Here is a 115,343-nt window from a genome sequence, read left to right as displayed (position 1 = left end):
ACTACACGGCTGATTACCTTGATAACCGCTCGACAGTTCCTGTAGACGACCCATGCAACAGCAGCAGTGATGACAACAATGACCCAGGTTGCTGCATCCGAGTCCGTGATGGCGAGTCCGACGACTTCTTCAAGCAGACCAATCAGAACAAGGAGCGTCACAATGAATGCGACGCCGTAGCCGAGTACTGACGTCCAGAAGCGAGCAGTGCCAGCGAGGAGGTGTGTCAATTGATCCGTCGAACGATCTTGCGGTGTGTTATCTGATTGGCCCACCGATTTCTCAGTGCGTCCATTATCTGCCGACTCGGAGTCCGCTGTCACATCGCCAGACGTGATGGCCTCGGCAAGTTTCGTCTGGCAGGCCTCACAGGGAGACTCGTCGACCGCATCCAGCGTCGCTACTGAGTCTGTTCTCCTGAATGGGCACTGCTCGTTTGGACAGAGCTCAAGCCCCAGCATGTACCCGACCTCACTGACAGCCAGTTTTCGAACCCGGTCGTCGAACTTGTTCTCACCCAGACGGAACGTCGAGAGTAACGATGTCCGGCCGTACCGGATTCCAATTCCGAACAGCGACTGCCGCCGGCCTTGTGAGACATCTTGATTCGTCACAACAAGCGTTCGGCTGCCATCCGTCTCACTGGCTACGTATTTCGCCAGCTCAACTGCGTCGTACTGATCACTATCACCGGTAGGCTGGGCGCTATCGGGGATTCCGTCGGTGTGAAACTGCCTATGATCGACGCGCGCGGTCAGCGAGAAGTGTTCCTCAACGGCATCCATGGCGAGTTCAAGTGTCTCTCGCTCTATTGCGCCGACGGCAGCGACTGTGAGTGGTTCGTGTCCCCCCCTCCGGCCCATGGGTCACCAGGTGCCGTGGAAGGTGTCAAACTCCAGCGAATCGAGTGGCTTCTCGCCGATCGCGATCTCGTACTCGCCGGGCGTGAGCATCGGTTTCTTGAACTGCGGGCCGTCGTCGGTGGTGATGCGCGGACAGCCGGTGTTGACGTAGGCGTCCATTCCGAAGTTCGTCAGCCGGTCCGGCGTCACCTCGTCCATGGTGATGAGATAGGCGTTCTCGTTGTTCTCGACGATTTCCTGCGCCTTGTCCCAGCGACCCTGCCCGATCTTGGTACAGAAGATGACACCCCAGGACTCGGCGTCCATCGCGCGGTGGACCGCGCCGTAGCGCTGTTTCATGAACTTCTCGGTGTCGGCGACGGTGACGACGTTGTTGACCGGGTCGGCGATGACGACGTGCTTGTCGGGGTGCTCCATCGCCAGCCCCAGCGGGTGGAACTTCCCGCCACCGACGTACAGCATCTGGTCGGCGTCCACGTCGGCGCTGGCGTAGTTACAGCCGAGCACCTGCCCCTCGTGGGTCAGCCGTTCGTCGCCGCGGCGCGTGTGAACGGTGTAGCCCCGCTCCTCCAGCCACTCGCGCATCTCGCCGAACTTGTTCATGTGCTGGGCCGTCGTCACCAGCCCCACGTCGGGGTCCTCCTCGGGGTCCGCGAGCTGTTCCTCGCGGGCCTGCTCCATGATGGGGAAGACATCGACGTTCGAGAACAGCGGCACGTAGATGATCTTGTCCGATTCCTTCATCGGCGAGTGCCCGAAGTGGACGAACACGTCCGTCCGGCGCATCATGTACGTATCCAGGTCACACGCGCCGTAACAGGGCTGACCCGAGAGCAGCACCGTCACGTCGTCGGGGAGGTTCTTGCGGAGGTCATCGGCCACGGCCGGGCCGCGGCGCTTCAGTCCCTCGGGGAACTGCAGGCCCACCTTCTCTGCGTCGCGTTCCTCGACGGCTTCGACAATTCGGTCGAGCTCGTAATCCCACTCGCGGTCGTGTTTGAGTGACAGCCCGGTGTTCCGGAGGTCGCCGTCAGTCCGCTCTTGACTCATTGCAACTCTGTATCGGTTCGAGCGGCATAACCCCCGTGTTTCGATGAGCGAGGGTCACTCCATAATCTCGGCGAGTCGGCGCTCGACCCGCTCGACGTTCTCTTCTAAGTCCTGGGCCATCCGGTGCTGGGTCTCGTTTGCGCCAGCCAGCTCATCGATGGACTCGGACACCTCGGCGGCACGCTGGGCGATTTCGTCGATCATGCTAGCGATCTCTTCGGCGCTTGCAGCCTGGTCGTCCGTCGCCGCCGCGACTTCACTGATACCCTGTTCCGTCTCCGAGGTCGCGTCGACGATGGCCTGTTGGTTGTCAAGCACTGTCTCTAAGTCAGTGAGCGCCTGCTGAATCGCGCCTGTCGTCTCCTCGACGTTTTCGGCGGTGCTGTCGGCCATCTCGCGGACCTCCCCGACAATCCGCTCGACCTCGTCGGCGTGCTGTTTGGACTCGTCTGCCAGTTCCTTGATCTCGTCAGCGACGACCGCGAACCCGTCGCTGTCGCTGTTGCTTCGCGCGGCTTCGATGTTGGCGTTCAGCGCCAGCATGTTCGTCTGGTCCGCGATGTCGTTGATTACCTCGACGAACTCGTCGATTTCTTCGATGTGGCCCCGGAGTTCCGTCGAGTCCGACGCGACCTGTTCGGCGGACTCCGTCGCATCCTCGACGCGTTCGATTGTTTCCTCGGCCGTCTCGACGGATGCCTCGGCGAGTTCCCTGGCCTCGCCGCTCTGACTGCTCACTTCTTCGGCGCTGGAAGCGATTTCCTCGACGGTCGCGCTGAACCCGGAGACTTCGGACTGGACCTCATCGAGGTTGTCGGACTGCTCTCCGGCCATCTCCTTGATCTCGTCGGACTGCTCGGTAACGGCCGCGGCGGAGTCGCCGATTTCACCGACCGCTGACTCGACGTCCGTCGCCATCTGTGACTGGAGGTTCTGGAGCGCCTCACGCTGTTCGACGATATCACTGAAATCGATCAGTAGCTCCAACGCACCGATAGCGTCCCCACCAGGGCCCATGAGCGGGATAGCCACCGCTCGCGCGTGCGCCATCGTTCCGTCAGGTCGCTCGGCCGAGCGGAACTCGCCTTCGCGAACTGGCTCGCCCGTCCTGATGACTTCCTGAGCGAGCGTCTCTTCCTGACCCTCTGTGCCGAACACGTCGTATGCGTTCATCCCGACCGCTTCGCTCGCCGGGAGCCCGAGCATGCGTTCAACCGTATCGTTCCAGTGTGTGATATCCCCGTCCGCATCGACTACGAACGCAGCTTCCGGTAAATCCGCGACAAGCGACTCGAACGTGTGGAGCCAGAACTCCCCGCTGTCGTCGACGGACTCCGGTAGCAGACTGTCTTCAGATGCAGTGTTTGCCATTGCAAAATCTATCTTAGAGCCTAATATACCGTTTTCGACCGATTATATCAGTTGATAACTGGTTTGAGCGAATCTCATCAGGAGCGAAGCTACAGAACGATTAGTATAGCGGCGCACATACCACAACGACCGCGATAACGTGGATTCCCAATTTAACGTTAACAACTGTCAGTCCGAGAGTCCGATGCGAGCGACAACACGGCAGGACCGCTGCCAGGGACCGATGTCCTGCCCAGAACAACCCGGTTTCGGCAGGCCTATACCGCCCGAGTCCATACCAATCAGTGATGAGCATCGAGACTGATACCGCCGCTGATATCGACGGTGACCACGTCGAGGCGCTCGCTACAGAGTTCGGCGAAGCGATCGCCGAGCTACCGGTGTACCAGCGATTCAAGGAGACGAAAGACGCCGTCGAGAACCACGACGAGGCGCAGGCGGCCATCCAGGAGTTCGAGCAGATCCGTGAGGAGTTCATGCTCGCCCGCCAGACCGGGAACGCCTCTCAGGAGGACCTCCGGAAAGTCCAGCAGAAACAGGAGGAACTCCACGACATCCCGGTTATGAGTGACTATCTGGAGGCCCAGAACGAACTCGAACTGCGCCTGCAGGAACTCAACGAGATCGTTTCCGAGGAACTGGCCGTCGACTTCGGCCAGAAAGCCGGCGGTTGCTGCGAGGACTGAACACCGGTATTTTTCGCGGTCGCGTTTTTCACTGACTCCGAAGCGACCGGTACGCCGATGCCGCCGACAGCTATCATCCGTCAACCGCACTGCTCCACCGATAGTCATCGACAGTCAGTTATACACTCGACCGACCGGGCAGTTACTCCTCGACTTCGGTTTTCACCACGACTGCCGGTCGCTCGGTCAGTCGAAGCACCTTGTCGGTGATGCTACCGAGGAGACTCCGGTACTCCGCCGGCCGTCGCTTCGTCCCGAGGACGAGCAGGTCGACGTCCGCCTCGTCGGCGGTTTCGATGATGGATTCGGCCGGCCGTCCGTGTTTCAGGGTCGTCGTCACGTCGACCCCGGATGCCTCTGCATCGGCCTCTATCCGGGCCAGCGTCTCCTGGCCCGTCTCTTCGAGGCCGTGCTCGGGCCCTTCCGATTCGTCGACGTATTCGTCGCCGCTGTAGGCCGTGTACACGTCTTCATCGACGACATACAGCACATGGAGGGCCGCACCATGTTCTGCTGCGAGGGCAATCGCGTGGGATTCGGCGTTGGTCGACGCTTCTGTCCCATCTGAGGCAAGGAGAATGTTGTCGTACATACAGGTCGTATTTCTCTCAGTTGGGGGATAAATCGAGGGCCTCGTTCTCAAACAGCGGGAGACGACCTGGCGTCTTCGAAACATCTTAGCGACCGGGCGTGGCATCTCCCGGCATGACAGTCGAATCTGACTGGGATGACTGGCTCCCGCGTGCGGTGGAGTCGGCGACGCCTGACGGACTGGCGATCTGGTATCTGGGCTGTAACGGCTTCATCGTGAAATCGAGCGGTGGGACGACCGTCTTCATCGACCCGTATCTCGGCACGGGCGACCCCCCGCGGACTGTGCGGATGGTTCCGGTGCCGTTCAACCCCGACGACATCACCGAGTGCGACGCGGTTCTGGGCACCCACGAACACACCGACCACGTTCATGGACCGTCCCAGGCCCCAATTCTCGTCGGGACGGGCGCGGACTACTACACGACTGACAGCGGTCACGACGTCATCCGGGAGGAAGCGTGGCTGGAGAACTACGGCGTCACCAACGACCAGTTGCACGAGGTCACGGAGGGAGACACGCTCGAAATCGGTGACCTGACTGTTCATGTCGAACCGGCCAACGACCCCGACGCCGAGCATCCGGTGTCGTACGTGTTCGAACACGACTCCGGCACGTTCTTCCACGGCGGCGACGCTCGCCCTGGCGAGTTCGAGTCTATCGGCGAACGCTACGATATCGATGTCGGCGTCCTCGCGTTCGGAACCGTCGGGATGATCGACGACAAGGAGACCGGCGAACCCACGCGAACGCAGTGGTACAACAACGAGAACATGATTATCGAAGCCGCGAACGAACTCCAACTGGACACCCTTGTCCCGACCCACTGGGACATGTGGAAGGGGATGACGACGGAGCCGACCGTCCTGCACAACCACGCCAACAGCTTCGCGTATCCCTCGACACTTTCAATTGTTGAAATCGGCGACCGGTACGATCTCGACTGAAAACGGCCTGCCAGTACCACACGGACGGACTGCCCGTCTTTGCTGGCTCACGTCTTGTTCGTGTTACTGAGGTTACGTCTCTATATTATATTAACCAGTATCGTATAGAAAAAAGGTGTAAATGTTGGTCAGGTACGTACCTTTAATACTATTGCTGAGACCATACAGACCATGAGCAATTCGCAAGCCTACGACGAAGTCACTGTCGCCGCAGATGGCGTGACAGTGACCAAGCGGTTCGAGGCGGACGAGTTCCCCGTACCCGCGATAGCGTTCAATCTCACTTCGCGACGATCTGTTGCGGTGACAGTCAGGTTAGTTGATACCGTTCCGGAAGACGTAGCAGTCGAGGATCTGGGCTTCCACCCCGAGTACGGCAGTGAGTACTGGGACATCAACGAAAACCGGATCGCCTTCGAGAAAGAACTCGAACCCGAAGCCGACTACACGACCGTCTACGGTATCCGTGCGACGGGAACCGACGACGTCGAGAAGTTCCTGACGGAACCCGAAATCGAGAGTGTGGACCCGCCCTTGGACGAGGACGAGGAGGACCTCGTCGGTGGGGGCGACGAGGCTGTTCGGGACGTCATCGCCGGTGACGCCGACAGCGTTCCCGGTCTGGAAGACGATGACGACGAGGACATCGAGACGCTGGACCTCTCAGACCCGAACAACCCGGACGCAAGCGTCGAAGCCCCCGAAGAGAGCAACGCTGCGCCGGCAGATTCCGAGGTCCAATCCGGCGCTGTCGTCGCGACGATGGCACAGGAAATCCGCGACCAGAACGTCTCCCCCGAAGACGTGAAGCTCCTCAAGCGTGCGCTCGACGCCGTCTCCGAGGACGACAGTGACGCTGGCGGCGTCAATGACGCCCGGATCCAGCGTATCCAGAGCGATGTCGCAGACCTCCGTGCGTACACCGATGCCCTCGAAGAGTTCCTCGAAGAGAACGGCACCGGCGAGGACATGATTCAGGAGTTCGGCGAGCGCCTCGACTCCTTCGAAGAGGCTCTGGAGGGTTTCCAGGACGAAGTCCAGGCGGCGACGGATACAGCCACGTCCGCCTCCGATCAGGTCGACGACCTGTCCGAAGAAGTCGAGAGCGTCGAAGGGCAGCTCGACGACCTCGAAGACGAGATTGAGGCCGTCCGCGAGGAGATCGGTGAGGGCGAACTCGCAGACCGGATCGACGAAACCGAATCGGAGATCGAGGAGCTCAAACAGTGGCGCGAACAGCTGTCGTCGGTTATCGGCGGCGGCGACTAACCGAACTCGTTTTACCGATCCCCCGTCTGTGCCTGCATAATGACGACGACGAGGGTGGCCGTTCCGCGCAAGGGCCGGCCTCTCGAAGCAGTACTGGAGCGACTCGCCGGACGCACGGGGACGACCGACCTGGCCGACGATATCATCTCGACGCTCCGCTACGAGAAGGCCGTCACCAAGGGCAATCAGGACGCGGTCGCCGACGTGTACCATCGAATCAGCGACTACTCCTCGCTTGATGCGCCATACGAGCCAGAGTACACGCTGCTCCGTGACGACCGCGACGGGATGCCCCGACGCATCGTCTTCGACAGCGTCACGGTACCGACCGAACACGGTGATGTTCAGTTGGTCGGCCGCGAGGAGCCGTTCCGTGCGCTCCGGACCCACGAGTTCGCACTCGGGTTTGACAGTGCCGACCTCGTACTCGAAGAGGTCGTCCAGCTTCGGGACGAGCCACTGACCGCCATCCACGAGATCAACGACCGTATCGACCCGCTGGACACGGACGTCCGAGTCGTGACCGGGCTGGGCGATACTGTGTATCACACGCTGCTCGCGACGCCGGAGGTTTTGGATACACAGGACGGTCCCCTCGACCGGGCCTTCGTCACCAACTACGAGGGCGAACTCTGTATCTCACCGCGGTACGAACGGCTTGTCGAAGCCGTCCTCGGGACGAGCGCGCTCGATGGCGTCTCCTTTACCTATCCGACTGAGGGTGGCGAAGAGGAAGCAGACATCGCGGCGACTGGCCTCGGCGTCTACCTCACCGTTACGGGGTCGACTGCTCGCGACCACGGCCTCGAACTCGGTGAGCAGCTGTTCCCCAGCGAAACCGTGCTGCTGGAGAACGCCCACGAGCGTACCGATACGACGGAACAGGTCGCCAGTCTGTTCGAAGAACCAGAAGAAACAGCGCTGCAGTCGATTTAGCTTCAGAGACGCCGCCGCTGGATGAGTTTCGCAGCGACGCCGACAGGCACGACGACCCACGCTACGAGTCCCGCGGCGACCATCGGCGTGGTCAGCCCGGCCTGTGCCAGCACGCTACCGAAGCCGCCGGCGACCACGTCCACCTGCGACAGTGCGAGTACCCGGAAACAGTCCACGGGGTTGAGGAGTATCGCCGCGGCGATAGCGCCGGACCCAAGGTCGAACCCTGCGACGGCACCCAGCGCAACCAGGTCGTGCAACAGTGCGACCCACAGCCAGATGGCCAGTGCGGCACCGAGCGCGTGCGTCTTCGTCCGCGAAACCGTCGAGACAAGCACCGCCACGCCCAGCATCGCGCAGGCGGTCAACACCGCAGCAAGGGCGACCGCCGCGTACTGGCCGACGCTAGCGAGCCCGATGTAGCGGACGGTCAACAGCGCACCGGGAACGAAGCCGAGCAACATCGCGCCGGACAGCACCGCTGCCCGGCCGATGGCAGTCCCGACGACGACACGGCCTTTCGTGACCGGGAGCGCGAGCATGAGTTCGAGCGAGCCGCGTTCGTCGGCCCCGACAATGGCGTCGTAGCCGACCGCCAGCGCCGTCAGCGGCACAAGGTAGACGCCGAGTTCGGCGATGGTCGCGATCACCGCGTCGAAGCGACCCGGACCGACCGAGCTCGCGCCGAACTGGACGACTGCGGTGGTAAAGAGACCGAACAGCAGCGCCACGCCGAGCGCCCACCGGCTCCGGACGGCTAGCCGGTACTCCCGGCGAGCGATGGTGAGCAGGCTGCTGTCAGCAAGCCGAGCCAGCGTCGATTCGTCGGCTGCGTCCGTCGCCGTACTTCGCTCGGTTCCGCCGTCGTGCAACCGGGTAGCCGGAGCGTCGGCCGCGACAACGCCGCCGTCGGGGGCAGGGTCCGTCGAGGAGTCGTCCTCGCTCATGCCGGCTCACCTCCCGAGTCCTCGGTTGCTGCCTCCGCAGCCGCTGTCGCCGCTGTGCCGTCGGAGTCGGAGCCATCGCCGCCATCCGCCCTGACGGCCTCGTGGAACGCGGCTTCGAGGCCGGGTTCGCGGACCTCGAACCGGTCGATGTCGTACCCTTCACCGATGGTGGTCAGGTGGTCATAGGCCTCGGCTGGCGTGGTCTCTGCCGTCACGTCCTTACCGGAACGGCTGACGGTGGACACTCCCTCGTGGTTCCCGAGGTCGGCCGCTACGTCGCTCGCAGCCGCCGCGGACGCAAGCGACAGCGACACCGTCACCTCGTCCGCAGCGGCGCGGCGAAGCTCTTCGACCGGGCCCGCAGTTGCCACCTGTCCGTCGGCGATGATGACCGCCTCCGAGCAGAGCCGCTGAATTTCTCCGAGCGCGTGCGAGGAGAAGACGATTGTCACGTCCGTCTCCGACGCCAGGGATTCCACGACCTCGTGGAATGCCCGGATACCGTCGGGGTCGAGCCCCGCGGTCGGTTCGTCGAGTATCAGCACGGCCGGCTCACCGACGAGCGCGGTGCCGAGGCCGAGCCGGCGGTTCATCCCGTTGGAGTAGCCGCCGACCCGGCGGTCCGCGGCGTCCGCGAGTCCGACGGTATGCAGGATGCGCTCGACGTGGTGATTCCGGTCTTCCCGGGGTACCGAGCGCATACGGGCGTGGAAACTGAGTATCTCCCGGCCGGTCAGGCTCGGCGGGAAGCCAGCGTGTTCCGGCAAGTAGCGCACTCGTTCGCGAACAGTGGTCCCGTCAGTTGGGTCCGCGCCGGCGACGGAGACGCTTCCCTCGTCGGGCCGGTTCAGCCCGGCAAGCAGCTTGAACAGCGTCGTCTTGCCGGCTCCGTTCGTGCCAAACACGCCGAGGGTGGCCCCCTGCTCGACAGACAGACTCAGTCCGTCGAGCGCCTGCACGTCGCCGTAGGCTTTCGATACGTCGTCGACGTCAATCACGTTCATAGTAGCTCCTCCAGTTCTCGTGGGGTGGTTCGGTGAGCGGGCGGGCATCGACGACTCCGGGCGACCGGACGACCGGAACGGACGACTCGGCCAGCCGAACGGCGTCGAAGGCCGGACTGCTGGCGAACACCCGCGCGGCGGGCTTCTCGGCGGTCACCTGTTGGACCGTGCCGGCCGGCTGGTAGCGGGTGTCGCCGACGCCGTCGTCGTCGACGTCGGTCGGGTTCGCCCGGGACCAGTAGTTCCCGACGCTCTCGTTCCAGTGGACCTGGTCGCTCATGACCGCCAGCACCGGTCTGTTATTGCGGATGAAACTGTTTTTCGTCACCGTACCGTCGGTGCTGCCGGCGGCGATGTGGACGCCCACGTCGTTGCCGACGATGAGATTGCCGACGATGCGATTGCTGACGGAGTTGTAGACGAACAGCCCGTTCTCGTTGTCGACGAGGTGGTTCCCGCGGATGTCCGTGTCGTCGATGCTTTTGACGAGGATGCCGTGGCCGGACTGCCCGCTGTTGTTCACCGCGATATTGTCCTCTATAACGAGGTGTTTCGACACCATCAGTGCGTACCCGACGTCGTTGTCGAAGGCGGTGTTGTCCCGCAGGTGGCAGTCGTCGGAGTACATATAGTGGACGCCGTACCGGAGGTCCCACATGGTGTTGCCGGTCGCGTTCACGTCCTTGGCCCAGTTGAAGTAGAGCCCGTCCCGGACGGTGGTGATGTCGTTGTTCCGGATGACGCTGTCCTCGGACTTCCAGATCTGGATGCCGTTGCCGCGCTTGGTCAACTGCGTTATCTCCTCGCGGCCGACGATAGTGTTGTTGCGGATGTGGGCGTCGTCGACGCCGTCGAGCCAGATGCCGAAGGTCATGTCGGTCACGCGGCTGTCGCGAACCGTGACGTCGCTGGCGTTGACGAATATCGCGGCGTCATTCGTTGCGGTGTCGTAGCCGCTGTTGCGGACCCAGAGGTCGGTGACGGTGACGCCCTGCGCTTCGACGGCGAGCACGTCGCCCTCGCCATCGCCGTGCAGTAGCGCTGATCCGGGACCGCTCCCTGCCAGCGTGACGTTCGGCGTCGTCACGATGAGGGTCTCGTCGAAGCGACCGTCGAGCGTGACGGTGTCGCCGGGGTCCGCGGCGTCGACCGCCGCCTGCGCGCTATCGTACGTTTCACCGTTAACGGTCGCGGTGCCATCGGCCGACGGGGTAGTGAACGACCCAGTGTCGGGGACGTCGGGGTCGAAGGCGAGGTCGTCGCTGCCGGTCGGGCCGGCGCTGGCCATCCCGACAGCCATGACTGACAGCACGAGTAGGACCGCGGTACCGACGGCGAACGCACGCTCGAAATCGTGGGACAGTGGACTCATGGGTTGGTTTCAGGTTGGTCGGGTTCGGCCGCGGTGGTCGTCGGGCGGTGCGGGGCGTCTTCCTCGTCGTCGCTGTCGCCGTCACGGCCCAAGCGGTCCTGAACGGCGTCGGGAAGTCCGGTAAGCCGGTCACGGAATCGGGTCGGGAGTTCGCTGAACGTCGCCGCCTGATCGCGGTAGTAGTACGAAACCGCGAGCAGTCCAACGGCTGTAGCGGCTATGTACGCACCGAGACCGAACCGGGAGACGCTGGTGATGTTCGCGACCTGATACTGGCCCCACAGCGGCGGCGTGAAGCCGTCAACGCCCATCACCGGTGCACCGGGATCGAGCGTGTGGCCAGCCTGCCAGAGCCGGTACTGGATGTCGGCCAGCATCACGGTGAACACCAGCACGGTGCCGCCAAACTGGTATTGCAGGCCGCGCTTGAGCTTCTCGGCGGTCGGCGCGATAGCGACGAACACTGACAGCAATGATACGCCGATGAACGCGACTGGACCCAGCGACCACTCGGGCACGTCGATGGCCCGCGCATTCACCGGATAGTTCGGTTCGAGGAACACCGGGTCCGGGAAGTAGAAGCCGATGTAGTGGTTCAGCCGCGCCATCTCGGTGTAGTCTCCCGTCAGCCGCGGGTAGGCGTATAGATTGACGTGTAGCGTCGTGCTGGGGTACTGGACGGCGTCGACGCTGATGTGCCACATCGGGAACGCGAGCGCTGCGACGAACAGCGCCGCCGCTGCCACGGGGAGGCCCCGCCTGACCTCGCGGAAGTCATCGAGAGTGGGTCGTTGCATGACTGGACACCTCGGGAATGGGTCGTGGGGCTACCCCTCCGCCGGTTCGACGATCATCCGACTGCGCATCTCCAGGTGGAGGGCGCTACAGAAGAACGTACAGTAGATCCAGTACACGCCGGGATCATCCGCCGTGAAGGTGACCTCGCGGGTGTCCTGTGGAGCCACGGCGTAGTTGATATCGTGCTCGGGGATGGCGACACCGTGGATGATGTCCTGGACGCCCTCGATGTTGGTCGTCGTCAGCTTGACCTCGTCGCCCTCCTGGACCGTGAAGTCGGGCAGGCCGTACTCCGAGCGCTTGGTCGTCATCTTGACGTGGACGCTGTTCTCGCCCGTGCGCTCGACGCCGGAGTCCTCCTCCGTGATGTAGGTCTCGTCGTAGTCGCTCTTATCGTAGACTTTCTTGGCGTCGATTTTGTCTTTGTGGGCGAACACGCAGTCGTGTGGCTCGGGGTAGGCCGGGTGGTCCGCGACCAGTTCCATCTCTTTTTCCCCTTGCCCGATGTGGATGAGCTGGTCGTTGTCGGGCATGATCGGGCCGACCGGGAGGAACCGGTCTTTCGAGAGCTTGTTGAGGCTGATGAGCCACTCTCCGTCTGGGTCGGTCGTCATGGCCTCAAGCGCCTGAATGTGACCGGGGTTGTAGTGGACGTCCTGCTTCTCGATGATTGGGTCTTCCGACCCCTCTTCGGCCTCGACGGCCGCCTCGATGTCCCACTTGACCGCCTGGGAGTCGATGAACAGCGACGTGTAGGCGTGGCCGTTGCCGTCGAAGGTTGTGTGCAGCGGGCCGAGCCCGACACGCGGTCGTCCGGCGACGACCTCTTCGGGGTCGGAGGAGTCGGCCAGCGCGTTCAGGTCGAGCATCGTCACCGTCGGGGAGAGCTTCCCCGCGATGAACGCGTAGTCGCCGTTCGGCCCGACCTCGACGCAGTGGGGGCTTTTCGGCGTCGGGATGTACTTCACGATAGGGCGGTCGCCCTGGTTGAGCGAGCTTCCCTGCGTGCCGTCGACGACGGGAATACCGTTGACCTCTTCGTAGTTGCCGTTCTCGACGGCCTGCTCGATAGCCGGGATGTCGAATGCCTTGACGTTGTCCCGGTCGTCCTTCGTCATGCCCTGTATGTCTGTGGCCTCCTCGCTGTTGTACGCTGAGGAGATGGCCCACCGACCCTCTTTGCCGGTGTCGACGATATCGAGGTTCCCGTCGACCTTGACCTGCCACTGGGTCTCCATCGACTCGGGGTCGACGGCGACGAACAGCGACGTGTAGTTGTCCGGGTTCTTCACGTCAGTCCCGTCGTTGGGCAGCGGTGCGCGGAACTCGCCGTTTCCTAGCACGTACTTGGTGTCCGGTGAGAGGACGGTACAGCCGTGGATGGCCTGCATGTTCGGGACATCAGTGATTGCGTCCGTCTCGAAGTACGTGAGATTCACGCGGGCGATGCGGCCGTTGGCCTTGTCGTTGACGTACAGGTACTCGCCGTCGTAGTCCCCGTCCGTCTCCGAGAGGTTCGGGTGGTGGTTGTCACCCCAGCTGTAGCCGCCGCCCTCCTCCAACAGTTCCTTGGTGTCGTCGGTGTAGCCATAGCCCGTCGCACAGTCGGTGTTGAACACCGGAATCCGGGTGAGCTCACGCATCGACGGGATGCCGATGACACGCAGTTCGCCGGAGTGACCACCGGACCAGAACCCGTAGTACTCGTCGTGTTCGCCCGGTTCGACCGTGTGGCTCGCACCGCTGCCGGAAGGAGTCGACTGACTGCTAGCGCTACCATCGCCGCCGGTCAGCGCTGAACACCCGGCGACCGACCCCATCGCACCGGCGGCGACGCCGGCTTTCATGAAGTCCCGGCGACCGAGCGAGAGCCCAGGCAGTCCCAGCGAGATGTCGTCGTCTTCAGCTGTTTCGTCAGGGGACTCGACATCAGCCAGTACCGAATCGAGCGTTTCTTCGTACTCTTCGAGGACTTCGTTCGGATCGCGTGGGGTTTCGTTCTGGCTCATATTAGACCACCTTGATCTGGCCGACCATCCCGTTCATCTCGTGGGGGATGCAGTAGTACTCGTACGTCCCGGTCGTCTCCAGCGTGACCTCGTAGCTCTCGCCTTTCGGGACGTTGCCCTCCTGCCCGTTGCTGTAGCCGTCTTTCGCGGCCTGTTGGGAGTCGAACCCGCCGGATGCGAAGTAGTCCGCGCCGTCGGGAATCTTGTCCTCATAGGCTGTCACCGTGTGGCCGATGCTGCCGACGTTCTCGAACGTGACCGTCGTGCCCGCCTCGACCTGGATCTTCTTCGGCTCGTATGCCAGTTCGTCCGTCATTTCGACAGTGCTCGTTTGGGTCCACTCGGATCCGCTCCCGCCGTCGCTGGACTCGGTATCGCCGCCGTCTGACCCGTCACTGCCGCCACCCGAGTCGCCGTCACCGCCATCGCTTGATCCGCCGCTCGACGAACAGCCAGCAAGCGTTGCTCCAGCCGCGACAGCCAGTCCACGCACGAAGGTTCTACGCGTTGCCATGGTAGCTCACGGCTGTAACTCGAAGACCCACCTGTATATATAGGGAACCGTACTCTCAGCTCGCAGGAAGTGGGGCGAATATGTTCGCTACCACATAGTGAATGGTATCTCATCGTGAAGATTCCCGCAGAATACAGCGACTGTGTCGGCGTCTCCGTACTCCCAAGTTGGGTGGTGGGTACCGGCGTATAGTACACCGCGGTTCGGTGACGCCCACAACTGCCTGTTCCGGGGACCGCCTTTCAGTCAACTATCCACAGATTCCTGTAGCCGCGCGAGACTGGTCAACACCGGATACGTCCAGAGCTGCTCTTCGTACATGTACGTGCAGAACTCATGGGTCTCGAACCGGTGGACGCTTGAGTGGAGTTGGTCTTGGCGCTGCTTTAACAGCGCGGTAACGTCGCTCTGGAACGTCTCGCGATACCACTCAGGCACGACCGTGCTGTCGAGTGTCTCGATGATCTCTTGCAGACTGCCGCGGTACTCCCGCATCGACTCCTGTTCGATTTTGACAGCCCGGTCCAGTGAGGTCCGTTCGTCGATTGCTTGCTCGGTCGCGCCCACCAGTGAGCGTTTGAGCGGCGGCGAGAACCCGACATTCGTCTCAGGGTGAAACAGTGCTGCGTAGTCCGGTCCGAACTCGATAGCAACGTTCTCGACCAGTGACTCGTCGTACACTGACTCGTAGTGGTCGACAGCCAGCACCGTGTCAGTGTAGGCGTCCCGTAGCGCTTCGACGGGGTCTGCTGCGGACTGTCGACTTCGGGTACCGACGGGGGAGGAGGGCTGTTCGACGGGGTCGACGGCACGGAGGCGCTGCAGGAATTCTTCGAGACCAGCCTGCTCGGCGGCAAGCTCCGTATGCTCCTCGTCAAGAACAGTGAGAGCCGTCTCTACCGGCTCGAGAATGTGGTCTCGCCATGTATGCAGGAACCACTGCGTGCCGTCCTGCGCAGGCGTCGTTGACATACTAGTGTCTCGTTCGGTAACAACAATAAGTGTTTTAGTTACCGGTCAACACCCCCGTGTTCTGAACGGCTATTTATATAGTCCCAGCGTGTCAACAGTGTTGCGTTCGGGGTGTGTCGTGCGGTTTCGCTCTCTCGACAGCGTCGGTGTCCGTAGAATAGCATCTGGTTTCGAGAACGAGAGTCCATCTCAGATTTGTTCATAGTTCTGTGACATTTAGAACGGTATAATGTGAAAGCCCGGGTAACATACAGAATTAACAAACCTTGAGAGTATATAGTCAAAATATACCCACATATGAGCCATTTATGAATGTACCTTAGTGGTGTATGTATACAAATACTAGAAATAGGCACTTATAGGGACAGAAGTGTGGACCTCGACACGTTTTCACCTCCAAATACTTCTGTAAAGGAGTGGTTAGATAGTTTTACCGTGCTAGGTGGTGCTATCTGTCGGTCGGTAGCAGTCGAGCGGTCGTTGCGGTCGTGCATCGCTCACATCCGGGTTTTTAAATAATGACGGCAACTCTACTCGGGTAATGACCGACGACGCTGACACACAAAACACGGGCCGGCGGATACAGTCCGTGGAGAACGCCTGCGAGATCATTGAAGCTGTTCAGGAGTCACACAGCGCGACGTTGCAGGAGCTGAACGAGCGAATCGAACTCTCTCAGGGAACGCTTCACACGTATCTTGCGACACTGACCGACTGTGGCTTCCTCACGAAGGACAACGACACATACCAGCTCGGCTTTCGGTTCGTCACGATGGGCGAACACGTCCGCAACGAAACAGAGCTCTACACTGCTGGCCAGGAGGAAGTCGACAAACTGGCCGATAGATCCGGCGAGTACGTCCATCTGGTCGTCGAAAACGACGGTCGCGAAGTCGCCATCTACGAGCGGCGGGGCGAACATGCTGTCGGGATGGACTATCACCTCCAGTTGCGGGAAGCACCACAACACCTCCATGACAGCGCTTCGGGGAAGGCAATCCTCTCGTGTCTCTCGGACGAGCGCGTCGAGAAAATAATCAATCGGGAAGGTCTCTCACGACAGACACAGCACACGATTACGGACCGAGAGACACTCTATGACGAGTTAGAAGCCATTCAAGAGCGAGGATACGCGACGAACGATGAGGAAGAGATCCGTGGCCTCCGGGCAATCGGTGCGCCGATTCTGGACAACGATGGGATCGTCGTCGGCGCGGTCAGTGTGACTGCACCGACCAGCCGTCTGAAAGGGAGCCGCTTCGACACCGAAATTCCCGAGATGGTGATGGAGGCCGCGAATCTCATCGAAGTCAATCTCGAAATGACCTCGTTCGACCGAGATACGTAACAACGGTGTCGTACACTTTCGCTATGTGTCGGCGACGACCACGAAACGGCGGCGGCGTCCAGTCGCCGACATTTGGATAGCTCAAATCTCGGCTGCGTTGCTGTGACCATCGAACGGAGCGATTCACCCGGCAAACGAGCCACAATAACAGTCGTACCATCGTTAGTAAGAGTTCAGTGAGAGCGCAGCAGGCCCGATAGCCACGCCCACAGGCTGTTTCCGATGGGTCGACGCGGGACTGATACCTGTCGTGGGTGGTCGCTCTCAGTATAGCGCTCCGCCACTGCAGTGCCAAGCCTATTTTTGAAATAGTCAAAATACTGGACGATTCCCCATTCAGCATTCAGACCTGGGTATAGCATACATATGTCGACATTTGTACCATCTGGCGGGGGCTTCATCTGACCAATGTGGCCGCACCTATATTGAGTATATCAATCCCATATCTGTGAAATATCCCGCAGCTGAGCCACGAATCCACCGCGTAATTCCCTATAAGAGACAAATAAAGACGCTCAAATGGCTTTGCTATGCTCAAACTAGTTGTCCCGCAGACAGTCCCAAATATTTATTAACAATACCAGTATTGGTGCCGATACACTGTCTCACTCCAGCTATCGGATGCTGACAGTCAGGACGAAGCCAGCGTGCTGAACAACTCAGCGTACTCGCCCCATTGGTCCCGAAGCAAGTGGGCGTACGCACCACCGAACCCACAAACCAATCATGAGCACACAGAAGGAGTCACCGGAGCAAGCGACAGACGAGGACGAATCACCAATCGCGACTGCCCGCCATCAACTGGAGCAAGCGGCTGAACACCTCGACCTTTCCGAGGGGATGCTTGAACAGCTCCGTCACCCATCGAAAACTGTCGAGGTATCCGTTCCGATCCGCCGAACCGACGGGAGCGTCGAGGTGTTCAACGGGTATCGCGTCCAGCACTTCGAGGTCAGAGGGCCGTACAAGGGCGGTATGCGATACCACCCGAGCGTCTCCGCTGAGGAGTGTACGGCCTTAGCGATGTTGATGACGTGGAAGTGTGCGGTGATGGACCTCCCCTTCGGCGGCGCGAAAGGCGGCATCGTCGTCGACCCGTCGACGCTCGACGCACAGGAGACCGAGCAACTGACCCGTCGGTTCGCCGAGGAGCTACGGGAAGTCGTCGGGCCGACGAAAGACATCCCCGCACCCGATATGGGGACCGACGAGCAGACCGTCGCCTGGTTCATGGACGCGTATTCGATGCAGGAAGGCGAGACGGTCCCCGGCATTGTGACTGGCAAACCGACAGCGGTTGGCGGGACACACGGCCGTGAGGAGGCACCCGGCCGGAGCGTCGCTATCGTGGCCCGCGAAGCACTCGACTATTACGACGGAAACATCGATGGTGCGACTGTCGCCGTCCAGGGCTTCGGTGCCGTGGGCGCGAACGCCGCACGCCTGCTCGACTCGTGGGGTGCATCCGTCGTCGCTGTCAGCGACGTCGACGGCGGCATCTACGACGAATCCGGCCTCGATATCGAATCGATTTCCGCTGACGGCGACGAACACGGCCAGTTAGGGGCTGTTGACGCACCACGGCAACTATCCAATGCCGAACTGCTGGAACTCGATGTCGATGTCCTCATCCCCGCGGCGGTCGGGAATGTCCTGACCGAGGAGAACGCTCCGGACGTGCAGGCGAGCATTATTGTCGAAGGGGCGAACGGCCCGACAACGACAGCGGCCGATACAGTGTTCGAGGAGCGTGACATCCCAGTCATCCCAGATATCCTGGCGAACGCCGGTGGCGTCACCGTGAGCTACTTCGAATGGCTCCAGCACATCAACCGACGGAGTTGGTCACGCGAGGAGGTCAACGATGAACTCGAAGCCGAAATGCTCGATGCCTGGGAAGCGCTTCAGGCCGAAGTCGAGGACCGCGATGTCACGTGGCGGACGGCTGCGTACATCGTCGCGCTCTCGCGAATCGGAGACGCTATGAACGCCCGCGGGCTATGGCCGTAGCAACGGATGTCGCTTCAGTCCACCAATTCGCGAGACCACAGTCGTTCCGTGTCACCTGTCGCGGTGCTCGGTGTCCCGTTTGCCCTCGGTGCCGACCGGCACGGCGTCGACATGGGCCCGTCAGCGATTCGCTACGGCGGCCTCAGTGCCGCGCTCGATACGGCCGGCGTCGACTACACTGACGTTGGGGACCTTTCACTGCCGACGCTACAGTCCCAACCGGCGTCCACCGACGCCAGTGCGAAGTACCTCGATGCTATCGCGGAAATGACCGACACCCTTGCCGACCGGGTGGCAACGGAAATAGCCGACGGGAGCGTGCCGCTGGTGTTAGGTGGCGACCACTCTATCGCGATGGGAACGATGCGCGGTGCGGCTCAGACATCCGAACTCGGTGTCATTTGGTTCGACGCGCACGGCGACTACAACACCCCGACGACCTCGCCCAGCGGGAACGTCCACGGGATGCCGCTCGCGGCCGCCCACGGCTACGGCGATTTCGCAGAGATGCCGTGGGCCACGGCCCCGAACGTCGCCGAGGAGAACACCGTCATCGTTGGCGCGAGGAGCCTCGATGCCGACGAACGAGCGGTCCTCCGTGAGAGCGACATATCCGTCTTTACGATGGAAGACATCGACAAGCGTGGTATCGGACCAGTCACCGACGAGGCGCTCGACATCGCGACCGACGGCGTCGACGACGTCCACGTCAGCCTCGACCTCGACTGGCTTGACCCGGACGACGCACCGGGGGTCGGGACACCAGTTCCCGGCGGGGTCACGTACCGGGAGGCGCATACGGCGATGGAACGAGTCGCCGACCGCGACGCCGCCGAATCCGTGCTGCGGTCGCTCGATATCGTCGAAGTCAACCCCATTCTCGACCAGCGCAACACGACGGGCGAGCGAGCGGCCGAACTCGCCGCCAGCGCGTTCGGCAAGCGGATCCTGTAGCCCAGGTTCGAACCGCAGCAAGGACTCAATTGCGTGCCCGCAACGTGGGGACCGGAACACAGTAATTTATTACCAATGATTGCGATTATGCTAGCATGGACCGCGATACTGCGGAGCCGCGTGTCGATAGCCTTCCTGGCCCACAGAGCAGCGAGTGGGTCGAGTATCACCACGAAACCGCCGCGCCGAGTACGTACGTGTACGATTTCGTCTGGGACATCACCGAAGACGCAATCGGTCCGTTCTGTACAGACGCGGACGGCAACGTCCTGCTCGATTTCACCTGCCACGTCGCCGCGTCGCCGCTCGGGTACAACAATCCGAAGGTGCTCGACCGGGCTGATGAGTTCGACATGGTCGACCCGCTGAAAATCGCCGGCCAGGACTTCTACGTCAGCACCGGCGGCTCACCCGACGAAACGTCGCTGCCGGGCCCTGCTCACCTGATGGATCGGTTGACCGACATTACTAGCCACTACGACTTCGATACCGTCTTCCTCTCGAACTCCGGTGCTGAGGCCGTCGAGAACGCGATGAAGATCTGCTACGATAACTGCGAGACGCCGAAGTACGGCATTACATTCGACGGCGCGTTCCACGGTCGGACCCTGGGAGCGCTCTCGCTGAACCGTTCGAAGTCCGTCTATCGCCGGAAGTTCCCCGAACTCAGCGGGATTCACGACGTGGAGTACTCCGAGGCTGGCGTCGAGCGCCTCCGTTCGAAACTCGACGCAGACACCGGCCACATCCCGCCCGAGGAAGTCGCGTTCCTCATTCTGGAGCCGATACAGGGCGAAGGCGGCTACAGGGTCCCGAGCCCCGAGTTCCTCTCGGCCATCGACGACCTCTGCCGGGAACACGATATCCCGATCATCGCCGACGAAATCCAGTCGGGAGCCGGCCGCACGGGCGAGATGTGGGCTGTCGACCACTACGACATCGAGCCGGATGTCATCACGAGCGCCAAAGCGCTCCGGGTCGGCGCGACCATCTCCCGGTCGGACATCTTCCCGTCGGAAACGTCTCGGCTCTCATCGACGTGGGGGGCCGGTGACATCCTCGGTTCGATGCGTGGCGCGCTGACGCTCGCCGCTATCGAGGACCACGACCTGCTGGACAACGCCGCCGAGAAGGGGACGTACTTCATGGATCGGCTCCGCGATATCTCGGCGGGCCGTTCGCTGGTCGAGGACGTTCGGGGCCTCGGACTGATGACCGCACTGGAGTTTGATACGGCAGATCGACGCGACGCCGTGATGGAAACCGCGCTCCAGCACGGCCTCCTCACGCTCGGCTGTGGCCAGAAATCCCTCCGACTCCTCCCGCCACTCGACGTCACCGAGCGCGAACTGGAACTCTGTCTCGACATCCTCGATTCGGTGTTTACCGAGGTTGCAGACCCTGTCGCGTCGGCCTGACCCTCGCGACTTCTGCGGTAACCGAAATGTTAAAATATGATTGATTCGACTGTGGCACTATGCCACGAGAGGCACGCGTAGACAGACGGAGGTATCTGCAGGCAATCGGTGGCACTGTCGCGACCCTGTCGGTCGCTGGCTGTCAATCGGGCAGCGGGGACTCACAGACGCTCACAGCGGGCACAGCGCCGGGATTTCCGCCGTTTGAGATGAAACAGGACGGCGAACTCGTCGGCTTCGACGTCGAGTTGCTGGAAGCCGTTATCGCGGCGACGGAGTACGAACTGAGCGGCTGGGACGAACTTGAGTTCAAATCACTCATTCCGGCGCTGAACAACGGGAACGTCGACGTCGTCGCGGCGGGCATGACCATCAACGACGAACGCGACGAGGCGATCGACTTCTCTGACCCGTACTACAGTTCGAATCAAGCCATCGTCGTCCGGGAGAACGGGTCGTTCTCACCGTCGTCGCTGGATGACCTCTCCGGAGCGGCAGTCGGGGCACAGAAGGGGACGACCGGTGAATCCGTTATCAAAGATCAGCTCATCGAAGCGGGCACGATTCCGGAGTCCCAGTACAACGCATACGGGAACTACGTGCTCGCCGTCGAGGATCTGCTCAACGAAAACGTCGACGTCATCATCATCGACGTCCCCGTTGCGAACTCGTTCGTGGCAGACCGCCCCATCGAGTCCGCGTTCGTCCACGAAACCGGCGAGCAGTTCGGCTTCGGAATTCAATCCGGCAACGACGAACTCGCGGGTGCGCTCAACACCGGGCTGACCACCGTTGAGGACGACGGGACGTACCGGGACCTGACCGAGAAGTGGTTCGGACAGAAGTGAGGCCATGGCAGCAATCCTACTCCAGACCGCCGACTGGCTGTTCGTCATCGACAACATGGGACTGTTACTCGGTGGGACAGCTGTTACTGTCGCACTCACCGTAGCCAGCATTCTACTAGGATTCGCAATCGGGTTCCCCGCCGGTGCGATAGAGGTGTACGGCTCGGAGCGGGCCAGTCGGCTGGTCGAACAGGTCGGGGTTGTCCTTCGTGGCACTCCGCTGCTGGTCATCATTATGATCCTGTACTTCGGCCTCTCTATCTCCAGTAGCGCGTTCGTCACGGCGACCATCGCGCTCGGCCTCCGGAGCGCCGCCTACCAGTCCCAGATCTTCCGCGGTGCACTCCAGAGCGTCGACGATGGGCAACTGGAAGCGGCACGCGCCGTCGCGATGTCCCGGTTAGAAGCGATTCGGCACGTCGTCGTCCCGCAGGCGTTGCGCCGGAGCGTTCCGGGCTTCCAGAACGAGTTTACCATCGTCCTCAAAGACACGAGTATCGCCATCGTCATCGGAATCGGCGAGCTGCTGACGACAGGACAGAACCTCTACGAAGGCGGACAGTCGACAGCGGCACTCGAGATTTTCCTCGCCGTCAGCCTCGTCTACTTCGTGCTGACGTTCGCTACGAATCGGTCACTCGACAGACTCAGCGACTACTACGCAGTACCGGAAGGAACGACATGACACAGCCACTACTCTCAATCGACGATCTGCACAAGTCCTACGGGAGCGAAGAGGTACTGGAAGGCGTCGGCCTCGAAATGGACCAGGGTGACGTGACGGTCCTCATCGGTCCCAGCGGCTCGGGCAAATCCACGCTACTCCGCTGTGTGAACCGGCTAACCGAGATCAACAGCGGCCGGATCGCGCTCGATGGAGAAGACGTGACCGGGACTGACACTGACGTCAACGAACTGCGAAAACAAGTCGGAATGGTGTTTCAGGACTTCAACCTCTTTGCGCACCTGACGGCGCTCGAGAACGTCACGCTCGGTCCGAAAAAAGTACTCGGCATGGACGCTGCTGACGCTGAAGCGGCCGGACGGAACCACCTCGAACAGGTCGGATTGCTGGAACAAGCAGACTCCTACCCTGCTGAACTCTCCGGCGGGCAGAAACAGCGTGTCGGCATCGCGCGCGCACTCGCGATGGACCCGGAACTGCTGCTGTTCGACGAGCCGACCAGCGCCCTCGATCCCGAACTCGTCGGCGAGGTCGTCGAGGTGATGCGCGACCTCGCCGCCGAAGGCATCACGATGCTCGTCGTCAGTCACGAGATGGACTTCGCCCGGTCGGCCGCGTCGGACATCGTATTCCTCGATGACGGCGAGATTGTCGAACACGGCCCACCGGAACAACTGTTCCAGAACCCCACAGCGGACCGAACCGAACAGTTCCTCAGTCGACTGCACGCACACGAGGAAACGGCATGAGCACAGCTGAATCTACAACATCACCGAATCCGGGACTCCGGGACCGCGTCGGGACGGTCTTTACTGTCCGCCCGCTCACAGTCGGCCTGGCACTGTTCTGGATCTGGGTTCTCGCCCGCTGGACCACTGATTTCGTTCTTGCAGGGGTATCCGGAGTCGACCGCGGCACACCGTTTGTCCCGGCAGCCCCGTTTCTGACGACAGCGGATACCGTCGCATCGCTCGCCACGCCACTCGGTGTCGCCGGAGCGCCGCTGATGTGGGTTGCTGACACGCTCCGTTTTGCTGCCGACGCGACGGCGTACCTGCCGGCGCTGGCACACGGCATCTGGACGACCGTTCTATTGACGGTCTTCAGTGTCTGTCTCGGGTTCATGCTGGCGCTCCCGCTTAGCGTCGTCCGCGTATACGGGGGGCGGTGGGCCCGGTGGTTCGCTTTGTCGTACACAGAACTCATCCGCGGGACGCCATTGCTCGCCCAGTTGTTCGTCCTCTACTTCGCGACCTCACTGACGCAGGTTCTCAGAGGTGTCCCGGGAGTCGGTGTCGGCTTCGTCCCAGCACAGGCGTTCTGGGTCGCCGTCATCAGCTTCACGCTGAACAGCGCAGCCTACCAGTCCGAATACCTGCGTGCGTCGCTGGAGTCAGTTGACGGTGGGCAGCTGACTGCCGCACGTGCTATCGGGCTCTCGAAGCTCGAAGGAATACGGTACGTCGTCGTTCCACAGGGCCTCCGACTCGCGCTTCCCAGCTGGACGAACGAACTCGTGTACCTTATCAAGTACTCCTCGCTGGCGAGTTTCATCACTGTGCAGGAACTGTACGGCCGGACAAGTACTATCGCTAACGAAACGTACCAGTATACAGAACTGTTCGTGCTGGTAGCGATACTGTATCTGGCGCTGGTCGTGTCGGCATCAGCGCTGATGGACCGCGTCGAATCGCACACTGCAACCGCCGGTGTCGGACATACCAGACAATGATTACCCTCTTACGGTCACCAATCAAATATTGCAGCACATCCCATGAGTCAAACCGATAGCGCCGGAGCGCGGCTAACACTCGACCTGTGGCACCCGAACTGCTGGGCTATCGAAGCGACCGACCACACCGATGGCGGCATCCTGGCACACACGGTGCAACAGACCGTCCAGTCGCCGACAGCATCGGTCAACGGCGTGTTTACGGCGTATGGAGCTACGAAATCAGACGTCGAAAACTGCCTCGACGCAGTCCGTGCGTCGCCCCACGCCGGAGAGATACAGGAGCTTCAGGCACGTATCGGACACAAGCGCGACGCGCCGGGAACCGTCGTCAGACAGTTCCTGCTGGAGTACGATCCTGAAGAGTTGGTCTGTCCGACGCTACTCGAACACGGGTTCGTCCACAGCGCTCCCGTCCGTATCGAAGACGGTCGCGAACGGTGGCAGGTGAGTTTCACCGGCGAACGGCCCGAAATCCAGTCCGCACTCGATGCCGTCGAAGCCGACGCCGACGCTGACGTGTCGGTCGAATCCATAGTCACGCCGGACAGCGATACTGAGCGGTCGGTGGGTGGGCTGCGAACCGACTCGCTAACGCCGGCTCAGCGACGGGCTTTCGAAGCGGCTCGTGAAGCGGGCTACTACCAGTGGCCGCGCGGAATTTCGGTTCGAGAACTCGCTGCACAGATGGATATCTCGAAGACGACACTCCTCGAGCATCTCCGAACTGCTGAGTCGAAGCTTCTGGACCCCGAGTAGCTCTATCAGTACTCCTCATCCAGATCGGGTAGTCCTGAGACGTGTGCAGTTCTACGTCCGCAGTGTTTAGTGAAACATTCTGTACGATACTCCTGTCTCGTACGCAGCCACCGAAATCGTCCATTGAGAGAGCACAACTGGAAGCAGAATTCGCTCAATTCTGTATAGCGGTATATGATTTACAAGACTAGCAGCGAACATCTCGAATGTGACGCAGTATTTGAAAAACGACGGAAGATCACAGTAGCGAGTAGATTTCGGCTTCGTACACATCCCTGACCCGAGTCCCCCATTCGTGGGTGTAGGTATCGATAACATCCTGTGCCACGTCGCCTCTGAGGTATTTGACGACGCCGCGATCACCGGTCCGGTCCCGGAGATGCGTCGTGAAGAAGTGCCGGAAGTAGTGTGGCGTCACGTTTTCTTCGGCTCCCCCACCGTCTGTGTACCAACCGAACTCACGGGCGTGGGATTCGACGATATGGTGTACCATGTTCGGCGTAAGTCGTTCTCCCCAGCTGTCGCTTGTAGATACGAACAGCGGCTCTGCCGGCGACAGTGTGTCCGGTCGAATCGCGAGCCAGCGTCGTAGCACTGAGCCCAACTCTGCGTCGACCGGAATCGTCGTCTCGCGCTTGCGCTTGTTGGACGCTGTCCGCTCTTCCCCATTGCTGGGCTCGCCGCGGGTCGGGTCTGCCGCGACGAACAACGTATCCGGACGCCCGTCGAGCCCCGCTCGGACCGGGATTTTCGGCCTAGGGCCGGGGGTTTCGAGATTGAGGTCACGGATATCGAGGTTACACAGTTCGCCGGCACGCATACCCGTTTTCAGTAACGTCACCACGATAGCCCGCTCCAGTGGATGTGAGATGCTTTCTACGAACGTCCGCATCGACTGGAGGTCGATTTCTCGACGGGTCGGGTCGGTATTGATGGACTCATCCATCTCCTCCATGACCAGCGTCATCGGATTCGAATCGAAAACCCCTACCTGAGTCATGTACGCGAAAAACCGGTGTAGATAGGAGGCATACGTTGCGACTGTGCTTTCTTCGACGTTTCCACGAAGGCTGTGGACATACGCCATACAGTCTCGGTGGGAAGCCTCTCGGATGGGAATGGCCTGGTGGCCATCCGTCAGATAGGATTCGAAGTCCCGAAGGACGCGCTCGTAGGACGCACGGGTCCGGTCGCTCTTTCCGTGATACGTGATGTCATCGAGGAAATACCCGACTGGGTCCGACTCGGCGTCTGGCGTGGCTGTATCAGTGCTCATTCGTCTCGAACGTACCCCCCTTGTCGCCCGCTGTACTGCACTTCGTTATTGGACTGCAGTTCTTGTAGCGTATCTTCGAGACGCTCCTCGATATCGTCGGTCAGTTCGGCGAGCAGGTCGTCCCACTCGTAGTAGTCTCCGTCAGCCAGAACCTCTCGGACCCGGTCTTTCAGGCCGCCACCCCCGGGGGTAGCGTCCGGAGAACGGGGTTCCTCGCTATCGCTCTCAGCGGCGCCTGATTCGACTGTCTCGGGGGCTGCTGACTCGAATCCGCTTCGGCCTGCCTGTACCATCGTCCGGACGAACTCGCTTTGACTCATATCCAGTTCCTCGGCGTGGGCCTGCCACTGTTCTTTCTGATAGGCCGGAATGTACGTCCGAACCGTCGTTCGCTCACTATCACTGGACACAGTTTCACCTTGGACGCCAGGGACTTCAATGTAGTCCCATACTTGGAGATAAAAGCCTTTATTTGGGTAGGTGACACCCTATTTCGCCGCCATTTGCCGGATTACTGGCAATCACCCAATACTTATTCAATGTGTGGGCGCATATTCACAAATACAAATTTGAGTGCAGATCGGCGTATGCTCTGGTTCACTCGCCTGCCAACCAGATTCAGACAGACGAAAGTAGAGTATCGTTTGTCAACTTGTCTCAATATCTGGTTTGATCTGGTGAACGCTCACGGGAAGTGAGTTGGGATGATTCAGATCTGCTGCTACTCTGCCAGGCCAGACATATGGATGGTAGTCTGTCCAATAGCTCGGTATCACCGATTTCCTTGCACGGTTGGTTCCTGACCCTTCCACACTTCATAGCATCCGCGGTCTCTCAGACGAGACATGTGTCACGGTGCTGATCCCCTCCGTAGAGAACAGCGCGATTTCCGTACGGATCTCATCGGTCTAAGAGTTCCCCGGCAACATATGCCCGTCACACTGGACAGTACTCCGATCCGTGGTCCGGTCCTTGGACGACGAGAGGTGGTGCTCCGATCAGTCGTGGTCGCCCAATAGTCTCCACGAGCGTGCTATCGGCCTGATTGCCTGTTCTGCGTGCCGCCAAAGGCGAGCACGCTGGCAGGGCTACGCTTTTAACCAGACACACTGTGTCTCGGCCGTTCTCATACTCGTTCCAACAGGGCACGACACAGTGGTTCTGGGGAGACCGCTGCGTTGGGCTCGCTTCAGGTACGGTTGCCAGAGACGCTCGCTACTGTATGGCCCCATGTAATCGTTCTGCCTTCGTGATCCCGAAAAGCATCGTTTCCGGGGCTACTCAGACTACAACCGGGCGAGTTCGCATCGTCTCACGGGACCGCTGGAACACACTTTTGGACAGTATTACTCGCCGGCCGCGGCAGGACGGCGGCGAGAGTGTTTGCAGCAATTCCAGAGTAGCCGTTCCATCGATCAATTGCGTGTCCGGTACCTCGCCAAAAGCAGTCACGGCTGAAAAACTCAGCAGAAGCAAGCAGTCCCGTCGGGCCACGGGTTTAATCGGCCCCGCTTCTCGAAGTCGGTACATTCGGGCTATCAGCGATTTCCAGCCGAGGACGCCGGTATTGTATCAGTCTTTCAGTTCGCTCTCAATCGAAATCTCAGGCCGGGACCGCCCGTCTAAATGGGCGATGCACACGATGTTGCGAATGGTGCTTTGCGTACAGCCCGTCGTCATAGTCGCCACGGAAACCCGTAGGTTAGAGTGATATAATTGACGTACTCGACTCGTCACTTGTTTTTCGTATCGAAAATCCGCACCAGGTTTCACTGTCTATGGACACCCGTTGAGTGGTAGATGCGCCGAAAACAGCTGTTTCCCTGCGCTCAAGCCGTCCCTATCGGCGTGACTCTGGCATTCCCTCCTGCGCACGTGTCACCGAGCACTTCTGATCGCTGGCGGTCAGTATAGATTACGAGTACCATAGACTGATGAACCGAAACCCTCCTACATTAGCGTATCGAGGCTGAAGCTAACGATATGCGTTCCCGACGAGACGCCACCTCTCAGGCGGGTGAGCCCGATGGCTAACGACGCACTTGTCCTTCTGTTCATGATCGCGATTGTACTGGTAGTCATGGTTATCACTCTTATTGGCGGGTTCTATCTGGTCAAATACCTCGTCGAGCGCACGTTCAATTCGTAAGCTTAGGTCCGCAGGGATTTCTGGCTAAGATTTTCGTGGGTGGTGTGATTCTGTAATTACTATTAGTAATTCTCATGCTACAGCTCAGTGGGATACTTGGGACAAATAAATCTCATGTCGCTATATCGAATCTGGATTCTGCGCTACCGATTCGAGCCGGAAATCAGTGCCTCGATGAGCGTAGCCACATCGCGCTGGGACGGCAACTTACCCCTAGAAGGGCCGAGCCGGGCCACGTACCCTTGCAGTGAGGATAGTCTCTGCTCGTAAGCTACTCGAATTCAGCACCGACCCACATGAAAACGTGGCTGTCAGCAGAAATCAGCGTTGTACGGTAGCCCGGTCGTGGACCGCCTCCACGGTAACCCCATCAGTCCCTGTCTTCTCCGGTTGCGACTCCCAAAATAGTCGTCTCTGCGTCGAAATACGTCGGCGCATCGGTGTCGATTTCGAACTCAAGAACGGTTTCGAGATCACCGGAGCCTTCGGCGAGCTGTTCGGCAAGATCCGTATATCCCTCGGCGAGCGTCCGGTAGTCGTCGATTGCTGCCTGCTCCGCCTGTGCTCGCGCCTGTTTGGCCTCTATTTCGGCGATAGTGGCTTCTGCCTCGGTCTCCGGACCGGAACCCTCGGTTAATGTCGTACGAGCGTTAGCTGTGTCCTGTTCTATTTCTTCGAGCAAATCAGAGAGCTCCGCACTACGCTGGTCCAGATGGCCCGCAAGAATCGCAGCCTGGGTTCGACAGTACTCGGCGAGTTCTGCCCGTGAGATATCGCCTGCGTCGTCGCTCATTGCACGTGATACGTCGCCGGCGTGAAAATCGGTTTCGGTAAACGCAGTGAAGCGGGCTACTCTTCTTCCTCTTCGCCGAGACTCTGTGACGGACCGCCCGAGAAGACGAACTCGTGCTCGGCTTCGGTTTCGAAGCGGTTCAGAATGTCACCGAGTGGCTTCGCGTAGCGTTTGAGCTGTTCGGCCCGCGAAGACACTTCGTTGAGCTCTGCGGCCTGTTCTTCCGCTGCGCCAGCGACGGTCTGAGTTTCAGCCATCATCTGGTCACTCGTTTCGGCGGCTGACTGTAGCGTCGTCGCCACCGTCCGGAACCGTTCGAGCGAGTCGCCCAGATCGATGTCCGGGTTGTCCGCCTCCAGTTCTTCAAGCGTGTCCACGAGGGTGTCGAGATCCTCCGAAATAGTAGCGAGGCGATCCTTCTGATCGTAAGCGTCATCGGAGATCTTCTGTGTCGATTCGGCGACCTGCTCGGACGCGTCACGGACGGACTCCGCACTCGACAGAACAACGTCTCCGGATTCCGCAACTTCGTCGGCGAAGCTGTTGAGCTGACCGATCGTCTTTTCGAGTTCGTCGACCATGCCGTTGAACTCGCTGGCGATACGGTCCATCGACTCGTTCTCGCCGTCGGTCGCCATCCGTTCTGTGAGGTTTCCAGCGGCTGTCTCCTCCATTACGTCAGAGAATTCCTCGGCCTTCTTCTGGAGGTACTTGTTGACTTCAAGGGCTTCGGCCCGGGAAACCTCCGCTTCCTTCTGTGCACGCTCGGCCTCGTTGATCTGTTCGTTGAGCGCGTCGCGCATGTCAGCGAACCCGCTGTACAGGCGGCCGATATTGTCGATACGATTGGTGGCGATCTCGACGTCGAGGTTCCCCTGTCGCATCTGGTCCGTTTTTCGGGTCAGCCGGTCGATCGATGTTGCCGTGTTGTACCCGAGTATCGCACCGACACCCGCGATGAGCAACACCATCAGTGCCGTGCCGATAAGTCCGTACTGCTGGACGTTCTGGACGAAACCAAAGACCGCGGAGTTGGGTGCGTGTACGAGAACGACCCAGTCGGTGCCCTGAATCGGTGCATAGCCGACAGTGTAGCGCTCGTTGAGCACGTCAGTCGCCGGCATGTCAGCGGTGACGCCGGACTGTTGCTCCGACGAGCGGAGGTCATCCGCCGCGTTGATCGGTTCGGTGGCAGGGCTGTTCGAGCTATACGACTGCAGTATGTTTTCGCCGAGGCCGCGGCTCCCGTCTCTGGGTTCGTCGATCATGACGACCGCTGATCCGTTGACGACCTGCGTGAATCCGCCTTCGGCCCTGTTGTTCCCCTGAAGTGAGTTCGCGATCTCGTCAAGTGAATACTCGATAAGGATATACCGGTTCTGTGAGGCATCGACAGGACTGACGAAGCCGACGACCGGGCCGGAGTTCGTCTGGTACACGTCGGAGACGACGACATCGCTTGCCGTTTCGAAGTTCACACCAGTAAGCCAGGCCCTGCTCGTCGATTCGAGCGGTGAGTTAGTCAGTACCTGTGAGTTAGATGTGCTGGCGACAACCTGGGATTGGCCGGTATTCCGTTCGACCAGATGGATGTCGGCAGCATCTGCGGACAAAGCGGCTTTCCGATTGTTAAGTTCGATATCGATATCATCGGTATCACTACTGGCCCAGATGTCGTCGGAAGAAACGAATTGAGTCGATAGCCGGTTCCGGTCAACCCACTGTGACAGGATGTCAGCCTCCTGTGCGGCGGCGCTTTCGTAGTCGCTCAGAACCTGTTGTTCCGTGTAGTTCTTGACTTGCTCTGTCGCGGCAAGGCCGATGAGCCCAACCGACAGCGCCATAATGAAGAGGACGATACCGAATTTGAGTGCGAAGTTTCGCCGGATGAAATCCGGGACGACTGTCGCTAGAATCCCACCGGAGGCGTTCGAACCGTTCTCTGAACTGTCTGGTATCTGTGTATCTCCTGAACTCATACTTAGCTCCCCCCAAGCGAGCAGTTAGCCGCTGGACCGCTATCGCAGGCGTACTGTACATCCACTGGTTCTCCAACTAGGCCGTAGTAGCTGCCATAGGATTGCCGTACCTCCGGCTTTCCTCTCACAACTGGTACTTTACGCATCGCCTGGTGATCACAGGCCCGGAGGGTCTGTGTTCCAAGACCGACGTCGTACTCGTGTCTTTCGAGCTCTCCGATGACATCGATCGGATTGAAGGTTCCCGCCCGCTCGACTGCGCTGGCGTACTGCAGCGCTTGCGTGTACGCGATATGGGCTGCTCCTGATGGGGACGCCGATTTCGAGGTCCCCGTCGAATTGCCGTACTCCTCACGGAACGTCTCTCGGAAGGTATTCGACAGCGGCGAATTGATCTCCGGACTCCAGGCGACCGTTCCTATAACACCCTCTATCGCGTCGCCTGCGGTTTGGGCAATACCTCTCGAGGCTATCGGAAGGACGATATTCGACTCCGGGAACACCTCCCGGAACGCTCTGAGTGCGTTTACTGCGTCGAGGCCCCCGAGACCGAGCACGACTACGTCGAAATCGACCGACTCGAGGTCTTCCGCGTACTGAGAGTAGTCAGTCGTCCCGACCTGCGCAGTCGTGTCCCAAACAGGTGACCAGCCGAGATTCCCGAGGGCTGTATCCATATCGTTTCGGAGTGTCCGTCCCCACTCATTGTCCTGGGAGATTTTGACGTAATTGATGTCGTCTCCGAACTCGTCACTGAGGGCCGGGGCCAGCGCTTCGGCCGCCATGCGGTTGTTGAACATCTCGCGGAAGGAGTACCGGTTGCAGTCGACACCCGTCAGCGAGTTCGCGTTAGCCATCGTCGACATGTACACGATCTGGTTCTGCGCGGCAACCTCCTGATTGGCCAGACTGGAACTGCTGGACGTCCCACCAGCGAGCATAATGACCTCCTCGCTATCAGTAAGCCGCTGTGCGTTGCTCCGGGCGGTATCTGAACTGCCACCCGTGTCTTCGACAACGAATTCGACATCCTTATCCAGAAGTCCGTCACCGTCCAGAGGTGACTCGTACTTCTCGCTCGTTACCCACCCGCCACCGTTGTTAATGTGCTTGACCGCGAGTTTGAACCCTCGGAGCTCCTGCTTGCCGGCCGTTGAGTACGCCCCAGAGGAAGCGACGTTGAAACCGAACGTCACCGAATCCCCGGACACCGGAAAGTTTCCAACTGGAGTTGGGGTCGGCGTCTCGTTCCCATCTGTCACACCCTCGCTGCCACCACAACCCGCAAGTCCGGCCAGCCCGGCCGCACCAATCGAACGGAGTAGGTTCCGCCTAAAGACAGACGGCCCACCACCATTTCTCCCTGAATCCATACTGGCGTGTGTAAATTACTATAGCACATAAACTTTTGGAGAAGACTAATACAGCCGAGAATCCACGATGAAAACTACAATGTCACTGTCTACGATGCAGTAAGGGGAGATTAATAGGTCCGTCAGACGACTGGTTCTCCGGGATTTATACCCAGCCAGTGAGCAACGTCGGATATGACGGAGTTAGTTACGTTCGGCGAGACGATGTTGCGGTTATCGCCACCTGACGACGAGCGACTGGAGACCGCAGACCAGTACACCGTCAGGGCGGCTGGGGCGGAGTCAAACGTCGCAGTCGCTGCTCAACGACTTGGACTCGATGCATTGTGGGCCTCAAAACTCCCCGATTCACCGGTCGGTCACCGAGTCACGGGAGAGCTCAAACACCATGGCGTGTCGGTCGATATCGCCTGGGACGACTCGGACAGTGCCCGACAGGGAACCTACTACCTGGAACAGGGCAGTCCACCGCGGGGTAACGATGTTATCTACGACCGGCGAGACGCCAGTGTCACGACGGCTACGCCGGAAGAACTGCCGACGGATACAATCGCGAACGCCGCGGGATTCCACACTTCGGGGATCACACCGGCGCTCTCGGAGACGCTCGAATCGACCACTACTGACCTCCTCTCGCTCGCACAGGACGCGGATACGACCACGAGCCTCGACCTGAACTACCGCTCGAAGCTCTGGACGCCCACGGAAGCCCGCTCTGTCCTGACCGAGCTATTCCCGTCTATCGACGTACTCGTCGTCGCCGAACGCGACGCAAACGTCGTGTTGGACAGGACTGGTGATGCGGAAACGATTGCTCGGGACCTCGCCGACGAGTACGGGTTCGAAGCGACAGTAATCACCCGGGGCAGCGACGGGGCGCTCGCACTTGCCGACGGAACTGTAACGGAGCAACTAACGTTCGAGTCGACCGATACGCATCCGGTCGGGACCGGTGACTCCTTCGTCGGCGGCTTCCTCTCGCAGTATCTCTCCGGTGGCAGTGTCGCGGATGGGCTCGCTTGGGGTGCTGCGACAGCCGCACTCAAACGGTCGATACCGGGCGACATTGCTGTCGTGTCGCCCGACGAAGTCCGCTCGATTCTCAGCGGCGACACGGAAGCGATTTCGCGGTAGCTACGGCGTCCAGCAAGCTTCTTATCCCTTCGCGGGGAACGGCAGGGTATGATTAACTATGAACGCTGTAAACTGTGGGTCCCCGGAGACGGAGGTCACAATGCGTAGCGCAAAGATCGTCTGTACTCTCGGTCCCGCGTCGGACTCGGTCGACGACATCGCGTCGCTTGCAAAGGCCGGCATGTCCGTTGCCAGACTGAACGCGAGCCACGGCTCGCCGGAACACCGCCGTGAAATGATCGATCGCATCCGTAAGGTAGACGAGGCGGTCGAGGAACCGGTCGCGGCCATGCTCGACATGCCAGGTCCGGAGGTCCGGACCGCGGAGATCGACGAACCGATTCAGCTCACGGAGGGGTCCACCATCCGGTACGTCGTCGGTGACGACGCGACGCCGGAAGAGGTCGGGCTTTCGCAGTCGATCACAGCGGTCGAACCTGGCGACCGCGTGCTGCTCGATGACGGACGTATCGAGACGACTGTCGAACGCGTCGAGGACGATACAGTGTTTGCGACCGTTGAAAATGGCGGCAAACTGTCCGCTCGCAAGGGCGTCAACGTTCCCGGCGTCGAACTCGACCTACCGACCATCACGGAGAACGACAGGCAAGAACTCGACGTGGCCGCCGAGAAGGAGCCTGATTTCGTGGCCGCGTCGTTCGTCCGCGACGGCGAGGATATCTACGAGATCAGCCAGGCACTCGAAGAGCGCGGCGTCGACATCCCGATCATCGCCAAGATCGAACGGGCTGGGGCCGTCGAGAACCTCGATTCGATCATCGACGAGGCTTACGGCGTCATGGTCGCTCGCGGTGACCTCGGCGTGGAGTGCCCGCTGGAGGATGTCCCGATCATCCAGAAGCGCATCATCCGCCGGTGTCACGAAGCCGGCGTGCCGGTCATCACGGCGACCGAGATGCTGGACTCGATGGTCCATTCCCGGCGGCCGACCCGCGCGGAGGCCTCGGACGTAGCAAACGCAGTGCTTGACGGCACCGACGCAGTGATGCTCTCCGGCGAGACGGCGATCGGTGACCACCCGACTCGCGTCGTCGAGACGATGGACCGGATCATCCGCGATGTCGAGGGCAGCGAAGAGTACGCCGAGTCCCGCGAACAGCGCGTGCCGAACGCCGGTGATACCCGGACGGACGCGCTCGCACGCTCCGGTCGGTTCCTTGCCCGCGACATCGGGGCGTCGGCGATTGTCGCTGCCTCCGAGTCCGGCTACACCGCCCTGAAATCGGCGAAGTACCGGCCCTCGATCCCCATCGTCGCGTCGACGCCAAGCGAGCGTGTCCGCCGGAAGCTCGCGCTCTCGTGGGGTATTACGCCTGTGACGACTGAGTACACTACCGAGGGCGCTGATGCCGTCATCCAGACAGCAGTTCAGTCGGCCCTCGACACCGAAGCCGCTGACAGCGGTGACACGGTAGTCGTCCTGTCCGGGATGATGACCGAGCTGGAGGGGATGAACACGGCGAACATGCTGAAAGTCCACGTCGCGGCCGAAACGGTCGCCAGCGGTCGGTCCATCGTCGACGGTCTGGTGACCGGCCCCGTGCATCGGATTTCGACAGCACCGCCCCGAGAGTCGCCGGGTGACCTCTCGAACGTCCCTGACGGGGCGATACTGGCGGTTCCGGAAGGCTTCGACGGCGAGTTCGTCGGCGACACCAGCCGCATCGGTGGCATCATCGACGCCCACGAGGGCGTCACAAGCTACGCTGCCATCATTGCCCGCGAGCTTTCGATTCCGATGATATCGAACGCAGACCTGCCCGATACTGTCTCCGACGGGTCGACTGTCACACTGGATTCCGAACGCGGCGTCGTCTACGAGGAGGCCGTTGGACGAGAGGACATCTCGGGCAGGGAGCGAGACTACTAGCCGCAGTAGAATCTGTGTAGTTAAGTATCGGTGGGGCAACCCTTCGACCAGCATGGGCGCTTACGCAGGGGTCGACCTCGGAGCGACACATATTCGGGCTGTTATCGGTGACGAGACGGGCTCGATAGTCTCGTCGCACAAAACTGAGACACCGCGTGGACCAGCAGGTATCGCGGTCACGGAGGCAGTTCTCGACGCGATTCGGCAGGCCTGTGACGCCGCCGATATCGCCCCAACAGACGTGGTTGCCGCCGGTATCGGCTCCTTCGGCCCGATGGATTTAGCCGAAGGCGTCGTCGAGAACCCCGCGAACCTCCCAGACACCATCGACCGGATTCCGCTGACCGGGCCGGTCGAAAATCTCATCGGCAGCGAGCGGGTGTCGCTGCACAACGATGCCAACGCCGGCGTCATCGGCGAGCGCTTCTACTCGGACCGGAGCCCCGACGACATGGTGTATCTCACCATCTCCTCCGGGGTCGGTGCCGGGGTCGCCGTCGACGGGAACATCCTCTCGGGCTGGGACGGGAACGCCGGCGAGGTCGGCCACCTGACCATCGACCCCCACGGGTTCATGACCTGTGGCTGCGGGCACGACGGCCACTGGGAAGCGTACTGTTCAGGCGAGAACATCCCGCGGTACGCCACACAACTGCACCGGGAGGACCCCGTCGAGACGGCGCTCCCAATCGAGACTGAGGAGTTTTCCGCGGCAGATATCTTCGAATACGCTGGTGAAGACGAGTTCGCGTCCCACGTCCTCGACCAGATCAGTCACTGGAACGCCATCGGCGTCGCAAACATCGTCCACGCGTACGCGCCGCTCGTCGTCTACGTCGGCGGGGCCGTTGCGCTCAACAACCCCGAGCAGGTGCTACAGCCGATCCGGGACCGGCTCGATGATATGGTGATGTCGAACATTCCGGATATCCAGTTGACGCAGTTCGGTGACGACGTCGTAGTCCGTGGCGCACTGGCATCCGCGCTGACCGGCGGCACAGGCGACCCGTCACAGCGCATCTGAAAAGCATCGACCTGCCCGCGGCACTCAGGCTACTCTCGCAGGTCGTACAGCCGCCGGAAGGCCGTCGGCGGGAATCGCGGTTCGACACGGCTCGGCGGGCGTCCCTGACCGTTTGTGGCCGTCGCTTCGACGCGGTCGACGACGCCGGATTCGGCCATTTCGTAGAGGAACCGCTTGACGGTCCCGGCGGAAAGATCGACCGATTGCGCCGACGCAATCGCCTCCGTTGTCGCCGTTACCGAGGAGCGTTCGTTCTCCTCCAGGTCGATGAGTTCTCTGAGGACGGCCTGTCGGTTCGTCGGCAGGGAGAGGACGACCCCCAATGAAACACAGGGATCGGGCACCTCCGCGATGGCCGCGTCGACGTTAGCCTGTGTGATGCGGTCCTGGCCCCGTTCCTCGGCAAACTCCGCAGCGATAAACAGTGCGGCAAGGGCATTGTGGGCGTTTCCGTCCGCCCAATCGGCGATATGCCTCGCCAGACCGTGGTCGAGTCCCTGCTGGGCCAGCCCGTTCGAGGTTCTGGTCATCAACACGTCGACGAGCATCTGCCGCTGATAGCGGTCGATACTGATCGACTCAGCGGTGTACCGCGTCAGTTCAGTTGTCGACGGATCGTCGCGACCGATTGCGAGCCAGCTGACGTTGCTCGGTAAGCCGGCAAACAGATCGACGAGGGCCGGAGCCTGGATGCTCTCCGGTTCGCTGATGTGGTCGACTGCAATGACGATGCCAGTGCGTTGCTCTCGTACTAGTTCGTGGAGTCGGGACTTGAGCGTCTCCGTCCCGATCCCGTGTTCCGGCACCGATTCGTCCACGAGCGAGTCCAGCACTGCATGGTAGAACGCGAACTCGCTCGCGGTCTCTCGGGCGTTCACGTAGACGAACGACGGCGAGGTCGGTGGCTGTGCACGGGTCGTCGTGTGAATGATCGCCTGTTGTTCCGTCGGAAGCTGTTCTAAATTGGCGAAAAGCGCCGTGATAACTGCGGATTTCCCTGAACCACGGGGTCCGTACACGTACGCGTTCGGCGGCAGCTGCCCATCGAACACCGGATCGAGGTGATCGAGCAGGCGCTCGAGCACCGGACCGCGGTCAGCCGGCTCCTCTATGTGGACGACGGGTGAGATCGATTCGTAATCCTGAATGAGCCGTGGCTCACCGTTCCGGCGTTGTCGACGCTTGATTCTCGCTTCGATGTCCATGCTTGGAAATGAGATCGTGTGTATATTCGATTGGACCTGTAAATAAAAGGCCGTATGAGTTCTTACGGCAGGGGGATAGCTGCGGACGTCGTGAACACTCCAGCCAGTGCCAGAATGCCCAGGATGAGAGTCGTCGTAATGATCGATGCGGCTGGCGGGTCAAAGTGCGTATCTGAGTGGGCGTAGAAGATACGCTGGTAGACCTCACCGAACAGCGCACCCAGGATGCCGAAGAATGCGCCCAGCCCGAGCGCGACTAGGACACTCGCCCCATCCGTCATCGCCATACTGGCGACGAACGTTGCCGGGAGCGTCATGTGGTGCGTAACCGGGAATTTCTCCACACCGAGGTTCAGGAACAGCAGGCTTGCTGCCGAGATACCGAACGGGAGGAAGAGACTCCCGGTTTTCGCGAAGATGTACGCACCAAGGATGCCGGTGACGAGGCCGAGCATTGCGACGTGCGTCCACTTGTACTGGTGTGGAAGCCACGGCTCGACAGCCGGTCGCTCGGCGGCCACTCCACCATCCGTTGCGACTTCCTCACCCGACCGCATCTTGCCGCTCTCGAACGGCGACATATCGAGCAGGCCGCTTCCGCGGGCACGGCCGATAACCGGGTAGCCAAAGACCAGACGGGCGATAACAGCGGTCAGGATGACGCCTGCCGCAGGTGGATCGATCGGAACCCCGAGCCCACCGGACGTCTGCCGGATCGCCATACCCAGGATACCGAATATCCCACCGACAGCGAGGACGTCCGGTCGGGTGCCGAGGGCGTAGGCGATGTCCTTTGCTGGGTGGTAGTCACCGTCGTCCGGCTCGTACATTCCGTCGTATTTCGCAGCGTAAGCGGCTGCTGCCACACCACCAGCGAAGGCGACGTGTGGCCCGAACACGGGACCGAAGGCCAGCGGGCCGACGATGCCGGCTCCGTATCCACCGGCGGCACCGGAAATGACGTCAGGAGAACCGCCGACGAACGCCTCTGAGACGACGTTGCCGGCTTCTCCAATTAGCACCATGAAGCCGGTGAAACAGAACGCCGGGAGTGCACCGATAGATGCCCCGAACGCGCCGCCCGCAAACGCCGCGATGGCGAGGACGAGCATGTCGACTGCCGTGAGTCCGAATGCGATTGCCATCTGTTATTCCTCCTGTGCCCAGTCGCGGGAACGGTCGACAGCGTCGTCCCAGCGATCATACATCTTGTCTGCCTTCTCGGCCTCCATCTCCGGCGAGAACTCCTCGTCGACCTGCCAGTTGTCGCGGAGTTCGTCGACGGTGTCCCAGTACCCGACGGCGAGGCCGGCCGCATAAGCCGATCCCAGTGCGGTGGTCTCGTCGACCTGCGGTCGAGCGATGTCCGTCTGGATGATGTCGGACTGGAGCTGACAGAGGAAGTTGTTCTTGACTGCACCACCGTCGACTCGCAGTGTCGTCATCTCGACACCGGAGTCTTCCTCCATCGCTTCCGCGAGGTCGCGGGTCTGGTATGCGATGGATTCCAGGGTCGCACGCACGATGTGCTCCTTTCGCGTTCCGCGGGTCATCCCGACAATCGTCCCGCGAGCGCGGCCGTCCCAGTGTGGCGCGCCGAGGCCAGTGAAGGCCGGCACCATGTACACGCCGTCTGTCGAGTCGACCGAGCGAGCGAGTTCCGCGGTCTGGGCGGCGTTGTTGATGAGGTCGACGTCTTCGAGCCATTCGATGGCCGCGCCGGCGATGAAGATCGATCCTTCCAGTGCGTACTGGACGGGCTCACCGGACATCTGGAAGCCGACGGTCGTCAGCAGGCCGTTATCCGAGGCGACTGCTTCGGAGCCAGTGTTCATCAGGTAGAACGCGCCGGTACCGTAGGTGTTCTTCGCATCACCCTTATCGAAGCAAGTCTGGCCGAACAGTGCAGCCTGCTGGTCACCCAGCGCGCCCGCAACGGGGACTTCCTCTTCGAGGAAGCCGTCCGCGTCGGTGTGTCCGTACAGGCTCTCGTCGGAGGACGGACGGACTTCCGGAACCATGGACTTCGGAACGCCGAACTCTTCGAGGAGTTCATCATCCCACTCCATGTCGTGGATGTTGTACAGCATCGTCCGCGATGCGTTCGAGACGTCCGTAATGTGGTTGCCGGTGAGCTTGTAGATGAGCCACGCATCGATGGTCCCCATCAGGAGTTCACCGTCTTCGGCCCGCTCACGGAGGTCAGCACCACGCGAGCTCTGCATCTTGAGCGGCTCCGCGTTGTCGAGGATCCACTCGGTTTTGGTCGCCGAGAAGTAGGCGTCACATTCCAGCCCGGTCTTCCCCCGGATCCACTCGACTTTGTCCTCTTCCTGGATTTCCTCGACGCGGTCGGTGGTTCGGCGGTCCTGCCAGACCAGCGCGTTGTGAACCGGTTTGCCGGTCTCCTTGTCCCAGACGATCGTCGTCTCACGCTGGTTCGTGATGCCGAGTGCCTCAAGCTGTTCGGCACCGACACCTGCATCCGCAAGCCCCTTGGTCACGACTTCCTGCGTGTTTTCCCAGATTTCGACGGGGTCGTGTTCGACCCAGCCGGGCTCCGGGTAGATCTGTTCGTGCTTCTCGTAGGCGTTCGCAACGACCTGGCCGCTATGGTCGAATACCATGAAGCGGGTGCCGGTCGTTCCCTGGTCAATCGCGCCAACGTATGTGTCTGCCATTGTTGTGTTCTCCGTGGTGGAGGTAGCTTATTTATGAAAGCTACCACCTTGCCAGTAAACAACATAGTGAACCATTATAAAGATTACTAATGGTGATGTTTGGCTAGTAAAGAAAGGGTGAGACGGCGCTATCGGTCGGAATCGTACCGCTCAAGCTGCCTTGTGACCTGCGTGTCGAGTCGATCAAGTGCGGACGGGACCGAGTCGGGCCCGTCCATACTGTCGACCGCGTCTTCGATGATTGTTCGAACCGTATCGAACGGACCGATCTGTGCGCCCCGCGTTGCGGTGGTATCGCGTGTCTCTATGAGCTGGTCAAACGCCGTTCTGTAGTGTGGGTTCTGTACGAACCAGTCCGCCGACCGGAGCTGTGGAATCGTCTCTTCGTGGACCGGGAAATACCCGGTTTCTTGATGCCACCGACGCTGCTGGGCCGGTTCGGTGAGCCAGGTGAGGAACTCGCCGACAGCGTCGTGCACGGCCTCGGAAACTCCATCGCCGACCCAGAGGGATGCCCCGCCGACGAGTACGCCGGTCCGGTCGTCGAGCACGGGGAATCGGCCGGTTCCAACATCGAAATCGGCGCTGCTTTCGATGCTGTTCAGCGACGATGTCGAGCCGATCAGCATCGCAGCGTTCCCCTCGGCGAAGTGGGCCCGAGCCGCGCCTCTGGCTTCGATGCCGGGGTCGTGGTACAGGCCGTCCGCTTCGAGGCCTTTCCACCACTCGAACAAGTCGTGGGCGAACGCTCCGTCGAGATAGCTCTCCGTCGGTGATCCGGACCGCCCGTTGTTCTGGTCCACAAGGAGCTGGTCAGCCTCGGCAAACCACTGTTCGACGAACCACGAGTAGTTCGCGAACGTGATACCGGTATCCACGCCTCTTCCGTCGACGAGCTGCGCAGCCGCGCTTCGCACGTCAGCGAGGGTTTCCGGCGGCGAATCGGGATCGAGCCCCGCCTCCCTGAACGCGTCGCGGTTGTAGGCCATCACCGGGTTCGACGCGTTGAACGGCAGCGAGTGGAGCGTCCCGTCGAAGCGGTAGTAGTTCGTCACCGGGTCGAGCAGCGAGTCGATGTGAGCCGCCGGGAGGAGTTCCTCGACCGGCCTAAAATATCCACTGTCGCGCGCACGCGTAGTCCCGATCTCAAAGATCTGTGCAATCGCGGGCGGGTCGCCGTGTTCGGCGGCGTTCAGCGTTGCATCGAGGGTCCCGCGGTAGCTCCCTTTCGACCGCAGTGTGAGACTGATACCCTCAGTCTGTGATTCGAACTCGCGGACGAGCTCTTCAAGCAGTAGCGCTTTCTCACCGCCCATCGCGTGCCAGAACTCGACGACGGTTCCGTCCGTATTGGCCGCCGCCGAACCGGTCGCCAGTTCGAAGGAATCCAGCGATGCGTCCAGTGACTCAGCCCGCTCGGTGAGCGTGGAGACCCGCGTCGAGACCTCCGCGAGCTCCGTTGTCTGGTCCGCTGCGGCGTCGGCGGCGATAGCCGCCTCTTCGGCTGTCTGGGCACTGATGTCCTCGACGTCGTCGACCATTGAGACGACTTCCTGTGTGGAGTCGGCCTGCGTATCCGTCGCGTCGTCGATCTCTTGGACGCTCGAATCGACCTCCTCGACCATCGAGACGACGGACTCCAGTTCGTCGAGCGCGCTGGCAACTGACGAGCGAGTGTCTTCGACACTCTCCCGCGTCTCGTACATCTCCGAAACCGTCGTGTCAGCCTGTTCGTGGACCTCCTGAATGGAGGCTGCAATCTCGTCAGTCGCCTCCTTCGTCTCGGTCGCAAGCGATTTGACCTCCTCGGCCACGACGGCGAACCCGTCGCCGGATTCCCCTGCTCGGGCCGCTTCGATGTTGGCGTTCAGTGCCAGCATGTTGGTCTGATCCGCGACGTCCGTGATGAAACCCACAATCTCCTCGATGTCCGACAACAGGTCGTTCAGTTGCTCGACCTTGTCGACGGTCGCTTCGGCGTTGTCGGTCAGTCGGTCGAGCGTCGTCATCGCCGAGGACGCCGACTCAAGTGCGGATTCGCCTCGAACACTGGCTTCGCTGGACGTGTCTGCAACCTCGTTTGCGGCGCTCGCTATCTCCTCGATCGTTGCCGAGAGGTTCCGCATCTCGTCGGAGATCGACTGTATCTCGTCGCGCTGCTCGTCCGAACCATCCGATATTTCCCCGACAGCACCGCTCACGTCCCGGCTGGCGGATTTGACCGACCCGAGGCGGGTGTCGACCTGTTCCGTTGCGGCGGTCACCTGCTCGCTGAACGACGCCATCCGGTCGACAGTGTCGGTCCATTCCCGGAGCAGTTCACTGTATGCGTCGTACAGCGGTTTAGCTGCCTCAGCTGGTGGCTGCCCCGGTTTCGCAGTGAGGTCACCATCGGCGTTCGCCCTTGCAACAGCGGTGAGACGGTCGACAGCGGTTTCGAGCGCGCGACGCTCCGCCCGCTCTTGTTCGAGTTCCGCTGCCAGTTCTTCACACTGTGCTTTCAGTTCCGCCCGTTCAGGGTCGTTTTCGGTCTCTGTATCCTTCTGGAGGGGTTCTGCTGACGGCGGTTCAGTCTCCGACTCGTTTTCATCCTGCCCCTCTGTGACGCCGCCGTCGGTGTGTTCCCCGTCAGGCGGGTCGTCTTCTGAATCAAGTGGGTTCCATTTACTCATTGTCGCTCCCGTTGGCCGAACGGCCAACACGTTCTCGGGAATAGTCCACTATCAAAATACATAATAGTTACTGTCGAAGCGGTAGGAGTGATAACTACTGTTCGGGTACAGATACAATGCCAAGGAAGCTGTATTAAACTCATTAAACTTGAATATGTTAACCTATTCTTTGTATATGGGAACGTATGTCTAATTTTATCCCTCAATAATTGGTAGTGCATGTGTGGTAATGGTCCACAATTATCAGTGTGAGTTTTAGGTATCCCTCATGATTACTTAGAAAATTTACTACCCAAACACCAGCAACGGTAAAGTGAAGTGTATGCGCTCCAAACCCACGGAAAGATAGATGGGACCGACACCACACATCGCCGTCATCGGTGGCGGCTCGACTGGGGCGGGCATCGCGCGGGACCTCGCGATGCGCGGGCTCGACGTGACCCTCGTAGAACAGGGGAACCTGACCCACGGGACCACCGGTCGGATGCACGGGCTGCTCCACAGTGGCGGGCGATACGCCGTTTCGGACCAGGCCAGTGCGACCGAGTGTATCGAGGAAAACCGGGTGCTGCGGGATATCGCAAGCCACTGCGTCGAAATGACCGGTGGCCTGTTTGTCAAGCGCCCGGAGGACTCAGAGGAATACTTCCAGAAGAAGCTCAGCGGCTGTGAGGAGTGCGGTATTCCCGCCGAGGTCGTCTCAGGGGAAGAAGCCCGTGCGATGGAGCCACACTTAGCGAAGGACATCGACAAGGCAATCAGCGTCCCTGACGGGGCTATCGACCCGTTCCGGCTCGTGGTCGCGAACGCCGCGAGCGCACAGGAACACGGCGCACGCATCGAGACACACTCCAAGGTTACCGACCTCATCGTCGAGAGCGGCGAAGTAGTCGGTATCGAGGTCGAACACGACTCCGGCCCCGGCAAGCGCGTCCACGGTACCGAAGGCGGAACCGAGGAGATCCGGGCCGACTACGTCGTCAACGCGACGGGAGCCTGGGCCGGCCGCATCGGCGACATGGCCGGACTGGACATCGAGGTCCGTCCCTCCAAGGGCGTCATGACCATCATGAACATCCGGCAGGTCGACACCGTCATCAACCGCTGTCGGCCGAAAGGCGACGCCGACATCGTCGTGCCCCACGAGACGACCGCGATCCTGGGGACGACTGATGAGGAGGTCGAGGACCCTGAGGACTACCCCGAGGAACAGTGGGAAGTCGACATGATGATCGACACCCTTTCCGAGCTGATTCCGATGCTCGACGAGGCGCGGACCATCCGCTCGTTCTGGGGCGTCCGCCCGCTGTACGAACCACCGGACGTCGGCAGCGACGACCCGACGGACATCACGCGGGACTTCTTCCTGCTCGATCACGACGAGCGCGACGACCTCCCCGGCATGACCAGCATCGTCGGCGGGAAGTTCACCACCTACCGCATGATGGGCGAGCAGATCGCCGACCACGTCTGCGGGAAGTTCGGTATCGACGCCGACTGCCGGACCGCCGACGAACCACTGCCGGGCAGCGAGGACTTCTCGGTGCTCCGGGACTACATGGACGAGTTCGGGCTCCGGTCGCCGATTGGCCGCCGGAGTATCGAGCGACTCGGCTCCCGTGCCGACGACGTACTCAAAACCGACGGTCCGAACCCGACGGTCTGTGAGTGCGAGGGCGTCACCCGCGCTGAGATTCAGGACGCTATCGAGGGCTCCGGTTCGGACCTCAACGCCGTCCGTATCCGGACCCGTGCGTCGATGGGGAACTGTCAGGGCGGCTTCTGTTCCCACCGGATGGCAAGCGAACTCCACTCGGAGTACGACGAGCCGGTCGTTCGCGAGGCCTGGGACGAACTGCTTCAGGAACGCTGGAAGGGGCAGCGACACGCCCTCTGGGGCGAACAGCTCTCGCAGGCGGCCCTGAACTACGCGCTGCATGCCACCACGCAGAACCGCGACCAGGACCCGGCGGACGGCGACCCGGTCGACTTCTCGGCATTCGATTCGGGGCGCGGGCAAACAGGCGGCAGCGTCGACAGCGCGGACGTAGCCGCCGATGGAGGGACAGATGGCTATTGAGTCTGAGGTACTCGTCATCGGCGGCGGCCTCGGCGGGCTGACCAGCGCGCTGGCGGCCGCCCGCGAGGGGGCCGACGTGCGGCTGGTGTCCTACAAACAGAGCACGCTTCGACAGGCGTCTGGTCTGGTAGACGTACTCGGCTACACGCCGGACGGCGACGGCCCGCTGACCGACCCGTACGAGGCGATCCCGTCACTGCCTGAATCCCATCCGTACCGGAAAGTCGGCGTCGAAACGGTCCGGGACGCACTGTCGCTGTTCGACGATGCGGTTCCGACTTACGAAGGTGAGCACACGGACACGAACGCGCTCCTGCCGACCCACGGCGGAAGCATCAAGCCGACCGCCCGTTACCCGGCCGGAGCCAGTGCTGGTCTCGCCAGCGATACCCGCGACACGCTGCTGGTCGGCATCGAGGAGATGGTCGACTTCGACGCGCCCCACGTCGCTGCCCATCTCGACGCGACGGGCGTGCCATTCGCTGTCCGTGGTGAGACAATCCGATTCCCAGGTGACCTGCGCGCTGACGCGAAGGTCACGCGGTACGCCAAGCTGCTCGATACCAACAGCGAAGTGGCTGTCCGCGGGCGAATGGTCCCGGCCCGCGAGGCACTGGCCCAGCGCGTGAATCCGCTGCTTGAAGACGAGGAGCGGGTTGGCTTCCCGGCGATTCTCGGCGACGATAACCCCGGCGCGATCCGTGACGCACTGGGAGACCACCTCGGCGTCGACGTGTTCGAGGTCCCGATGGGGCCGCCGTCCCTCCCCGGTCTCCGCCTCGAAGACGCGCTGTTCTCGGCACTGGACGAGGCCGGGGCCAGCATCGAGACCGGGAATCCCGTCGTCGACTTCGAGGGCGAAGACCGCATCGAGAAGGTGTTCATCGAGAAAAACGGCGCGAAGATTCCCAACAGTGCCGACCAGTACGTCCTCGCGACCGGCGGCTTCGTCGGCAAGGGCGTCGAGTCCGACCGAGAGGGCGTGTACGAACCCGTCTTCGACTGCCACGTCCCCCACGCCGCGGACCGCTACGACTGGTTCGAGGGCGAACTGTTCGGCGACCACGAGTTCGCCCGCTACGGCGTGGCGACCGACGACGACCTGCGCCCCCTCGACGCGAGCGAGCACAGCGAGTTCGAGAACCTGCGCGCTGCCGGTTCGGTGCTTGGCGGCTACGACTTCGCCGCCGAGAAATCCGGTAGCGGCGTCTCGATTGCGACAGGCTACGCGGCGGGCCAGCGCGCCGCACAGGAGGCACGATGAGTGACGCTGAAACCCCACCAGAGACAGAATTTGACCCGGTAGCACCGAACACAGGCGACGAGTTCGAACCAGTCGATGTCTTCCCCGACAGCGACGACTTCGACCTCCGGCCCGGCGCGGACTCCTGCTATAAATGTTCGACCTGCGACACCAACTGCCCGGTCGCGGAGGTCGACGACGACTTCCCCGGCCCGAAGTTCCAGGGGCCCGAACAGTGGCGGCTCAAGCAGTCAGACGACGACCACGAGATCGACGACTCGGTGATGGACTGCTCGAACTGCATGCGCTGTGACAACGCCTGCCCGTCGGGCGTCCCGCTCAGCCAGATGCACAACACCGCTCGCGGGGAGTACGTCAGCGAGCAGATGGACAAGCTCTCCGTCGAGTACATCCGGAACCGCATCCTCGCGAACTACCGAACCTCCGCGTTCTTCGCGAGCAAGGTTCCCCGACTCGCGAACTTCGCCATGAACTTCGGGCCGGCCCGCTGGGTCATGGAGAAGACGCTCGGCGTCACCAGCGAGCGCGACTTCCCCGCCTTCGCAAAACAGACCTTCCGCGACTGGTGGGCCGACCGCGGCGGCCAGGTCCAGTCACGGGAGAACGCGAGAGCCGCCCGCAAGCGACGCGGCCTCCCCGAGGACGCCGATAAGAAGGTGGCGTACTTCCACGGCTGTTACTCCAACTACAACACGCCGGAAGTCGGCAAGGCGATGGTCCGGGTGTTCGAGGAGTTCGGCTACGAGGTCGTCGCGCCCGAGCAGAAGTGCTCGGGAACGCCGATGTTCGCAAACGGTATGCTCGACGACGCCCGCCGCCACGCCGAGACGAACGTCTCGTCGATGTCCGAACTCGTCGATGAGGGGTACCACGCTATCGCCTCCTGTACCTCCTGTTCGATGGCACTCCGACAGGAGTACCCCGAGCTGTTCGATATCGACGGTATCGACAAGGTTGCGGAGAACACCTTCGAGGCCATCGAGTATCTCCGAATCCACGAGGATCTCAAAGGTGAAGTGCAGGCGGCCGACGTTGACGGCGACCTCGCTGAGGAGTTCGCCTACCACGCCCCGTGTCACTCACGCAACCAAGGACTCGACCGACAGGCTGTCGAACTGTTCCGCGACCTAGATGGCGTCGAAGTCGAGGACGTGGGCGACTCCTGTTCCGGCATTTCGGGTACCTACGGCTGGAAAGAGGAGAAATACGAGAAGTCCATGGAGATCGGCGAGGAGATGTTCGAGCACATGGACCACGCCGAGGGCGAGACCGGTATGACCGAGTGCCCGACCTGCGCGATGCAGATGGAACACGGCAGCGGCTACGAGATCCGACATCCGCTTGAACTCCTCGAAGCCGCGCTGGTAGAGTAAGGAAAACTCCTTTTCGGTGTCCTAATCCTCGCCGCGGACGAACGTGACCGGACACGGCGCGTTCAGCATGACTTCCTGTGCGGTGGAACCGAAGACGGCCTTCCCGGTCGGCGAGCGCTTGCGGCCGCCGACGACGATGAGGTCCGAATCCGTCGCTTTGCCGAGGCTGACGATCTGCTCGCCGTGGTTGCCCACGGCACCGCGGACCCGGGTCGCCAGGCCGGCGTCGTTGAACCGCGAGACGAGCTCCCGGACGGTTGTGTGGCGGTCAGCGACCTCATCAGGGTCGGCTTCGCCGGTAGATTCGAATTCGAGCCTGTCGACGACGCCGTCGTACTGGTCGTCGGTGAATACGTGTGCGACGATAACCGTCGCACCGGCCGGGCCCGCGATATCGAGCACAGCGTCCGCGAGTTCGTCGATTCGGTCGGCGTCGTTCGGTCCAACTGCGAGAAGAACAGTTTCGAGTGCCATACCGGCTACTCCGGGGGCAGACGCGTAAATCCTTCGATGGGTACTACTTTCATAGTAAGTCGCCCCCACGACGCCTCAGCCGGTGAGTTTCAGTGGTTCACCCGGTGTTTTTCATCCCAGCCGCGATGCCCTGAACGGTCAGCCGCAGGGTCCGACGCTCAGTTTCGGTCCGGTGGGACTGCTTGAGCAGGCGAACCTGCAGCAGGTTCAGCGGATCGACGTACGGGTTCCGGCGCTCAAGGTTCTCCTTGAGCCAGTCCCGCGAGAGCAGGCCATCCTGCCCGGTGATTTCGAGCACCTTCTGGACGGTGTCCTCGTACTCCTCGACGATACGCGGATAGATTCGCTCGCGGAGTTCGGGGTCGGCGAGATCGGCGTACTCCTCGGCGATTCCGAGGTCGGTTCGGGCGAGCGCCAGCGACGCGTTGTCGAGTTTCGTCCGGAAGAACGGCCAGTTCTCGTACATTTCCTGGAGGGTTTCCATGTCGCCGCCGTTTTCGAGATAGGCATCCAGCCCGGTCGAGATGGAATACCAACCGGGGATGATACAGCGGGCCTGCGTCCAGGAGAACACCCACGGAATGGCCCGCAGGTCCTCGACACTGCGGTCCTCACTTCGGGAAGCCGGCCGCGAGCCCATGTTGAGGTTCTCGATGACGGTGATCGGCGTCGCCTGTTCGAAGAACTCGACGAAGCCGTCCGTTTCGAGCAGGTCCTGATATTCGTCGCGGGCGGCGTCGGCCGCCGTCTCCATCGCCTCTTCCCACTCGTCGGGGATCTCCTCGACGGGCTCCTCGATAGCGTTCTGGCGCGCCCGGATCTGGGCGTTGAGCATCTGTTCGAGGTTCCGCTCGGCGATGTCGTGGTTGGCGTACTTCTCGGCGATGGCCTCGCCCTGCTCGGTGAACTTGATCTGGCCGGTCACCGTCTCGTTTGGCAGGGCCAGCATGGCGTCGTTCATCGGACCGCCACCGCGGGAGATGGAGCCGCCGCGGCCGTGGAACAGGCGCATCTCCACGTCGTAGTCGTCGGTGATGTCCGCAAGTCGCTTCTGGTTGTTGTACAGCGACCAGTTGGCGGCGAGGAAGCCGTTCTCCTTGTTCGAGTCGGAGTAGCCCAGCATGATCTCCTGAATGTTGTCACGGGCTTCCAGCGCCTGGGAGTAGGCTTCGTTCTCGAACAGCGTGCCCATGATGCGGCGGGCACCGGAGAGTGCGTACTCCGACTCCAGCAGCGGGACCACGTCGAACCCGCAGTAGCCGGGCAAGTCGACGATGTCGACCTGATCAGCGAGGAACAGGACCTCAAGCGCGTGGCTGGGCTCCTCACACCACGAGATGGCGTAGGTGTCGATAGCGTCGATGCCGAACTCGTTTTGCCAGTCGGCGGTGGCACGGAAGCGGTCGAGGACGCGGGTGGCATCCTCGGAGAGCCCCTCGGTGTCTTCCATGTCGATGACGGGGTTGTCCTGCAGGATGGCCTCGGTCAGGAACTCGACGCGCTCGTCCTCGTCCATCGCCGCGTAGTCGATGCCTTGCCGGTCGACAGCCTCGGTGATGGCGTCGGTGTGCATCTTCCGGTGGTCGCGCAGGTCGAGGCTGGCGAGGGTGAAGCCGAACGTCTCGACCTTGCGGATCAGCGGGTCGACGTGGGCCTCGGCGATGACTTCGGCGTCGTTCTCCCGAAGGCTGTCGGCGATGACGCGGAGGTCGGTCAGCAGTTCCTCCTCGTTCTCGTAGCCGCCCTGGCGAACGTCGCTGACCCGGATGACGGATTCGCGCATCAGCCGGAGCTTCTGGCGGTAGGGCTCGTCGGGATACCGCTCCTCGGCCTCCGTGGCAATGCCGGGGAGCCTGGATTTGTGCCGGTCCAGTCGCTCGTTGAACAGCGCGTCGGTCGCGATGTTCGAGGCGTCCTGACTCAGCACGCCGGAGAGTTCCTTGAGCTTGGTCCGGTACAGCGGCAGCACGGTTTCGCGCTGGCGCTCCAGCGTTTCCTCGGTCACTTCGGTAGTGACGAACGGGTTCCCGTCTCGGTCAGACCCGGCCCACGAGCGGAACTCGTAGAGCGTGTCGATGTCGATGTCCTCGTCGTACACGTCTTCGAGGGTGTGTTCGAGTTCGTCGTACACCTCGTCGATGACGTCGAACAGGACGTTTTCGAGGTACCACTGGACGTTCAGCGCCTCGTCGGTGACCTCCGGGCGGCGGTCCCGGACCTGCGGGGTCTGCCAGAGGCTCGTCACTTCGGCGTCGAGGTTCCGCTCGATACGCTTCTGTTCGCGTTCGGTGAGCCGCCGTTCGTCGAGTCGTTCGATGTCACGGGCGACCGACCGGAGCTTCGCTTTCACCGTCTTCCGGCGGGCCTCGGTCGGGTGGGCCGTGAACGTCGGCTGGATGAGCACGTCTTCAAGGACCTGCTCGAACTCCTCCGGGTCTGCTCCGCGTTCGGCCAGATCCCGGACAGCTTCCTCGACGCTGTCGGCCAGTACGCCCTCCTGACTGCCTTCCCGGATTTCACGGACCCGTTCGCGTTCCTCAGCGAGATTGATAAGTTCGAAATAGGTGGTAAACGCGCGTGCAACAATGTCCTGTGTCTCCGGGTTCAGTCGGTTCAGTGCCCGATGGACTTCTTCCCGCGTCTCGGTATCTCCGCGCCGGTAGTCGATACACGAGTTCCGGATCGTTTCCACCGTTTCGAATGCCTCGGTCGAGGTCTGTGCCTCCAGCACTTCGCCCAGGAGCGCGCCCAACTCCCGTACGTCCTGGTTTATCTCTCTGGCGTGCAAAGTCATACCACTTCATCCAGAACCGAGCCCTAAAACACTATTGAAACGGTGTATCAGGGATAGACGTTCGTGAAGAACCCGGTTGCGAGATAGCTATTATTAACCATGAGGTTCTTTACCGTCTCACACAAATCACACACGAGACAGTGGACTGCCAATGATAGATATCGCCCTGGACATGGAGCAGTATGACTGCCCGTTCATCGACACGACGGCAGACCACGATGTCGCTTTCGCGGCCGTGCACTGGGACTTCGACCAGCGTGCCCGGGAACTTGAGACGCGGATGGTTGTCGAGGCTGAGGACGTAGGGGTACTCGATACGGGGCTGGACAGCTTGCAGGCTCACGAGAACATGAACGACTGTACGCTGTTGCGCCGCGAGGACAACGCCGCTCACATCCGGACGACTATCGAGGAAACGGCGGCGATGCAGACCATCAGGGACAACGGCGGCTACATCACCGGGCCGTTCCACATCGAGGCGGGCAGCGAGACCTGGCACGTCGGCTTCGACCGCGGCCGGGACGCCGACACGACGCTCTCGGAACTCGACCGCGACAACGAGTACGACGTGATCGAGCGCACGTCGACGACACTCCCACAGCTGCAGGACCTCGTGCAGAACGCCGGCGCGGCGATGACGCTCGTGGACGGCTGTCGGGACCTCTCTGATACCGAACGCGAAACGCTGGAAACTGCCGTCTCCGAGGGCTACTTCGAGTCGCCCCGGGACGCGACGCTGGGGTCGCTGGCCGAGGACTTCGGCGTGTCTAAGCCCGCCGTCTCGAAGAACCTGCGGCGCGGCGAGCGGAAGATGATAGAGCGCGTCGTCAAAGCGCTGGATGACATCGAAGACTGATTTCAGCGTGGCTGGTAGCTTGGTCGCTTGCCACCCAGACTGTCAATAAAGGGGGTGTACACTACGGCTTCCGAAGGTAGCCAACCGACCGGGGCCTGACTGTCTCTGCTGTACGACTGGGATATAGTATAGGTGTTATACATCCAGCTGCTCCGACATCAACGGTATCGGTCGAGATAGACCAATTATCGACTGTACCGCTGTCCGTCCTTATCAGCTGAAAGATATACCTAAAAACATATACTAAACAATTCTCAACAAGAGAACATTCTACCCATGGAAATCAGTAGGACGCTCCGGAATCAAATCCCATCTGTCGGTCTCAGCTTAGCCGGATTCTACGGTTGCTGGTTGGGAATCAAGCAGTACCGGACACACCTGCGAATAGATCCCAGCCACGAGCTCGGACTCCTCGCTGAAATCATAACTCTCGCATACCTTCTATTCGGAATTACGCTACTATCTGTCTCAGTGTGGGCATCATTCCGTCAACGACCAGTGATACCGACAGTGGTGCTTGTTTGGGTAGCAGCCCTCAAAGGGACCTTTGTCGCAGATATCTACTCTATTTCGTCCAACACACAGTTCGTGGTGGCCCTTGGGCTGGGACTCTCTCTTATTCCCCCGTTACTAACGTGGGTGACCACTGAGATGTACCGAGTAACAGTTGCTGAAGCAGTTACGTAGCAAATCAGCAAACCGCTAGGAGAGCATAATTCGCCAATCGAGGAACGGGACAGGCCGTCTACTAGCACTTTCTGACAGTCTCAGTACGGACGAAAACTGCGTTCTGGACGCCGTGTTAACATGTTAACTCAGCACACTATGTGGCTGACGAGTGTACAATAATCTGTTATGCAGAATACGGCTACACGGAGGCGCGTTCTCGGCGCGCTCGGTGCCGGTGTTGTCGGGCTCAGCGGCTGTGTCAGTGACGACTCATCCATGACTGAACAGGACGATTCGGACGGCGGTATGACGGATAGTAGTACGAACGGTGGATCGGGCGGCGGCTCGACGCAGACCGTCAGTATCGGCGTCCTTCAGCCCCGCGCTGGTGACCTGAAATACTACGGCGACCAGGCGCTGTGGGGGTTCCTTTCCGGGCTGGCGTACAAGGGTGAGACCGACCCGCCGGCCGACCCTGGCAGCGGTGAACTGACAATCACTGCCGGCGACACAGAGTACCGCCTGCTAATACGAGACACGGAGTTCTCGGCGGATACGGCCCAGACCGCGGCGACGAACCTCGTCGAAAACGAGGACGTGGACATGCTGGCCGGCTGTGCGTCCTCGGCGGTCGCCAGCCGGGTCGTCACGACGGTCGTCAATCAGGCGCAGGTCCCTATCATGCTCGGGCCGGCGGCATCAGCTGATATTACGTCCAACGCAGAGACCTGTAGCGACCTCGTCTACCGTGCGAGCGAGAACACTGCGATGGACGCCCGCTCGGGCGGGAAATACGTCGCCAGAGAGACGGACGTGTCGAGCGTCTACCTGTTCGGCGCGGACTACAGCTTCGGCCGCGCTGTCGTCAACAACTACCGGGACGTGCTGGAATCGGAGGGCGTCGACATCGTCGGCGAGCGCTTCGTCGAACAGGGCTACGCCGAGTGGGAGGGTCTGCTGGACAACGCCGAAGAGGCTGGCGCTGAGGGCGTCGTCGGCGGGTTCACCGTCGCAACGCTCCCGGCGATGTTCAACGCCTTCCTCTCGGGCGAGTACTCTTACCGCGTGTTCGGCGGCTTCGCCACCCGAATCACCAACAGCGTCGTCGGCGGGACGATGCAGAGCGTGCTCGGCGAGCCGCTGACCGAGGAGAAGATCAGGAACTCCCGGCTGGGGCCGTTCACGACGCGCTACCACTGGAACCAGTACGACAACCCGATCAACGACGCATTCGTCGAGAGCTACACCAACGCCTACGGCGTCGTCCCGGACCTCTTCACCGCGGGGACGTTCACCGGCGCGTCGGCGATTCACCAGGCCATCCAGGAGAGCGGGTCCACCGAGGGTGCGGACATCGCCGACGCCCTGAAGGGGATGACCGTCACCGACACGCCGAAAGGCGAGAACGGCTACACCTTCCAGGAGTACAACAACCAGGCGCGCTCGGCGATGACCGTCGCGAACCCGATCCCGACGACTGACGAGTGGGCCGACAACTGGGGCGCGGCCATCATGCCCGGTGAACCGCTGGCCCGCATCGGTGCCGACGAGACGACCATTCCGCAGGACAGCGACCAGATGGGCTGTTCACTGTAGGCATGCTCAGGACACAGGGACTGACCAAGGAGTTCGGGGGACTCGTCGCCGTCGACAGCGTCGACTTCGAACTGGACGCCGAACTCTGCTCGCTCATCGGCCCGAACGGGGCCGGCAAGACGACGTTCTTCAATCTGCTGACCGGCAGCCTCTCGCCCACCGAGGGCACGGTCGAACTTCGGCGGAACGGGACCTGGGAGGACATCACCAACGTGTCGCCACACGAGACGGCCAGCAAGGGCATCCATCGCTCCTATCAGGTGACGAACGTCTTCCCCAACAGCACGGTGCTGGAAAACGTCCGGGTCGCCGAGCAGGCCCACAGCGACGACGCGACGACGTTCTGGCGCAACGTCGACCGCTACGAGGAGTTCACCGAGCGCGCGTGGGCCATCCTCGACCGGGTGGGGCTCTCCCACCGGGCCGAAGACCTCGCGAGCACGCTGAGCCACGGCGCGAAGCGCAAGCTCGAAGTCGCCATCGCGCTGGCCGGCGATCCCGCCGTCCTCCTGCTTGACGAGCCTAACGCCGGCGTCTCCTCGGAGAGCGTCGACGAGATCCGGGACCTCATCGAAGCGGTGGCGGAGGACTACCCGGTCCTGCTTGTCGAGCACAACATGGATATCGTGATGGGCGTCTCCGACCGCGTCGTCGTACTGCATCAGGGCGCGGTCATCGCCGACGGACCGCCGGCCGACGTACGAGCGAACCCCGACGTACAGTCGGCGTACCTCGGCGGCTACGAACCGGGCAGTCTCGACGACGATACGACTGCGGTCGGGTCCGATCCTGACTCGGAGGAGGGAACGGCGTGAGTCTGCTCGAACTCGACGGCGTCCACACGTACTACGGCGACAGCCACATCCTCGAAGGCGTCGACCTCTCCGTCGAGGCGGGGGAAGTGGTCGCGCTGGCCGGGCGCAACGGCGTCGGCAAGACGACGACGCTCCGGACGATTCTGCAGTTGACGCCGCCCCGAGAGGGGTCGATAACGTTCCGCGACGAGTCGCTGGTCGGCCTGGAGACACACGAGGTCGCGTCTCGGGGGGTCGGCTGGATTCCCGAGGACCGCCGGATATTCGGCCAGCTGACGGTCGAGGAGAACCTCCGGGCGGCGATTCCGGACCCGGACGACGTAGCTTCGGGCCTCCAACTCGCCTTCGATTCGTTCCCCATCCTCGAAGAGCGCCGCGGACAGGACGCCGGCACGCTGTCGGGGGGCCAACAGCAGATGCTCGCCATCGCCCGCGGGCTGGTCGGCGACAACGACTTACTGCTGGTCGACGAACCCAGCGAGGGGCTGGCCCCCCAAATCGTCGCCGACGTGGCCGAGGCGCTCTCGAAAGCGAGCGAGGACATGACGATGCTGCTGGTCGAGCAGAACCTCCCGCTAGCGCTCGATCTAGCCGACCGGTTCTACATCCTCGACAAGGGCCGCGTCGTCGACGACGGCGACACGGCGGCGGTGACGGCCGACGACGAACGGTTCCGGAGGTATCTGTCGGCATGATACTCGAAGCGCTCGCGGAGTTTCTGACGCTCGGCGAACTCGGCGGCGTCATCGTCAATGGGCTCGCCAAGTCGGCGCTGTACGTGATGATCGCCAGCGGCCTGACGCTGATTTTCGGCCTCATGGGCGTGTTGAACTTCGCCCACGGGTCACTGACGATGGTCGGGGCGTATCTCGGTGGCCTCCTGATGGTCGTCACGGTCACCGGCGGAACGGCCCCGATTACCCGCCTCGGCCTGTTCTTCATCGCTATCGTCGTCGTGTTCGCGCTACTGACGGTGCTTGGCGGGGCTATCGAGACGACCATCATCCGGCCGCTGTACGATCGGCCGCCGATATACCAGATCCTGCTGACGTTCGGGCTGACGCTCGTCATCGAGGAGATCGTCCGCATCGTGCTGGGTATCTACGACCTCCAGCCGCTGTCGGACTGGCAGGCCGCACTGGCGACCAAACCCCAGTTCCTGCGCGAACCGGTCGCGCTCGGCCCTGTCAGCGCCGGGTGGCTGTCGCTGTTCCAGATACTCCTCGGAACTATTACCGTCGTCAGCATCTGGGCGTTCCTCACGAAGACCCGCTATGGCCTGTACATCCGCGCCGGGAGTGAGGACACCGAGATGGCGTCGGCGCTGGGCATCGACGTTCGGCAGGTGTTCACGGTCGTGTTTGCGCTCGGGATCGGTCTGGCCGGCGCGGCCGGAACGCTGCTGATGTGGGACCCGACGTGGGGCGCGAGCGTCCCGCTGGCGGCCGAGACGCTGCTGCCGGCGTTTATCGTCGTCATCGTCGGTGGTCTCGGGACCTTCCGCGGGACCGTCGTCGCCGCGCTGGTCGTCGGGATGGCCGACGCGGTGACGACCTGGTGGTTCCAGAACGTCATCGAGTTCACGGGCCTGCCGGAACTGGTGCTGTTTCTGGTCCTCGTCGTGACGCTCATCGTCCGCCCGCAGGGGCTGTTCGGCGTCGAGGAGGTGGGGGGCCATTAGCGCCGAGACCGAGGCCGACGCCGAGCCGGCGTCCGAGCCACCGGCGACGGCTGTCGAGACGGATTGGCCCCGCGAGTACCTGCGGGACCACACCGCCCACATCCTCGTCATCGCCCTGCTGGCGCTGTACCCGCCCGTGTATCACACGCTGTTGAACTCGCCGGTCAGCGCCGAGACGCAGATGCTCCTGCCGACCGTGGAGACGATGGTCGGCGTCCTCTATTTCGGTCTCTTTGCCATCTCCTTTGACTTCATCAGCGGTTACACCGGCTACCTCTCCTTCGGCCACGCGGTGTTCTACGGCACCGGCGCGTACACGGTCATCCTCATCGCCAACGGGAAGCTGCCGCTTCTTGGGCCCGGCACGCCGTTCATGCTGTCGCTCCTGGTCGGCGGCCTCATCGCCATCGCCCTGGCGATACTCGTGGGACTCGTCTCGTTCCGGCTGTCGGGCGTCTACTTCGCGATGATCACGCTCGGCTTCGCGCAGGTCTTCTACGTGTTTGTTCGCGGCTGGGACTACGTGGCGACGAATCCACGCGACGGTCCCGCGGTCGGACCGAGCCACGCCGAAGGGTTCCAGATCGGAGCCCCCGGCATCGACCAGCTATCGCTGTCAATCGGCGTGCTGACCGGCGACGAGGTGGCACTGCTCGGGTCGACGCTGTCCGGGACGGAAGTGTCCTACTACATGATCGGTCTCGTCGTCCTGGTCTGCTACTTCGCGATGCAGCGCGTCATCCACTCGCCCTTCGGCCGCGTGATGATCGCCGTCCGGGAGAACGAGGAACGCGCCGTCGCCATCGGTTACAACACGTACCTGTACAAGCTCGGGGCCTTCGCCATCAGCGGCTTCTTCGCGGCCGTCGCCGGCGGCCTGTTCGCCGGCTTCAAGCGCTCGGCCAGCCCGGAGAACTCCTTTTACTTCCTAGTGACCGGCGACGCCCTGCTGGCGAGTATCATTGGTGGCTTCGGCACGCTGGCGGGCTCGCTGTACGGCCATCTGTTCGACGAAACGGTGAGAGAGTTCCTCTCGAAGGCCGGCCAGGGCGGGGGGCTGTTACCCTATCTCCGCGCGCTGCTGGGCCAGGAAACGCTTGACGCGACGCTGGTCGGCGAGACGACTATCGGCGGGCTCATCGACCTGCTGTTGAACGGCCATGCGAGCCTCTACGTGGGTCTCGTGTTCGTGCTGTTCGTCCTCTACGTCCCCGATGGACTGCTCGGGACGCTCCGAGCACGCGTCGGCGGGACGTTCGCCGATGCGCTGCCGGCGAAGCTCTGGGGTGATTCGGAATGACGAAACCAGTGAAAACGCCCGTCGAACCGCCAGACTGTACGACGACCTCGGCGTGGGGCAGCCACTCTCTACCGGGTCGGCCCACGGAGACGCATCGCCAGCGAGACGACACGCGGTGTGACCACCCGAAGACGGAGCCAGTAAAGCAATGACTGCGGAACCGGACCACTTGAAGGATATCCAACCAGAAACAGACAGTATGCAATACGCGACCAACGACGGCGTCGACATCGCCTACGAGCGCGAGGGGCCGCCCGACGCCGAGACCGTCGTCTTCGTCGAAGGCATCGGCTATGGCCGCTGGATGTGGCTGTGGCAACAGGAGGCGCTCGTCGAAGAGTACGAGACCATCGTATGGGACAACCGCGGCACCGGGGACTCCGACGAACCCGAAGGCCCGTACACGATGCGTCAGATGGCGAGTGACCTGGAGGCTGTGCTCGACGACGCCGGCGTCGAGCAGGCTCACATCGTCGGGGCCAGCATGGGTGGGATGATCGCCCAGCAGTACGCCCTGGCGTACGACCGCGCCAGGTCGCTGACGCTCATGTGCACCTCGCCGGGCGGACCGGAGGCCAAGCCGGTCCCCGAAGAGACCCAGCAGCGGATGTTCAACGTTCCCGAGGGCCTCGACGAGCGTGAACTCAGGCGGTACAAGATGCAGCCCGCGCTCTCGGGTTCGTTCATGGAGGCCCACGAGGACCTCATCGAACGCATCATCGACTGGCGCATCGACAGCGACGCCAGCGACCGGGCGCTCGAATGGCAAGGCGCGGCCGTTCAGGCCCACGACGTGTCTGATCGCCTCGGGGACATCACAGCCCCTACCCTCGTCATCCACGGAACCGCCGACGAGGTGGTCCCCTACGAGAACGGAGAACTGCTGGCTCGGGGCCTTCCCAACGCCGACTTCATCACCGTTCACGGCGGCCCGCACCTGCTGTTCATCGAGGAATACGATCGCGTCAACACGCAGATACGGGAGTTCATCGACGATGTCTGAGGGGATGCCACAGGAGTGGGTCGGCGCCTGGAGCGAGCGCCGGGCGGCGCTTACGCCGGACCGTGAGGGTCTGGTCGACGCGACGACCGGCGAGCGGTTCACCTACGCCGAACTGGACCGGCGAGCGAATCGGACCGCTCGCCTGCTCCGGCGACATGGCGTCGACGCGAACGGTGATGGGACCGACACCGTTGCGGTCGTCTCACGGAACCGCCCTGCCGTCGTCGACCTGTTCTTCGCCACCGGCAAGACCGGGAGCCGACTGGCACCGCTGTCCCACCGACTCGCGCCCCCCGAACTCGCCGCCCTTCTCGACCGCGTGGCCCCGGAACTCCTCGTTGTCGAGACTCCCTTCGCCGAAACTGTCTCGACGGCGCTGGAGCGTGCAGATACGACCGCCCCTCAACTCATCCATCTCGAAACCGCCACCGACGGCGCGTCCTCGGCCGCCACGCTCGACAGCACGCCCTACGCTTCGGCCCTCCCCGAGGACGGCTCGCCCGTCGAGACGGCACCCCCGGCCCCCGGCGACACGCACCTCCTTCTCCACACTGGCGGGTCGACTGGGACGCCCAAAGAGACGAAAATCACCCACCGCGGTATCGTCTGGAACTCCCTGAACACGATCACGGCCTGGGGGCTGCGCGAGGACGACGTGACGCCGATGGTGTTTCCGATGTTCCACACCGGCGGCTGGAACGTCCTCACCGTCCCGCTGTGGCACATGGGCGGGACGGTCGTCATCGCCCGCGAGTTCGACCCCGGCGACGTACTGGATACCATCGACACCGAGGGGGGGACCGTCCTCGTCGCCGTCCCAGCGGTACTGCGGATGATGACCCAGCACGACCGCTGGGCGGAGACGGACCTCTCGACGCTCCGATTTGCCAAATCAGGCGGCGGCCCCTGCCGCAAGAGCGTGATGGATACGTGGTGGGACCGCGGCATCGATCTCTCGCAGGGGTACGGTCTCACCGAGTGCGGCCCGAACAACTTCGCGATGCCAGAGGGGTGGCCCCGCGAGAAGGCCGACTCGGTCGGCAAGCCGGCGATGCACGTCGACGCCAGAGTCGTCGAACCCGAAGACCGTGACAACGAAGCCAGCCCCGCCGGCTCACGGGAGTCAGTCGACCCCGGTACCGTCGGCGAACTCCAGTTGCGCTCGCCCCACGCCGCGACGGGCTACCTCGACAACGCCGACGCCACCGCCGAGACGTTCGGCGACGGGTGGGTGGCGACCGGAGACCTCGCCCGCGTCGACGCGGACGGCTACTACTACATCGAGGGTCGTACCAAGCATATGTTCGTCAGCGGCGGTGAGAACGTCTATCCCGCAGAGGTCGAGGACGCTATCGCCGACCACCCCTCGGTCGGTGAAGTCGTGGTGATTCCGGTCCCCGACGACAGGTGGGGTCAGGTCGGGAAGGCCGTCATCGAACCTGCGACCGATAGCACGACGGGCGGGGCCGGCGACCGGCCGCTGACGCTCAACGAACTCCGGACGTTCCTTGACGGTCGCCTGGCCCGGTACAAACACCCCCGCGAGATTTCGTTCGTCGAGGCGATGCCAACCAGCGGCCCGGACAAGATCGACCGGGGTGCAATCTCGGACCGATTCGGGGCGTAATCCGTCAATGCAGGCGTAACTTCAAGAGGGGTGATGCAGTTCTATTTACACAATATGTCTGACACGTATGCGGTTGCGGACTCAATACACGTGTTGCAGGTAGACGACACCCCGCTACTCGACGAGACTGTCGAGTTCCCGGATGGACGAGACCTGGACTTGCTTACACTGACGACGACTGACCGGGCTGACAGTGCGCTCGAACGCCTCGAAGACGACGCTATCGATGGCATTGTTGCCGCGGACGACCTCCCGGACCGATCCGGCCGTGCATTCGTCGACGCGGTCCGCGAGCGGGACAGCGATGTCCCGGTACTGTTGCTGACCGAGTCGGAATCCGTCGCCACTGACGCGGTCTCGAACGGGGCCACCGACGTTTTCAGAAGAGACACAGCTGTTGGGCGTGGTGACCTCCTCGCCAATCGGATTCGGTTGCTCGTCGAACACCACCAGTCGACAGCAATCGCTAGCCAGACCAGACGGCGACTCACAGAGCTGGCGGAACAGTCGAACGAACTGCTGTGGGTGTTCTCCGGGGACTGGACTGAGATACAGTTCGTCAATTCGACATACGAAACGATCTACGGCCGTTCCGTCGAATCGTTGCGAGCCGACCCGACGGAGTTTATGACAGCGATTCATCCCACAGATCAGGACAGGGTTATACAGGCGATGCAGCACGTTTCAGCGGGCGATGCCGCCGACCTCGAATTCCGCGTCACCAGACCGGATGGCGAACAGCGTTGGGTGCGGGCCGAGGCGCAACCGATCGTTGATGATGGCACAGTCACCAGAATCGTCGGGGTCTCGCGTGACATCACCGAGCGGAAGCGACGCGAGTCCGAACGCGCCACGGAACTGGATAGCTCCGACACCCCAGTTGATGCCGTGCCGGATCTGTTCTATGCACTCGACGAGAACGGCGATCTTGTTCGCTGGAATGACGCACTGGCGACAGCTACCGGATACACAGACGCTGCTCTCGCGTCGATGACTTTGGCAGCCCTCTTCGCCACATCGGATCGTGAAGGCGTCCGCCAAAGTATCGAGTCGGCTTTCGAGACCGATGAGACATCGTTCGAAGCCGATCTGCTGACCGCCGACGGATCGACAGTCCCGTACGAATTTACCGGCGGCCGGATAACAGCTGCTGACGGCTCGACGCTCGGCGTGGCCGGTATCGGACGAGAGATCTCTACCCACGACAGCCGGCAACAGGCTCTTGAACAACAAAACGAGCGCCTCGACGAGTTCGCCAGCGTCGTGAGTCACGATCTCCGGAACCCGCTAGACGTTGCCCGGGGCCAGCTAGAACTCGCAAAGATGGAACACAACAGCGAGCATCTCGACGCAGTCAAGCGAGCCCACGACCGTATCGGACAGCTCATCGAGGACCTCCTGACACTGGCCCGGAACGGCGAGGCCGCGCTCGACAGCGAGCCGGTGCCGCTCCAGACAGTCGTCGAGCAGTGCTGGCAAACTGTCGAGACCGGCGACGCGACACTGGAGTTGCGGACCTCGGCCGTAGTCCGGGCTGACCCCAGCCGGCTCCGACAACTGTTCGAGAACCTGATCCGCAACAGTGTGGAACACGGACAAACGCCACACACCGAAAGACAGGAAGACGCCGGCGAGCAGCGTGCAACAACCCCGAGATCACAGTCGCAGGGAGCGGCTACCGACCTGACGATAACTGTCGGCGAACTGGACGACGGCTTCTACGTCGCGGACGACGGTGTCGGGATTCCGGCCGACGAGCACGAGGACGTGTTCGAAGGTGGCTACTCGTTGGCTTCGAGTCCCGGGTTCGGCCTCCGAATCGTCGATGAAATCGTCGATACCCACGGGTGGTCGATAACGGTCGCGGAAAGCGACGCCGGCGGTGCTCGCTTCGAGGTCACCGGAGTCGAGTTCGAGACGGCATAACTGTGCCGCACTGAGTGTTATCGGGTGGCCACTACGTCACCCGGTGCCGCCCCAGTCAACACCAGCGTTGGAATCGAACCTTACGCTTCGTCGAAGACAGTGTCGCCCTCGACGACGTGCTCTTCGACAGCGTCGAGATCGAGCGTCAGCCCGAGACCGGGCTCTTCTGGAATCTCGATGTAGCCGTCCTCGATGACGGTCTCCTCGACGAGATCGTCCCACCAGCCGAGTTCGTAGGAGTGGTACTCAACAGCCAGCGAGTTCGGAACCGCGGCCCCGACGTGGGCGCTCGCCATCGTCGCAACCGGTGAGGAGACGTTGTGCATCGCCACCGGGATGTAGTACTGGTTCGCCACGTCCGCGACCTTCCGCGTCTCGCGCATCCCGCCGACCTTCGGCATATCCGGCGCGATCATGTCGACGGCCTGGTTCTCGATGAGCCGCCGCTCCTCGGTAACGCGGTAGCGGTTCTCGCCGACGGTGATCGGCGTGTTCGTGGATTTGGTGACCTCCTCCTGCACTTCGAGGTTCTCCGGCGGGACGGGGTCTTCGAGCCACCAGACGTCGTACTCATCGATAGCTTCCGCGAGGCGCTTGCCGGAGCTACCCGAGTACGTCCAGTGGCAGTCGAAGGCCACGTCGGCCTCGTCTTTGACCTCCTCAGTGACCTTCTCGACGATCTCGGCCTTGTGGCGGATTTCGCCCGGACGGAGGTGTCGGTTCGCGCGGTCCTTTTCGAGGCCGCTCGGGACATCGAGGTCGAACTTCAGCGCGTCGTAGCCCAGTTCGTCGACGACGCGGCGGGCCTCCTCGGCGCAGGCGTCGGCGTCGGCCTCTTCCTCGGTGTGACAGTCACAGTACACGCGCATCTCGTCGCGGTACTTGCCACCGAGGAGCTGGTAGGCTGGAACTTCGAGAATCTTGCCCGCGAGGTCGTGCAGCGCGACCTCGATGCCGGCGATGGCCGTGACAGTCACGCCTTCGACACTCCCCTCGCCGCTCATCTTCTGGATGAGGTGCTCATAGAGTCGGTCGATGTCCAGCGGGTTCTCGCCGACGACGAACGGCTTCATCCGCTCGATGAGTTCCGGGACGCCAGCGCCCCAGTAGGCCTCGCCCGTGCCGACGATGCCCGCGTCGGTGTAGATTCGGACGAGTGTCCACGGGAAGTTCCCGTCGACCATCGTCGTCTGGACGTCGGTAATCTCCACGTCACGGCCGCCCCCGCGCTTGGCGGTGACACCCATTGTTTCCGCAGAGAGCTCCCGCATGGTGTCTGTCTCTTATACATATCTCTGATGGCGCGAGGNCCTTGCCAGCCCGCTCAGAGATGTGTATAAGAGACAGCCTCACAATTCCTGTCAGACCTTGCCTGCTTCCGCCTTCGCTGTCTGATTGATGCTTCAGTCAATCACTGTGGCAGCCAGCCCCCGCTGTCGACATGAGACCACTGCTGTTCAGTCGTATTCCCTGCGTAAAATTTTGAAGTGGGACCGCCGAGTGCCGCGGTTCGTCTCTAGATTCGTTCATCCGTGGGTTGTCGTGGTTGTGACTCATGGGTACTCTGTGAACTGCGGTTAGTCGATGTAGCTACGGCGCGATTCCATCCGCTTCAGCAGGTCCGGCTGGTCGTAATGCGTGCGAATGACCTCTGGAGTCGCGTTCACACGCTCGGCCAGCACCTCCGGCGGCCAGCCTTCATCACGGTGATGCGTAATCGAACCAGTCCGTATCCGGTGCGGAGAACGGGCCGACGGGCAACGCGATTCATAACCGTGGTCCAGCGCCTCGCAGGTGTCCGTATCGCGGTCGTGGGGACACGTCCCGAAACGGCACGGCTGGGTGACGATGTTGAACCGCGAACGAATCGCGCCCTTCGACATTCGACCGGTTCCGCGCTTGCTGGAGAACAGCGGCTTGCGCTCGTGTTCGTCCTCGACCTCGACACGGGTCACTTCGATGTAGTCTTCGAGCAGCTGCCCGATCTCTTCGGACAGGCCGACCGGACGCTCACCATCCTCCTGATTCTTCAGCGGTGTGTCCGTCTCAGGCCGGTGGCGGAAGTAGACGAATGGAACGTCGAACTGGTTGATTTCCTCATCGGTGAGTCCGTCCCGGTGGGCCAGTCGGTCGAGATCGTCGTCGGTCAGGTAGCAGTCGTCCAGGTCAAGCGCACGAAGCGCACCGAGTCGAGCACCAGTATGCCACGCCAGCGCGAACAGCATGTGGTCGCGGCTGGCGTAGTCGAACTGTTCCAGCTTGTGCAGAATCGTTTCAGCACGGTTCGCCGTCAGTTTCTCTTCGTTCGCTCGTTCTGCCTTCGAGAGGGTCGGCACGTCGACTTTCGCGGGCAGTACCGGCGGAACAGCTTCTACGTCGACGCAGAAGTCCAGAAACAGTTTGATCGTCCCGAGTTGCGTGTTCAGGGCGTTCTTCGTCAGCCCGTCAGCACGGCGGTCGGAGTCGTACCGGAACACGTCGCGCCCGGTGAGGTCGTTCAGGTTGTCGATGCCCTCTTCGTCGAGCCAGTCGACGAACTGCCGAACGCGGTAGTAGTAACTCTGAACCGTCTCGTCGGCTTTCTCGGCTTTCTGCCGGTCTATCCACATCTCCAGTGCTTGCCGCGGGGCAAGCGGTTGGAGATCGTCACTCATCGGTGTCCCCCTCGGACGGGGCATCCGGTACTGATTCGACGGCGGACGAGCGAATCCGATTTCAGATTTGACGGGGCAGTCATCCACTCGTGACTGCTGATTGGACGTATAAACCGGACCGTCTCGGTGGGGTGAAAGTGGAACCGTGGGGCTAGGCCCACTGATTACTGCGTTTATCCGGCTTTCTGAATCCACTCTTGAGAAACTAACACGACTACCGGACAACCTCCGGCGGGGTCGAGCGAGGGGTTTAATCCTCGCGGTTGTTTTCGCTAACATGCTTCCGTGGCTGGTTCACGGGAGCCACAGCGGGCCGGTGTTGCAGCACCGGGTCCGCGTTTTCCGAACTGTTGCAGCAGTCCGTGTGACCTCCGTAACTACAAATCAGTCTGTAACACAATAATGGTTTCTAAACCTGTAATGGGCCTAATCATAATAATACCGCAGACCAGAGTTTATTTGACGCATACAACCGATAGACGGTACAATGGCGGGTCGAAAACCAGACGTGACTGATGAAGAAATCATCGCTGTTTTAGAACAGGCTTCCGATCCCGTTTTGTCTACAAACGAAGTCGTCGATCAGCTCCCGATCAAATCTAATGCAACACAAGTACGACTAAAGGAACTCCGCTCCGAAGGCCGTATCAACGGTAAGCAGGCCGGTCGTAGTTGGGTCTGGTGGACTGACGACGGATAGTACGTTCTCCCATCGGGGACTCGGTCGTCGGTTTCGTATCGGGGACTCACTCACCGAACACTTACCGATACAACCCGAAGCACCGGGATTACACTATCAACATTATTAATATATATCACCACCGGGTAATCTATTCCGTGAGCGACAATACCATATTTCAAGCAAGGCCACAACGAAGGGTCCCTACAACTAAACCGAACTATCAAATTGTCACTTCAACAAAAAGAGTCTCCGTTTCTAAAGGTGGCACAGCAAAGTTTAGCGTTTACTTTACTGGATATGGCGAAATTGAACGATTTAAAATGACAGCGTTCGTGGATTATGATTCTCTGCTCTCCGATAGCGGGGGAACAATATCAGTACCACTACATGTAGATGAAGATGATAATATCTCATATGGTGCACCTGCTCTTGAAGAAAATAATCATTTTGTGCATAATATAGAAGCTAATGTAAGTACGATGTATCCATCTGAATTCATATTCTTTGACAGTCCAGCATTTGAATCTCCTCCCGGAGAAAACGCTGAAGATCGAGTTTACCCAACGATCATTTCAGAAGGTGATTGGGGAGACCACGCACCACTGGAAATTGAATTAGATATTTCTGAAGAGGCTGAATCTGGAAATTATGATTTCCAATTTATTTTTCTTTATAGTGGGACACTAGACTCCTTCCAAGAGTCTTCAACAGTAGAAATACACGTGAAATCAGTGGTTGAGGAATACGAACCGTGGCCGCAACGTTTTGCTATATTGGGTGCTTTAGTTGCACTCGCTTCTTTGTTGTACCAAACTGGCATTTTCAGTATACTGTCTTATTCTATGGATTTTTATCTTCAGTTGCCTCTTTAGATATTCAATTAAAAAACAGCTCAATACCACACGTCGACTATTGGCGGGTCGTTCTCACGGTCGACAATCGGCAAGCTGTCGTCATCAGCAACATAGTTCTCGGTGGTTTCGATGACATACGAACCATCGGCTAACTCGCTACTCGGGAGGTCCCAGTACGCATAAGCACCGATGTAGTCCACAATACACCTGAATGAGGCCTCTTCCGGCAGTGTTGAACGCACCTGTGGCTGTTCTACATCAGAAATCGCCCGCTCTACGGCGGCGTCGAGATCGTCGAGGTCGTCCCACTGCCGACGTGCGAGATCGTCGCGTATCTCGCTCTCGCTTGCAGCTTGCACTGAGTCAAGCGAACACCAGCGCACGGCTTCGCGCACATCCGGGTCTTGCAAGTGGTCGTTCGGGTCGATTCCTTCCGTAATCGACTCCGAGCAAGACCAGAACCGTCGGTTCGTCGCCCAGTACAGCGCAAGCTTCCACGTCGCCGCTTTGTCCGCGTACGTCTCTCGGTCGTCGTCGCCCTGCTCGAAGGACTCCGTCGCGTCGAGCAGCGAGCCGAACGTCGCGCTCAGGTACTTTCCGAGATACGCGCCAGCCGTTGACTCCATTTCGTGGCCGTCGTCGCCGAACTCTATCAACTCATGCGAGCGGGTCCGTTCTCGGACCCACTCTTCGCCGTGATCGTGGTCGCCGAACCTGTACCAGTCGACGAAGCCCTCGTCGCTCTGGAACTCTGGTTCCAGCTCGTCGAGGTCATCGCGGTACGTCAGCGGGTACACGTCGACGATCTCGCCTTGGCCGTAGTCGGCCCATTTCGCGGCTACTTCCGGCTTGTCGCACAGCCACGGCAGTCCGTCTTTCTCACGGGTCGGCACGTCGAAAAACAGCACATGCAGGTGCGGGTATCCCTTCTCAGTGAACTCCAGCGCCTTGATGTAGTCCGGTCGGTCACGCGGTCGCCCAGTCACGTCGTCGTCGAGGTCAGGACGCCAACCGGGTACATCCGGGTCGCGGGTATCGGCTTTCGTCGACGGGTCCGAATCGAAATACGACAACAGCCGGTTGAAGTTCTCGTTTATCGAATCTATTCCGTCAAGCAGCGAGTCTTGGCGCTTCGGGTCGGTCGTCAGCGTCACCAGCACAGCGTTCTCAGCGTTTTCGTAGCCGTATTCGAGTGCATCATTAAACCGTGCGAACTGCTTGGAAACGCGGCCCTGGTCGTTGAACCGGGTCTTGTAGTCCTTCGTCATCCGCTGTGTTGATCCGCCTCCGCGCCGGTCGACGAAGTGGACATCGAACAGCAGTTTGTAATCTTTGATGCGGTTCAGGTAGGATGTAAAACCGTCCTTCAGCAACTCGCGCAGGTCATCATCCACAAAATCCACGCGTGAGAGGTAATTACGCAGAAACTCGCGGTCGTACGTTAGGCCCTCTGTCTGGGTTGTTTGAGTAATGCCTTCTGTAATCAAGTCAAGAAGCCGCAGTGTCGGGGTCACGAAAAGAACGCCTGACGACCGGGATTTCCGCACGTACGGGTCGTCGGGGGCTACAAGGTCGTCGATGAAACGGTATGCAAACTGGTAATCCGGGTCCGAGCCGTCGACGCGCTCACACGTCTCTGGCGACACTCCCTTCACAGCATACGAAACGACGTGCGACAGCGGCGTACCCTCTGGATGCGCCGCAATGAACTTCGCAATGCGTACGCGGTCTTCATCGCGTTCGGTCAGTGTTCCGTCGAGCAACTGGCCGTGGCCGAGGAGATCGCGCTCTTCCAGAAGGTCTGCTAAGACGGGAGTGTTACATCTATCGGCGAGGTCGAGGCCGCCCAGGTGTCCGGGCGGGTCCACACGGCACGTCATTCGTGGGACCCCGCAGAGGCAGAAACAGCATTGGTCGGACAGGTGAACGCGATAACGATTCCCCTCACCCGCCGGGTTCGGGGGAAACGCTCGGGCTTCCGGGTCGACCCGCAAGGGGCCGCTTCCGGCTGGTCGAGCAGGTGCGGGCCGCGATTGGCGCTCGCGGCCCGGTCCGGGCTGCTCGCTCCGCTGCGCTGCCGGGCGTACCAGCTCTCCCGCGCCCTCGCTTTCGGTGGGCTGTGGGGGCTGGCAGACACGCGCAGCTGCGAGGTCGAGTCAACCCCCGCAAGGGGGGTTTCCTCTCCCGGAGCGCGAACTCGTGGGGTCGAGCCGCCGACACACTGGGTTGGTCGGTCGGTGGGTCGGCTACCTACGGCGGGTACTCCTCTGTCCTCTCCTCGGCACATGGTCGGACAGAGGAGTTACCGATCAAGCGCCGGGTCGTGGGTACTGTGTCGGTCGAGTGCCGGAACTGCGTAGCAGTGGCGGCACTCTCTCGCCCGAGCGTAGTCCGAGTCGATCTTGTTGATGCAGTTGTCTTGGCAGATGCAGCACCGATAGGCCGTGTACTGCGACCAGTCGGTACTCTCGCCATCCGCGACGTGTGGGAGGTTTGGCCTGTGTTCCTCTGGCAGGTTGTCAGGGGTTGCACCACGTCTTGCCGGGCTTGGGCCGGAGTTCGGTATCTCGCTCTCGTCGCCGTCCTCAGGCGGCTCTACGTGGTTCTCTGCATCACTCATCGGAACCACCTCGAACGAGTTCGTCGTCGACTGCTTGGACTGCACGGCGCACCTCTGCATCAGTCGCACCGTTCTCGACGAGTCGGCTTGCAGGAACGAACGCACAGGGTGGATACGGCCACTGCTGACGACGCCGAATTTCGATCAGAAGCCGTAGCTTCTTGACAGACTTCTTATGGTTCTCAGCGGTATTTAAAGAACGACTAAATTTCAGCCGAATACGCGAAGGAAGTTGACCGTTCGCACACCTAAGCGTACAGGTGTCGGCATCTGGTAGAAGTTGAAGTGGGACCGCCGAGATTCGAACTCAGGTCCGACGGACCCCATCCGCCGAGGATACCGCTACCCCACGGTCCCGTACTCTGGGAGAGGGGGGTGTTTTAATTAAGGGCTTCGCTTTGGTGACGTGAGTGCCAGCCCGTGACGGGGTGAGCACTGTGGGCGCGTCGCCCTCACTCGGCGACCTTGATACCGGAGCTTTCGATGGTGACATCTGTAAGCGACCAGCCTTCGCTCGCGGACCGAGCATCAACGCCGATGGCATTCCGTTCCGCGGTCACGGTGATCGTCGAATCGCTGAGGATCCACGATGCGTTCGTTTTGACCGCGTGGATTCCCTGCTGGCTGCTCTCGATAGTGGCGTTCCTGACCGACCACGCGCCGGTCGTTCGAGCGGCGAACACACCGATATCACGGGTGTCGAGCGTGGCGTTCGAAACCGTCCACGCACCGCTGGAGAAGGCGGTGACGAGGCCGGTATCGCTCCGCCGGACCGTCAGATCGGTCACTGTCCAGTCGCCGCCGCTATCGATGGCCTTGACGCCGGTGTCGCTCTGTCGGACTTCCGTGTCTTGAACCCGCCAGTCCCCCGAAGTTCCGGACGCGTCGATCCCGTCCGCGCCGGACCGGTCGACGACGACCGCCGAGACCGTCCAGTCGCCAGAGGACTTCCGGACGTCTGCGCCGTCGCCACCGACATCAACGAAACGGGTGTCGCGGATCGTCCAGTCGCCGCCGGTCCCGCGGGCGAACACGCCGCTGTAGGTCGTGCGGGCGATGGCAGCGTCTTCGATGGTCCAGTTCCCGCTCGCGTTCGGCGCGTAGACGCCGACATCGGCAGCTATGACGGTGGTCTCGGTCAGCGTCCAGTCCCCGTTGGTTCCGTTGGCGGCGACGCCAAAGCGGTAGTTTCGTACGGTGAATCCGGTGACGTTCGGGTTGGCTGTGCCGACAACCGTGATGCCGGTTCCATTGACAAACCGCGAGCCGTCCAGTATCGCCCGATCGGGTGCGACGAGGGTGATGCTCTCGTTGACTCTGACCGCTTCGTAGTAGGTGCCCGGTTGGACTTCGACAGTATCACCGCTGTTGGCGGCGTTCACGGCGGCCTGTATCGATCGGTAATCAGCGCTCCCGTCTTTATTCACGGTCAGCGTCTCCTGTCCCGTCTGTGCCCCCGCAACGCTCGTCGGTAGCACCGCAACCGTCAGCACAACCGACAGAAGGAGGGCAAGCAGTGTCGTGCGCGCGTCGTCCATAGGTGTATCGTAGGTACGAACGGACGTAAACTGTAGTGGTGGGTCACTCCACGACGCCAGCAGCGGCGGCCGCGAAAGCGTTATCGGCCGGACCGGCGAACCCCGGAGTGTGCTGGAGTTGACGTACGAGTCGGGGACCATCCGCGTGACGGGGGACCCGCCGTCGGACCTGCCCGGCGTCGAGTACGACGAGCGCACGCAGACGGGACGAGCGCCGGCCTATCGGTACGCCGAACTCGCAGACGCGCTCGACGAGCGCGGGCTGGCGTACGAGGACCGCGTCAGTTCGCTCCCGTCGCTGTCGCTCTCGACAGCGTACGACCTCCGAGGGTACCAGCAATCGGCACTGGACGCCTGGCGCGAGGCCGGCGACAGGGGCTGCCTGGAGCTACCGACGGGGAGCGGCAAGACCGTCATCGGCATCGCGGCGATGGTCGCGCTGGGGACGCCGACGCTGGTCGTGGTTCCGACCATCGATTTGCTGGAGCAGTGGCAACGCGAGCTGCGGCGGGAGTTCGACCGCCCGGTCGGCCGGATGGGCGGGGGCGAACAGCGCGTCGAGGACATCACGGTGTCGACGTACGACTCGGCGTACCTACGGGCCGACGAGCTCGGCGACCGGTTCGGCCTCGTGATTTTCGACGAGGTCCACCACCTCGGCGGGGAGGGGTACCAGGACATCACTCGCCTCCTCGCTGCGCCGGCACGGCTCGGACTGACGGCGACGTTCGAGCGACCTGACGGAGCCCACGAGGCAATCGAGTCCCTCGTCGGGCCGCTCGTCCGACGGGTCAGCGTCGACGACCTGGCGGGCGAGCACCTCGCGGACTACGACATCAAGCGAATCGAGGTTGCGCTCACGCCGGGCGAACGGGCCCGCTACGAGGAGTACCAGGGGACCTTCACTGACTACCTCAAGCAGTCCAACATCCAACTCCGGTCGGGCAGCGACTACCAGGAGCTCGTGAAGCGGTCGGGTAACGACCCAGCGGCCCGCGAGGCGCTGCTGGCGAAACAGCGTGCCCGCGAAGTGATGATGAACGCCCAGCGAAAGGTCGACCGGCTGGCGACGATTCTGGACCGCCACCGCGGAGACCGGATCATCGTCTTCACCGCCCACACCGACCTCGTGTATCGTCTCTCCGAACGGTTCCTCATCCCGGCGATAACTCACGAGACCGGCGCGAGCGAGCGCCGGGAGATCTTAGAGCGGTTCCGCGACGGGACCTACTCCCGGGTCGTGACGGCGAACGTCCTCGACGAGGGCGTGGACGTGCCCGACGCGAACGTCGCTGTGGTACTTTCAGGCAGTGGCTCCGAGCGGGAGTTCACCCAGCGGCTCGGCCGGATTCTCCGACCGAAAGCCGACGGCGGGCGGGCGCTGCTGTACGAACTCGTGACCGAGGAGACCGCGGAAGAGCGGGTCGCCAGGCGACGCAGATAGAACTCTGTCGGCGGGAGCCTGCGCGTCTCCCTCCGTCTTACCTCCCTGATAACTATAGTCCTCTCCGGCAAGACACAGACAGATGTGCGCTGCCACCCGCCGGTGTCGCGGACCACGGAGTGATCCCGAGTGCGGCTGATACACATCCGGGTCCCGGACGACAGCCTCGACAGCGTCCGCGACGTACTGGACGACCGGGACATCAGCTACGTCCGGACCGAGGAGGCGAGCGAGGACGGGACGGCCTGGCTGTTGCAGTTTCCGCTCCCGCCGGAGGCCGTCGACGAGGTGCTCGAAGACCTCGAAGCGACCGGGCTCGACGCGGATCGGTACACCGTCGTCGGGAACGCCGAGACCGCCCGACCGGACCAGTCGGACTCCGCCCGCCGCCACGAGGACCGCATCTCGCACGACGAACTTCGAGGTCGCGCGGTCGGCATGAACCCTGGCCAAGGGACCTACTACGGGATGACTGTCCTGAGCGCAATCGTCGCGACGGCGGGCCTGTTGCTGGATTCGCCGGCAATCGTCGTCGGCTCGATGGTCATCGCGCCACAGGTCGGGTCCGCACTCATCGCCAGCGTCGGGACGACGCTCAGCGACCGCCGGCTCATCGTCGAGGGGGTCCGGGACCAGCTGCTCGGGCTCGCCGTCGCTATCGGAGGTGCGGCCCTATTCGGGCTGTGCATCCGGTACAGCGGGTTCGTCCCCGGACAGCTCCGCGTCACAACGGTCCAGCAGATCGCACAGCGTATCTCGCCGGGCTTCCTCTCGCTCGCTGTCGGCCTCTGTGCGGGGGCCGCCGGGGCGTTCGGGCTTGCGACGGCGTTGCCGGTCTCGCTCGTTGGCGTGATGATCGCCGCCGCGCTCATCCCCGCCGCCGCGGCCGTCGGGGTCGGTATCGCCTGGGGGCTGCCGGCCGTCGCGCTCGGCGCGGGCATCCTCCTGCTGGTCAACGTCGCGTCGATCAACCTCACCGGGTTTCTCGTCCTCTGGGGGCTCGGGTTCCGGCCGGTGGACTGGGCGGCCGACCGCACCCCGGTCGAGACGGTCCGGACCTACGCGCCGACCGTCGTCGCCGTCCTGGCACTGCTGGTCGCGTTCGCCGGTGCCGGGACGGTCACCGCACAGCAGATGCAAGTCGAAACGTCGGTGAACGACGCTGTCACCGAAGTGCTGTCCGACGAATCCTACGAGCGGCTCCGGCTCCAGTCGGTCCAGACCCGGTTCGGCGGCGTCTCAGTCTACCGGCTGGACCGGGAAGTCACCGTCACGGTCAGCCGGCCCGCCGACCGGGCGTATCCGGATCTCGTCGCTGACCTGGAACGAGCCATCAGCCAGTCCATAGCGGGCGATGTCACCGTCGAAGTCACGTTCGAGGACAGACATCCGGCGGGGTGACGCCGCCCGACCAGTGGCGGTCAAGCCGTCCCCGCGACTCCCCGTGTTTTTGTCGCTCCACCGCGGACACACGCGTGTGCTGACGAAAGACCTCCTGCGGGTGTCCCGGGTCGGCGGCTACCACCTGCAGTTCGCCGACGCCGACGCGGAGCGGCTGGCGGCCCGCGTGCTGGGCATCTATCAGGGCCACGTCGGCCAGTCCCGCGAGACGCTGGAGACGGCACTCGCGGACCTTGAGCGGGAGGCCGACGATTTCAAACTCGTCCGCGGGCTGGCGAAGCTCGTTGAGCGGGAAGCAACCTTCGAGACGCAGGCCCCGATCGACCCCGTCCGCGCCCGTCGTCGAGTGTTCGAAGCCGCCGCGGACATCGGCGTCGTGAGCGAGGCCGAGCGCGGGCGGGCCCTCTCCGAGGCGGCCGCCCACTTCGGTACGGACGCCGAGGAGTTGGCTGCCGCGCTCTACGCCGACCGCGAGTCGCGCCAGATTCTCACCGATGTCGACTCCCGCTGGGGGCCAGCTGAACTTCGGACCCAGTACAATCTCTCGCTGGCCCAGACGGCGCTGTTCGACGCGACGGAAGTACGGGTCCGCTCGTCGGACCCGAAGGGGCTCATCTCTGCCGTCAAGCGACTCCGGCTGATGTACGAGATTCGCCGGACAGAGGGCGGCCGCGAAGTGGTCGTTACGGGCCCTGACGCGCTGTTCTCGAACACGCGCCGGTACGGCACCCGCTTCGCTCGACTTCTGCGTACAGTCGCAACTGCGAGCGAGTGGGAACTGACGGCGACAATCGACGACCGGGGCACCGAGCGGGAACTCACTCTCTCGGACAGTGACCTCTCCGTTCCCGGCGTCGAGCCCGTGGCAGAGGTCAGCTACGACAGCGGCGTCGAGGCCGACTTCGCCGGCCGGTTCGGTACGCTCGACCTCGGCTGGGATCTGATCCGCGAGCCCGAACCCCTGGCGGCCGGCGAACACGTCGTCATCCCAGACTTCGCCTTCGAGTGGCGGCCCAGTGCCGATACCGGAGTTCGGGATACCGAGCGCAGGGTGGCGGATTCGGACGAACCCAGTCACGACGCGCCGTTTCGCGTCTTCTTCGAGATTATGGGCTTCTGGACGCCGGAGTACGTCGCGAAGAAACTCGCGCGTCTCGACGCGCTGGAGGACGTGGAGATGCTGGTTGCCGTCGACGAGTCACTCGGCGTCGGCGAGGAGATTGAAGCGACGGACAACCGTGCGATTCCGTACGCCGGCACGGTCAGCGTGAAAGACGTGCGGGACGCGCTGCGGCCATACGAGGAGCGACTGGTGCGCGAGAGCGCCGCGGCCATCCCCGACGAACTCCGCCCGGAAGCCCCAGTCATCTCGCTCGCCGACCTCGCCGCGGAGCACGGCGTCAGCGAGGGTGCGCTGGCAGACGTTTCCTTTCCCGCCCACGAGCGCGTCGGCCGCACACTCGTCGACCCCGCCGTGCTTGAGGAACTGGCCGAGGCAATCCAGCCCGGGATGGCCTACGAGACGGCGACCGACCGGCTGGCCGACTACGGTATCGAGGACGACAGCGCCGCCCTCGCACGCCTGGGCTACCGGGTCGCTTGGGCGGGGCTTGGAAGCGGAACTATCGAATCGCGTGACTGAGAGACATAGTGGACCTGTGACCAGAAACGCACCGAACCGTACCCGCCGCTCAGACCTCGCGCTGGCGACCCTTCGGCACCTGTGACCGGAGTTCGCCGTAGACGTACAGGCCGACGCCGACCGGTTCGACCTCGCCCGCGAGGTCGTGGGTGACGACGAGATACCCCCAGTCGCCGTCCCAGTCGAGTTCCCGGTCCTCGCCGGCCACGAACGCTCGGGCGGCGTTGTCATCGAGGTGGATGACGTTTTTCGAGGCGTAGTCGCCGAACCGCTGGACGGCCTCCAGCGTGGGCTTCCAGTGTTCCTGGCGCGTCCGCAGGAACGTCATTCCCAGCCCCTCGATGTCGACCGGCGACGGCGGGCTGCCCTGATACAGCCACAGTTTGCCAGCGCCGCGTTCCCAGAAGGTGTACCCCTCGAAAGTCTCCGGCGGGACGCCGAACCGCTCCTGCCAGAAGTCGAGCACTTCCTCGCGGGTCGCCCGCTGAGGGTCCTCGCGCTCGTCGTCCGTTTCGGGGAGCCGCGTGAACACCGTGCTCTGGTCGCTCATTCGGCGGGCACCTCCAGTTTCGCACAGAAGAACCCGCCCGTGTCGTTGTGGTGCGGGTAGATGCGCTTGGCGTTGGTCACGCTGGAGTCGTAGGTCTCGTCCTGCCACTCGGTGACCCCCGGTGCGTGATCGAGCGGGAGGTCGTAGTCCACGATCTCACAGGCCGTCTCGTCCAGCACGTAGTCCAGCACGGCCTCGTTCTCTTCCGGGGCGAACGTACAGGTAGAGTAGACGACGGTGCCACCGGGTTCGGTCACCTCGACGGCCCGCTTGAGGATGCCCTTCTGGACGCCGGAGATGCCTTCGACGTGCGAAAGCGTCCAGTCCTCCAGCGTGTCGGGGTTCTTGCGGATGGTCCCCTCACAGGAGCAGGGCACGTCGACGAGCGCCCGGTCGTACCCCTCGCCGCCGAAGGGCTTGAGCGAGTGGTTGCGCCCGTCCTCGTGGGTGACGGCCACCGTCGTCGCGCCCAGCCGCTCGGTGTTGGTCCGCAGCGCTGAGATCCGCCCGAGGTTGTTGTCGGTCGCGACGAGCTCGCCGGTGTCGTCCATCAGCGCGGCGAGCTGGGTCGTCTTGCTGCCCGGTGCGGCACAGGCGTCCCAGACCCGCTCGCCGGGCTGTGGGTCGAGGACTTCGGCGGGAATCACGGACACTTCCTCCTGGCCGTGAATCCAGCCCTGGAAGTACGGCCAGTTCGCGCCGGGGGAGTCCTCCGGCAGGACGAACAGGCCGTCGTGCCAGTCGACGGGGTCGTGGGCGATGTCCGCTTCCGCGAGCGCCGTCCGGACCCGCTCGACGGTGGCTTTGATGGTGTTGACCCGGACAGCCGACGGCAGCGGGCGTTCACACGCGTCGATGAACGCCTCGAAGTCATCGATGATGGGTCGGTAGCGGTCGAGTGGTTCCATTGTCCGGCGTTCGCTGGCGGTCGGTTTGTGGGTTTCGAACGGCACCGGCCCATGGCTTTCAAGCCGCCGGCGGCCGATACCACAGGTATGGCACACATACAGGTCCACCGCGACGATATCTCCCTTGACTCTCCGACACTGGTCGAGGGGCTCCCGGGTGTCGGACTCGTCGGCAAGATCGCCGCCGACCACCTCGTCGACGCCTACGACATGGAGTACTACGCTGCGGTCCACTGCGACGGGCTGCCGGAAATCGCCGTGTACGCGGACGACGACCCGGAGGTCCGTCCGCCGGTCCGGCTGTACGCGGACGCGGATCGAAACCTGCTCGTCCTCCAGAGCGACGCGCCCGTCTCGCCGTCCGGCACGACGGATTTCGCCGGCTGTATCGTCGGCTGGTTCGAGGAGAACGACGTGACGCCGATCTATCTCAGCGGCCGCCCCGCCGAGAAAGACGGCGTCCCGGACGTGTACGGTGTCTCGACCGGGGACGGGGCGGCGATGCTCGATGAGGCGAACGTGGACCCGCCCTCGGAAAACGGGGCGATCACCGGTCCGACCGGCGCGCTGGTACATGAATCACAGCGGGTTGGCCTGACGAGCATCGGGCTCATCGTCGAAGCCGACCAGCAGTTCCCCGACCCGGAGGCGGCGCGAGCGCTCTTGCAGACCGCTATCAGCCCGCTTGCCGACTTCGAGGTCGACACCGAGGCGCTGGTCGAGCAGGCCGAGGAGATCGGCCAGGCCAAGGCGAAACTGGCGGAGCAGCTCCAGGAAAACCAAGAGGAGAGCACGAGCGCGCGACCGCTCGGGATGTATCAGTAATGGCGGGCACAGACGATATCGTTCGTGGGTTACTGGTTGTGGTCGTCGGCATCGTCGCCGCGGTCGCGGGATGGTACCTGTTCGTTTCGGTCCCGGACGACCTGGCGGAACTGCTCGGCGTCCTGTTACTGCTCGCCGCCGTCATCGGGGCCGTGCGTATCGGCAGCAACATCGCCGGCTCGCTCCTGCCGTCCCACAACGTCGCGGCGGTCGGGGTCGAGGGGCCGATCACCCGCGACGGCGGTGGCGGCATCACGAGCCCGCCGGTCGGCGCGTCGGCCGACGACATCGTTGACCAGATCGAACGCGCCGACGAGGACCGCGGCTCGGAGGCGCTGCTCCTGAAACTGAACACGCCGGGCGGCGAAATCGTCCCTAGCGAGGACATCCGCATCGCCGCCGAGCAGTTCGACGGGCCGACCATCGCCTACGCCACTGACGTCTGTGCCAGCGGCGGCTACGACATCGCCGCCGGCTGCGACGAGCTGTGGGCGCGCGAGGGCTCAATCGTCGGCTCTATCGGCGTCGTCGGCTCGCGAGTCAACGCCAAGGAACTGGCCGACCGCCTGGGCCTCTCCTACGAGCAGTTCACCGCCGGTGAGTACAAGGACGCCGGCGTGCCGTTGAAGGAAATGACCGAAGACGAGCGCGAGTACCTCCAGGGTATCGTCGACGACTACTATGACCAGTTCATCGACACCGTGGCCGAAGGCCGCGAGATGGACGCCGAAACGCTCAGAGACACCGAGGCGCGCATCTTCCTCGGCGACGCGGCGGAGGAACGCGGGCTCGTCGACCGGCTCGGAACGCGAGACGACGTCGAGGCGAGTCTCGAACAGCGCCTTGGTGAGGACGTGACCGTCAAGGAGTACGAACCCGAGCGCGGGCTGACGAGCAAGCTCCGAGGTGGCGCACAGCGGGTCGCCTTCGCCCTGGGCGCGGGCATCGCCGGTGTCGCCGACGGCGACATCGAGGGGCTTTCCTTCCGGCGGTAGCTCGGGAGGTTTTTTATTCTGGGACCGCCTTCGCCGTAGTGTGACTACGCTGGTGGTGTGTATCGACAGGGGCAGTCCGGCCGCAGCGGCGTGTCCCGTCGTCGGCCGCGACGCCGTCGAGTCACTCATCACGCAGACGGGGGTCGTGGACCCGGAAGACAGCCGGGTCAACTGCCTCCTCGAAGGGCTCGCGGTCGCGGACGAACTCGAAGCTGAGGGGTCCTCGCCGGTCCTGGCCGTCGTCGGCGGCGGGAGCGACAGCGTCGGCTCGGACCGTGAAATCGCCAGCCAGATCGACGACCTGGTCGCCGAGCACGACCCGGACTCGGCGGTCGTCGTCGTCGACAGCGCCGACGACGAGCGGCTAGTTCCCATCATCGAGAGCCGCGTCAGGGTCGACGCCGTCGACCGGGTCGTCGTCCGTCAGGCCCGGGACATCGAGTCGACGTACTACCTGCTCAAGCAGTTCCTGGCCGACGAGGAACTGCGCAAGACGGTGCTGGTCCCCGTCGGGATCATCATGCTCGCGTTCCCGCTGTTGCTCGTCGTCACCAGCCTGACAATCGCTGTCGGGGCTATCGCGGCCGCCATCGGCGTGTTCCTCATCTACAAGGGTCTCGGTATCGACACCTACCTCTCGCGGCTCCCCGGTCAGACCCGGGAAGCCCTCTACTCGGGCCAGGTGTCGCTCGTGACCTACGTCGTCGCCACCGGCCTCTCGCTCGTCGGTATCTTCGCCGGCGTGTTGGGCGTCTCGGCGGTCGACGACATCAGCCCCTTCCTGCTTGCGAACCGCTTCGCCTTCGCGTCCGTTCCGTGGCTGACCGGCGCGGCGCTGGCCGCCTCGCTGGGCCGCCTGCTGGACGAACTCATCCAGCAAGAGGGGGTCCGGAGCGCGTACGTGAACCTCCCGTTCGGTGCGGTCGCGGTCGGCCTCGTCGTTCGCGGTTTTTCTGCGTACTTCCTCGAAGTCGGTGGCGTGTTCGAGCCGTTCAACGTCCGACCGACTGACCTCGGCGTCGTCCAGGTTCAGGGCTTCACGCTGGATGCCGGGACCCGTCTCGCCCTGTTCATCCTCGCGGGCATCCTCATCAGCCTCGTCGGCGTCCGGGTGGCGACCTACGTCAGCCACACCGACATCGAGGACGAACTCGTAGAATAGACAGCGATTTAGGCCGGCGTCGGCTACCTGTGGTCATGACAGACGGTGCGTGGGTTTCGCTGTTCTCCGGCGGCAAAGACTCCTCGTGGGCGCTGTACCGGGCACTCGAACGGGGCCACCCCGTCGAGCGACTAGTGACGGTGCATCCCGAGGGGGATTCGTACATGTACCACGTGCCGGCGACCCGGCTGGCCGGCCTCGCCGCCGAGAGCATCGGTATCTCGCTGGTCGAGGTCGAGCCCGACGACTTCGACGCCGACGACGTGGCGGATTCCGGCGCACAGGGCGATGCCGAACTCGAACCGCTTGAGGCCGCGCTGCGCGAACTCGACGCCGAACTGGACGGCGGCATCACCGGCGTCACAGCCGGTGCGGTCGAGAGCGAGTACCAGACGACCCGCATCGAGTCGATGGCCGACCGCCTGGAAGCCAACGTGTTCGCGCCGCTGTGGCAGGAGAACCCCCGCGACCTCGCCGACGCCATGCTCGACGCCGGCTTCGAGATTCGGATTATCCGCGTCGCCGCCTACGGCCTCGATGAGTCCTGGCTCGGCCGCACGCTCGATGCCGACGCGCTCGACGAACTGGAGGCGCTCAACGAGGAGTACGGCGTCCACATCCTCGGAGAGGGCGGCGAGTTCGAGACGCTCGTGACCGACGGCCCGCACATGGACCGCCGGATCGAACTTGAGTACGAGACGGAGTGGGACGGCAGTCGTGGAACGGTACAGATAGAAGACGCGTGGCTGGCGTAATCGAGAGAATCGAAGCGGCTAGGTGGGGTCAATCGCCGTTCGTCAACTGCGTATGCGCACCGATGAGCGCGCCGGCGAGGTCAAGGCTCTCGACCTGCGTATCCCGGTCGATAATCGACTGTCGGATATCCGAGTCGAGAATAGTCGTGTCCGGGAACACGATGGTACCGTCGAGGCTGGAGTTGACGATTTCGGCCCCCGAAAGGACGTGGACGTTCTCGCCGAGTGTGGTGTTCTCGATGGTGGCGTCCTCCGCGACGACGTTGTCGCCGTCGAGTTCCCACGCGACGGCTTCCAGATAGCTCTCGGGGGTCCCGATGTCGTACCAGGCGTCGTCGAACGTGAACGCACGGACTGGCCCGTCGTCGACGAGCCACTGGATGAACCAGCCGGGTTCGTCGGGGTTGTTCCCGTCGTTGAGATACTCGTCGAAGCGGATCGCGTCGGCCGGGAACGCGTAGCAGGCAATCGAGACGAGCGTGCTGTTGGGGTCGTCGGGCTTTTCTTGGAAGTCCGTGACTTCCTCGCCGTCGAGTTCGATGAGGCCGTAGGAGCTGGCCTTCTCACGGGAGCCGACGTCGTAGGCGGCGAGCGTGGGGTCGTCGTACTGCTCGAAGTAGTCGATGAACGCCGCGATGTCGAAGCTGATGAGATTGTCGCCGGCGATGACGAGCAGGTCCTCATCGCCGAGCCCTTCCCGGTCGACCAGTTGGGCGAGCGCGCCGACGACGCCGAACTTCTCGTCCTCTTCGGCGGTTTCCTCGACGGTCAGGGACGGCTTCTCGAAACTGCTCGCGGCGATGTGGTCCCGGAAGTCGGTGGCAAAGCGCTGGTTCGTACTGACGAACACGTCAGTGATGCGATCGTCCTCCTCTAACTCGCCGAGAATTCGGTCGATGACGGTCGTCTCACCGACGGGAAGCAGCATCTTGGGCCGGTTCTTGGTCACAGGCCAGAGCCGGGTGGCGTACCCTCCTGCGAGGACAATCGCTTTCATGTCTGGAACCAGACAACCAGAATACAAGTTCTTTTTCATCGACTGGACCACGGCACTTATCGGTGCCCCGGAGTACAACCCCGTATGACTGACGACGCCGACGGTCCTGAGACTGGGGCGGGAGATGCGAACCTCACGGAGAAGATCAACCAGACGAACGTCGACGAGCGTATTTCGAGCCTGGAAGCGGCCTACGACGAGGTTCCGGTCACCGAAGAGACCTTCGAGCTGTCGCCCGACGAATACGCTGACGTGTTCGCTGCGACACGCGGGACCGGCTACTCCGGGAACAGCGTCGTGTTCGTCACCCGAGACGGCTCCGATTTCCCGGAGCTGAGCGACCAGATACCCGACCAGGCGGCCGGCGATACCCGCGACCGGGTCTTGCTGGTGCTGGGCCGCGGCGCTGACATGTGGGCGCTGCCGGGCGGTGGCAAGGGCGACGAGTACGAGTCGGTGCAGGGTACCGCCGTCCGTCGCGTCAACGAACAGACCGGCATCCGCTGTACGGTCACCGGCGTTGCAGAGGTCGTTCACTCGAAGTACTATCCGGACACCGACGCACAGGGGTCGGTGCACACGCTAGACATCTTCCTCGAAGCGGCGTACAAGAAGGGAAGCCTCGACGTGGACGAGTCTGAGCTCGTCGGTGCGGCGTGGTTCGCGGAGCCGCCGGAGCGCCTGACTCCTGGGGCTGAGGAACAGTTCGCGGCCTTCCTTGGTGATGAGTGAACCCCGAGCCGGGCCGGACTCTGGATTAGTGTTCGACTAACTCCACGAGTACGCCGCCAGTTGTTTTCGGATGGAGGAACGCCACGTCGTGGCCCCACGCTCCCGGCCGTGGCTCATCATCGATGAGGTCGATCCCACAGTCACTGACCGTCTCTAACGCGGCGGCGATATCGTCTGTTTCCAGAGCCACGTGATGAATGCCCGGCCCATTGCTGTCGAGATATCTGGGAATCGTGCCGTCGGCATCGGGCAGCGGTTCTAGCAGTTCGAAATAGCCGTTACCCATCTCTAGAAACGTCACCTGTAGCCCATCAAACGTCTCCTCGTGGACGACTGGTGTCTCGAAAGCGTTGGCGAACAGTTCCGCAAGCGGGTCGGCGTCGTCGGTGGCGATGCCGGCGTGGTCGAATCGCATGGACGGCCGTACACCGGGGTAGCTTATAATTCTGGGAGCGTGGACAGGTGGAAAACAGGACGTAATTCGCGGCTCGGCTGACCTTACATCGATGAACCGGGCTGATACTCACCGAACACGTCCCGGAGCACGTCACACACCTCGCCGGTCGTGGCATACACCTTCACGGCGTCGATGATGTAGGGCATGATGTTCTCGTCGCCCTTGGCGGCCTGTCGAAGTGCGCCGAGTTTCGCCTCGACGGCTTCGTCGTCGCGCTCCTCCCGAACCGTGGCGACGTTGTCCTGCTGGGCCTGCTCGACCGCTTCGTCGACCTCTTCGATGTCCTGCTCGCCCTCTTCCTCGACCTGATACTCGTTGACGCCGACGATAATGCGCTCGCCGGCTTCCTGCTCACGCTGGCGTTCGAAGGCCACGTCCTGAATCTGGCGCTGGACCCACTGCTCCTCGATGGAGCGGCGCATCCCGCCGCGCTCGTCGACTTCCTCGATGAGGTCGCGGGCCTCCGCTTCGAGTTCGTCGGTCAGTGATTCGACGTAGTAGCTCCCGGCCAGCGGGTCGATGGTGTCCGCCGCGCCGGACTCGTGGGCGAGAATCTGCTGGGTCCGCAGTGCAGTTCTGACAGACTGTTCGGTCGGCAGGCCGATAGCCTCGTCTTTACCGTTGGTGTGGAGACTCTGGGTCCCGCCCAGAACGGCCGCCAGCGCTTGGTAGGACACACGGACGACGTTGTTCTCGATCTGTTGGGCGGTCAGCGTCGAGCCAGCGGTCTGGGTGTGGAACTTCAGTTGCTTGGACTTGGGGTTCTGGGTGTCGAAGCGCTCGTCCATGATTTTCGCCCAGAGGCGACGCGCCGCCCGGAACTTCGCCACTTCCTCGAAGATGTTGTTGTAGGAGGCAAAGAAGAAGGATAGCTGGGGGGCGAACTCGTCCACGTCCAGCCCGGCCTCGATAGCAGCCTCGACGTATTCGATGCCGTCGCCCAGTGTGAACGCGATCTCCTGGGCGGCCGTCGAGCCGGCCTCGCGGATGTGATATCCCGAGATGGAGATGGTGTTGAACTTCGGCGTCTCGGCGGCACAGAACTCGAATATGTCGGTGATGAGCCGCATCGACGGCTCCGGCGGGTAGATGAACGTGTTCCGCGCGATGTACTCCTTGAGCACGTCGTTCTGGATGGTCCCGCGGAGTTCCTCGCGGTCGACGCCCTGCTTGTCACCGACGGCGATGTACATCGCCAGCAGTACCGACGCAGGGGCGTTGATAGTCATGCTCGTCGAGACCTCATCCAGCGGGATGCCGTCGAACACGGTCTCCATGTCGTCAAGCGAGTCGATGGCGACGCCGGTTTTGCCGACTTCGCCGGCTGCCATCGCATGGTCAGAATCGTAGCCCATCTGCGTCGGGAGGTCAAACGCCATCGACAGCCCGGTCTGGCCCTGGTCAAGTAGGTAATTGAACCGCTCGTTGGTTTCCGTCGCGGTCCCCATCCCGGCGTATTGACGCATCGTCCAGAGTCGGCCCCGATAACCGGTCGGATACACCCCGCGGGTGTAGGGCTCCTGACCGGGGAAGCCCAGATCCGCCTCGTAGTTGAGATCGGAGATGTCTTCGGGGGTGTACAGACGGTCTACCTCGTGCCCTTCAGTGTCCGTGGTGAACGTCTCCTTACGTTCGCCAAAGCGGTCGACGGTGGGCTGGACGTCGTCTTCCTCCCACTGAGCCTTCGACTCCCGTATCTCCTCCAGCTCGTCGGGGTCAAACATGGACGGATTGTCGGACGGCGAAGGCTTAAGGGTTCTTAAATCCTTCACGATTTGTAATGCGATGCCCGCGGCGATTCGCGGCGCGCTGTTCCGAGGTGGGTTTATACCGTCAGTATCTATCGAGGACGTATGCCAATCGAACCGGGAGACGGCGTCACCATCGAGTACGTCGGTCGCTTCGAGGACGGGAGCGTCTTCGATACGTCACGTCCCGAAGTCGCCAGGGAGCACGGACTCATGGAGGCACAGGGTGTCGAGGCGAGCGAGTACGCACCGCTTTGCTTCACCGTCGGTGCGGGGGAGATCATCGAAGGGATCGACGAGGCACTCGTCGGCATGGCTGCGGGCGAGGAGGCCACCGTTACGGTGCCCCCGGAGAAAGCCTACGGCGAGTTCCAGTCCGACCGCGTCCGTGAGTACGACCCCGAAACGTTCGAAGGCATGGTGGGAAAAGAGCCGGAAGTCGGAATCCACGTCGAGGCCGAAAACGGCCTGCACGGGGACGTGACTGCGGTCCGGGATGACGCCGTTGAAGTCGATTTCAACCACGAACTGTCCGGTAAGACGCTCGTTTTCGATATCGAAGTCGTCGACATCAGATAATCAGTCCGTCGTCGGCAGGGACTCAGTCGCCCGTGTCGTACTTGTAGGTGGCTTCGTCGGGGTCAATGCCGAAGTCCTCGGGGCCCTCCTCCGGTTCGGGTTCCTCAGGCTCGCCAGCACTGGCCTGCTTGAACCGCCCACGGAGGTGGCCGGGCACTTCGAAGCGGTCGATGGCCACCCGGAGCGGCACCGCGTCGGGCTGGATGTTCTCCTGTTTGGTATCGAGCCGATCCCGGAGCGAGTCGGGCAATCGGGCCGGATCGATGCGCTCGAAACCGAACTGCGCGAGGTACTCGGAGGCGTTCGTCAGCGAGTAGACGGTGTCGAACCCCTCGTCACCGGCGTACTCGACCAGGCGCTCGATGACGTGTGCGCCGACGCCCTGGTTTCGCCATTCCGGCAGGACGCCGATGCTGGTCAGTTCACAGACGGACTCCTCGTCGCGCTTGTGAATACGGATACGGCCGAAGCCCGCCTTTTCGTGGCTCTCCTCGTCGATAGCGACGACGTAGTCCCGGGATCTGAAAGCCGTCTCGTCCAGCCCCATCTCCTCGATACGGTCGAGCAACCAGACTTCCTCTCGGTTTTTCGCATCCCGGACGTACATACCCGAAAATTAACTGCCGCAGTCAAAAGGGTTTGCGGCGTGACTGGCGCGGTCGGGGTACGTGGCGGATAGGCAATCACTAAGAGAGTACAACATGATTGATTACCCATGATCTCGCTCGAGATGGACATGGTCCAGTACGACTGTCCGTACATCGACACGACACGGGACTACGAGGTGTCGTTCCTGGCCAAGCAGTGGGATTTCCACCCCGTCGAGCGTGAGTTAGAGACGCGGATCATGGTCAACGGCGCGGACCGCGAGGAGCTGGACCGGGGACTCGACGCGCTCGAAGCACACGACCACATGGAGTCCTATCAGCTCCTCCGTCGAAAGGGTGACCTGGCGCTCATCCGCTCGCGCATCGACGAGACGAACGCGATGAACGTCATCCGTGACCACAGCGGCTACATCACCGGACCGTTCCGCATCCGGGACGGCTCGGAGATCTGGCACGTCGGCTTCGACACCGAGCGGGTCGCGGAGGGAACCCTATCCGAACTCGAACGGGACAACGACTACACGATCCGGTCCCGGGAGTCAGTCGACCTAGAGGACTACTACGACCTGCTACAGAACATCGATTCGGCGAAGCGGCTGGTCGACGGCTGTCGGGAACTCTCGGACGTGGAGCGGGACACGCTGGAGAAAGCCGTCGAGGGCGGCTACTTCGACACGCCACGGGACGCGACCCTCTCCTCGCTCGCCGAGGAGTTCGACGTGTCCAAGATGGCGATCTCGAAGAACCTCCGGCGGAGCCAGCGGAAGATACTCGACAGAGTCACGACGGCGATGAACGACGTGACCGAGTGAGGGCCTGAGTTCAGCGTTGCCTTGTCGCTACTCCGTGCCGCTGCCCTGCATCAGCTTCTGTATCTCTTCGTCGGCCGCCAACTCTTCCGGGTCGCCGCTGGCGATGATATCCCCGCGCTCGATGACGTACAGGCGGTCCACGACCTCGGGGACGTGCGTCACGTTCGATTCAGCGATGAGCACGGCGATGTCGCGGTCGTTGATCGCCCGGATATAGCGCTTGAGGCTCTCGACGACGACCGGAGCCAACCCCTCTAACGGCTCGTCGAGGATGAGCAGGTCGGGCTGGAGCGCCAGCGCCCGGCCGATGGCGACCATCTTCGCCTGGCCGCCGCTGAGGTTCTGGACCTTCGCGTCCCGTCGGTCGTCAAGTTCGGTCAGCACGTCGTAGACGCTCTCGATGACCGCGTCCTCGTCGTCGATGCCGCGGGCCTTCCCGCTGGTCCAGATCGGGAGCCGGAAGTTCTCGTCGACGGTCATCCCCGTGAACAGCTTCCGGTCCTCGGGCTGGTATCCGATGCCCCGCTTGGGAATCAGCTCCGAGCGGATGTCGGTCAGCTCCTCGCCGCGGAACGTGACTGAGCCGCTCCAGACGGGTGTCAGGCCCATAATGCCGCGGAAGGTGGTCGTCTTGCCGGCCCCGTTGCGGCCGACCAGCCCGACCGCCTCCCCGGCGTTCACGTCGAGGTCGATGTCCTCGGTCACCAGGAACCCCTCGACGGCGGCTTTGAGACCCCGAACGGACAGTAGCGGTTCGCTACTCATCGTCGCCCACCCCCAGGAGCAGCCGCCGGAGTTCGTCGTCGGTTTCGAGCATCGTCGGCGGGCCGACGCCGTGGACTGCGCCCTGATGCAGGGCGACGACGCGGTCGGCGTACTCGGTGACAATGTCCATGTCGTGCTCGATGGTAACCGTCGTAACGCCCTCAGCTCGGCCGACCTCGACAATCGTCTCGATGACGTACTCCTTCTCACGGGTCGACACGCCGGAGGTCGGCTCGTCGAGCAGGAGGTAGTCCGGGTCGAGGCCGAACGACATCGCTACGTCGAGCAGTTTGCGGTCGCCGTGGGGGAGTTCTTCGGCGACGGTATCCGCGGTGTCTTCGAGCCGGAACTTCTCCACCAGTTCCTCGACCTTCGTCTCCACCTCCTCGTGACCGTCGGCCATCGAGAACAGGCTCCAAGTCTTGCCCTGTTCGGTCAACACGACCGTCCGGAGGTTCTCCCGCACCGTCATCTCCTCGAACACTTTGACGACCTGAAAGCTCCGGGCGATGCCGGCATCGACACGCCCGTTTGCCGACATGCCGGTGATATCGTCGCCGTCGAGGACGATGGACCCCTCGTCCGGCGAGAGAAAGCCAGTGAGGAGGTTGATGAACGTCGTCTTCCCGGCCCCGTTCGGGCCGACGATGAAGACGAGTTCGCCCGCCTCCTTACCGAACTCGAGCGTGATGTCGTCAGTTGCGACCAGTTCACCGAAGGACTTCCGCAGATTGCGTGCTTCGAGCATATCAATCGACCCCGAAGAGGATTATCCGCAGGCTTGTCAGCGCCTCTGTCACCTTCCGTTCTATCGACTGCACGGCGCTCCGGCCCCACGTCGACAGGACGGACGGTTCCCGGCGCAGATCACTGAGCCGCGCGTTGACGATGCCGCCGGACCGGAGCGACCCGACGATCCCTCGCGGGAACCCGTACACGAGTATCAGCAATACCACGCCGGTCAGGAACTCGTAGTACTGGGTGATGTCCTGGCCCACGTCCTGCAGGAAGATGAGGACGACACCGCCGATGAGTGGGCCGACAAGCGTCCGGAACCCGCCCAAAATCGCCATGAACAGGATGTCGCCCGACCGGAGGAAGAACAGCGTCCCCTCCGGGCGGACGTACTGGCGGACGACGGCGTACAGCCCGCCCGCGACGCCGCCGTAGATGCCCGAGATGACGAACGCGGCCCAGACGTACCGCCGGATCGGCAGACCGATGAACCGCGCTCGGGTCCGTTCCTGCCCGATGGCGTCCAGGGCGTTGCGGAACGGCGACTGCGTGATGCGGTACATCACGAACAGCCCGATGAGGATGACGACCACCGTCAGGTAGTACGTCAGCACCTGGTACACGTCGGGGCTGAACGCGGTCCCGAACAGGAGCGGCTGGTTCGCCGGCCCCGGCCGGATCGGGAGCCCGTCGCTCCCGCCGAGGGCGCTCTGGCCGAGCGCGATAGCGTACAGGAGTTGGCCGAAGGCCAGCGTCAGAAGGGCGAAGTACAGCCCGGTGTGTCGCAGCGACAGCACCCCGATGATGGCCGCCATCACCGTCGCGGCCGCGATGGCTCCGAGCAACAGCAGGCCGACACTCTGGATGCCAGCATACCGCGCCAGCACTGCGGTCGCGTACGCGCCGGTGCCGAAGAAGGCCGCGTGGCCGAACGAGGTGAGCTTCGTGTGCCGTAGCAGGAGGTTCAGCCCGACTGCCGCGAAGCCGAATAGCAAGCCCTGGTGGATGACGCTGAGCTGGAGACTGTCGGAGAGGCCCGCGATATCGGGAATGACGAACAGGAACACGACCCCGAGGACGAGGAAGACCGTCTCCCGACGGGTCACCTCGACTCCGAGGAAGCGATACGCCGGCGTCCCATCGCGGTCGACGCGCTCCGGCATCACGCCGTCTCACCCCACGTTCCGAACAGCCCTTCGGGTTTGACCAGCAGGATGAGCGCCATGATGGCGAACGGGGCCGCGATCTCGCCCGGCGGGTACAGCGTGATCATCCAGCTCCGGATGACGCCGACCAGGAGCGCCCCGACGAACGCCCCACGGAGGCTGCCGAGGCCGCCGATAACGATGACGACGAAGGAAAGCACCAGTGGATTGGTGCCCATCTCAAGCGTCGCCGCTGTCGGCGGGACGGCCATCGCGCCGGCAAAGCCAGCAAGGAACGCGCCCAGCGCGAACACGAGCGTGAACACGCGGTCGGTGCTGACGCCGATGGCGGTCGCCATCTCGCGGTCGATAGCCGTCGCCCTGATGATGCGCCCGGTCTTCGTCCGTTCGAAGAACCAGAACAGCCCCGCGACGGAGACCATGCCGACGAGGATGACGAACACGTTGTAGGTCGGGTAGTTCAGCCCGACGAGTTCGCTCGTCGGAATCGTGTTGATTGCGCTGTAGACGGCATCGGTTCGTATCGAGCTGTCCCCCCAGATGAACTTCTTCACGTCGAGGAGTATGAGCAGGAGGGCGAAGGTCAGTACCAGCTGATACACCTGGTCGCGGTCGTAAATCTGTCGCAGGAACACCGCTTCGAAGAGGGTTCCGACGGGGAGGAGGATGGCTGCTGTCACCAGCACGGCCGCGAGGACCGCGAGGACGAACACGGCGGTCCCGACGACGCCGCCACCCGGCGGGCCGATGATGCCGATAATAAACCCGAACACGCCGATGGCGGTGTATGCGCCGAGCGAGAACAGTTCCCCGTGGGCGAGGTTCAGAACGTCCAGAATCCCCAGGATAACGGTGAGTCCCGAGGCGATCATGAACAGGATGAACCCGAACTGGATGCCGTTGAGCGTCTGGACGAGCGCGGCTGTGGGTGTTACGGCCATGGCTCGGTATCAGGCGCTCCAGCTGTCCAGCCAGTCGCTGCCGGTGACACCTGGCGGCGGTGCCGTCTCGGTGGCGGCGTAGGTGTTCACGTCGTCAAGCCTGGCCGCCCCGAGGTCGTCATCGTACACCATCTGCCCGGCAAAGGAGTTCGACGCGCCTTGGTGGTCCTCGGCGATGTTGTGGTAGCCGGCCGGTGTGAAGAAGCCGTGTCCTTCCAGAACTTGCGCGATCTGCTCCTGGCTGGGGTAGGTGCCAAGCAGGTCGATAGCTTTCTCGACGGCCGTCGCCCACGCGGTGACAGCCCCGTACCCGCTCATGTAGTGTGCCGTCGGTACCGTCACGCCCTCCTGCTGTGTTGCAGCGTCAAACAGTTCGCGGCCGGGCTGCCAGTTGCCGAGCGCCGGCAGGCCCCAGTAGTAGTTCCGCGACCCGGAGTAGATATCTGTCCCAGCCAGTGCATCGCCCGGCACGTCGCCGGCCGCGCTGTACAGCGTCGTGCCGAACACCGTCGTGTTCTCGAACATGTCGTTGGCGTTGGCCTGTCGGACGAACGTCGTCACGTCGCCGCCCCACAGGCTGGAGAAGGTCACATCCGGCTCTTCGTTGTTGATCGAGGTGATGTGATTCGCCATGTCGCTAGCTCCGAGTTCCGGGAACCCCTCGTAGACGACTTCGGCGTCAGTGAGTTTCTGAATGGCCTGAGTGAACACCCGCATCTCGTCCTCGCCGAAGGAATAGCCGGGGTTGACTCCGGCGACAGTCGAGATGTTGTCAGCGCCGATGCGTTCGACGGCTTCCCGGGCCATCGTCACCACTTCCATGATGTCGTAGTTCTGGAAGCGGAAGGAGTAGGTCGGATCGGGGACGGTCTCCTCGTAAAGCGTCGTCACCGTCCCGTCAGTGCTGACGTTGATAACCTCGTTTTTCTCGACTTCGGGGGCGATCTGGCTGTGCGTACCACTGGAAATCGGGCCGAAGGTGACCTCTTTCCCCTCCTCGATGAACTGGTTGTAACTGTCGAGCGGGTTCGACCCTTCGTTGACCACGTCCAGTTCGATCTCTCGTTGCCCGCCGATACCGCCCGCCTCGTTGATGCGCTGGACGGCGAGTTCGGCTCCGCGCTGGGCCTGGATTCCGAGTACGCCCGGTGCGCCCCGCGTGAAGGTCAACAGGCCGGCCTGTATCGGTTCGTCGGAAATTTCGCCACCGGACTGCCCGCCCTGGTCCGCCGCCTCGCCGTCACTCAGCAGCGTCGAGCAGCCAGCGAGCGCTGCGGCGACGGCTGAACCGCCGACGGCGGAGAGCAGTTGTCGCCTGCCGATACCTTCGCTGTCATGGTCCGTTGTCGTTCGTTTCATAGGTGTGTCCCAATACGCCCCGGACTCGTCCGGGGAGGCTGGTCACGTGGTGTGTGCCACGCTCACAGGGATGACTGATTCTTCCGACGTAACCCCCGAATAACGGGAGGTTTACACGTAAACCACGTCGTCGATGAGACGGCGGAACAGCGTTCTCGCGACGGACTGTGACAGCATCACAGCAGCCAATCGGGTATACATGTCAACCCACCCCTATTCGGAGATGTCTAGAGAACGTGTGACTGAATGGCATCCAGCACCTCTCACGAACGGCTCGAAGTCGAGCCCATCGACGAGTCCTCGATACTGTTCGTCGACGACGACCACTACACGAGCGACACCGTCTGTCTGGTGACCGGTGGCGGGTCCGGCATCGGTCGGGCGACGGCGCTGGCGATGGCCGCCAACGGGGTGACCGCCGTCGCGACGGATATCGACGCCGACGGCCTCGCCGAAGTCGCGGACACGGCGGCGGACCTCGGCCTCGATGGAACCGTCGAGACAGTGACCGGTGATCTCGCGAACGACGCGGACATCGAGACCATCGTCGAAACCGCGGCCTCTCATGGCACCGTGCGGTATCTCGCGAACATCGCCGGCCTCCAGCACATCGACGCCATCGAGGACTTCCCGATGAAGAAGTACGACCAGATGCACGACGTGATGTTGCGCGCCCCGCTCGCACTTTCCAAGCGCGTCATCCCGCATATCCGCGGGACCGACGACGGCGTGGGTGCCATCGGCAACATGGCGTCAGTCCACGGCCACTACGTCACCTCGGACAAGGTGGCTTACAACGTCTCGAAGTTCGGCCTGCGGGGACTGACACAGTCTATCGCCGCCGAGGGCGGCGACGGGCTCCGCGGGTTCTCTATCAGCACCGGGTACGTGAAGACGCCGCTGGTCGTCGACCAGATTCCCGACACCGCCGAGCAACGGGGCATCAGCGTCGACGAGGTCATCGACGACGTGATGCTAGGACAGGCCCGAGTCAAGGAGATGATGGACCCGGTCGACGTGGCGAACCTCTTCGTGTTCGGCTTCTCGACCCACGCCGACCATCTCAACGGCGGGGACCTGCTGTTCGACGGCGGCATGACAACGACCTACGAGTGAGACTGTGGTGTGCGGATATGCCCCGACCCTCTGCCACCCACGAGCGGACTGGAACCGGGTCACCGCGGCCGACACGCGGACGAATCGCGTGCCGGACGGCGGTACCAGTTTATACCAGACGACCAAACACTACGGAATACTGACGCAATGAGCGAGCAAAACCACGTAGACTCCATCGTCCACGAACCGAGCCACGCGTTCGTCGAATCGACGAACGTCTGGGAGTTCATGCAGGAATACGACATCGACAACTACGATGAACTCATCGAGCGAACGACCACGGACCTGCCCGAGGAAGCCGATTCCGGCGTCGAGTGGTTCTGGGACCTGCTCCCGGAGTACCTCGATATCGAGTTCTTCGAAGAATACGACCAAGTCCGGGACAACAGTGAGGGGCCGCAGTTCACCGACTGGTACACCGGCGGGACTATCAACGCCGCCCACAACGTCCTGGACCGCCACGCAGCGCGGGACAGCCCGACGCGGAACTCGGTGGCACTCATCTGGGAGGGCGAACCCGGCGACGTGCGAGAAATCACATACCATGAACTGAATCGGCAGGCCAGCAAGGTAGCGAACTATCTGGAGTCCGTCGGCGTCGGCACCGGCGACACCGTCGGCCTGTATATGCCGATGGTCCCCGAAGTCGCGTCGATACTGTACGGCTGTCTCAAGGTCGGTGCCGTCGCCGTGCCCATCTTCTCCGGGTTCGGCGTCGACGCGACGGCGACCCGCATTGCTGACGCCGAGTGTTCCGTCCTGTTCACCGGTGACGGATTCTACCGCCGGGGCTCCGAGGTCCACCTCAAGGGGAGCGCCGACGAGGCTATCGAGCAGGCCGGCGATGAACCGGGAACGACGCCGGTCGAACACACTGTGGTCTACGACCGCCTCGGTGTCGCGGACGACCCCGACGAGACGATTCGCTGGACCCGTCGCGACGAGTGGTGGGACGAAGCGATAGCGACCGCTGACGACGAGTACGCGGCCAAGGAACTCCCGAGCAATCAGGAGTCGATGCTGCTGTACTCCTCCGGGACGACCGGGAAACCGAAGGGTATCGTCCACACGCACGCCGGCGCGCTCATGCAGGCGGCCAAGGAGATCTACTTCGGCTTCGACCACAAGCCCAGCGACCGCTTCTTCTGGGTGAGCGACATCGGCTGGATGATGGGGCCGTGGACGCTGCTCGGAAACCACGCCTTCGGCGGGACTGTCTTCATGTATGAGGGCGCGCCGGACCACCCCGAACCGGACCGCTTCTGGGAGATGATCGACCGCCACGACATCACTACTTTCGGCGTCTCGCCGACCGCGGTACGGGCACTCCGGAAGAAAGGGGACGGGTGGCTGGAGGGTCACGACCTCTCCAGCCTGCGGCTGCTGGGCTCGACCGGTGAACCCTGGGACCCCGAGAGCTGGCAGTGGTTCTACGAGAAGGTCGGTGGCGGAAACTGCCCCATCATCAACATCTCGGGCGGGACCGAAATCATGGGGTGTTTCCTGATGCCGATGCCGATCCAGTCGCTCAAGCCCTGCACGCTGGGCGGTCCAGGGCTGGGGATGGATATCGACATCGTTGACCCCGACGGGAACTCGATCACTGACACCCACGAACGTGGCTATCTGGTCGCTCGGGACTCCTGTCCGTCCATGACCCGGTCGCTGTGGAGCGGCGACGACCGCTACCTCGAAGAGTACTGGTCGACCTGGGACGACGTCTGGGACCACGGCGACTGGGCCCAGAAAGACGAGGACGGCCTCTGGTTCCTCCACGGCCGGGCCGACGACGTGCTCAACGTCGCCGGGCGGAAGGTCGGGCCGGCGGAGGTCGAGGGTGCGGCGATGGAACACGACGCCGTCAACCAGGCCGCAGCTGTCGGTGCGCCTGACGATACAACCGGTACCGCCGTCGTCCTCTACACCGTGCTGGAACCCGGCTACGACCCATCGGACGACCTCCGGGACGACATCCGCGCCGCCGTCGGCGAGGAACTCGGCAAGCCGTTCCGACCCCGTGAGGTATTGTTCGTCGACGAGTTCCCCAAGACGCAGAGCGGGAAAATCATCCGCCGGGCCATCGCCGGTGTCTACCGCGGCGAGGACCTGGGTGACATGTCCAGCATCGAGAACCCCGCGGCGCTGGACGAGATCCGCGAAGCGTCGTAGTCAGCCCGCGACGGCATCCTCGGCCGGCTTCTCCAGCCGTAGCAGTCCGGGCAGTGCGAGCACCGCGAGGACGACTTCCGTCCCGCCGGCGACGAGGAACGCAACGGGATAGCCGAAGACTCCGGCGACAGTCCCCCCGATAAGGATGCCGGCGAGGAAGCCGACGCTACCGAAGATGTTGAACCCAGCCATCGCAGTGCCGCGCTCGGTCTCGCCGGCGAGGTCCGAGACGAGCGCCATCGTCGCAGGGGCCATCAGTGCGCCGATAACGCCGGTCAGTACCATCCCTGCACCAGCAATGGTCACCGTCGGCGCTTGCCCGACGCCGATAACCGTGAGTCCGTACAGCACCGACCCGAGGACGATGGGAACAGTACGGCCAATGCGGTCAGAGAGCACACCGAACGGATACTGGAGCAGGGCGAACGGGGCGAAAAACAGCGCTAGCATAATCCCGGTCTCGCTGGGCCCCAGTTCAAACGTCTCCCGGAAATACAGGGTCCCGACGAGCGCGAAAAAGCCCGCGGTGAGCCGGTCGATAAACCCGAAGGCGTAGGGCACGCCCAGCGTTGGCCGCTGCTTGAGACCGGACACGGTCGCAGCCAGGCCAGACCGCTCGTCGGACGGTGCGCGGTCAGTCACGAGCAGGGCGGCCACAGCGACAACGAGCGACAGCGTGCTCGCCACGTACAGCGGGAGCGTGGTCTGGACCTCGTACAACTGGCCGCCAAGTGGCGCGCCAAGCGCCGTGCCACTGCCGATAGCGATACCCGCCGCCCCCATGTTCTTGCCATGGCCGCCGCCGAGGTCCATCAGCATCGTCATCGCCAGCGAGAATGCCGCGATAGTGGCCCCGCCCTGGAGGACCCGCAGGACCAGCACGCCAGTAAACGGGAGCGAGACCGCTCCGGGGAGCCATGCGATGAGGGCGTACAGCACTGCGCCTGCGCCCGCCCCGCCGGCAATGTACGGTGTACGCTGTCCGGTGGCGTCGCTGAGCACGCCCCACACACCAGCAAAAACGACAAACGCCCCGAACTCAGCGGCGAGGAACCACATGCTCGCGTTCAGGTCTGTCGTCGCACCCAGCGACCGGACGAGTCTGTCGACGCCCGGATACAGCAAGACCTGCGCCAGTAACACGGCAAAAATAACCCCCGCGAGAACGCCCCGATCTGTGCGGTCCGTCACAGACAACGATACAGCGAGCCGAGAAAAATAGATGTCGGACCCGAGTACCGCTTCCTCCTCGCAGAACTCGACAACTACCGACTACAGAACAGTGCGTCCGCTAACTCGGTCCAATCCGCCTTACTCAGCGCTGTGTGGCGGAACGAAACCGCAGTTCGAACAGCCGTTGTGCTTCGTCGTCTGGTAGCTCAATTCCGCCCCGCAGTTCGGACAGTTGTACTGGTCTGAACTCATTCACCTACTCGTATTATTCGACAGTACCTAAACCTTTTCTCGACAATTGTCTATAACGCTTTTTCGGCCGTTTTACGGGCCGTAGCGAGGCTTAAACTGCAACTACCGGCTTGTGGGATGGATAATTACATCGTTCAGAAAAGATGAACAAGGGTCTAAAACAGGTATTGGCCGACGCCTGTAGCCGTTGCCGCGCATATAACGGCAGCCGTGTCCGCTCTGTGTCTTCGACCACACCGGGTCCGGGATTGTTGCCGGCGCAGTCTACATCGACTCCTGTCGAAGTGTTAGAGTGACAATACTCAGTGCCGATAGCGGCTTCTGTGCTCCGGAGGTCAGCTACCGGAGACTGCTCGTTTCGGTCGACAGGCGGATTCGGCTGTGTATTTACTGTTAGTTGTGCCGACCGTCGGTACTGAGACAGCAAGAGAAACAGCGATACGGAACCGGTATCGTTCGTGCCCGTTTACATGTAGCCGAGGTCGCGCAGGCGCTCCATCAGGTCTTCTTTGTCCTGGGCGCGGCCGGCGCGCTCGGTCGTGTTCGCCATGTCCTGCAGCCAAGCGGGTTCTTCGGCGGACTTGTCGGTGCTGACTTCGCTCCCGAGCGAGCGGAATCCAGCGAAGTACTTCGGTGAGACCGGCACGTCTTCCTTCTCGATTCCTTCGGGGAGGTCGTCCTGACCCTGCGGAACGTAGCCGTCTTCCGGGTAGCCCTCAACTGTGTCCGGGACGACGAAGTTCCAGAAGGCTTCCCACACGTCAGCTTCCGCGAACTGGAGAATCGACTGGATGCGGTCGTGCGGCGGGTAGATGTCCGGGTCGTGACGTGGCGAGAAGAACGTCTCGTCAGCGCGGGACTCCTGCTCGTCCCAGCGGATGCCCGACAGGATACCGTCCACATCGTGCTCCTCGATAGTGTCGTTGAGCGCCACCGTCTTCAGGAGGTGGTTACCGACGTAGGTGTCGAGCAGGAACGGGAACGTGTCCTCCTCGTATTCGAGGATGTTCCGGATGTGGTGCTGATTGTGTTCGGAGAGTTCGTCGACAGGGATGTCGTCACCCGGTTCGAGACCGTTCTCGTCGACGTAGTTGCCCACGTCCTCGTTGCGGGCCCAGATGACATCGAGGTCCCACTCGTCAGCCCAATGCTCGACGAAGTCGATGAGCTCGTCGAAGTGCTGGTAGTGGTCGATGAAGACGACCGGCGGAACTTCGAGGTCGAAGCGGTCGGCGACCTCCTTGACGAAGTACAGCGTCAGCGTCGAGTCCTTACCGCCGGTCCACATCACGACAGGGTTCTCGTACTGTTCGAGGCCGGTCTTCGTGACCTCGATAGCCTTCTCGATCTTGTGGTTGACAGTCGGGTACTCTTCGGGGTCTTCGCCTTCCCCGTCAGTGTAATCAACGTCCAGATAGTCCGGGAACTCTGCTGATTCGGACATAGTGTAATGAGATATAATTACGAGTGCCAAGTACTTTTTGGATGGTCGACAGGTGTGTGAGGCGGTGGCAAATAAAATGGCGGCCGTCCCCGTTCCGGGCACTCGGGTTTTTTGTTGCCGCCGCGGAAGGTGTGGTATGGACGACCGCCCAACCCTCCCGGCCCGCCTCTTTCACCGCTGGCTGTTGCGCTATGTCCCTGTAGCCGCGCTGATCCTGATCGTCAGTGGATTGCTCGGCTACGGACTCGGCAGCCAGATACCCGCCGAGTGGCTTCAGAACCCCGGAACGACCGGCGAGAATCCCTTTATGCCGGCTGAGCTAACGACCCTCTCGCTGACCGTTAACAACCTCGGTGCGTTGCTCGTGATGTCGCTCGGTGCGATTTCGCTCGGTTCAATGACGGTTCTGTCGCTCGTCTTGAACGGACTGCTCATCGGGGTTGTCGTCGGTATCGCGCTCAAGCAGGTCTCGCCTGTCGTCGTCGCCGCGCTCATCGTCCCACACGGGCTTATCGAGATCCCCGCACTGCTCATCGTCGCCGCCGTTGGACTGCGGTTCGGATGGCGCACGATACAGTATATCCGCGGCCGTACGAAGGAACTGGTCACTGGGCAGGATATGCGGGAAGCCGGATGGCTACTTGCGACGGCCGCCGTGCTCATCGTGATTGCTGCCTACATCGAAGCGAACCTCACCATCGAAATCGCGTCACGATTTACCGACGCCGATCTCTCAGGTATCACGCCAGCGTAGCGATTTAGGCCATCTGCTATACAGTGGGGAGCTACGGCTCGACAAAACGGAATCCGTGACTGGACGCTACGCGGGCCGCGTTACGAGATGAACTCGTTGTCGCGCCAGTTGACGCCCTCTTCTTCCTCGCCGTCGCGGGGTTCCTCTGCAACGTTGATCGCGGCGGGCCGCTCTTCCCCATCGACGATGCGGACAGCTTTGAGTTCCTCGTCGACCGCCGCAATTGCCGTCAGCGTTCCCTTCTCTGCGACTTTCGCGACGTCACACAGGACCTCGAACATCGCGTACTGGAGCGCAGTGTTCTGGAGAACGGTCTCGCGGTCGCCCTTGAAACAGGCGTACTCGACGAGTTCAGACTCGATCTCTTCTTCTTCCTCTTCGAGTGCGCCCCACTGGGGGCCACCGCCGGAGCTTCCGGTACTCGCGGCCCCAGGCGGACCCATCTCGTCGGGGTCTTCCTCGTACACCCGGTTCTCCGTGACGCTGGCCTTGAGCTGGGCCGTCGGGGTGTACTTGCTCATGGAGTCGTCCTTGGCGACGGCACTGACAATGAGCGTATTATTTCGACGGGTGATGTCGATGTCAGCGATTTCAGGTGGAAGGTCCGGATCCTCGAAGAAATCGTAGGCGTCTTCCAGTGGCAGTTCGAGTGTCGAGTGAAGTCTGTATACGCGGCTGGTCATGGTTGGGGAAGCGTGTGTCAGTCGTCGAAGGCCGTCCGCTGACGCTGTAGTCACTACTCCTTAGGGGCCACTTGCTTATATGACCTGTCCTTCATTCGCAGTTTCCCCGCTCTATATCAGGCAATATATCAGGCGTATGTTAAAGGTATTTACAGACCTTCTAGCAGGCCATATGCTAATGGTATTCAGTGCCTACTAGTCGTCCGCAGGTGTGAGGTCGCCGTCCTCCAGGTCGACATCCGCTTCAATACTGGGCGGGTACTTCCCGCGGTCGAGTTTCAGGTCCGACTGCGGGCGCGCCATGCAGGTCAGTGCGTAATTCTCCCGTTCCCGGTCGGTCAATCCACGGGCGGCAGGCTGCGTGACCGACCCCTCGACGATTTCCGCCGAACAGGCCAGACACATCCCCACGCGGCAGGAGTACTCCTGAGCGATGCCCTCCTCGATACACCGCGAGAGAATCGTCTCCTTCTCGGAGACCGTAATCTCCTCGCCCGTCCCCACAAAGGTCACCGTATGCTCGGTCATGCTCGGCCATTTGATACCCCCCAGCAAAACTCTTTATCACCGCTGTCCGGTGTGAGACGGACCGCTGTACATCAATGCCACATAAAGCACCCGTAGTCGACTGTGCATCGCAGAAATAGTTCCAGCAGTCCGTCTGAAACCCGTAGCGGAATAATTTTCTCTCTCCGGGCAGGACGGGAGTGCATGACCACACACCAGGACGGCAACGCCGGCCGAGCGTCGGCGACGGCACGGACCGTTTCCGTGGACGTTGTCGTCGTCGGGGCCGGGACATCCGGCTGTTACGCCGCCGCGACCGTTGCGGACGCGGGCTACGACGTCGTCGTCGTAGAGCGAAAGGACGAGACCGAAGCCGGCCACATCGCCTGCGGCGACGCGCTGAAGGGGGCTAGCGACTTCCCCGAGGCGATTCCGAAGTCCCAGCTCGAACCGGCCTTTACGAACACGGGCGTCGACCACGGGCGCTTCGAGATACCGCAGGAGGACACCGTCCTCGAAATCCCCGTCCCGGGCGAACTCGCCGTCATCGACCGCTGGGAGTACGGCCGCTGTCTCATCGACGGTGCAAACGATAGCGGTGTAGAGTTCCACTACGACACGGTGGTTCAGGACGTGCTGCAGGACGACAGCGGGTGTGTGACCGGCGTGAAAGCCATGCGGAAGGGCGACCCTGTCACATACGAAGGTGACATGGTCATCGACGGGGCCGGGGCGCTCTCGATCCTGCAGGACAAGACCGACCTCGAAGACGCGACCTTCGATACGAACGTCCAGTACTCGCAGTTCTGCTCGGCGTACCGGGAGATTATCGAGGTAGACGAGCCGGTCGAGTGGGACGACGCGCTCGTGTTCAAGCCGACCGAGCGCTCAGCGGGCTACCTCTGGTACTTCCCGCGCACGGACACGGAGATCAACGCCGGTCTCGGCTTCCAGATGAACGAGGAGCCGATGGAACTGGTCGACGACCTCAAACGCGACCTTCAGGGCCGAAGCGAGTTCGAGGGTGCGGAGGTACAGGACAAACTCGGCGCTGCGCTGCCGACGCGTCGGCCGTACGACTCCGCCGTTGCGCCCGGGTTCATGGCCGTCGGTGACGCTGCCGGACACGTCAATCCGACGACCGGCGGGGGTATCGCCGGTGCGGCCTATGCCGGAACCTACGCCGCTGAACAGGCTATCGAGGCTATCGAGTCCGGCCGAGCGGACGACGAAGCCGCGCTCTGGGAGTACAACGAGCGCGTGATGGACCATTTCGGAGCCCGGTACGCTGCGCTTGACGTGTACAACATCTTCACTACCGCCTACGATGTCGACGACCTGATGGCGCTGCTGGCCGCGCTGCCCGGCGAGAAGCTCGCCGAGGCGCTGTACGGCGGCTCGACCAGCATCGGGCTCGGGCTCAAACTCAAGATGGCCGTCAAGAGCATCGGCCACCTCGGGACGATCCGAGATCTCTACCAGACAAAGAAGGCCGCCGACCGGCTGCTGGACCATTACGAATCCTACCCCAGCGACCGTTCTGGCTTCGAGTCTTGGCAACGCGAGCGCGACTCGATTATGGACGATATCTACGAAGTCACTGGCGCAGAGCCCAAGTACTGACTCGGCGGCTCCTTTCGTTTTTCCGTTGATTCTGATCTTCTGGCATAGGCTTGCTAAAAGGAATATAGCGTTTTGAATGCGATCTGGATAGTAGTTGAGTAAAATATAAACTATACTTTTGAACGACAAGTTTTATTATTCGATAACATGATATCAAAATGAAGTCGCTCAGGGGTCGGTCGACCGGGGGGTCACCGAGACGGAGACAGCGTGTCGACCGTCGCCCGAGTGGGGGTCAATCATGCTAGTACGCAGATTCCAATCCGACGATAGTGCAGTCTCACCAGTTGTGGGTGTCATACTAATGGTTGCAATAACGGTCCTGTTGGCGGCGACAGCAGCGACGTTCTTCCTCGATTTCGGTTCCGGAAATCTCGGCCAGAACGCACCACAGGCGGCGTTCTCGTTCGATTACGATGCTGGGAGTCCCGATAGCCTGACAATCGAACACCGGAGCGGTGACTCGGTTCAGGCCGGACATCTGTACATTACCGTTAGCGGGGCTTCAGGTGCCAACGGACAGCACGATTTCACGAGCATCGACGGTACGTTGGCGGACAGTTCAAAAATCACGGCCGGGTCGCAGGTGACGTTTTCCGGGGCGTCGGACCTTTCTGACGCCACGGTCACGCTGAACTGGAAGTCGCCGGATAGCGGCAAATCAATTCAGCTTGCCAGCTGGGAAGCGCCGTAGCGTACTCACTTGCTCAGTCGGCGGATCGCTTCGCTGACGACATCGACACCGATGGCCAGCGAATCCGCATCGACATCGAAGGCCGGTGTGTGGTGGCCGCCGGGGTGATCGGTCCCGATACCAACGAACGTCGCCGTCCCGCCGTGATCTTGGACGCGGTCCATCAGGTACGTCGCGTCCTCACTGCCACCGAGGTCATCAGTCCGGAGACGGCTGGTGACACCGGGAACCGAGTCTGCCGCGTCGTACACTACATCCGCGAGCGCGTCGTCGCTCATCGCACTCGGCGCTTCTGCCGTCGTCTCGATAGCGACCTCGCAGTCGTGCATCTCGGCCGCGGATGACATGACGGTGTCCGCTCGCTCGCTCATGTATTCCTTGAGCGGGGTCGTTTCGCCGCGGACCTCTCCTTCTAGCGTCGCCTCTCCGGGGACGATATTCGTCGCTGTACCGCCCTCAACAACCCCAGCGTTGACACGTGTTGCGCCGTCGCCGTGCCGGCGAATCGCATGGAGGTTCTGTACAGCGGTCGCAAGGGCCTGCACAGCGTCCCGTCCCTGTGCCGGATGCCCGCCCGCGTGTGCTGTCTCACCGGTGAACGTCGCCTGGAACTGTCGAACGGCGAGGAAGCCGCCGACGCCAGCGACGATCTCTCCGGTCGGATGGTCGAGACCGATGTGTATCGCCAGCAGGTGGTCCACGTCGTCCAGATGACCGCTTTCGGCGACGGCCTTCCCGCCGCCGATGACCTCTTCGGCCGGTTGGAAGACGACTTTGAACGTTCCGCGGAAATCGCTCTCTTTCACTGCCTCCAGTACGCCAAGGCCAATCGTCGCGTGGGCGTCGTGGCCGCAGGCGTGCATGTACCCTTCATTCGTTGAGCGGAACTCCTCGGCCGCCGGGGTGTGCGCCACGCTGTTTGACTCCGTAATCGGCAGTGCATCGATGTCGACCCGGAGGGCGACTGTCGGGCCCTCACCCTGTTCGAGAACGGCCATTGCGCCGGTGAAGCCACCGGCGGCGGCCTCCAGAACATCCTCGCGGGCACCGGCTTCGTCGGCCTTCGCCCGCCACTCTTCGAGTTCATCGTCATCCGGGACTGCCATCCGCGCGTCGCCGTCAACGACATCTCGGCCGAGGTATAACTGGTCGACGCCGATACGCTCTATTTCGTCAACGATACGACTGGTGGTGTAGAACTCCCGCCAGGCGGGCTCGGGATAGCTGTGCAGGTCACGCCGGACGGACCTGAGCCGCTCCTGCTGGGCTTCGTTCATGCCGGCGAAACGGGTCACAGTTACTTATAAGAACTCACAGGAGCGGACGACGGCCCTACGACCCGCTGCCGACCTGTGTCCGCTGTTCGACGCCGGCCTCGACGTGGATGGCGTTCGGGAAGGTCCGCTGGGTAACGTTCCGGGCGAACTCCTCGTACCCGACGATTTCTATCGTCCGGGTGTAGACGGTGTGGGTCCAAGACTCGAAGCGGCCACCGCTGGGTCCCAGCGTTTTCGACTGTGGAATCCGCAGTTCCTGTGGTTGCTTCGGATGCGGGCCCTTGAGTTCGACCCCCTTCTGCTCGGCGCCGTCTTTGATTTCTGTGACAATGTCCTCAAGCCGATGTCGGTCCCCACTGGTGAAGGTAAGCGTCGTGACAAAGGGCATCTGTAGACGAACACTCAGCCGCGAGTGACAAAAGGCCATCTGTTTCCGTTTTGTCTCCGATATTCTCTTAAGTAGCGGTGTCATAAAATCCGATAATGATAGAGGCCACGAGCGCGGGAGCCATCCTCTTTCGCGATACGCGTGGCCGGCGGGAGTACCTCCTGCTCAAGAGCCGACCCGGCGATTGGGAGTTCCCCAAGGGCGGCGTCGAGGGCGAGGAAGAGCTCCAGCAGACCGCCATACGCGAAGTGAAAGAGGAGGCCGGTATCGGCGATTTCCGGCTTTTAGACGGGTTCCGCGAAGATTACGACTACGTGTTCGAGGCGAACGGCAACACCATCCACAAGACGGTCCACCTGTTCGTCGCGAAGTCGTTCGAAGCGTCAGCCGAACTGTCCACAGAACACCGCGACCTGCAGTGGCGCGACTACGAGCAGGCCATCAACACAGTCACACAGGATGGCCCCCGCGAGATACTCGAACAGGCACACGAGTTCCTCGACGAGCGAGAAGCGGACGAGGAGTAGAGCCAGTCGCGGTCGATAGCGGCTGCTCAGTGAAATTATGAGCAGCAGGACTGTGTCCCAGGGCCAATACTGAATGAAGTGAGTTCTGTTCTGAGTTATACGCCGGGAGAGGTGTCGCCAACGTATGACTCGTCACCGAACCCGAGCAGTGGCCAAAACACGAACGGGAGGAGCCACATCGCGAGTCCGTATCCGGGTCCTTTTCCGAAGTTCTTCGCAATATCAATATTGATTACAATAAACACAAGTGCGTTGATGAATGGGATGAAAAACAGAATGATCCACCAAGTTTCCCTGTCGGCGATATCCAACATGTAGAGGATATTTAATATCGGGACGAATGATCCCCAGCCCGGTTGTCCGGCTTTCTCGAAGACTTTCCACATTCCTGCAATATATGCGATGAAGGCACCGAACGCGAGCAGAGCGAGAACTATGAAGAAAAGACCTCCAAAAATTCCGGCGGCAGTACCACCACCGCCAGACTGGAGTAACGCTGTTCCGACACTATCAATCGAACTACTGAGTACTGACATGCACTCACTCATCTCGACCCATATGGAATAAATTCTTTGTATACTTATTTAACAAGAAAGCCACTTTCACAGCCGATTCGCTTTAGCTCTCAATATCAAATTCAGTAATATCGCTTCCAAAGCGGAACCAAATGACGAAGGATGAGCCGGAGTGACTGATTTACTCGGAGAAAGCGGATTTATTTAGACCGAAGCCGAACCAGTGCTATGACCGGCTCCGAGTTCGCTTTCGAGCTGGCAGTCTGCCAGTGGGTCGAGCGAGCGTGGTCGCCGGCCGACGACGCGGCGGTCCTAGTCGCCAGACAGCTCGGAACGAAACACCGCCGCTGGGACACGATTGTGCTGGAGTGTGACCCGGCCGGGCTCCGCGAGCGAGCGAAGTTCGGAGCGGAATCATTCGACTCAGACCTCTTGCACGTCCTGCAGAACGCGCCGGCCGACTGGACGTACTACCGCGATGTACTCCCCGACCCGGGCTACCCGTGGCGGTACGTCCGGGAGTCGATTCACGAGGCGGCCGACCGTGATGCCATTGAGACCCGCAAGCGCGGCAACCGGATCGAAATCCGTCGGGTGCGTCCCTATCCGAATTGGCTCCGGCGGATCATCGCCATCGAGAACAAGCCCGACCTCACTGCCAGCGCCGCCAGGAACCTCGTCCCACAACTACAGCGGGACATCGCGCTGTCGCTGGCCGACGAGGTGTGGGTGGCGACGGCGGCGACCGACGAGCGCGTGGAACCGGTTCTGTTGGCCGATCTGCCCGCGGCCGCCGGCGTACTGACTGTCGATCCCGAAAAGGGTACGGCCGAGGCGGTCTGGCAGCCGCGGTCGCTGTCAGTCGACGAGACGGGAACGCGCATTCTGGACCGGCCGGATGACGACACCAGCGCGGCGCAGTTCGAGTACGCGGACCCCGACTGGAAGCGAGAGCGGCGGCTCGCTATCGCCGAGCGGGCGTACGCTCGCGGCTGGCGCGCGTACGCGAACACGATGCGCCCTGATTGCAGGTACTTCCAGTTCAGCGCCGACGAGACTGGCGTATTTCCCCACTGTGCGGCGAAAGACTGTCTGCCGACAGCGGCGGAGTGTCGGGGGCAGTGCCCGTCCTACGAGCCGGAGCCGCCGGCGTGGCGGTCGAAGGCGTGGCCGCTCGACGGCGGACCAGGCAAGGCAATACAACGGGTGTTAGAACGGCGGCGACGGCGACAGCGGCCGGGACTGACTGAGTGACAGACCGACACCGCAGTCCGGACTCACTCTTCGGACAGTTCGATGTCCAGTTCGTCCCGCGGCACGGCCAGCCTAAACGTGGGCACGGTCTTCTCGACCGTCTCCACGATCCCCTTGTCTGCGAGGCTCCGAAGCGCGGAGCGGACGTCGTCGGTGTCGCGGTCCTCGCCGACCTCGCGGAGGGCGTGTAACACGGCGACGACGCTCTGGCTCTCCTCGTCCGGCCCGGCGATCACGTCGACGATAGCCTGCTGGAGCGGGGTGACCGTCACCGTCTGAATCCGCTCGGAGTCCTCCCCGTCGATGAGCGTCGTCGCCTCCGGCGTCGCACAGATGAGGCTGTTGTCGTCGCGGTAGTAGTACTCCTTGAGTTCGGATTCGAGGTACTGGTGGACCTCGCTGCCGCTGTCCATGTCCCAGCGCTCCTGTAACTCGCCGTTTTTGGTCGGCTGGAGTTCGACGATGTCGGCGAGCCGTTCGCGGGCCTCCTCCGAGAGGGTCATCGACCGGTGGTTCGGCGACCACGTATTTCGGTGTTCTGAATCCCGGTAAGCGTTACTCGTGTCTGAGCGCGTCGATAGGATCGACCCGGGCCGCTCGCCACGCCGGGTAGAGGCCGGCGACGACGCCGACCAGCACACCGACGCCGACCGCAAGCCCCATCCACAGCGGCGCAAGTGAGAACGTGACTTCGGCGTACCTCGTCGCCCCGTAGCCGACGAGGAGGCCCAGCGGGACGCCGAGCAGCGAGCCGATTGTCCCCAGCAGTGCGGCCTCGACGAGGAACACCTGCATCACGTCGCGGTTGCGCGCCCCGACGGCTTTCATGATGCCGATCTCGCGGGTCCGTTCGGTGACGCTAACGAGCATCACGTTGGCGATACCGATAGCGCCGACGACGAGCGCGATAACGGCGATGCCGGTGACAAAGCGCGTGATGCGCTCGATGACGTCGCTGATCTCCTCGACGAAGTCGTTCCCGGACCGGGCGACCAGTTCCGTGTCGTCGGCCGACAGCGACCGCGCGTCGGACTCACCGGAGAGGTACGTCTGAATCGCCGACTGCGTTTCCGGAATCTCACGCGGGTCGATGACGAGCGTCACTTGTGGGTACGCGCGCTGACGCACGCCCACTGACGGACTCTCGACGACCGACTCGTAGAACGGGTCGATTGGGACGTACACCCGCGGCTGGCGGGCGAATTCGCTGACCGGCACCTCTCCGCGCGTCCCGTTGACGACGCCGACGACGGTGACGTTACGCTCGCCGCCGTCGGGCATCGTCATGGTGAGGCGTTCGCCGGTCGTGAGGTTCTCGGAGAACGACCCGGCCATGCGCTCGTTGACCACGACGGCCTCCTCGTCAGCACCGAAGGACCGACCCTCGACGAGAACACCCTGCGTGAAGCTGGCCGGTCGCACCGCCGTGACCTGCTGTCTGGCCAGCGTCTGGTTCCCATGCCGAACCGACTGTGTCTGGACGATACCACGCGGAAGCACCGCCTGTACCCCTGCAATTTCCTCTAACTGCTGAATGTCGTACTCGGTAAACACCGGCTGGAGCGTCCGGTCGAAGTCGTCGTCGCCTGCCGGGGTGCCGAACACGTAGATATTGCCCGCGTTCGACGTCTCGATGTCGCCGACGATCTCGGCCTCGACGCTGGCCCCGAAGGTGGCGAAGGTGATGACCGACGCGATGCCGATGACGACCCCGACGACCGTCAGTGCCGACCGGAGCTTGTGGGCCCTGATAGATCGGAGCGTGATGCGCACGCTTTCGCCGGTGTCCATCAGTGCTGTCCCCCAGAAACGTCCTCGACGGACCGGATGTGACCGTCCTCGACGTGGACGATTCGCTCCGCCCGCTCGGCGACGTGGCGCTCGTGGGTCACCAGCAGGAACGTGTTACCCGCCGCGTGGAGGGCGTCGAACAGGTCGAGTATCTGTGCGCCGGTGTCGGTGTCGACGTTACCGGTGGGCTCGTCGGCGAGGATCAGCGCCGGGTCGGTCGACAGCGCGCGGGCGATGGCGACCCGCTGGCGCTGGCCGCCGCTGAGTTCTGCGGGGACGTGGTCGGTGCGGTCGCCGAGTCCGACCGAAGAGAGGAGCGACGCCGCCCGCTCGCGGCGGCGGGTGCGGTCCCAGCCGTCGAAGACGAGCGGCAGGGCGACGTTCTCCACCGCGGTCAGTCGCGGCATGAGATTGAACGTCTGGAAGACAAAGCCCACCTCGGTCCCGCGGATGTCGGCCCGCTCGGCCTCGCTGGCAGCCGAAACGTCCTGTCCGTTGACCACGACCTGCCCCGACGACGGCGTGTCAAGTCCGCCGATGAGGTTCAACAGCGTGCTCTTGCCGGAGCCGCTCGGTCCCATCACAGCCGTGTACGACCCCGCCGAGAGGTCCAGGCTCACGTCGTCCAGCGCCGTCACCGTCCCGCCGAGGTCGTACTGCTTGCTGACGCCGTCGACGCGGACGGTCGTGTTCGCTGACTCGCTCACGGGCCCGCGTACGGACTGGACGGCAATGAGGGGTTCGCCAGGTCTGGCCCCGTCAGGATACAGTCCGCATTCTGACAGGAGGAAGCCACTTACCACTCCAGTCCTAAGCCCGGCCAATGACAGCCGATACCGGGCGGAGACTGGCTATCGTTGCTGTGTTCGTCGCCGTCGGACTGCTGGCCGCCGGGGCCGTTGCCGGCGTCTCAAGCCTCGGCGAGATGGGACAACCGTCCGGCGACGACGTGCTCGACAAGACCGAACAGCGCTACGATACAGCCGAGACGATCACCGGAACAGCGACGGTGACTGTAGCCAACGACACGGCGACGCAGACCGCCACAGTCGAGTACGCCGCCGCTGAGCCGAACAAAGCGTGGGCCGCCGTCACTGGTGAGGACCGGGCCTACGAGATGGGGACGAACGGGACCGTCGCTTGGGCGGTCGGCGAGAACCAGTCCTACGGCCGTGAACTGCCGGAAAAATCCGCGGCGATGAACGACACTACCGACCCGGTTCCAGAGGAGAACGTCACTGCGACGCTCCGGGGGACCGAGGAGGTTAACGGCAAGTCGACGTACATACTCGACCTCGAACCGACCAACGAGAGCATCGACGCGCCGAACACGACGCTGTGGGTCGACACCGAGGACTACCGCGTCCACAAGCTGATCACCGACGACGGGAAGAACCGGACGGAACTCACCGTCGAGGAAACCAATTTCAACGTCAGCATCGACGACAGCCAGTTCGCCCCGCCGGCTGACCGGGTCGCCGTCACGACGGTCGAAACCTACGAAACCTACGACGCAGCTCAGTCCGCGACGGATCTGGATCTGCCGGAGTACGATAACGGGACCTTCGAGGAGGCCCGGTACATCAGCCGGGCCGATAGTACGGCTGTGGTCCAGCAGTACGACGCCGACGGGGAGAACGTGACGCTCCTGACCGCCACCGGCGCGTCGAGCTATCTGGACGACGCGGAGAACGGAACGGCAGTGCAGGTGAACGGCCGGAATGCGACAGCCGTCGAGCGTGACGACAGGGCTGTGGTCTACTGGACCGAAGACGGCGTGACGACCGGCGTGGTCGTCGAGGGGACGACCGAGGAGGCCGTCGCCGTCGCTGAAGAACTGTAGCGACGCCCGGTGGTTTTCTGTATTCTATAGGTCTTCCAGCGTCGTCTTAACTGACGCCCAGTGGCTCCCTTTCCAGAAGTGTTGCCCGCAGTCCGTACAGCGCCAGACCGGTTCGTCGCTCGCACTCGGTGCGTACTCCGGCGTCGGTTCCACCGGGTCGACCTCCTCGACCGGGCCGTTGCAGACGCCACAGTGAGCCGGCTCCGGTGCGAGCGAGAGTCGGAAGCCGGCGTCGGCGAGTTCCCGCAACTGGCCGTCGATCTCCCGCTCGCTAAGCAGGACGCTCTCAGGCGCACGAGCGGCAAGGTCCGTGTCCTGGGTAATCAGCAGTCGGTCCTCATCGGCGGCCAGGGCGAGGAGGTCGTCGTCGGCCTCGGCGTCCCGGTCCAGCGCGTAGGCCGTGTCGTAGCCGCACATCCGCAGGTATGTGGCGAGCTTTCCCAACATCGCATCGAGCACGAGCCGGTCGCTGGGGGCGTCCTCAGGCATCGAGGAACTCGCGGAGGCCGTCCGCATCGCGGGTGTTCAACACGTCGGCCGTCTCGGCCCACCCCCGCCGCGCCGTGTGGACGCCGTAGCGCAGGAGTCCGAAGTTGTCCGGGCTGTGGGCGTCGGTGTTGATGACGACCTCCGCGCCGGCCTCGACGGCCTGCTTGACCGCACCGCCGCCGAGGTCCAGTCGAGCGGGGTTGGCGTTGATTTCGAGCGCCGTGTCGTTGTCGGCGGCGGCGTCGGCGAGCCGTTCCATGTCCACGTCCAGCCCCTCCCGGCGATTGAGATACCGGCCGGTCGGGTGGCCGATGACGTTCACGTCCGGATGTTCCGCGGCCGCGACGAGTCGGTCGGTGCCGTCGCCGTCCAATGCGGCGTGGGGCGAGGCGACCACAACATCCAGGTCCGCCAGTAGGTCGTCGGCGACGGAGATAGTCCCGTCAGCGGCGATGTTGGCCTCGACGCCGGTGAACACGTCGATGTCGGCCGCCGCCGCGACCGACTCGACCTCCGAGATCTGCTCGCGGAGTCGCTCGTCGGAGACGCCGACGCCGCCGACCATCCCCGGCCCGGTCGCGTGGTCCGTGACGGCGAGGTAGTCGTGGCCGAAGTCGACAGCGCCCTCTACCATCTCCGCGACGGTGTTGCCCCCGTCGGACCAGTCCGTGTGCGTATGGATGTCGCCGCGGACCTCGCCCTCGGTGAGAAGGTCCGGGAGCGACCCGTCGGCGGCGGCCGCAACCTCTCCGCGGTTCTCGCGGAGTTCAGGCGGGACCCAGTCCATCCCGAGCGCGTCGTAGACTCCTTCCTCGCTCTTGCCGGCCACCCGTTCGCCGGCTCGCTGGTCGTCGTCTTCGACACCCTCTACGTCGTCGTCGGACTGCGTCCGACTGCTTGAGGTGCTTCGCACCTCTCTGAACACGCCGTACTCGTTGACCTTCAGGTCCCGCTCGATGGCGCGGTTGCGGACCGCGACGTTGTGGTCCTTGCTCCCGGTGAAATACTGCAGCGCCGCACCGAACTCCGAGGGGTCGACGACGCGCAGGTCGACCCGCACGTCGTCGGCGTAGGCGCTCGCCTTCGTCTCGCCGGACTCGATGACGCGGTCGAGTTCGTCCCAGGCGGTAAAGCGGTCGACGACGGCCTCGGTATCGGCGCTCCCGACGAGTACGTCTACGTCGCCGATGGTCGGTCGCCAACGGCGGATCGACCCGCCGAGCGCACACTCGGCTACGGCGTCGCCGGCGGCCATGTACTTCCGCACCTGGTCGCCGTACGGGCGGGCCTCGCCGAGCAGCGAGCGCTCATGGGCCTCGCGGGCGAAGTCGATGTTGTCGAGGATGTTCTGCTCCGTCTTCGCGCCGAAGCCCGACACCGCTTGAATCTCGCCGGCCTCCGCGGCCGCCTCCAACTCATCGAGGGTGGTGATACCCAGCGCCTCGTACAGTGAGCCGACGGATTTCGGCCCGATACCCTCGACCGCCGTGAGAGCGTCCATCTCGACAGGGAGTTCCTCTCGAAGCTCGGTCAGTTCCTCGATTTCGCCGGTCTCGAAGTATTCGACCACCTTCGAGGAGATGGCGTCGCCGACGCCGTCGATCTCGCCGATGCTGTCCTGGCCCTCTGCAGCAAGCCCCTCGATTGCTCCCGGGTGGTCCCTGATGTTCTCGGCCGCCCGGCGGTAGGCACGGGGCTTGTACTCGACGCCTTTCGCGTCCAGCAGGTCGGCGAACTCTTCGAGCAGTGTCGCGATCTCGTCGTTCCGGCTCATGTTAGTAGCTCCGCCCGGCACGACCCGTGCCGGAGTCCGCGTCCTCGTGGCCCAGCGCTTTCTGGAGGAACTTCATCCAGCGCTTCCTGTCGGCCGCCTCCTGTGCCTGGGCCTCCTGTTCGATGTCCGCTGCACCGAGCTGTTCGAGCGCATTGAGGGCCCGGTCGATACCGATGATGGCCGTGGCGAGTTCCTCGCCGCGCTCGTAGCTCACTTCGTTGTCCTCGATGCGTTGCTTGCGCTGGAGGCGTTCGCGCCGCAGGTTCTTCTTTGCCTGTTCGACGCGCTCGCGTTCGCCTCGCGGAATCGTCTCCCGACGCTTGATCTCGAAGACGAACGACTGGAGTTCGATCTCCTCGCCCTGAACGGTGATCTCGTCGGGGATGTCCGCGCCGACGGTCGCGCTGTCGCGTTCGATGCGCTCCAGCAACTGTTTGCGCTCGAACTCTTTCACTACGACAACGTTAGGCCGGGGTGCCCTTACCCGCTTCGCCCGCCGGTCGACAGGGGTTACACGGAACAGCCTGTTTCACTCCGCTGGCGTGTTTCCGTTCAGTCACCCCGTTTCGACCAGTCTCCGTAGGAGGCCAGACTGCGATAGGTGAGGCCGGCGATATCTTTTTCATGATCTCTATCGTTTTAATTGTACGAGAGTAATACTGCCTCGCTCGTTTATTATATGACTCTAACGTTCGAACCGCTTGCGGACCGTCCCGGGCTCGAAGTCATCGATCAGATCGAGCGCCAGCGCTACCGGATACATACGCCGACACCCATTGCGCTCAGGGAAGGGGCGACCGACGTGTTTCAGTATCCCGTCGGAGACGCTGTCCAGATACGGACGCGCGCTATCGAACTGCCAACAGTGGTCATGGTCTATGTCCGTGACGACGACGGCGCGATAGCCGCCGAGGTCGCCCAGTTCGAATCGGAAACGCTACCGTCGGATGATTACGTACTCGACCCGCTGACGCAGATCAAGACGTACATGCGGGTTGAGGATACCGCGATAGAGGTCACCGTCGACTCGGAGCGGACCCGTATCGAGTTCGACAGCCCGACTGACTTGCTCATCGGCGCTCGCTCACAGCACGACCGCCCGGCGGCTACGGTCACGACGACTGAGCAACCGGCAGACGTGATGGCCGCGGTCGAGACCTTCGGGTCGGCGCTCAAAGCCCACGACCCCGAGCGCTCTTATCCGACGCTTCGCGGCCACCCGCCGGCGATTGAAATGGGTGACAGTCTGGACATCCCGATGGATATCGACAGTCCGGATACCGGTGTCACGCTCGAACTCCCGCCTGATCTCGCGTCTATCTTCGTCGCCGCGCCGCTTTCGTATTACCTCGGGGCCTCGCTCGCCCCCGCATCCGAGCCGCGGCTCACGACCGACACAGGATTTACGTACTCGCTCGATACCGCACGCGGCTTCGAATCCGAGGTCGGACGAACTCTCAAGCGTCTCTTCTTTCTCGATTGTGTCACACGCACTGAGGGATTCCACCAGATCGACTTACACGAACGGGCGGCCATCGAGCCATACGTCGACCTCGATTTCGAATCACTGTATCAGCGGCCACTGGCAGAGCAAGTCGCCACCTATCTGCAGGTCCCGTACGACGTGATCGAGGACCACATTCCGAAGTGGCGGCTGACGACACATATCGACCCGGTGCCGGCGAACGCGGAACAGCTCCCGTACGTCGTCGATGACCTCGCTATCGTCCGAACGCATCAGCAACAGCGGCTGAATCAGGCAAGCGTGCCGGCGGAGGCCGAGGCTGAATTCACCCGCGACGATGTTATTACCCGCGCCGCGAGTTCCGATACTGGCACTGCCACAGCCGAGACGGACTACGTCGAGCCACAGGCCGAGGACTCACTCGAACAGGCCTGGATCGGGGACAGCATCCCCATCGGTGCGAGCAAGCTGACCAAAGCAGCGTTCGAACACCGACTCGACCGCGATACGAACGCCGAGGACATCACGATTCGCGTCGTCCAGAACGACGCCCGGATGGACGAGGAACGGCAGCTCGTCGACGAAGTGTACGGCACCCGTGACGACCTGCCGTTTGATGTCACGGTCCACGATAACCTGACGACGGCGGAACTCAGAACGGTCCTTACGACCGACGCGGAGTTCTTCCACTATATCGGCCATACGGAACACGACGGCTTCGTCTGCTCCGACGGCAAGCTCGACGTGACGACGGTCGACTCGGTCGGCATCGACACGTTCCTGTTGAATGCCTGTAACTCATACAATCAGGGCTTGGCGCTCGTCGAGAAGGGCGCAATCGCCGGTATTGTCACGCTTAACGAAGTACTGAACGACGGCGCGGTTCGCATCGGAGAGGCAGTCGCCCGGCTGTTGAACTGTGGCTTCCCCCTCCGTGCAGCGCTTACCATTGCACGCGGTGAGAGCATCCTCGGTGGGCAGTACATTGTTGTGGGTGACGGTGGTATCACTGTCGCGCAAGCAGATGGTGGGATCCCAAACCTGCTTGAAATAGAAACCGTTGAACACGGTTACAGCGTAGAAATGAACACATACTCGACAGATAATAAAGGACTAGGGGCTATTATGCATCCACACTTCAATGACTGTACTGAGTACTACTTAGTCCCTGGTCCGATTGATGCTGTCACTGTCTCCAGTGACGAATTGCTAGAATTTCTAAATATGCAGCAGGTACCAATCAAAACCGACGGGGACCTCTATTGGAGTAGTTCAATAGATCTGGACGCTATCCACTGAACGTTCGAATGACTCATGGTTCGTTACAATACCGCAGAAACTGTTGTGTTTTCTTAGCGACTCCTGCTTTTACGGCCCGATATAAGTGCTGTTGTTAGCTGCTGCAGTCCCTGCCTGTGACAGTAGCATCAGGAGGGTGAACAGTGCGCCGGCCATTTTTGGGTGCTCTGCGAGGTATTCGCGCATGGTGGTATCTGACATGATACAACTTCGATGATGGTGGGGACATAATTAAATTTATTTGAAAAGTACCTACATATTATATGTTGTATTAAGAATGGAATTAACAGATAAATCCAGAAAGTAACTTATGCAAGGCATAAATCGCGTGTTTAGAGGGAAAACCACACGCACAAGTCGTATGTGCGCATGAGAAGACGCTAGCGATACCCCCCATCAGTAACGTTTAGTGTCCAGGTATGTAATTGATAACCAGGGTTGTGTATTGATGTATGAACAGAAATTAACTGATGACTATCCGAAATATAGACCTCCTACTGGCTCGCTTCGGTTGTCGGACGTAGGGTGGTCGATGTATACAACAATTGCTACTAACTTGCTGGAATCGATGATTGCTGGCGGCTTTGTCGGCAGCACCGGGAGGAAAGATGGCTTCTGAGGAACAGTGGCTGTCTCTTATACACATCTCTGATGGCGC

General features: G+C 62.2%; 101 protein-coding genes and 1 tRNA gene (1 of these 102 running past the window's edge). 49 read left to right on the top strand and 53 right to left on the bottom strand.

The genetic code is table 11. The features are described from left to right. The 3 genes in view from C444_RS11790 to C444_RS11780 are tightly spaced (at most 54 nt apart) and all read right to left on the bottom strand, a layout consistent with a single transcriptional unit that may run on beyond the window. A protein-coding gene (locus tag C444_RS11790; protein ID WP_004593083.1) for a zinc metalloprotease crosses the window boundary here: on the bottom strand, positions 1-863 show its 5' portion. It extends 7 nt beyond the left edge of the window; only the first 863 of its 870 coding nucleotides appear in the window; it begins with the start codon at positions 861-863; the stop codon falls past the left edge of the window. A gap of 3 nt (positions 864-866) precedes the next feature. Continuing rightward, positions 867-1,913, bottom strand: a complete 1,047-nt coding sequence (dph2, locus tag C444_RS11785; RefSeq protein ID WP_004593082.1) for a diphthamide biosynthesis enzyme Dph2 — start codon at positions 1,911-1,913, stop codon at positions 867-869. Positions 1,914-1,967: 54 nt separating this feature from the next. Next, positions 1,968-3,284 carry a methyl-accepting chemotaxis protein gene (locus C444_RS11780; RefSeq protein WP_004593081.1) on the bottom strand — a complete coding sequence of 439 codons (1,317 nt, stop codon included), beginning with the start codon at positions 3,282-3,284 and terminating at the stop codon, positions 1,968-1,970. Between the two features lie 287 nt (positions 3,285-3,571). On the opposite strand from C444_RS11780, the gene C444_RS11775 reads away from it, so the two are divergent. Further along, the gene (locus C444_RS11775; RefSeq protein WP_004593080.1) at positions 3,572-3,970 is read left to right on the top strand and encodes a YlbF family regulator; all 399 of its coding nucleotides are present in this window, start codon (positions 3,572-3,574) and stop codon (positions 3,968-3,970) included. Positions 3,971-4,112: 142 nt separating this feature from the next. On the opposite strand, the gene C444_RS11770 is transcribed toward C444_RS11775, so the two are convergent. Beyond that, on the bottom strand, positions 4,113-4,562 hold the full coding sequence (locus tag C444_RS11770) for a universal stress protein (protein WP_004593079.1): 450 nt from the start codon (positions 4,560-4,562) through the stop codon (positions 4,113-4,115). Positions 4,563-4,675: 113 nt separating this feature from the next. Between C444_RS11770 and C444_RS11765 the strand changes: the two genes are divergently transcribed. The 3 genes from C444_RS11765 to C444_RS11755 all read left to right on the top strand — a co-directional run bounded on the left by C444_RS11765 (position 4,676) and on the right by C444_RS11755 (position 7,714). Then, on the top strand, positions 4,676-5,509 hold the full coding sequence (locus tag C444_RS11765) for an MBL fold metallo-hydrolase (RefSeq protein WP_004593078.1): 834 nt from the start codon (positions 4,676-4,678) through the stop codon (positions 5,507-5,509). A 171-nt stretch (positions 5,510-5,680) separates the two neighbouring features. Further along, entirely contained in the window at positions 5,681-6,778 is a 1,098-nt protein-coding gene (locus C444_RS11760) for a coiled-coil domain-containing protein (protein WP_004593077.1), read from the top strand. Positions 6,779-6,817: 39 nt separating this feature from the next. After that, positions 6,818-7,714 (top strand): hypothetical protein, encoded by an 897-nt coding sequence (locus tag C444_RS11755; protein ID WP_004593076.1) that lies wholly within the window; start codon positions 6,818-6,820, stop codon positions 7,712-7,714. A gap of 2 nt (positions 7,715-7,716) precedes the next feature. Here C444_RS11755 and C444_RS11750 read toward each other — a convergent pair whose 3' ends face one another. The 7 genes from C444_RS11750 to C444_RS11720 all read right to left on the bottom strand — a co-directional run bounded on the left by C444_RS11750 (position 7,717) and on the right by C444_RS11720 (position 15,330). Next, a complete protein-coding gene (locus C444_RS11750) occupies positions 7,717-8,661 on the bottom strand; it encodes an ABC transporter permease (protein ID WP_004593075.1) in 945 nt (314 codons plus the stop codon). Then, a complete protein-coding gene (locus tag C444_RS11745; RefSeq protein WP_004593074.1) occupies positions 8,658-9,665 on the bottom strand; it encodes an ABC transporter ATP-binding protein in 1,008 nt (335 codons plus the stop codon). The genes C444_RS11750 and C444_RS11745 overlap by 4 nt, the downstream gene beginning before the upstream one ends. Then, complete coding sequence (gene nosD / locus C444_RS11740) at positions 9,652-11,037, bottom strand: nitrous oxide reductase family maturation protein NosD (protein WP_004593073.1); 1,386 nt, start codon at positions 11,035-11,037, stop codon at positions 9,652-9,654. Before nosD ends, C444_RS11745 begins: the two co-directional genes overlap by 14 nt. Next, positions 11,034-11,834 (bottom strand): hypothetical protein, encoded by an 801-nt coding sequence (locus C444_RS11735; protein WP_004593072.1) that lies wholly within the window; start codon positions 11,832-11,834, stop codon positions 11,034-11,036. The genes nosD and C444_RS11735 overlap by 4 nt, the downstream gene beginning before the upstream one ends. Before the next feature lie 30 nt (positions 11,835-11,864). After that, positions 11,865-13,844, bottom strand: coding sequence for a TAT-dependent nitrous-oxide reductase (nosZ, locus tag C444_RS11730; protein WP_004593071.1), 1,980 nt, complete (start codon positions 13,842-13,844; stop codon positions 11,865-11,867). 1 nt (position 13,845) lies between these two features. Next, a complete protein-coding gene (locus C444_RS11725) occupies positions 13,846-14,358 on the bottom strand; it encodes a plastocyanin/azurin family copper-binding protein (protein ID WP_004593070.1) in 513 nt (170 codons plus the stop codon). Between the two features lie 246 nt (positions 14,359-14,604). Then, complete coding sequence (locus C444_RS11720; RefSeq protein WP_004593069.1) at positions 14,605-15,330, bottom strand: DUF7260 family protein; 726 nt, start codon at positions 15,328-15,330, stop codon at positions 14,605-14,607. Between the two features lie 541 nt (positions 15,331-15,871). Between C444_RS11720 and C444_RS11715 the strand changes: the two genes are divergently transcribed. The 9 genes from C444_RS11715 to C444_RS11675 all read left to right on the top strand — a co-directional run bounded on the left by C444_RS11715 (position 15,872) and on the right by C444_RS11675 (position 25,084). Further along, positions 15,872-16,678 carry an IclR family transcriptional regulator gene (locus tag C444_RS11715; RefSeq protein WP_004593068.1) on the top strand — a complete coding sequence of 269 codons (807 nt, stop codon included), beginning with the start codon at positions 15,872-15,874 and terminating at the stop codon, positions 16,676-16,678. Positions 16,679-17,404: 726 nt separating this feature from the next. After that, positions 17,405-18,688 (top strand): glutamate dehydrogenase GdhB, encoded by a 1,284-nt coding sequence (gene gdhB, locus C444_RS11710; protein ID WP_004593067.1) that lies wholly within the window; start codon positions 17,405-17,407, stop codon positions 18,686-18,688. 6 nt (positions 18,689-18,694) lie between these two features. Continuing rightward, the gene (gene rocF, locus C444_RS11705) at positions 18,695-19,642 is read left to right on the top strand and encodes an arginase (RefSeq protein WP_049909447.1); all 948 of its coding nucleotides are present in this window, start codon (positions 18,695-18,697) and stop codon (positions 19,640-19,642) included. Between the two features lie 95 nt (positions 19,643-19,737). Beyond that, a complete protein-coding gene (locus C444_RS11700) occupies positions 19,738-21,060 on the top strand; it encodes a class-III pyridoxal-phosphate-dependent aminotransferase (protein WP_004593065.1) in 1,323 nt (440 codons plus the stop codon). A 59-nt stretch (positions 21,061-21,119) separates the two neighbouring features. Then, positions 21,120-21,908, top strand: a complete 789-nt coding sequence (locus tag C444_RS11695) for a transporter substrate-binding domain-containing protein (protein ID WP_004593064.1) — start codon at positions 21,120-21,122, stop codon at positions 21,906-21,908. Between the two features lie 4 nt (positions 21,909-21,912). After that, positions 21,913-22,593, top strand: coding sequence for an amino acid ABC transporter permease (locus C444_RS11690; RefSeq protein WP_004593063.1), 681 nt, complete (start codon positions 21,913-21,915; stop codon positions 22,591-22,593). Continuing rightward, the gene (locus C444_RS11685) at positions 22,590-23,342 is read left to right on the top strand and encodes an amino acid ABC transporter ATP-binding protein (protein WP_004593062.1); all 753 of its coding nucleotides are present in this window, start codon (positions 22,590-22,592) and stop codon (positions 23,340-23,342) included. The genes C444_RS11690 and C444_RS11685 overlap by 4 nt, the downstream gene beginning before the upstream one ends. Next, a complete protein-coding gene (locus C444_RS11680; protein WP_004593061.1) occupies positions 23,339-24,325 on the top strand; it encodes an amino acid ABC transporter permease in 987 nt (328 codons plus the stop codon). Before C444_RS11685 ends, C444_RS11680 begins: the two co-directional genes overlap by 4 nt. Before the next feature lie 42 nt (positions 24,326-24,367). Next, positions 24,368-25,084 carry a helix-turn-helix domain-containing protein gene (locus C444_RS11675; protein WP_004593060.1) on the top strand — a complete coding sequence of 239 codons (717 nt, stop codon included), beginning with the start codon at positions 24,368-24,370 and terminating at the stop codon, positions 25,082-25,084. A 238-nt stretch (positions 25,085-25,322) separates the two neighbouring features. On the opposite strand, the gene C444_RS11670 is transcribed toward C444_RS11675, so the two are convergent. Beyond that, positions 25,323-26,360: a tyrosine-type recombinase/integrase gene (locus C444_RS11670; protein WP_004593058.1), complete on the bottom strand. Its 1,038-nt coding sequence runs from the start codon at positions 26,358-26,360 to the stop codon at positions 25,323-25,325. After that, the gene (locus tag C444_RS11665; RefSeq protein WP_004593057.1) at positions 26,357-26,770 is read right to left on the bottom strand and encodes a DUF5805 domain-containing protein; all 414 of its coding nucleotides are present in this window, start codon (positions 26,768-26,770) and stop codon (positions 26,357-26,359) included. The genes C444_RS11670 and C444_RS11665 overlap by 4 nt, the downstream gene beginning before the upstream one ends. Before the next feature lie 1,616 nt (positions 26,771-28,386). Here C444_RS11665 and C444_RS22970 point away from each other — a divergent pair. Then, positions 28,387-28,509 (top strand): hypothetical protein, encoded by a 123-nt coding sequence (locus C444_RS22970; RefSeq protein ID WP_004593054.1) that lies wholly within the window; start codon positions 28,387-28,389, stop codon positions 28,507-28,509. A 370-nt stretch (positions 28,510-28,879) separates the two neighbouring features. Here the strand turns inward: C444_RS22970 and C444_RS11660 are convergent, their stop codons facing one another. The 3 genes from C444_RS11660 to C444_RS11650 are packed head-to-tail and all read right to left on the bottom strand — an operon-like array spanning position 28,880 to position 32,492. After that, positions 28,880-29,302: a hypothetical protein gene (locus C444_RS11660; RefSeq protein ID WP_004593052.1), complete on the bottom strand. Its 423-nt coding sequence runs from the start codon at positions 29,300-29,302 to the stop codon at positions 28,880-28,882. 56 nt (positions 29,303-29,358) lie between these two features. Beyond that, on the bottom strand, positions 29,359-31,281 hold the full coding sequence (locus C444_RS11655; RefSeq protein WP_004593051.1) for a HAMP domain-containing protein: 1,923 nt from the start codon (positions 31,279-31,281) through the stop codon (positions 29,359-29,361). Positions 31,282-31,283: 2 nt separating this feature from the next. Further along, entirely contained in the window at positions 31,284-32,492 is a 1,209-nt protein-coding gene (locus C444_RS11650) for an ABC transporter substrate-binding protein (RefSeq protein WP_004593049.1), read from the bottom strand. Between the two features lie 336 nt (positions 32,493-32,828). Between C444_RS11650 and kdgK1 the strand changes: the two genes are divergently transcribed. The 3 genes from kdgK1 to C444_RS11635 all read left to right on the top strand — a co-directional run bounded on the left by kdgK1 (position 32,829) and on the right by C444_RS11635 (position 36,703). After that, positions 32,829-33,788, top strand: coding sequence for a bifunctional 2-dehydro-3-deoxygluconokinase/2-dehydro-3-deoxygalactonokinase (kdgK1, locus tag C444_RS11645; RefSeq protein ID WP_004593047.1), 960 nt, complete (start codon positions 32,829-32,831; stop codon positions 33,786-33,788). A gap of 100 nt (positions 33,789-33,888) precedes the next feature. Then, the gene (gene pyk / locus C444_RS11640) at positions 33,889-35,679 is read left to right on the top strand and encodes a pyruvate kinase (RefSeq protein WP_004593044.1); all 1,791 of its coding nucleotides are present in this window, start codon (positions 33,889-33,891) and stop codon (positions 35,677-35,679) included. A gap of 52 nt (positions 35,680-35,731) precedes the next feature. Further along, a complete protein-coding gene (locus C444_RS11635) occupies positions 35,732-36,703 on the top strand; it encodes an ROK family protein (RefSeq protein ID WP_004593042.1) in 972 nt (323 codons plus the stop codon). A gap of 29 nt (positions 36,704-36,732) precedes the next feature. On the opposite strand, the gene C444_RS11630 is transcribed toward C444_RS11635, so the two are convergent. The 4 genes from C444_RS11630 to C444_RS11615 form a co-directional block, all read right to left on the bottom strand. Next, positions 36,733-37,908, bottom strand: coding sequence for a Cdc6/Cdc18 family protein (locus C444_RS11630; RefSeq protein ID WP_004593040.1), 1,176 nt, complete (start codon positions 37,906-37,908; stop codon positions 36,733-36,735). A 62-nt stretch (positions 37,909-37,970) separates the two neighbouring features. Further along, on the bottom strand, positions 37,971-39,053 hold the full coding sequence (locus C444_RS11625) for a hypothetical protein (protein WP_004593038.1): 1,083 nt from the start codon (positions 39,051-39,053) through the stop codon (positions 37,971-37,973). A gap of 3 nt (positions 39,054-39,056) precedes the next feature. Further along, the gene (gene glpK / locus C444_RS11620) at positions 39,057-40,589 is read right to left on the bottom strand and encodes a glycerol kinase GlpK (protein ID WP_004593035.1); all 1,533 of its coding nucleotides are present in this window, start codon (positions 40,587-40,589) and stop codon (positions 39,057-39,059) included. Positions 40,590-40,717: 128 nt separating this feature from the next. Further along, on the bottom strand, positions 40,718-43,261 hold the full coding sequence (locus tag C444_RS11615; RefSeq protein ID WP_004593034.1) for a methyl-accepting chemotaxis protein: 2,544 nt from the start codon (positions 43,259-43,261) through the stop codon (positions 40,718-40,720). A gap of 349 nt (positions 43,262-43,610) precedes the next feature. Here C444_RS11615 and glpA point away from each other — a divergent pair, with 349 nt between their 5' ends. The 3 genes from glpA to C444_RS11600 are packed head-to-tail and all read left to right on the top strand — an operon-like array spanning position 43,611 to position 47,978. Next, positions 43,611-45,341 (top strand): anaerobic glycerol-3-phosphate dehydrogenase subunit GlpA, encoded by a 1,731-nt coding sequence (gene glpA, locus C444_RS11610; RefSeq protein ID WP_004593032.1) that lies wholly within the window; start codon positions 43,611-43,613, stop codon positions 45,339-45,341. Further along, entirely contained in the window at positions 45,331-46,605 is a 1,275-nt protein-coding gene (gene glpB, locus C444_RS11605; RefSeq protein ID WP_004593030.1) for a glycerol-3-phosphate dehydrogenase subunit GlpB, read from the top strand. Before glpA ends, glpB begins: the two co-directional genes overlap by 11 nt. Next, the gene (locus C444_RS11600) at positions 46,602-47,978 is read left to right on the top strand and encodes an anaerobic glycerol-3-phosphate dehydrogenase subunit C (protein WP_004593028.1); all 1,377 of its coding nucleotides are present in this window, start codon (positions 46,602-46,604) and stop codon (positions 47,976-47,978) included. The genes glpB and C444_RS11600 overlap by 4 nt, the downstream gene beginning before the upstream one ends. A 21-nt stretch (positions 47,979-47,999) precedes the next feature. Here the strand turns inward: C444_RS11600 and C444_RS11595 are convergent, their stop codons facing one another. Together C444_RS11595 and ppc are read right to left on the bottom strand one after the other, a co-directional pair. Beyond that, on the bottom strand, positions 48,000-48,452 hold the full coding sequence (locus tag C444_RS11595; RefSeq protein WP_004593027.1) for a universal stress protein: 453 nt from the start codon (positions 48,450-48,452) through the stop codon (positions 48,000-48,002). A gap of 97 nt (positions 48,453-48,549) precedes the next feature. Then, a complete protein-coding gene (gene ppc, locus C444_RS11590; protein WP_004593026.1) occupies positions 48,550-51,246 on the bottom strand; it encodes a phosphoenolpyruvate carboxylase in 2,697 nt (898 codons plus the stop codon). Between the two features lie 151 nt (positions 51,247-51,397). Here ppc and C444_RS11585 point away from each other — a divergent pair, with 151 nt between their 5' ends. The 9 genes from C444_RS11585 (at position 51,398) to C444_RS11545 (ending at position 62,719) form a co-directional block, all read left to right on the top strand. Next, positions 51,398-52,102, top strand: coding sequence for a helix-turn-helix domain-containing protein (locus tag C444_RS11585; protein ID WP_004593025.1), 705 nt, complete (start codon positions 51,398-51,400; stop codon positions 52,100-52,102). 855 nt (positions 52,103-52,957) lie between these two features. Next, on the top strand, positions 52,958-54,367 hold the full coding sequence (locus tag C444_RS11580) for an ABC transporter substrate-binding protein (protein WP_004593024.1): 1,410 nt from the start codon (positions 52,958-52,960) through the stop codon (positions 54,365-54,367). Between the two features lie 2 nt (positions 54,368-54,369). Then, positions 54,370-55,182 (top strand): ABC transporter ATP-binding protein, encoded by an 813-nt coding sequence (locus C444_RS11575; RefSeq protein ID WP_004593023.1) that lies wholly within the window; start codon positions 54,370-54,372, stop codon positions 55,180-55,182. Beyond that, entirely contained in the window at positions 55,179-55,877 is a 699-nt protein-coding gene (locus C444_RS11570) for an ABC transporter ATP-binding protein (protein ID WP_004593022.1), read from the top strand. Before C444_RS11575 ends, C444_RS11570 begins: the two co-directional genes overlap by 4 nt. Then, positions 55,874-56,863 carry a branched-chain amino acid ABC transporter permease gene (locus C444_RS11565; protein ID WP_004593021.1) on the top strand — a complete coding sequence of 330 codons (990 nt, stop codon included), beginning with the start codon at positions 55,874-55,876 and terminating at the stop codon, positions 56,861-56,863. The genes C444_RS11570 and C444_RS11565 overlap by 4 nt, the downstream gene beginning before the upstream one ends. A gap of 136 nt (positions 56,864-56,999) precedes the next feature. Next, entirely contained in the window at positions 57,000-58,163 is a 1,164-nt protein-coding gene (locus tag C444_RS11560; protein WP_004593020.1) for a branched-chain amino acid ABC transporter permease, read from the top strand. 148 nt (positions 58,164-58,311) lie between these two features. Continuing rightward, positions 58,312-59,166, top strand: a complete 855-nt coding sequence (locus tag C444_RS11555; protein ID WP_004593019.1) for an alpha/beta fold hydrolase — start codon at positions 58,312-58,314, stop codon at positions 59,164-59,166. After that, positions 59,159-60,793 (top strand): AMP-binding protein, encoded by a 1,635-nt coding sequence (locus C444_RS11550; protein WP_049909444.1) that lies wholly within the window; start codon positions 59,159-59,161, stop codon positions 60,791-60,793. The genes C444_RS11555 and C444_RS11550 overlap by 8 nt, the downstream gene beginning before the upstream one ends. A gap of 54 nt (positions 60,794-60,847) precedes the next feature. Then, positions 60,848-62,719 (top strand): hybrid sensor histidine kinase/response regulator, encoded by a 1,872-nt coding sequence (locus C444_RS11545; RefSeq protein WP_004593017.1) that lies wholly within the window; start codon positions 60,848-60,850, stop codon positions 62,717-62,719. A gap of 80 nt (positions 62,720-62,799) precedes the next feature. On the opposite strand, the gene C444_RS11540 is transcribed toward C444_RS11545, so the two are convergent. Both C444_RS11540 and C444_RS11535 read right to left on the bottom strand, forming a co-directional pair. Beyond that, complete coding sequence (locus C444_RS11540; RefSeq protein ID WP_004593016.1) at positions 62,800-63,990, bottom strand: mandelate racemase/muconate lactonizing enzyme family protein; 1,191 nt, start codon at positions 63,988-63,990, stop codon at positions 62,800-62,802. 306 nt (positions 63,991-64,296) lie between these two features. Beyond that, positions 64,297-65,373, bottom strand: coding sequence for a tyrosine-type recombinase/integrase (locus C444_RS11535; protein ID WP_004593015.1), 1,077 nt, complete (start codon positions 65,371-65,373; stop codon positions 64,297-64,299). Between the two features lie 837 nt (positions 65,374-66,210). On the opposite strand from C444_RS11535, the gene C444_RS21835 reads away from it, so the two are divergent. Further along, positions 66,211-66,927 carry a hypothetical protein gene (locus tag C444_RS21835; protein WP_152420810.1) on the top strand — a complete coding sequence of 239 codons (717 nt, stop codon included), beginning with the start codon at positions 66,211-66,213 and terminating at the stop codon, positions 66,925-66,927. Positions 66,928-66,947: 20 nt separating this feature from the next. Here C444_RS21835 and C444_RS11530 read toward each other — a convergent pair whose 3' ends face one another. From C444_RS11530 to C444_RS11515, 4 genes are all read right to left on the bottom strand, one after another. Continuing rightward, positions 66,948-68,789 carry a hypothetical protein gene (locus tag C444_RS11530; RefSeq protein ID WP_004593013.1) on the bottom strand — a complete coding sequence of 614 codons (1,842 nt, stop codon included), beginning with the start codon at positions 68,787-68,789 and terminating at the stop codon, positions 66,948-66,950. 422 nt (positions 68,790-69,211) lie between these two features. Further along, positions 69,212-69,529: a hypothetical protein gene (locus C444_RS11525; RefSeq protein WP_152420809.1), complete on the bottom strand. Its 318-nt coding sequence runs from the start codon at positions 69,527-69,529 to the stop codon at positions 69,212-69,214. A gap of 286 nt (positions 69,530-69,815) precedes the next feature. Next, positions 69,816-69,886, bottom strand: a tRNA-Pro gene (locus tag C444_RS11520). A gap of 95 nt (positions 69,887-69,981) precedes the next feature. Further along, on the bottom strand, positions 69,982-71,067 hold the full coding sequence (locus C444_RS11515) for a right-handed parallel beta-helix repeat-containing protein (protein WP_004593011.1): 1,086 nt from the start codon (positions 71,065-71,067) through the stop codon (positions 69,982-69,984). A gap of 109 nt (positions 71,068-71,176) precedes the next feature. Between C444_RS11515 and C444_RS11510 the strand changes: the two genes are divergently transcribed. From C444_RS11510 to C444_RS11500, 3 genes are all read left to right on the top strand, one after another. Continuing rightward, positions 71,177-72,511, top strand: a complete 1,335-nt coding sequence (locus C444_RS11510; RefSeq protein WP_004593010.1) for a DEAD/DEAH box helicase — start codon at positions 71,177-71,179, stop codon at positions 72,509-72,511. Positions 72,512-72,640: 129 nt separating this feature from the next. After that, positions 72,641-73,912: a TIGR00341 family protein gene (locus tag C444_RS11505; RefSeq protein WP_004593009.1), complete on the top strand. Its 1,272-nt coding sequence runs from the start codon at positions 72,641-72,643 to the stop codon at positions 73,910-73,912. Between the two features lie 76 nt (positions 73,913-73,988). After that, positions 73,989-75,554: a DUF790 family protein gene (locus tag C444_RS11500; RefSeq protein WP_004593008.1), complete on the top strand. Its 1,566-nt coding sequence runs from the start codon at positions 73,989-73,991 to the stop codon at positions 75,552-75,554. 49 nt (positions 75,555-75,603) lie between these two features. Here C444_RS11500 and C444_RS11495 read toward each other — a convergent pair whose 3' ends face one another. After that, the gene (locus C444_RS11495; protein ID WP_004593007.1) at positions 75,604-76,104 is read right to left on the bottom strand and encodes a DUF7122 family protein; all 501 of its coding nucleotides are present in this window, start codon (positions 76,102-76,104) and stop codon (positions 75,604-75,606) included. Further along, complete coding sequence (locus C444_RS11490) at positions 76,101-77,012, bottom strand: RsmB/NOP family class I SAM-dependent RNA methyltransferase (RefSeq protein ID WP_004593006.1); 912 nt, start codon at positions 77,010-77,012, stop codon at positions 76,101-76,103. Before C444_RS11490 ends, C444_RS11495 begins: the two co-directional genes overlap by 4 nt. A gap of 51 nt (positions 77,013-77,063) precedes the next feature. Between C444_RS11490 and C444_RS11485 the strand changes: the two genes are divergently transcribed. The 4 genes from C444_RS11485 to C444_RS11470 are packed head-to-tail and all read left to right on the top strand — an operon-like array spanning position 77,064 to position 80,749. Continuing rightward, positions 77,064-77,837, top strand: coding sequence for a proteasome assembly chaperone family protein (locus C444_RS11485; RefSeq protein WP_080509706.1), 774 nt, complete (start codon positions 77,064-77,066; stop codon positions 77,835-77,837). Continuing rightward, the gene (gene sppA, locus C444_RS11480; RefSeq protein ID WP_004593004.1) at positions 77,837-78,832 is read left to right on the top strand and encodes a signal peptide peptidase SppA; all 996 of its coding nucleotides are present in this window, start codon (positions 77,837-77,839) and stop codon (positions 78,830-78,832) included. The genes C444_RS11485 and sppA overlap by 1 nt, the downstream gene beginning before the upstream one ends. Positions 78,833-78,872: 40 nt before the next feature. After that, positions 78,873-79,994 carry a DUF373 family protein gene (locus tag C444_RS11475; protein ID WP_004593003.1) on the top strand — a complete coding sequence of 374 codons (1,122 nt, stop codon included), beginning with the start codon at positions 78,873-78,875 and terminating at the stop codon, positions 79,992-79,994. A gap of 35 nt (positions 79,995-80,029) precedes the next feature. Beyond that, positions 80,030-80,749 (top strand): diphthine--ammonia ligase, encoded by a 720-nt coding sequence (locus C444_RS11470; protein WP_004593002.1) that lies wholly within the window; start codon positions 80,030-80,032, stop codon positions 80,747-80,749. 28 nt (positions 80,750-80,777) lie between these two features. On the opposite strand, the gene C444_RS11465 is transcribed toward C444_RS11470, so the two are convergent. Beyond that, positions 80,778-81,746 (bottom strand): sugar phosphate nucleotidyltransferase, encoded by a 969-nt coding sequence (locus tag C444_RS11465; protein ID WP_004593001.1) that lies wholly within the window; start codon positions 81,744-81,746, stop codon positions 80,778-80,780. 84 nt (positions 81,747-81,830) lie between these two features. Between C444_RS11465 and C444_RS11460 the strand changes: the two genes are divergently transcribed. Then, positions 81,831-82,478: an NUDIX hydrolase gene (locus C444_RS11460; protein WP_004593000.1), complete on the top strand. Its 648-nt coding sequence runs from the start codon at positions 81,831-81,833 to the stop codon at positions 82,476-82,478. 25 nt (positions 82,479-82,503) lie between these two features. Here the strand turns inward: C444_RS11460 and mce are convergent, their stop codons facing one another. Beyond that, complete coding sequence (gene mce, locus C444_RS11455) at positions 82,504-82,893, bottom strand: methylmalonyl-CoA epimerase (RefSeq protein WP_004592999.1); 390 nt, start codon at positions 82,891-82,893, stop codon at positions 82,504-82,506. 83 nt (positions 82,894-82,976) lie between these two features. Beyond that, a complete protein-coding gene (locus tag C444_RS11450) occupies positions 82,977-84,659 on the bottom strand; it encodes an acyl-CoA mutase large subunit family protein (protein WP_004592998.1) in 1,683 nt (560 codons plus the stop codon). A gap of 129 nt (positions 84,660-84,788) precedes the next feature. On the opposite strand from C444_RS11450, the gene C444_RS11445 reads away from it, so the two are divergent. Next, the gene (locus tag C444_RS11445; RefSeq protein WP_004592997.1) at positions 84,789-85,262 is read left to right on the top strand and encodes an FKBP-type peptidyl-prolyl cis-trans isomerase; all 474 of its coding nucleotides are present in this window, start codon (positions 84,789-84,791) and stop codon (positions 85,260-85,262) included. Between the two features lie 22 nt (positions 85,263-85,284). On the opposite strand, the gene C444_RS11440 is transcribed toward C444_RS11445, so the two are convergent. Beyond that, the gene (locus tag C444_RS11440; RefSeq protein ID WP_004592996.1) at positions 85,285-85,869 is read right to left on the bottom strand and encodes a GNAT family N-acetyltransferase; all 585 of its coding nucleotides are present in this window, start codon (positions 85,867-85,869) and stop codon (positions 85,285-85,287) included. 108 nt (positions 85,870-85,977) lie between these two features. Here C444_RS11440 and C444_RS11435 point away from each other — a divergent pair, with 108 nt between their 5' ends. Then, positions 85,978-86,682 (top strand): helix-turn-helix domain-containing protein, encoded by a 705-nt coding sequence (locus tag C444_RS11435; protein WP_004592995.1) that lies wholly within the window; start codon positions 85,978-85,980, stop codon positions 86,680-86,682. Positions 86,683-86,709: 27 nt separating this feature from the next. Here the strand turns inward: C444_RS11435 and C444_RS11430 are convergent, their stop codons facing one another. The 5 genes from C444_RS11430 to C444_RS11410 are packed head-to-tail and all read right to left on the bottom strand — an operon-like array spanning position 86,710 to position 91,648. After that, positions 86,710-87,447, bottom strand: coding sequence for an ABC transporter ATP-binding protein (locus tag C444_RS11430; protein WP_004592994.1), 738 nt, complete (start codon positions 87,445-87,447; stop codon positions 86,710-86,712). Beyond that, positions 87,440-88,195, bottom strand: a complete 756-nt coding sequence (locus C444_RS11425) for an ABC transporter ATP-binding protein (protein WP_004592993.1) — start codon at positions 88,193-88,195, stop codon at positions 87,440-87,442. The genes C444_RS11430 and C444_RS11425 overlap by 8 nt, the downstream gene beginning before the upstream one ends. A gap of 1 nt (position 88,196) precedes the next feature. After that, a complete protein-coding gene (locus C444_RS11420; RefSeq protein ID WP_004592992.1) occupies positions 88,197-89,345 on the bottom strand; it encodes a branched-chain amino acid ABC transporter permease in 1,149 nt (382 codons plus the stop codon). After that, positions 89,345-90,289: a branched-chain amino acid ABC transporter permease gene (locus C444_RS11415; RefSeq protein WP_004592991.1), complete on the bottom strand. Its 945-nt coding sequence runs from the start codon at positions 90,287-90,289 to the stop codon at positions 89,345-89,347. The genes C444_RS11420 and C444_RS11415 overlap by 1 nt, the downstream gene beginning before the upstream one ends. 9 nt (positions 90,290-90,298) lie before the next feature. Then, entirely contained in the window at positions 90,299-91,648 is a 1,350-nt protein-coding gene (locus tag C444_RS11410) for an ABC transporter substrate-binding protein (protein WP_004592990.1), read from the bottom strand. A 246-nt stretch (positions 91,649-91,894) separates the two neighbouring features. On the opposite strand from C444_RS11410, the gene C444_RS11405 reads away from it, so the two are divergent. Both C444_RS11405 and C444_RS11400 read left to right on the top strand, forming a co-directional pair. Continuing rightward, complete coding sequence (locus C444_RS11405; protein ID WP_004592989.1) at positions 91,895-92,764, top strand: SDR family oxidoreductase; 870 nt, start codon at positions 91,895-91,897, stop codon at positions 92,762-92,764. 147 nt (positions 92,765-92,911) lie between these two features. Continuing rightward, positions 92,912-94,933 carry an AMP-binding protein gene (locus C444_RS11400; protein ID WP_004592988.1) on the top strand — a complete coding sequence of 674 codons (2,022 nt, stop codon included), beginning with the start codon at positions 92,912-92,914 and terminating at the stop codon, positions 94,931-94,933. On the opposite strand, the gene C444_RS11395 is transcribed toward C444_RS11400, so the two are convergent. Together C444_RS11395 and C444_RS11390 are read right to left on the bottom strand one after the other, a co-directional pair. After that, positions 94,934-96,124: an MFS transporter gene (locus C444_RS11395; protein WP_004592987.1), complete on the bottom strand. Its 1,191-nt coding sequence runs from the start codon at positions 96,122-96,124 to the stop codon at positions 94,934-94,936. A gap of 700 nt (positions 96,125-96,824) precedes the next feature. Further along, positions 96,825-97,802 (bottom strand): phosphoadenosine phosphosulfate reductase family protein, encoded by a 978-nt coding sequence (locus C444_RS11390; RefSeq protein WP_004592986.1) that lies wholly within the window; start codon positions 97,800-97,802, stop codon positions 96,825-96,827. 136 nt (positions 97,803-97,938) lie between these two features. On the opposite strand from C444_RS11390, the gene C444_RS11385 reads away from it, so the two are divergent. Beyond that, the gene (locus C444_RS11385) at positions 97,939-98,556 is read left to right on the top strand and encodes a stage II sporulation protein M (protein WP_004592985.1); all 618 of its coding nucleotides are present in this window, start codon (positions 97,939-97,941) and stop codon (positions 98,554-98,556) included. Between the two features lie 80 nt (positions 98,557-98,636). On the opposite strand, the gene C444_RS11380 is transcribed toward C444_RS11385, so the two are convergent. Both C444_RS11380 and C444_RS11375 read right to left on the bottom strand, forming a co-directional pair. Further along, positions 98,637-99,239: a DUF7110 family protein gene (locus tag C444_RS11380; protein WP_004592984.1), complete on the bottom strand. Its 603-nt coding sequence runs from the start codon at positions 99,237-99,239 to the stop codon at positions 98,637-98,639. 195 nt (positions 99,240-99,434) lie between these two features. Beyond that, positions 99,435-99,767 carry a 2Fe-2S iron-sulfur cluster-binding protein gene (locus C444_RS11375; protein ID WP_004592983.1) on the bottom strand — a complete coding sequence of 111 codons (333 nt, stop codon included), beginning with the start codon at positions 99,765-99,767 and terminating at the stop codon, positions 99,435-99,437. Between the two features lie 183 nt (positions 99,768-99,950). On the opposite strand from C444_RS11375, the gene C444_RS11370 reads away from it, so the two are divergent. Together C444_RS11370 and C444_RS11365 are read left to right on the top strand one after the other, a co-directional pair. Further along, positions 99,951-101,369, top strand: coding sequence for a geranylgeranyl reductase family protein (locus tag C444_RS11370; protein WP_004592982.1), 1,419 nt, complete (start codon positions 99,951-99,953; stop codon positions 101,367-101,369). Between the two features lie 241 nt (positions 101,370-101,610). Then, positions 101,611-102,063: a type IV pilin gene (locus C444_RS11365; protein WP_080509705.1), complete on the top strand. Its 453-nt coding sequence runs from the start codon at positions 101,611-101,613 to the stop codon at positions 102,061-102,063. Between the two features lie 5 nt (positions 102,064-102,068). Here the strand turns inward: C444_RS11365 and C444_RS11360 are convergent, their stop codons facing one another. Together C444_RS11360 and C444_RS11355 are read right to left on the bottom strand one after the other, a co-directional pair. Next, positions 102,069-103,340, bottom strand: a complete 1,272-nt coding sequence (locus C444_RS11360) for an amidohydrolase (protein ID WP_004592980.1) — start codon at positions 103,338-103,340, stop codon at positions 102,069-102,071. Between the two features lie 55 nt (positions 103,341-103,395). Further along, entirely contained in the window at positions 103,396-103,728 is a 333-nt protein-coding gene (locus C444_RS11355; RefSeq protein ID WP_004592979.1) for an uS10/mL48 family ribosomal protein, read from the bottom strand. 95 nt (positions 103,729-103,823) lie between these two features. Between C444_RS11355 and C444_RS11350 the strand changes: the two genes are divergently transcribed. Continuing rightward, positions 103,824-104,255 (top strand): bis(5'-nucleosyl)-tetraphosphatase, encoded by a 432-nt coding sequence (locus C444_RS11350; protein ID WP_004592978.1) that lies wholly within the window; start codon positions 103,824-103,826, stop codon positions 104,253-104,255. Positions 104,256-104,350: 95 nt separating this feature from the next. Here C444_RS11350 and C444_RS11345 read toward each other — a convergent pair whose 3' ends face one another. Next, on the bottom strand, positions 104,351-104,791 hold the full coding sequence (locus C444_RS11345) for a DUF5684 domain-containing protein (RefSeq protein ID WP_204365965.1): 441 nt from the start codon (positions 104,789-104,791) through the stop codon (positions 104,351-104,353). Between the two features lie 207 nt (positions 104,792-104,998). Between C444_RS11345 and C444_RS11340 the strand changes: the two genes are divergently transcribed. Further along, complete coding sequence (locus C444_RS11340; protein WP_004592976.1) at positions 104,999-106,024, top strand: DUF5787 family protein; 1,026 nt, start codon at positions 104,999-105,001, stop codon at positions 106,022-106,024. A 23-nt stretch (positions 106,025-106,047) separates the two neighbouring features. Here the strand turns inward: C444_RS11340 and C444_RS11335 are convergent, their stop codons facing one another. The 3 genes from C444_RS11335 to C444_RS11325 are packed head-to-tail and all read right to left on the bottom strand — an operon-like array spanning position 106,048 to position 108,522. Continuing rightward, a complete protein-coding gene (locus tag C444_RS11335) occupies positions 106,048-106,527 on the bottom strand; it encodes a DUF5797 family protein (RefSeq protein WP_004592975.1) in 480 nt (159 codons plus the stop codon). A gap of 52 nt (positions 106,528-106,579) precedes the next feature. Beyond that, complete coding sequence (locus tag C444_RS11330; protein WP_004592974.1) at positions 106,580-107,815, bottom strand: ABC transporter permease; 1,236 nt, start codon at positions 107,813-107,815, stop codon at positions 106,580-106,582. Next, positions 107,815-108,522 carry an ABC transporter ATP-binding protein gene (locus C444_RS11325; protein WP_004592973.1) on the bottom strand — a complete coding sequence of 236 codons (708 nt, stop codon included), beginning with the start codon at positions 108,520-108,522 and terminating at the stop codon, positions 107,815-107,817. Before C444_RS11325 ends, C444_RS11330 begins: the two co-directional genes overlap by 1 nt. A 116-nt stretch (positions 108,523-108,638) precedes the next feature. On the opposite strand from C444_RS11325, the gene C444_RS11320 reads away from it, so the two are divergent. Further along, the gene (locus C444_RS11320; protein ID WP_004592972.1) at positions 108,639-109,658 is read left to right on the top strand and encodes a LolA family protein; all 1,020 of its coding nucleotides are present in this window, start codon (positions 108,639-108,641) and stop codon (positions 109,656-109,658) included. A 24-nt stretch (positions 109,659-109,682) separates the two neighbouring features. Here C444_RS11320 and C444_RS11315 read toward each other — a convergent pair whose 3' ends face one another. Genes C444_RS11315 through C444_RS11305 form a run of 3 tightly spaced genes read right to left on the bottom strand, consistent with a single transcriptional unit; the run spans position 109,683 to position 112,375 of the window. After that, a complete protein-coding gene (locus C444_RS11315; protein ID WP_004592971.1) occupies positions 109,683-110,147 on the bottom strand; it encodes a Mut7-C RNAse domain-containing protein in 465 nt (154 codons plus the stop codon). Then, a complete protein-coding gene (polX, locus tag C444_RS11310) occupies positions 110,140-111,921 on the bottom strand; it encodes a DNA polymerase/3'-5' exonuclease PolX (protein WP_004592970.1) in 1,782 nt (593 codons plus the stop codon). Before polX ends, C444_RS11315 begins: the two co-directional genes overlap by 8 nt. Position 111,922: 1 nt before the next feature. Continuing rightward, a complete protein-coding gene (locus tag C444_RS11305; protein ID WP_004592969.1) occupies positions 111,923-112,375 on the bottom strand; it encodes a DUF5788 family protein in 453 nt (150 codons plus the stop codon). Positions 112,376-112,600: 225 nt separating this feature from the next. Between C444_RS11305 and C444_RS11300 the strand changes: the two genes are divergently transcribed. Further along, the gene (locus C444_RS11300; RefSeq protein WP_004592968.1) at positions 112,601-114,685 is read left to right on the top strand and encodes a caspase family protein; all 2,085 of its coding nucleotides are present in this window, start codon (positions 112,601-112,603) and stop codon (positions 114,683-114,685) included. Positions 114,686-114,754: 69 nt separating this feature from the next. Here C444_RS11300 and C444_RS22965 read toward each other — a convergent pair whose 3' ends face one another. Next, the gene (locus C444_RS22965) at positions 114,755-114,886 is read right to left on the bottom strand and encodes a DUF7503 family protein (protein ID WP_255359471.1); all 132 of its coding nucleotides are present in this window, start codon (positions 114,884-114,886) and stop codon (positions 114,755-114,757) included. Positions 114,887-115,343: the final 457 nt, after the last annotated feature.

This window comes from Haloarcula japonica DSM 6131, assembly GCF_000336635.1.
Classification (GTDB): domain Archaea; phylum Halobacteriota; class Halobacteria; order Halobacteriales; family Haloarculaceae; genus Haloarcula; species Haloarcula japonica.
This window is presented reverse-complemented; position numbering and strand designations above follow the sequence as displayed.

Coding starts and splice junctions, on each gene's coding strand:
- dph2 (WP_004593082.1), bottom strand. CDS start 1,913: ATGAGTCAAGAGCGGACTGACGGCGACCTCCGGAACACCGGGCTGTCA.
- C444_RS11780 (WP_004593081.1), bottom strand. CDS start 3,284: ATGGCAAACACTGCATCTGAAGACAGTCTGCTACCGGAGTCCGTCGAC.
- C444_RS11775 (WP_004593080.1), top strand. CDS start 3,572: ATGAGCATCGAGACTGATACCGCCGCTGATATCGACGGTGACCACGTC.
- C444_RS11770 (WP_004593079.1), bottom strand. CDS start 4,562: ATGTACGACAACATTCTCCTTGCCTCAGATGGGACAGAAGCGTCGACC.
- C444_RS11765 (WP_004593078.1), top strand. CDS start 4,676: ATGACAGTCGAATCTGACTGGGATGACTGGCTCCCGCGTGCGGTGGAG.
- C444_RS11760 (WP_004593077.1), top strand. CDS start 5,681: ATGAGCAATTCGCAAGCCTACGACGAAGTCACTGTCGCCGCAGATGGC.
- C444_RS11755 (WP_004593076.1), top strand. CDS start 6,818: ATGACGACGACGAGGGTGGCCGTTCCGCGCAAGGGCCGGCCTCTCGAA.
- C444_RS11750 (WP_004593075.1), bottom strand. CDS start 8,661: ATGAGCGAGGACGACTCCTCGACGGACCCTGCCCCCGACGGCGGCGTT.
- C444_RS11745 (WP_004593074.1), bottom strand. CDS start 9,665: ATGAACGTGATTGACGTCGACGACGTATCGAAAGCCTACGGCGACGTG.
- nosD (WP_004593073.1), bottom strand. CDS start 11,037: ATGAGTCCACTGTCCCACGATTTCGAGCGTGCGTTCGCCGTCGGTACC.
- C444_RS11735 (WP_004593072.1), bottom strand. CDS start 11,834: ATGCAACGACCCACTCTCGATGACTTCCGCGAGGTCAGGCGGGGCCTC.
- nosZ (WP_004593071.1), bottom strand. CDS start 13,844: ATGAGCCAGAACGAAACCCCACGCGATCCGAACGAAGTCCTCGAAGAG.
- C444_RS11725 (WP_004593070.1), bottom strand. CDS start 14,358: ATGGCAACGCGTAGAACCTTCGTGCGTGGACTGGCTGTCGCGGCTGGA.
- C444_RS11720 (WP_004593069.1), bottom strand. CDS start 15,330: ATGTCAACGACGCCTGCGCAGGACGGCACGCAGTGGTTCCTGCATACA.
- C444_RS11715 (WP_004593068.1), top strand. CDS start 15,872: ATGACCGACGACGCTGACACACAAAACACGGGCCGGCGGATACAGTCC.
- gdhB (WP_004593067.1), top strand. CDS start 17,405: ATGAGCACACAGAAGGAGTCACCGGAGCAAGCGACAGACGAGGACGAA.
- rocF (WP_049909447.1), top strand. CDS start 18,695: ATGTCGCTTCAGTCCACCAATTCGCGAGACCACAGTCGTTCCGTGTCA.
- C444_RS11700 (WP_004593065.1), top strand. CDS start 19,738: ATGGACCGCGATACTGCGGAGCCGCGTGTCGATAGCCTTCCTGGCCCA.
- C444_RS11695 (WP_004593064.1), top strand. CDS start 21,120: ATGCCACGAGAGGCACGCGTAGACAGACGGAGGTATCTGCAGGCAATC.
- C444_RS11690 (WP_004593063.1), top strand. CDS start 21,913: ATGGCAGCAATCCTACTCCAGACCGCCGACTGGCTGTTCGTCATCGAC.
- C444_RS11685 (WP_004593062.1), top strand. CDS start 22,590: ATGACACAGCCACTACTCTCAATCGACGATCTGCACAAGTCCTACGGG.
- C444_RS11680 (WP_004593061.1), top strand. CDS start 23,339: ATGAGCACAGCTGAATCTACAACATCACCGAATCCGGGACTCCGGGAC.
- C444_RS11675 (WP_004593060.1), top strand. CDS start 24,368: ATGAGTCAAACCGATAGCGCCGGAGCGCGGCTAACACTCGACCTGTGG.
- C444_RS11670 (WP_004593058.1), bottom strand. CDS start 26,360: ATGAGCACTGATACAGCCACGCCAGACGCCGAGTCGGACCCAGTCGGG.
- C444_RS22970 (WP_004593054.1), top strand. CDS start 28,387: ATGGCTAACGACGCACTTGTCCTTCTGTTCATGATCGCGATTGTACTG.
- C444_RS11660 (WP_004593052.1), bottom strand. CDS start 29,302: ATGAGCGACGACGCAGGCGATATCTCACGGGCAGAACTCGCCGAGTAC.
- C444_RS11655 (WP_004593051.1), bottom strand. CDS start 31,281: ATGAGTTCAGGAGATACACAGATACCAGACAGTTCAGAGAACGGTTCG.
- kdgK1 (WP_004593047.1), top strand. CDS start 32,829: ATGACGGAGTTAGTTACGTTCGGCGAGACGATGTTGCGGTTATCGCCA.
- pyk (WP_004593044.1), top strand. CDS start 33,889: ATGCGTAGCGCAAAGATCGTCTGTACTCTCGGTCCCGCGTCGGACTCG.
- C444_RS11635 (WP_004593042.1), top strand. CDS start 35,732: ATGGGCGCTTACGCAGGGGTCGACCTCGGAGCGACACATATTCGGGCT.
- C444_RS11630 (WP_004593040.1), bottom strand. CDS start 37,908: ATGGACATCGAAGCGAGAATCAAGCGTCGACAACGCCGGAACGGTGAG.
- C444_RS11625 (WP_004593038.1), bottom strand. CDS start 39,053: ATGGCAATCGCATTCGGACTCACGGCAGTCGACATGCTCGTCCTCGCC.
- glpK (WP_004593035.1), bottom strand. CDS start 40,589: ATGGCAGACACATACGTTGGCGCGATTGACCAGGGAACGACCGGCACC.
- C444_RS11615 (WP_004593034.1), bottom strand. CDS start 43,261: ATGAGTAAATGGAACCCACTTGATTCAGAAGACGACCCGCCTGACGGG.
- glpA (WP_004593032.1), top strand. CDS start 43,611: ATGGGACCGACACCACACATCGCCGTCATCGGTGGCGGCTCGACTGGG.
- glpB (WP_004593030.1), top strand. CDS start 45,331: ATGGCTATTGAGTCTGAGGTACTCGTCATCGGCGGCGGCCTCGGCGGG.
- C444_RS11600 (WP_004593028.1), top strand. CDS start 46,602: ATGAGTGACGCTGAAACCCCACCAGAGACAGAATTTGACCCGGTAGCA.
- C444_RS11595 (WP_004593027.1), bottom strand. CDS start 48,452: ATGGCACTCGAAACTGTTCTTCTCGCAGTTGGACCGAACGACGCCGAC.
- ppc (WP_004593026.1), bottom strand. CDS start 51,246: ATGACTTTGCACGCCAGAGAGATAAACCAGGACGTACGGGAGTTGGGC.
- C444_RS11585 (WP_004593025.1), top strand. CDS start 51,398: ATGATAGATATCGCCCTGGACATGGAGCAGTATGACTGCCCGTTCATC.
- C444_RS11580 (WP_004593024.1), top strand. CDS start 52,958: ATGCAGAATACGGCTACACGGAGGCGCGTTCTCGGCGCGCTCGGTGCC.
- C444_RS11575 (WP_004593023.1), top strand. CDS start 54,370: ATGCTCAGGACACAGGGACTGACCAAGGAGTTCGGGGGACTCGTCGCC.
- C444_RS11565 (WP_004593021.1), top strand. CDS start 55,874: ATGATACTCGAAGCGCTCGCGGAGTTTCTGACGCTCGGCGAACTCGGC.
- C444_RS11555 (WP_004593019.1), top strand. CDS start 58,312: ATGACTGCGGAACCGGACCACTTGAAGGATATCCAACCAGAAACAGAC.
- C444_RS11550 (WP_049909444.1), top strand. CDS start 59,159: ATGTCTGAGGGGATGCCACAGGAGTGGGTCGGCGCCTGGAGCGAGCGC.
- C444_RS11545 (WP_004593017.1), top strand. CDS start 60,848: ATGTCTGACACGTATGCGGTTGCGGACTCAATACACGTGTTGCAGGTA.
- C444_RS11540 (WP_004593016.1), bottom strand. CDS start 63,990: ATGCGGGAGCTCTCTGCGGAAACAATGGGTGTCACCGCCAAGCGCGGG.
- C444_RS11535 (WP_004593015.1), bottom strand. CDS start 65,373: ATGAGTGACGATCTCCAACCGCTTGCCCCGCGGCAAGCACTGGAGATG.
- C444_RS11530 (WP_004593013.1), bottom strand. CDS start 68,789: ATGACGTGCCGTGTGGACCCGCCCGGACACCTGGGCGGCCTCGACCTC.
- C444_RS11525 (WP_152420809.1), bottom strand. CDS start 69,529: ATGAGTGATGCAGAGAACCACGTAGAGCCGCCTGAGGACGGCGACGAG.
- C444_RS11515 (WP_004593011.1), bottom strand. CDS start 71,067: ATGGACGACGCGCGCACGACACTGCTTGCCCTCCTTCTGTCGGTTGTG.
- C444_RS11495 (WP_004593007.1), bottom strand. CDS start 76,104: ATGAGCGACCAGAGCACGGTGTTCACGCGGCTCCCCGAAACGGACGAC.
- C444_RS11490 (WP_004593006.1), bottom strand. CDS start 77,012: ATGGAACCACTCGACCGCTACCGACCCATCATCGATGACTTCGAGGCG.
- C444_RS11485 (WP_080509706.1), top strand. CDS start 77,064: ATGGCTTTCAAGCCGCCGGCGGCCGATACCACAGGTATGGCACACATA.
- sppA (WP_004593004.1), top strand. CDS start 77,837: ATGGCGGGCACAGACGATATCGTTCGTGGGTTACTGGTTGTGGTCGTC.
- C444_RS11470 (WP_004593002.1), top strand. CDS start 80,030: ATGACAGACGGTGCGTGGGTTTCGCTGTTCTCCGGCGGCAAAGACTCC.
- C444_RS11465 (WP_004593001.1), bottom strand. CDS start 81,746: ATGAAAGCGATTGTCCTCGCAGGAGGGTACGCCACCCGGCTCTGGCCT.
- C444_RS11460 (WP_004593000.1), top strand. CDS start 81,831: ATGACTGACGACGCCGACGGTCCTGAGACTGGGGCGGGAGATGCGAAC.
- mce (WP_004592999.1), bottom strand. CDS start 82,893: ATGCGATTCGACCACGCCGGCATCGCCACCGACGACGCCGACCCGCTT.
- C444_RS11450 (WP_004592998.1), bottom strand. CDS start 84,659: ATGTTTGACCCCGACGAGCTGGAGGAGATACGGGAGTCGAAGGCTCAG.
- C444_RS11445 (WP_004592997.1), top strand. CDS start 84,789: ATGCCAATCGAACCGGGAGACGGCGTCACCATCGAGTACGTCGGTCGC.
- C444_RS11440 (WP_004592996.1), bottom strand. CDS start 85,869: ATGTACGTCCGGGATGCGAAAAACCGAGAGGAAGTCTGGTTGCTCGAC.
- C444_RS11435 (WP_004592995.1), top strand. CDS start 85,978: ATGATCTCGCTCGAGATGGACATGGTCCAGTACGACTGTCCGTACATC.
- C444_RS11430 (WP_004592994.1), bottom strand. CDS start 87,447: ATGAGTAGCGAACCGCTACTGTCCGTTCGGGGTCTCAAAGCCGCCGTC.
- C444_RS11425 (WP_004592993.1), bottom strand. CDS start 88,195: ATGCTCGAAGCACGCAATCTGCGGAAGTCCTTCGGTGAACTGGTCGCA.
- C444_RS11420 (WP_004592992.1), bottom strand. CDS start 89,345: ATGCCGGAGCGCGTCGACCGCGATGGGACGCCGGCGTATCGCTTCCTC.
- C444_RS11415 (WP_004592991.1), bottom strand. CDS start 90,289: ATGGCCGTAACACCCACAGCCGCGCTCGTCCAGACGCTCAACGGCATC.
- C444_RS11410 (WP_004592990.1), bottom strand. CDS start 91,648: ATGAAACGAACGACAACGGACCATGACAGCGAAGGTATCGGCAGGCGA.
- C444_RS11405 (WP_004592989.1), top strand. CDS start 91,895: ATGGCATCCAGCACCTCTCACGAACGGCTCGAAGTCGAGCCCATCGAC.
- C444_RS11400 (WP_004592988.1), top strand. CDS start 92,912: ATGAGCGAGCAAAACCACGTAGACTCCATCGTCCACGAACCGAGCCAC.
- C444_RS11390 (WP_004592986.1), bottom strand. CDS start 97,802: ATGTCCGAATCAGCAGAGTTCCCGGACTATCTGGACGTTGATTACACT.
- C444_RS11385 (WP_004592985.1), top strand. CDS start 97,939: ATGGACGACCGCCCAACCCTCCCGGCCCGCCTCTTTCACCGCTGGCTG.
- C444_RS11380 (WP_004592984.1), bottom strand. CDS start 99,239: ATGACCAGCCGCGTATACAGACTTCACTCGACACTCGAACTGCCACTG.
- C444_RS11375 (WP_004592983.1), bottom strand. CDS start 99,767: ATGACCGAGCATACGGTGACCTTTGTGGGGACGGGCGAGGAGATTACG.
- C444_RS11370 (WP_004592982.1), top strand. CDS start 99,951: ATGACCACACACCAGGACGGCAACGCCGGCCGAGCGTCGGCGACGGCA.
- C444_RS11365 (WP_080509705.1), top strand. CDS start 101,611: ATGCTAGTACGCAGATTCCAATCCGACGATAGTGCAGTCTCACCAGTT.
- C444_RS11360 (WP_004592980.1), bottom strand. CDS start 103,340: ATGAACGAAGCCCAGCAGGAGCGGCTCAGGTCCGTCCGGCGTGACCTG.
- C444_RS11355 (WP_004592979.1), bottom strand. CDS start 103,728: ATGCCCTTTGTCACGACGCTTACCTTCACCAGTGGGGACCGACATCGG.
- C444_RS11350 (WP_004592978.1), top strand. CDS start 103,824: ATGATAGAGGCCACGAGCGCGGGAGCCATCCTCTTTCGCGATACGCGT.
- C444_RS11345 (WP_204365965.1), bottom strand. CDS start 104,791: ATGTCAGTACTCAGTAGTTCGATTGATAGTGTCGGAACAGCGTTACTC.
- C444_RS11340 (WP_004592976.1), top strand. CDS start 104,999: ATGACCGGCTCCGAGTTCGCTTTCGAGCTGGCAGTCTGCCAGTGGGTC.
- C444_RS11335 (WP_004592975.1), bottom strand. CDS start 106,527: ATGACCCTCTCGGAGGAGGCCCGCGAACGGCTCGCCGACATCGTCGAA.
- C444_RS11330 (WP_004592974.1), bottom strand. CDS start 107,815: ATGGACACCGGCGAAAGCGTGCGCATCACGCTCCGATCTATCAGGGCC.
- C444_RS11320 (WP_004592972.1), top strand. CDS start 108,639: ATGACAGCCGATACCGGGCGGAGACTGGCTATCGTTGCTGTGTTCGTC.
- C444_RS11315 (WP_004592971.1), bottom strand. CDS start 110,147: ATGCCTGAGGACGCCCCCAGCGACCGGCTCGTGCTCGATGCGATGTTG.
- polX (WP_004592970.1), bottom strand. CDS start 111,921: ATGAGCCGGAACGACGAGATCGCGACACTGCTCGAAGAGTTCGCCGAC.
- C444_RS11300 (WP_004592968.1), top strand. CDS start 112,601: ATGACTCTAACGTTCGAACCGCTTGCGGACCGTCCCGGGCTCGAAGTC.
- C444_RS22965 (WP_255359471.1), bottom strand. CDS start 114,886: ATGTCAGATACCACCATGCGCGAATACCTCGCAGAGCACCCAAAAATG.